General features: G+C 65.3%; 86 protein-coding genes and 1 pseudogene. 24 read left to right on the plus strand and 63 right to left on the minus strand.

Annotated features, from left to right (window positions below):
* Positions 1–741 precede the first annotated feature (741 nt).
* The 7 genes from AC066Y_RS33440 to AC066Y_RS33470 form a co-directional block, all read right to left on the minus strand.
* A complete protein-coding gene (locus AC066Y_RS33440) occupies positions 742–1,674 on the minus strand; it encodes a sugar-binding protein (protein WP_478277594.1) in 933 nt (310 codons plus the stop codon).
* A 90-nt stretch (positions 1,675–1,764) separates the two neighbouring features.
* Positions 1,765–2,847, minus strand: coding sequence for an ABC transporter permease (locus AC066Y_RS33445; RefSeq protein ID WP_478277595.1), 1,083 nt, complete (start codon positions 2,845–2,847; stop codon positions 1,765–1,767).
* A complete protein-coding gene (locus tag AC066Y_RS33450) occupies positions 2,847–3,611 on the minus strand; it encodes an ATP-binding cassette domain-containing protein (protein WP_478277596.1) in 765 nt (254 codons plus the stop codon). Before AC066Y_RS33450 ends, AC066Y_RS33445 begins: the two co-directional genes overlap by 1 nt.
* Before the next feature lie 40 nt (positions 3,612–3,651).
* Positions 3,652–5,001: a carbohydrate porin gene (locus AC066Y_RS33455; RefSeq protein WP_478277666.1), complete on the minus strand. Its 1,350-nt coding sequence runs from the start codon at positions 4,999–5,001 to the stop codon at positions 3,652–3,654.
* Between the two features lie 312 nt (positions 5,002–5,313).
* A complete protein-coding gene (locus AC066Y_RS33460) occupies positions 5,314–6,375 on the minus strand; it encodes an ABC transporter permease (protein ID WP_478277597.1) in 1,062 nt (353 codons plus the stop codon).
* Positions 6,372–7,898, minus strand: a complete 1,527-nt coding sequence (locus AC066Y_RS33465) for a sugar ABC transporter ATP-binding protein (RefSeq protein ID WP_478277598.1) — start codon at positions 7,896–7,898, stop codon at positions 6,372–6,374. The genes AC066Y_RS33460 and AC066Y_RS33465 overlap by 4 nt, the downstream gene beginning before the upstream one ends.
* 64 nt (positions 7,899–7,962) lie before the next feature.
* Positions 7,963–8,928, minus strand: a complete 966-nt coding sequence (locus AC066Y_RS33470; protein WP_229169362.1) for a sugar-binding protein — start codon at positions 8,926–8,928, stop codon at positions 7,963–7,965.
* A 241-nt stretch (positions 8,929–9,169) separates the two neighbouring features.
* On the opposite strand from AC066Y_RS33470, the gene AC066Y_RS33475 reads away from it, so the two are divergent.
* Positions 9,170–10,441, plus strand: coding sequence for an ROK family protein (locus tag AC066Y_RS33475; RefSeq protein ID WP_478277667.1), 1,272 nt, complete (start codon positions 9,170–9,172; stop codon positions 10,439–10,441).
* A gap of 79 nt (positions 10,442–10,520) precedes the next feature.
* Positions 10,521–11,279 (plus strand): SDR family NAD(P)-dependent oxidoreductase, encoded by a 759-nt coding sequence (locus AC066Y_RS33480; RefSeq protein ID WP_092124364.1) that lies wholly within the window; start codon positions 10,521–10,523, stop codon positions 11,277–11,279.
* 23 nt (positions 11,280–11,302) lie between these two features.
* Here AC066Y_RS33480 and AC066Y_RS33485 read toward each other — a convergent pair whose 3' ends face one another.
* The 21 genes from AC066Y_RS33485 to AC066Y_RS33585 all read right to left on the minus strand — a co-directional run bounded on the left by AC066Y_RS33485 (position 11,303) and on the right by AC066Y_RS33585 (position 35,434).
* Positions 11,303–13,672: a xanthine dehydrogenase family protein molybdopterin-binding subunit gene (locus tag AC066Y_RS33485; RefSeq protein WP_478277599.1), complete on the minus strand. Its 2,370-nt coding sequence runs from the start codon at positions 13,670–13,672 to the stop codon at positions 11,303–11,305.
* Positions 13,673–13,687: 15 nt separating this feature from the next.
* The gene (locus AC066Y_RS33490) at positions 13,688–14,146 is read right to left on the minus strand and encodes a (2Fe-2S)-binding protein (RefSeq protein ID WP_478277600.1); all 459 of its coding nucleotides are present in this window, start codon (positions 14,144–14,146) and stop codon (positions 13,688–13,690) included.
* Between the two features lie 15 nt (positions 14,147–14,161).
* Positions 14,162–15,052 carry an FAD binding domain-containing protein gene (locus tag AC066Y_RS33495; protein ID WP_478277601.1) on the minus strand — a complete coding sequence of 297 codons (891 nt, stop codon included), beginning with the start codon at positions 15,050–15,052 and terminating at the stop codon, positions 14,162–14,164.
* Positions 15,052–16,065, minus strand: a complete 1,014-nt coding sequence (locus AC066Y_RS33500) for an ABC transporter permease (RefSeq protein WP_478277602.1) — start codon at positions 16,063–16,065, stop codon at positions 15,052–15,054. Before AC066Y_RS33500 ends, AC066Y_RS33495 begins: the two co-directional genes overlap by 1 nt.
* On the minus strand, positions 16,058–17,074 hold the full coding sequence (locus AC066Y_RS33505) for an ABC transporter permease (RefSeq protein WP_478277603.1): 1,017 nt from the start codon (positions 17,072–17,074) through the stop codon (positions 16,058–16,060). Before AC066Y_RS33505 ends, AC066Y_RS33500 begins: the two co-directional genes overlap by 8 nt.
* Positions 17,071–18,609 (minus strand): sugar ABC transporter ATP-binding protein, encoded by a 1,539-nt coding sequence (locus AC066Y_RS33510; RefSeq protein WP_478277604.1) that lies wholly within the window; start codon positions 18,607–18,609, stop codon positions 17,071–17,073. The genes AC066Y_RS33505 and AC066Y_RS33510 overlap by 4 nt, the downstream gene beginning before the upstream one ends.
* Before the next feature lie 74 nt (positions 18,610–18,683).
* Positions 18,684–19,790: a TMAO reductase system periplasmic protein TorT gene (gene torT, locus AC066Y_RS33515; protein WP_478277605.1), complete on the minus strand. Its 1,107-nt coding sequence runs from the start codon at positions 19,788–19,790 to the stop codon at positions 18,684–18,686.
* A gap of 114 nt (positions 19,791–19,904) precedes the next feature.
* Positions 19,905–21,866: a hydantoinase B/oxoprolinase family protein gene (locus tag AC066Y_RS33520; RefSeq protein WP_478277606.1), complete on the minus strand. Its 1,962-nt coding sequence runs from the start codon at positions 21,864–21,866 to the stop codon at positions 19,905–19,907.
* Positions 21,867–21,869: 3 nt separating this feature from the next.
* The gene (locus AC066Y_RS33525; RefSeq protein WP_478277668.1) at positions 21,870–23,894 is read right to left on the minus strand and encodes a hydantoinase/oxoprolinase family protein; all 2,025 of its coding nucleotides are present in this window, start codon (positions 23,892–23,894) and stop codon (positions 21,870–21,872) included.
* Positions 23,895–24,087: 193 nt separating this feature from the next.
* On the minus strand, positions 24,088–25,047 hold the full coding sequence (locus tag AC066Y_RS33530; protein ID WP_456659386.1) for an AraC-like ligand-binding domain-containing protein: 960 nt from the start codon (positions 25,045–25,047) through the stop codon (positions 24,088–24,090).
* A 106-nt stretch (positions 25,048–25,153) separates the two neighbouring features.
* A complete protein-coding gene (locus AC066Y_RS33535; RefSeq protein WP_092124373.1) occupies positions 25,154–26,119 on the minus strand; it encodes a LysR family transcriptional regulator in 966 nt (321 codons plus the stop codon).
* Positions 26,120–26,329: 210 nt separating this feature from the next.
* Complete coding sequence (locus AC066Y_RS33540; protein WP_478277607.1) at positions 26,330–27,307, minus strand: 5-oxoprolinase subunit C family protein; 978 nt, start codon at positions 27,305–27,307, stop codon at positions 26,330–26,332.
* The gene (locus AC066Y_RS33545) at positions 27,297–28,172 is read right to left on the minus strand and encodes a 5-oxoprolinase subunit B family protein (RefSeq protein WP_478277608.1); all 876 of its coding nucleotides are present in this window, start codon (positions 28,170–28,172) and stop codon (positions 27,297–27,299) included. The genes AC066Y_RS33540 and AC066Y_RS33545 overlap by 11 nt, the downstream gene beginning before the upstream one ends.
* 43 nt (positions 28,173–28,215) lie before the next feature.
* Entirely contained in the window at positions 28,216–29,616 is a 1,401-nt protein-coding gene (locus AC066Y_RS33550) for an acetyl-CoA carboxylase biotin carboxylase subunit (RefSeq protein ID WP_478277609.1), read from the minus strand.
* A gap of 14 nt (positions 29,617–29,630) precedes the next feature.
* Complete coding sequence (locus tag AC066Y_RS33555) at positions 29,631–29,873, minus strand: acetyl-CoA carboxylase (protein WP_021082329.1); 243 nt, start codon at positions 29,871–29,873, stop codon at positions 29,631–29,633.
* A 38-nt stretch (positions 29,874–29,911) separates the two neighbouring features.
* Complete coding sequence (locus AC066Y_RS33560) at positions 29,912–30,640, minus strand: LamB/YcsF family protein (protein WP_092124377.1); 729 nt, start codon at positions 30,638–30,640, stop codon at positions 29,912–29,914.
* 89 nt (positions 30,641–30,729) lie between these two features.
* On the minus strand, positions 30,730–31,917 hold the full coding sequence (locus AC066Y_RS33565) for an ABC transporter substrate-binding protein (protein ID WP_478277610.1): 1,188 nt from the start codon (positions 31,915–31,917) through the stop codon (positions 30,730–30,732).
* A gap of 30 nt (positions 31,918–31,947) precedes the next feature.
* Positions 31,948–33,021, minus strand: a complete 1,074-nt coding sequence (locus AC066Y_RS33570) for a branched-chain amino acid ABC transporter permease (protein WP_478277611.1) — start codon at positions 33,019–33,021, stop codon at positions 31,948–31,950.
* 4 nt (positions 33,022–33,025) lie between these two features.
* The gene (locus tag AC066Y_RS33575; RefSeq protein WP_478277612.1) at positions 33,026–33,940 is read right to left on the minus strand and encodes a branched-chain amino acid ABC transporter permease; all 915 of its coding nucleotides are present in this window, start codon (positions 33,938–33,940) and stop codon (positions 33,026–33,028) included.
* 1 nt (position 33,941) lies between these two features.
* The gene (locus AC066Y_RS33580) at positions 33,942–34,664 is read right to left on the minus strand and encodes an ABC transporter ATP-binding protein (protein ID WP_478277613.1); all 723 of its coding nucleotides are present in this window, start codon (positions 34,662–34,664) and stop codon (positions 33,942–33,944) included.
* Positions 34,661–35,434, minus strand: coding sequence for an ABC transporter ATP-binding protein (locus tag AC066Y_RS33585; RefSeq protein ID WP_478277614.1), 774 nt, complete (start codon positions 35,432–35,434; stop codon positions 34,661–34,663). The genes AC066Y_RS33580 and AC066Y_RS33585 overlap by 4 nt, the downstream gene beginning before the upstream one ends.
* Before the next feature lie 100 nt (positions 35,435–35,534).
* On the opposite strand from AC066Y_RS33585, the gene AC066Y_RS33590 reads away from it, so the two are divergent.
* Both AC066Y_RS33590 and AC066Y_RS33595 read left to right on the plus strand, forming a co-directional pair.
* Complete coding sequence (locus AC066Y_RS33590; protein WP_478277615.1) at positions 35,535–36,455, plus strand: LysR substrate-binding domain-containing protein; 921 nt, start codon at positions 35,535–35,537, stop codon at positions 36,453–36,455.
* 174 nt (positions 36,456–36,629) lie between these two features.
* Positions 36,630–37,283 (plus strand): TetR/AcrR family transcriptional regulator, encoded by a 654-nt coding sequence (locus AC066Y_RS33595; RefSeq protein ID WP_478277616.1) that lies wholly within the window; start codon positions 36,630–36,632, stop codon positions 37,281–37,283.
* An 8-nt stretch (positions 37,284–37,291) separates the two neighbouring features.
* Here the strand turns inward: AC066Y_RS33595 and paaZ are convergent, their stop codons facing one another.
* Complete coding sequence (gene paaZ, locus AC066Y_RS33600) at positions 37,292–39,319, minus strand: phenylacetic acid degradation bifunctional protein PaaZ (protein WP_478277617.1); 2,028 nt, start codon at positions 39,317–39,319, stop codon at positions 37,292–37,294.
* Positions 39,320–39,422: 103 nt separating this feature from the next.
* Positions 39,423–40,226, minus strand: coding sequence for a 2-(1,2-epoxy-1,2-dihydrophenyl)acetyl-CoA isomerase PaaG (gene paaG / locus AC066Y_RS33605; protein ID WP_478277618.1), 804 nt, complete (start codon positions 40,224–40,226; stop codon positions 39,423–39,425).
* Between the two features lie 375 nt (positions 40,227–40,601).
* Here paaG and AC066Y_RS33610 point away from each other — a divergent pair, with 375 nt between their 5' ends.
* Positions 40,602–41,582: an AraC family transcriptional regulator gene (locus AC066Y_RS33610; protein WP_478277619.1), complete on the plus strand. Its 981-nt coding sequence runs from the start codon at positions 40,602–40,604 to the stop codon at positions 41,580–41,582.
* A 40-nt stretch (positions 41,583–41,622) separates the two neighbouring features.
* Here the strand turns inward: AC066Y_RS33610 and AC066Y_RS33615 are convergent, their stop codons facing one another.
* Positions 41,623–41,925, minus strand: a complete 303-nt coding sequence (locus AC066Y_RS33615) for a hypothetical protein (RefSeq protein WP_478277620.1) — start codon at positions 41,923–41,925, stop codon at positions 41,623–41,625.
* Between the two features lie 251 nt (positions 41,926–42,176).
* Here AC066Y_RS33615 and AC066Y_RS33620 point away from each other — a divergent pair, with 251 nt between their 5' ends.
* From AC066Y_RS33620 to AC066Y_RS33655, 8 genes are all read left to right on the plus strand, one after another.
* A complete protein-coding gene (locus AC066Y_RS33620; protein ID WP_478277621.1) occupies positions 42,177–42,524 on the plus strand; it encodes a hypothetical protein in 348 nt (115 codons plus the stop codon).
* Positions 42,525–42,560: 36 nt separating this feature from the next.
* Positions 42,561–43,580 carry a DUF4424 domain-containing protein gene (locus AC066Y_RS33625; RefSeq protein WP_478277622.1) on the plus strand — a complete coding sequence of 340 codons (1,020 nt, stop codon included), beginning with the start codon at positions 42,561–42,563 and terminating at the stop codon, positions 43,578–43,580.
* Between the two features lie 167 nt (positions 43,581–43,747).
* Entirely contained in the window at positions 43,748–44,956 is a 1,209-nt protein-coding gene (locus AC066Y_RS33630; RefSeq protein WP_478277623.1) for an acyl-CoA dehydrogenase family protein, read from the plus strand.
* 19 nt (positions 44,957–44,975) lie between these two features.
* A complete protein-coding gene (locus AC066Y_RS33635; protein ID WP_478277624.1) occupies positions 44,976–45,491 on the plus strand; it encodes a hypothetical protein in 516 nt (171 codons plus the stop codon).
* Between the two features lie 235 nt (positions 45,492–45,726).
* Positions 45,727–46,848 (plus strand): branched-chain amino acid ABC transporter substrate-binding protein, encoded by a 1,122-nt coding sequence (locus AC066Y_RS33640; RefSeq protein ID WP_478277625.1) that lies wholly within the window; start codon positions 45,727–45,729, stop codon positions 46,846–46,848.
* Between the two features lie 237 nt (positions 46,849–47,085).
* Positions 47,086–48,129: a hypothetical protein gene (locus tag AC066Y_RS33645; protein WP_478277626.1), complete on the plus strand. Its 1,044-nt coding sequence runs from the start codon at positions 47,086–47,088 to the stop codon at positions 48,127–48,129.
* An 82-nt stretch (positions 48,130–48,211) separates the two neighbouring features.
* Positions 48,212–49,069, plus strand: a complete 858-nt coding sequence (locus AC066Y_RS33650) for an alpha/beta fold hydrolase (RefSeq protein WP_478277627.1) — start codon at positions 48,212–48,214, stop codon at positions 49,067–49,069.
* 46 nt (positions 49,070–49,115) lie between these two features.
* Complete coding sequence (locus AC066Y_RS33655) at positions 49,116–49,955, plus strand: class I SAM-dependent methyltransferase (protein ID WP_478277628.1); 840 nt, start codon at positions 49,116–49,118, stop codon at positions 49,953–49,955.
* Positions 49,956–49,964: 9 nt separating this feature from the next.
* Here AC066Y_RS33655 and AC066Y_RS33660 read toward each other — a convergent pair whose 3' ends face one another.
* Complete coding sequence (locus tag AC066Y_RS33660) at positions 49,965–50,534, minus strand: TetR/AcrR family transcriptional regulator (RefSeq protein WP_478277629.1); 570 nt, start codon at positions 50,532–50,534, stop codon at positions 49,965–49,967.
* A gap of 89 nt (positions 50,535–50,623) precedes the next feature.
* Here AC066Y_RS33660 and AC066Y_RS33665 point away from each other — a divergent pair, with 89 nt between their 5' ends.
* From AC066Y_RS33665 to AC066Y_RS33680, 4 genes are all read left to right on the plus strand, one after another.
* A complete protein-coding gene (locus AC066Y_RS33665; protein ID WP_478277630.1) occupies positions 50,624–50,941 on the plus strand; it encodes a monooxygenase in 318 nt (105 codons plus the stop codon).
* A 150-nt stretch (positions 50,942–51,091) separates the two neighbouring features.
* A complete protein-coding gene (locus AC066Y_RS33670) occupies positions 51,092–52,141 on the plus strand; it encodes an aldo/keto reductase (RefSeq protein ID WP_478277631.1) in 1,050 nt (349 codons plus the stop codon).
* Complete coding sequence (locus AC066Y_RS33675) at positions 52,138–52,992, plus strand: amidohydrolase family protein (RefSeq protein WP_478277632.1); 855 nt, start codon at positions 52,138–52,140, stop codon at positions 52,990–52,992. Before AC066Y_RS33670 ends, AC066Y_RS33675 begins: the two co-directional genes overlap by 4 nt.
* A 119-nt stretch (positions 52,993–53,111) precedes the next feature.
* Positions 53,112–55,451: a Tex family protein gene (locus AC066Y_RS33680; RefSeq protein ID WP_478277633.1), complete on the plus strand. Its 2,340-nt coding sequence runs from the start codon at positions 53,112–53,114 to the stop codon at positions 55,449–55,451.
* Positions 55,452–55,500: 49 nt separating this feature from the next.
* Here the strand turns inward: AC066Y_RS33680 and AC066Y_RS33685 are convergent, their stop codons facing one another.
* Positions 55,501–56,964, minus strand: coding sequence for a catalase (locus AC066Y_RS33685; protein ID WP_478277634.1), 1,464 nt, complete (start codon positions 56,962–56,964; stop codon positions 55,501–55,503).
* Positions 56,965–57,387: 423 nt separating this feature from the next.
* On the opposite strand from AC066Y_RS33685, the gene AC066Y_RS33690 reads away from it, so the two are divergent.
* The 3 genes and pseudogenes from AC066Y_RS33690 to AC066Y_RS33700 form a co-directional block, all read left to right on the plus strand.
* The gene (locus AC066Y_RS33690; RefSeq protein WP_478277635.1) at positions 57,388–57,915 is read left to right on the plus strand and encodes a hypothetical protein; all 528 of its coding nucleotides are present in this window, start codon (positions 57,388–57,390) and stop codon (positions 57,913–57,915) included.
* A 146-nt stretch (positions 57,916–58,061) separates the two neighbouring features.
* Complete coding sequence (locus tag AC066Y_RS33695; RefSeq protein ID WP_021075850.1) at positions 58,062–58,754, plus strand: response regulator transcription factor; 693 nt, start codon at positions 58,062–58,064, stop codon at positions 58,752–58,754.
* 424 nt (positions 58,755–59,178) lie between these two features.
* A pseudogene (locus tag AC066Y_RS33700) lies at positions 59,179–60,114 on the plus strand (sensor histidine kinase); the annotation flags it as partial.
* Positions 60,115–60,325: 211 nt separating this feature from the next.
* Here AC066Y_RS33700 and AC066Y_RS33705 read toward each other — a convergent pair.
* The 24 genes from AC066Y_RS33705 to AC066Y_RS33820 all read right to left on the minus strand — a co-directional run bounded on the left by AC066Y_RS33705 (position 60,326) and on the right by AC066Y_RS33820 (position 86,753).
* A complete protein-coding gene (locus AC066Y_RS33705; protein WP_478277636.1) occupies positions 60,326–60,952 on the minus strand; it encodes an FMN-dependent NADH-azoreductase in 627 nt (208 codons plus the stop codon).
* 9 nt (positions 60,953–60,961) lie between these two features.
* Positions 60,962–62,533, minus strand: coding sequence for an isochorismatase family protein (locus AC066Y_RS33710; protein ID WP_478277637.1), 1,572 nt, complete (start codon positions 62,531–62,533; stop codon positions 60,962–60,964).
* A gap of 17 nt (positions 62,534–62,550) precedes the next feature.
* Positions 62,551–63,399, minus strand: coding sequence for an MBL fold metallo-hydrolase (locus AC066Y_RS33715; RefSeq protein WP_478277638.1), 849 nt, complete (start codon positions 63,397–63,399; stop codon positions 62,551–62,553).
* A gap of 49 nt (positions 63,400–63,448) precedes the next feature.
* Positions 63,449–64,339 (minus strand): amidohydrolase family protein, encoded by an 891-nt coding sequence (locus AC066Y_RS33720; RefSeq protein ID WP_478277639.1) that lies wholly within the window; start codon positions 64,337–64,339, stop codon positions 63,449–63,451.
* Positions 64,336–65,454: a vWA domain-containing protein gene (locus AC066Y_RS33725; protein ID WP_478277640.1), complete on the minus strand. Its 1,119-nt coding sequence runs from the start codon at positions 65,452–65,454 to the stop codon at positions 64,336–64,338. Before AC066Y_RS33725 ends, AC066Y_RS33720 begins: the two co-directional genes overlap by 4 nt.
* Complete coding sequence (locus AC066Y_RS33730) at positions 65,451–66,332, minus strand: AAA family ATPase (protein WP_478277641.1); 882 nt, start codon at positions 66,330–66,332, stop codon at positions 65,451–65,453. The genes AC066Y_RS33725 and AC066Y_RS33730 overlap by 4 nt, the downstream gene beginning before the upstream one ends.
* A gap of 9 nt (positions 66,333–66,341) precedes the next feature.
* Positions 66,342–67,364 (minus strand): xanthine dehydrogenase family protein molybdopterin-binding subunit, encoded by a 1,023-nt coding sequence (locus AC066Y_RS33735; protein ID WP_021075858.1) that lies wholly within the window; start codon positions 67,362–67,364, stop codon positions 66,342–66,344.
* Between the two features lie 2 nt (positions 67,365–67,366).
* A complete protein-coding gene (locus tag AC066Y_RS33740; protein WP_478277642.1) occupies positions 67,367–68,959 on the minus strand; it encodes a xanthine dehydrogenase family protein molybdopterin-binding subunit in 1,593 nt (530 codons plus the stop codon).
* Between the two features lie 12 nt (positions 68,960–68,971).
* On the minus strand, positions 68,972–69,451 hold the full coding sequence (locus tag AC066Y_RS33745) for a (2Fe-2S)-binding protein (protein WP_478277643.1): 480 nt from the start codon (positions 69,449–69,451) through the stop codon (positions 68,972–68,974).
* A gap of 6 nt (positions 69,452–69,457) precedes the next feature.
* Positions 69,458–70,276: an FAD binding domain-containing protein gene (locus AC066Y_RS33750; protein ID WP_478277644.1), complete on the minus strand. Its 819-nt coding sequence runs from the start codon at positions 70,274–70,276 to the stop codon at positions 69,458–69,460.
* A 15-nt stretch (positions 70,277–70,291) separates the two neighbouring features.
* Positions 70,292–70,735, minus strand: coding sequence for an SRPBCC family protein (locus AC066Y_RS33755; RefSeq protein ID WP_478277645.1), 444 nt, complete (start codon positions 70,733–70,735; stop codon positions 70,292–70,294).
* A 3-nt stretch (positions 70,736–70,738) separates the two neighbouring features.
* Positions 70,739–71,176: an SRPBCC family protein gene (locus AC066Y_RS33760; RefSeq protein ID WP_194458956.1), complete on the minus strand. Its 438-nt coding sequence runs from the start codon at positions 71,174–71,176 to the stop codon at positions 70,739–70,741.
* Between the two features lie 9 nt (positions 71,177–71,185).
* On the minus strand, positions 71,186–74,077 hold the full coding sequence (locus AC066Y_RS33765) for a flotillin family protein (RefSeq protein ID WP_478277646.1): 2,892 nt from the start codon (positions 74,075–74,077) through the stop codon (positions 71,186–71,188).
* A gap of 25 nt (positions 74,078–74,102) precedes the next feature.
* Positions 74,103–74,936: a phosphoenolpyruvate hydrolase family protein gene (locus AC066Y_RS33770; protein ID WP_478277647.1), complete on the minus strand. Its 834-nt coding sequence runs from the start codon at positions 74,934–74,936 to the stop codon at positions 74,103–74,105.
* Between the two features lie 3 nt (positions 74,937–74,939).
* Positions 74,940–77,150 (minus strand): Tm-1-like ATP-binding domain-containing protein, encoded by a 2,211-nt coding sequence (locus tag AC066Y_RS33775; RefSeq protein WP_478277648.1) that lies wholly within the window; start codon positions 77,148–77,150, stop codon positions 74,940–74,942.
* Positions 77,143–77,925, minus strand: coding sequence for an ABC transporter ATP-binding protein (locus AC066Y_RS33780; RefSeq protein WP_021075866.1), 783 nt, complete (start codon positions 77,923–77,925; stop codon positions 77,143–77,145). The genes AC066Y_RS33775 and AC066Y_RS33780 overlap by 8 nt, the downstream gene beginning before the upstream one ends.
* The gene (locus tag AC066Y_RS33785) at positions 77,918–79,003 is read right to left on the minus strand and encodes a branched-chain amino acid ABC transporter permease (RefSeq protein WP_478277649.1); all 1,086 of its coding nucleotides are present in this window, start codon (positions 79,001–79,003) and stop codon (positions 77,918–77,920) included. The genes AC066Y_RS33780 and AC066Y_RS33785 overlap by 8 nt, the downstream gene beginning before the upstream one ends.
* A gap of 1 nt (position 79,004) precedes the next feature.
* Positions 79,005–80,015 carry a branched-chain amino acid ABC transporter permease gene (locus tag AC066Y_RS33790; protein WP_478277650.1) on the minus strand — a complete coding sequence of 337 codons (1,011 nt, stop codon included), beginning with the start codon at positions 80,013–80,015 and terminating at the stop codon, positions 79,005–79,007.
* A gap of 122 nt (positions 80,016–80,137) precedes the next feature.
* Positions 80,138–80,956 (minus strand): helix-turn-helix transcriptional regulator, encoded by an 819-nt coding sequence (locus AC066Y_RS33795; RefSeq protein WP_478277651.1) that lies wholly within the window; start codon positions 80,954–80,956, stop codon positions 80,138–80,140.
* 138 nt (positions 80,957–81,094) lie between these two features.
* Positions 81,095–82,345, minus strand: coding sequence for an ABC transporter substrate-binding protein (locus tag AC066Y_RS33800; protein WP_478277652.1), 1,251 nt, complete (start codon positions 82,343–82,345; stop codon positions 81,095–81,097).
* Between the two features lie 482 nt (positions 82,346–82,827).
* Positions 82,828–83,547, minus strand: a complete 720-nt coding sequence (locus AC066Y_RS33805; RefSeq protein ID WP_478277653.1) for an SDR family NAD(P)-dependent oxidoreductase — start codon at positions 83,545–83,547, stop codon at positions 82,828–82,830.
* Positions 83,548–83,567: 20 nt separating this feature from the next.
* On the minus strand, positions 83,568–84,812 hold the full coding sequence (locus AC066Y_RS33810) for an acyl-CoA dehydrogenase family protein (RefSeq protein ID WP_478277654.1): 1,245 nt from the start codon (positions 84,810–84,812) through the stop codon (positions 83,568–83,570).
* Between the two features lie 112 nt (positions 84,813–84,924).
* Entirely contained in the window at positions 84,925–85,851 is a 927-nt protein-coding gene (locus tag AC066Y_RS33815) for a helix-turn-helix domain-containing protein (RefSeq protein WP_478277655.1), read from the minus strand.
* Between the two features lie 128 nt (positions 85,852–85,979).
* Positions 85,980–86,753, minus strand: coding sequence for an SDR family oxidoreductase (locus AC066Y_RS33820; protein ID WP_478277656.1), 774 nt, complete (start codon positions 86,751–86,753; stop codon positions 85,980–85,982).
* 137 nt (positions 86,754–86,890) lie between these two features.
* Between AC066Y_RS33820 and AC066Y_RS33825 the strand changes: the two genes are divergently transcribed.
* Entirely contained in the window at positions 86,891–87,799 is a 909-nt protein-coding gene (locus tag AC066Y_RS33825; RefSeq protein WP_478277657.1) for a LysR family transcriptional regulator, read from the plus strand.
* Positions 87,800–87,836: 37 nt separating this feature from the next.
* Here AC066Y_RS33825 and AC066Y_RS33830 read toward each other — a convergent pair whose 3' ends face one another.
* From AC066Y_RS33830 to AC066Y_RS33840, 3 genes are all read right to left on the minus strand, one after another.
* Positions 87,837–87,986, minus strand: coding sequence for a hypothetical protein (locus AC066Y_RS33830; RefSeq protein ID WP_478277658.1), 150 nt, complete (start codon positions 87,984–87,986; stop codon positions 87,837–87,839).
* A 132-nt stretch (positions 87,987–88,118) separates the two neighbouring features.
* The gene (locus AC066Y_RS33835) at positions 88,119–88,592 is read right to left on the minus strand and encodes a hypothetical protein (RefSeq protein ID WP_478277659.1); all 474 of its coding nucleotides are present in this window, start codon (positions 88,590–88,592) and stop codon (positions 88,119–88,121) included.
* A 43-nt stretch (positions 88,593–88,635) separates the two neighbouring features.
* On the minus strand, positions 88,636–89,097 hold the full coding sequence (locus AC066Y_RS33840) for a hypothetical protein (protein ID WP_478277660.1): 462 nt from the start codon (positions 89,095–89,097) through the stop codon (positions 88,636–88,638).
* On the opposite strand from AC066Y_RS33840, the gene AC066Y_RS33845 reads away from it, so the two are divergent.
* Positions 89,090–90,022: a LysR family transcriptional regulator gene (locus AC066Y_RS33845; protein WP_478277661.1), complete on the plus strand. Its 933-nt coding sequence runs from the start codon at positions 89,090–89,092 to the stop codon at positions 90,020–90,022. The genes AC066Y_RS33840 and AC066Y_RS33845 overlap by 8 nt on opposite strands.
* 66 nt (positions 90,023–90,088) lie before the next feature.
* On the opposite strand, the gene AC066Y_RS33850 is transcribed toward AC066Y_RS33845, so the two are convergent.
* Together AC066Y_RS33850 and AC066Y_RS33855 are read right to left on the minus strand one after the other, a co-directional pair.
* Positions 90,089–92,362, minus strand: coding sequence for a TonB-dependent receptor (locus AC066Y_RS33850; protein WP_478277662.1), 2,274 nt, complete (start codon positions 92,360–92,362; stop codon positions 90,089–90,091).
* Between the two features lie 147 nt (positions 92,363–92,509).
* Positions 92,510–92,881: a DUF2946 family protein gene (locus tag AC066Y_RS33855; RefSeq protein WP_478277663.1), complete on the minus strand. Its 372-nt coding sequence runs from the start codon at positions 92,879–92,881 to the stop codon at positions 92,510–92,512.
* A 405-nt stretch (positions 92,882–93,286) separates the two neighbouring features.
* Between AC066Y_RS33855 and AC066Y_RS33860 the strand changes: the two genes are divergently transcribed.
* Entirely contained in the window at positions 93,287–93,907 is a 621-nt protein-coding gene (locus AC066Y_RS33860) for a hypothetical protein (RefSeq protein WP_478277664.1), read from the plus strand.
* A 229-nt stretch (positions 93,908–94,136) separates the two neighbouring features.
* Positions 94,137–94,910 carry an SDR family NAD(P)-dependent oxidoreductase gene (locus AC066Y_RS33865; protein WP_342727005.1) on the plus strand — a complete coding sequence of 258 codons (774 nt, stop codon included), beginning with the start codon at positions 94,137–94,139 and terminating at the stop codon, positions 94,908–94,910.
* A gap of 202 nt (positions 94,911–95,112) precedes the next feature.
* Here AC066Y_RS33865 and AC066Y_RS33870 read toward each other — a convergent pair whose 3' ends face one another.
* Entirely contained in the window at positions 95,113–97,587 is a 2,475-nt protein-coding gene (locus tag AC066Y_RS33870) for a TonB-dependent receptor (RefSeq protein ID WP_478277665.1), read from the minus strand.
* Between the last annotated feature and the right edge of the window lie 537 nt (positions 97,588–98,124).

The following is a 98,124-nucleotide window of genomic DNA, read 5'->3' on the forward strand; positions in this document are numbered from 1 at the left end:
AGTGAGATCGCATAGGCAGCCGCCTTGTCCATGTTCGATCTAGGCGCAAACGAGGATCGATGTAGTATTTAGGACTCGCCAGGGGGCAAAGCGTTCCTGCGGGCAGGTGTCCGGATGGATCGCGGGACCGATCGAAAAGGCTTACGGGCTCAACAATGCCATTCTCGACAATTGTCACGTCCGCGTCAGCTTTGCGACCAATGACGAGCGGACTGCGCTACGCGCCGCGAGCGCGTCCCGTTCGGCCTGTTAACCTGGGCCTGAGATCTCACTGCTCATCTGAGATGCCAATGAATCACCGACTCCCGTTCCGCATCGAGAACGCCGCAACGAAATCGCAACGAATAGGGTGAAACGACTGTGAACGAAACGGGACGGAAGTGGCTGCTACAGCAAGAAAAATTAACGATTTAGCCAATGTTCGCTGCGTTCGGGACGCAGGGAATTGTCTGCTTCAAACGGCCACGATCAGCGAATGTCGGTATCGGTGGTTGCGGCTCCGGGATTTGAACCTGCTCGGTAGCTTTCGAAGCCGTAGTTAGATCGCGCACAAAAGGTGGCATCTGGCGGACTTTCGAGGCGCCCACCGTGCCGGTTACGCTGCGCGTCGATAAGAAAACAGGGCCTCCGAAATAATGGGTCTAGCGATGTAGCGGTCTCCCGCTACCAAGGGCCCGATTTCGTGCGCAGAACGGCAATTTTCCACGAATAGGTGGCGCCACCTCCGGGCTGCGCACGCTGCTACTTCAGCATCGCCGCGACGTTGTCCTTTGTCACGACGTCGAGACCGGTGTGGATGATCTCCGGCACCTTCTGGCCCTTCTTGATGGCAAGCAGCGTATCCATCGCTTTCTCGCCCATCTCGAACGGACGCTGGCCGATCAGTGCGTTGACATAGCCCTCGTTCAGAAGTTCAAGCTGCATCTTGAGGGTATCGGCCACGACGAGCGTGAACTTGCCGGCGTCGAGGTCCTTCTTGCTCTTGCTGGCGAACGCCTTGAAGCCTTCCGGGGCGAACATCGGCCAGCCGCCGACCGGGATGATCGCCGCGAGATCGGGAACAGCGGTGCGCAGATCGGTCATCTGCTGAACACCCAGCGCGGGGTCGTCGTTGCAGAACGTCGGCGAGCCCCCGACTTCGGTCCACTTCGAGCCTTTGAGCGCTTCCCGGACGCCATCGACGCGTTCGGCCAGGTTCTTCGCACCCGGCCCGCCGGAGACCATCGCGTACTTGCCGCCATCGGGCCGGAGCTTCAGCAACTGCTTGCCGAGCGCGACGCCGAACTCCTTGTTGTCGGTGCCGATATAGCCAATCCGCTTCGAGCCCGGCGCGTCCGCGTCAAACGTGATGACGGGAATGCCGGCCGCATTTGCCGCCTCGATCGACTTGGTCATGGCCGCGACATCGGCGACCGAGATGGCCAAGCCGTCCACCTTCTGGGTGATGAAATCCTGGATGATCTGCGCTTGCGTCGCCGGCTCGTGCTCGACGGGACCCTTGTAGATGCATTCGATGTTGCCGAGTTCCTTGGCGCGCTTCTGGCAACCGTCGCGCGCGAAATCGAAGAACGGATTGTTCATCGCCTTGGGCACGATCACGAATTTGTAGCTCTCGGCAAAGCCGGGTGTCGCCATCATGGCGAGGACCGCAGCGGCAAGAAGTGCCTTCTTCATTGTTTCCCTCCACATTTTGTGCCTATCTCTTGAAATTAGCGGCTCCCGAAGGCGGATAGGCGGACATTGTGATCCTCCAGGACGAACTCTTCAGGCCATGCGCGAGCGAAGACGATCGACCAGCACCGCTGCGATGATGATCACGCCCACCAAGGTCTGCTGCCAGTAGGAGTTGATCTGCGCGAGCACGAGGCCGTTGCGGATCACCTCGAGCAGCACGCAGCCGACGATCGCCCCGAGCGGGCCGCCGGCGCCGCCGGCGAGATTGGCGCCGCCGATGACGGCGGCTGCAATCACGTTGAGCTCGTAGGACGTCGCCATGTTTGCCGGCGCAGATCCCAGCCAGCCGGAGATGATGATGCCCTGCAGACCCGCGGCGAGCGCGCAGATCACATAGATCTCGATCTTCACCCGCACGACCGGAATGCCGGTCAGCGCGGCCGCCTTCTCGTTGCCGCCGACGGCAAAGACGTGGCGGCCGAAACCGGTGTGATGCAGCACGATCGCCATCGCCACCGCAAGAACCACGAGATAGATGAACGGCGCCGGCATGCCGAATACGACGCCGGATGTCAGCGCGTAGAGATAATCGGCTTCGGGGCCGCTGGGAAAACTGCCGCGGCCGTTGGAGACGACGTAACCGAGGCCGCGCACGATCGAAAGCATGCCGAGCGTGGTGACGAAAGGCGACAGCCCGAGCACCGCAATGCAGAAGCCATTGACGAGACCGACGATCAGCGCGACGCCGAGTCCTGCCAGGATCGAGACGAGCAGGATCAAGCCGGGCAGATTGGCGATTACGGTCTTGCCGTCGTCGGCCAGATGCACGAACCACTCCGCGCCGGGCATGCCGGGTGTCGAGATATGCGTCATGACCATCGAGGTGATCATCGCGGAAAAGCACATCACCGAGCCCACCGAGAGATCGATGCCGCCGGTGATGATGACGAAGGTCACGCCGAGCGTGGCGATGGCGATGAAGGAAAAGTTCTTCGCCACATTCTGCATATTGCCTTCGGTGAGGAAGTAGGGGCTGGCGAAGTTCATCACCACGAACAGCGCCACCAGCGCGAGCAGGACGTACCCAGTCTGCGAGGCAAAGAAGCCGCTCTGCCACCATTTGGTCTTGCCGACATTGCTGAAGGTGATGGGAGATTCCAGGGGCGTGGCCATTACGCAGCCTCTCTCGCTCCCGTGATGAGGGAGGTGACTTCCTCGGGGCTAGTGTCGCCGATCGCCTTGTCGGCACGTTTTTCGCCTCGGCGCATCACGACGACGCGGTCGCAGACCGCGAACACGTCGGGCATGCGGTGCGAGATCAGCATCACCGCGACTCCCTGTTCCTTCAGGCGATGGATCAGGCTCAGCACCTGCTCGACCTGGCGGACCGAGATCGCGGCCGTCGGCTCGTCCATCATCACGAGCTTGGCATTGGACAGCCGAGTCCGTGCGATCGCGACCGCCTGACGCTGGCCGCCCGACATCTGCTTGACGAGATCGTGCGGTCGGGTCTCCGACCGCAGCTCGCCGAACAGCTCCAGCGCGCGGGCTGCCATCGCCTTGTGGTCGAGAAACGCGAACGGACCAAGCTTGCGCTTGAGCTCACGGCCGAGGAAGACATTGGCCGCTGCCGTGAGATTGTCGGCGAGCGCGAGGTCCTGATAGACCACTTCGATTCCGACCGCGCGGGCATCGATCGGCCGGGCGAAACGAACCGGGTTGCCGTCAAAGCGGATCTCGCCGTGACTTGGCGGGAAGTTGCCGGCGATGATCTTGACGAGCGTCGACTTGCCGGCGCCGTTGTCTCCCATCAGGCCGACCACCTCGCCGGGAGAAACGCACAGGTCGACGCCATGCAACGCGCGAATGGCGCCGAACTCCTTGCCGATGCCCTTCAACTCCAGGACGGCCAGCCCGGCGTCGTGAGGGGTTACCATGGCTGGCCTCGCTCGGGCATGCTGGCAAACCCCCTCCGGCTCAGAAGTGCACCAGCGTGCGCAGACCAAGGACCCAGGCATTCTCGGTCTTGATGCCGGCGGCATTATAGCCGCGCCCGCCGGGATTGATCACGTACTGGGCGTCGAACTTGAGGTTCATCCAGCCAGTCGCCTGCCAGCCGTACCAGGCTTCGATCGGAACTTCGTTTCCGCCCGCATTCAGGGTGAGCGCAGCCGAATTCACGTGGGTCGTGCCTACCGCGAAGCCGACTTCGTCTTCCGGGCGCCAGGAGAACGTTCCGGTGTGCCGGAAGCCCAGGGCGACCTGGTAGTCCTGATACGACGTCCGGTGATCGGCGACCGTCGTGTTGAGGAACATGTACCAACCCTGTGCCTTTGCACCCTCAACGGTCAGCCGCTGCAGGATCGACTCATAGACGCCATAGCGGCCGCGTTGATCGCCCAGATTCTGGTCCGAGACGCCGCCGATGCCCGGGGCGATCGCGATGATACCCGGAAGGCCACCGTCAATCGTCGACGCGCTGTCATACCAGCCGCCGAATCGCCAGGTCCCGTTCAGGGGACCGCTCGGCGCCCAGACCACCTCGACCGGCACCAGCACGCCGGAGGCCCGGCTCGAGCCGGGGACGCCCGGCAGGAAGTAGGTCGCGGAGTCCGACGTCGTCAGATAGTTCGGATTGGCGTCGTAGACGCCGACCGAAAGCTGCCATTCCTTGGCGAAGTTGTAATGTGCGACACCGGCCCATTGGCTCACCGGCCAGTTGTAGATGTAGCCACCCTGGATGTTGCCGGGCTGGCCGCCGCAGAACGTCAGGTTGATGAACTCGCACAGGCCGAAGAAGAAGTCGGAGCCGACCGGAAGACGGCCGCCCTTGAGTTCAAGGCGGTCATCGAACAGTTTCTGCGAGTAATAGAGTTCGGTGAGGCGCAGAATATTGCCGCGGCCGAACACTTCGTTGGTCAGCTGCAAGGCCGGAATGCCTGCCTCGTCGTTCAGATTGTGCCCGAAGCGGTCGACCAGCGTGAGGCCGACCAGGCCGCCCTGGATGCCGGCAAGCTTTGCCATGTCGAACTTGGCTTGAAAGAACAGCTGTCCGGCTTGGGTCGCGGTGTTCCTGTTTCCACCCGACAGATTGCCGACGGCTTCGTCGCCCAGCGTCAGGGCCAGCGAGATGCCCCGCTCCTTCAGCTGCGTTCTGCCGAGATCGCCGAACAGATATGGTCTTGTCCAGAAATCATCGGTCTCAGCGTAAGGAATGGGCGGAGCTTTCGTTAAGAGATCGGCCGCATGCGCGCCGCCGCCGAACATAGATAACAAAGCGATCCCCACGCCGCATGCCCGCGCGGTGTTTACAGACCTATGCAACATTTTCTGCACTCCCAGCGTCCCCGGCTTTGTCCATTTTTGTCTCACGTCCCTGCCCAAAGCCCTTCGGCCTGGAACGTGCCCCGTCAATCAATGTATCGATCCGTCAACTTGAGATAGAAACTGCGCGCACACCAAAGCCTTTCACGACGGTGGTGAGGGTCTGTCCGCGGCCCCACCGGGTTCGGCGTGCAGGGTCAACGTGGACGCGAGCGTCGTATGCTTGATCAGTCTTGCGCATTGAACTCTCTTCCCCTTGTTCCTCTACCGAAGTCGCCGCGGCCATATTCCCGATCGTGGTTCTTCGCAGTCGAGTCACGCTTGATCGCCCGCGCTCGTCGGCAGCGCCGTCGCGCCGTGCGCAGATGCGTTTTGCAGAATTGTGGGTTCCTTTGCTCGAGGCGCCGTGCGGGCGAGGCCGGCCAGCGCCGCCTTGCGCCGCCGGCGGGCCTGCAATTGCTGATCCGCCAGAACGCCGATCAAAATCACGGTCCCCATCACCGCGAAGTTCAGGGAGTTCGGAATGCCGAGGATGTTCACGAGGTTCTGCAGCACCTGCAACAGCGCTGTGCCCAGCACGATGCCGAGAATCGAGCCCTCGCCGCCGCGCAGGCTGCAGCCGCCGAGGACGGCAGCCGCGATCGCATAGAGTTCGTAGAAATTGCCGAAGGAACTCGGAGAGACCGAGTTGGTGTAGAAGACGAACATCACGGTCGAAACGCCGGCGAGGCCGCCGCTGATGACATAAGCGGTCGCGATCACGATATTGGTGTTGATACCGGAGAAGCGCGCCGCTTCCTCGTTCTTGCCCACGGCATAAAGCCAGCGTCCGTAGACCGAACGATGCAGCAGCACGCCGAGGATCAGCGCCAGCATGATCAGGAAGATGAAGGTGTTCGGAATGCCCGCGACATTGCCGGAGGCGATGTTGCCCAGCGTGCTGGCCTCGTCACCATAGCCGAAGCCGCGTGTCGAATCGCTGGTGTAATAGCGCGCGGCGCCGCGATAGATGAGCAACCCGCACAGCGTCACGATGAAGGGCTGCATTTTCAGCCGGGTGATCAGGAAACCCTGGATGCCGCCCAGCGCCAGCCCGCCCATCAGGACAAGCAACAGCGCGAACGGCCAGGGTACTTGATACGTTGTCAGCAAGTCGATGAAGACGACGCCGAGCAGCGCGAACATCGAGCCGAGCGAAAGATCGATGCCGCCGGTGATGATGACGAGACCTTCGCCCAGTGCGAACACACCGAACAGGCCGATCAGATTGGCCATGTTCAGCAAGTTCACGAACGACAGGAAGGCCGGATTGATCGCGCCGGTGATGGCGGAGATCACCGCCAGCAGCAAGAACAGGCCGAGTTCCTTCTTCATCATGGCGCAGCGGTCTCCAGGGTTTCGAGCGCCTGGCCGACCGCCAGCCTTAACACGTTGTATTCGCTGAACTGGTCGCGCTCGAGCACGCCGCTGACACTGCCTTCATGCATCACTGCGACGCGGTCGGAGACGCCGATGACCTCTTCCATGTCGGAGGAGATCATCACGATCGCAACGCCCCGGTCGGCGAGGCTGCGCATCAGCGCGTAGATCTCGCTCTTGGCGCCGACATCGATGCCGCGGGTCGGCTCGTCGAAGAACATCACGCGCGGCTGCATCGAAAGCCACTTGCCCAGCACCACTTTCTGCTGGTTGCCGCCGGAGAGCGTTACGGCTTCGATGTCGATGCTCGGCGCCTTGATCGACAGGCTCCTGGCCTGGTCTTTCGCGATTCTGCGTTCGGCCGCGCCGTTGACCAGCCACATCCGCGCATGATCCAGCAGGCTCGCGAGCGTCACGTTCTCGCGGATCGGCAGCTCCAGCACCAGCCCGGATTTCTTGCGATCCTCCGGCACCAGATAGATCCCTTGCCTGATCGCGTCGCGCGGCGAGGCGACGCCGACCGGCGCGTTGTCGATCCTGATCTCGCCCCCCAACAGCGGGTCAACGCCGAACACCGCGCGGGCAAGGGAGGTGCGGCCGGCGCCGACGAGTCCGGCGAGGCCGAGGATCTCGCCGCGCCGCACGGAAAGGTCAATCTGCCGGTCGGGAAAGGCGGTCGTCACGACGCCGGCGATATCGCAGCCGCCCGGCTGCGGCGAGCGTGCCGGCGGTGTATACAGCGCCTTCAGGTCGCGGCCGATCATCAGGCGGATCATTGCGGCATGGCTCAGCTCGTCCCGCGCCAGTTCGCCCACGGTGCGCCCGTCGCGTAGCACCACGACACGATCGGCGCAGCCGATGATCTCGCCCAGCCGGTGCGAGATGTAGATCACCGAGATGCCGTGGGCCTTCAGGTCGGCGATCACCTCCAGCAACCGCTCCGTCTCCGAAATCGTCAGGCTGGAGGTCGGCTCGTCCATGATGATCACGCGGGCGTCGATCGAGAGCGCCTTGGCGATCTCCACCATCTGGCGCTCCGCAATCGACAAATTCTCGACCAGCGTGCCCGGCGTGAAGTCGGCGCCCAGCCGTTCCAGCAGCGGCATCACGCGGGCATGCATCTCCGCATTGTCCACCAGCTTCAGCAGGCTGCCGGTAAGCTTCTCGCGTCCGATGAAGACATTCGCGGCGACGTCGAGATTCTCGAACAGGTTCAGCTCCTGGTGCACAAAGGCGATGCCGGCGAGGGTCGCCTCGTTCACCGTCATCCTTGCGTGGTCGTTGCCGCCGATGCGGATCACGCCCGCGCTCGGTGCGATCACGCCGGCCAGCACGCGCATCAGCGTCGACTTGCCGGCGCCGTTCTCGCCGATCAGGCCCAGCACCTCGCCGCGGCAGACGCGCAGATTGACGTCGTCGAGCGCCCTGACGCCGGGATAGGTCTTGCTGATACCGCTGAGTTCGAGCAGCGTCTCCGGCATTCGGCTTGTCCTCCTGCATCCCGCCCGGCGGCCTGTGGCGGCCGGGCGGTGAAGCCGACTGAAGTTACTTCTTCAGCAGTTCCTTCAGCTGTCCGGCGAACTCGGCGACGTTGGTCTTGCTGATCACCTTGGTCGGCACGATCAGTTTGCTGTCCTTCGGAATCCAGGACTTGTCGCCGTTCAGCGTCTTGATGATGTTGGTGGCGGAGAGATAGCCGAACTCGTAGGGCTGCTGCACGACCGTGGATTCGATCGTGCCGTCGGAAATGCCCCGCAGCGTCCGCTGGTCCTCGTCGAAGCCGACGATCTTCACCTTTCCGGCCTTGCCCGCGGCCTTCACCGCATCATAGATCAGCGGGGTCTCGTAGCTCCACAGGCCGGAGAGCAGCGCGATGTCTGGATATTTGACGAGCACGTTCTCCATGTTCGCCTTGGCCTTGGCAAAGTCCACCTGGTCGGTGAACACGTCGACCAGTTCGACCTTGGTGCCGGCGATTGATTCCTTGATGCCCTGTACGCGCTCGCGGGCATTGTCGGCGTCCATCGTTCCGACGAACAGCGCGATCTTGCCGCCGTTCGGCAGCGCCTTCTTGATCTCCTCGCCGGCCTGCCGCCCAGCCGCGACGTTGTCGGTGCCGATATAGGCGAGACGGTTGCTCTGCGGCGCGTCGCTGTCCGTCGTGATCAGCACGGTCTTGGCCGCGACCTTGTTCAGTTCTTCGGTTGCATGCGGCGCATCGTCGACCGAGATCGAGATGCCGGCGACACCGCGCACCAAGAGGTCGTCCAACTCGCGCCGCTGGCCGGCCGCGGTGCCTTCGTTGGTGACGATCAGCTCGATATTGTATTCCGGGTGCTCCTTCTGCGCCTTCTCGAGCCCGCGGCCCGCGATGGTCCAGAAGTCGGCCGCGACATTGGTTACCAGGGCGATGGTCTTTTTCTGCTGCGCCTGTGCTATCCCTGTGGCCATCGCGAGCGCGGCTGCGCCCGCCAATAGTGGCACGATCAATCGTTTCATTGAGTCATTCATATGCACCTCCCTGTCGACACCCCTGGTGAGGGGTTTTCACGCTCGGCGCTTTTCACGCCTTATTTTATTCACGTAACTAATAAATTAGCGCGGCAAAATGTCCAGTCAAGGATGTTGTCGCCCGTATCTTCAAGCAATAATAGTGTTGCGGTGATGTATTGTTGCCACTACCGGCGCCTTTTGACCATTATATGAGTTGCTCGCGTTGAATAACTTCATTAAGCGAATTAAAAAAGCCGATATGAATGAACAGCCCGAACCGCTGAGACGCGCTTCGAGTTTGGCCCGCGGATCGAACCGCGGCCGGCTCGTCGAAGTTTTGCGGCGTCAGGGGCCATTGCCGCGCGTCGAGCTGGCACGCAGCACGGGGCTGAGCTTCCCGGCCATATCGGCCATCACGTCGAAACTGATGGCGGAAGACCTGCTGTGCGAAGCAGTGACAGAGACGGCGACGGTGTGGCCCGACGATACCGACGAAGAGGATACGGACGGCCTGAACGGCCGCCGCCGCGGCCGGCCGGCGGTCTTGCTGACCCTGAACCCCGAGTTTGGCCGCATCATTGCGGTCTCGCTGCGCATGAATCTGATCGAGACATTGATCGCCGATTTCAGCGGCTCCGCCCTGGCGCAGTCGCGACTTGAACTGACTACACGCGCGCTCGATGCAGCCGCGTTGTGCGATCTCGTGATCGCGCAGATCGACGCCATGATTGATGCGACGGCCACGCCGCGAGATCGGCTGCTCGGAATCGGGATTGCGTTGCAGGGCATCGTTGACTCCGACACCGGCCGGCATCTGTGGAGCCCGGCGCTGTCGATCACCGACGTCGATCTGGCGACGCCGGTCCGCCAGGCATTCGGCGTCGAAGTCGTGATGGCGAACGATGCGGTTGCGGTTGCGCTGGCCCTCGCAGCCGCCGAGCCGGCGCTGGCGCAGGGCCTCACGGCCACGATCATGGTGGGCCACGGCGTCGGCATGGGCGTCGTTGTCGACGGTGAAGCGCGCGACGGTGCCGGCGCAGGCAGTGAGATCGGCCATGTCAAGCTGGCGCCGAACGGTCCGCAATGCCGCTGCGGTCAGCGCGGCTGCATCGAGGCCCATCTCGCCGACTATGCGCTCTACCGCGACGCGCGTACCTTTCTCGACCTGCCGCCGGCGGTATCGCAACAGCCGTCCGAGGCGCAGATGGCTCTGCTGCGCGCGCGGGCGCGCGCCGGCGATCCTCGTCTCGAGCAGTTATTCCGGCAGGCAGGCCACGCGCTTGCCGATGCGGTCGCCACGACGATATCGGTGCTGCGCCCGCATCACATCATCCTCGCGGGTCCGGGCCTGCAGGCATTCGACATGATGCGCAGTGCCTATGAGGAGCGGCTCGAGCGGGCAGTGTTGCCGTGGCTGCTCAAGTCCACCGCGATCCATGTGCGTCCAAGCGAGGCGGCGACGATTGTCGACGGCATGGTGCGGCGGACGCTGCGGGTCGTGGACCGAAACCACATGGAGACGACCGAGTGAACCTCGGGAGCCGTGGCTCTTGGCTGGAGCCGCAGCAACGCAACCGACGCGCTTCAGGCGCCAAAGCGAGAGAATGCCAATGCAGGGTGCCATCTATCCAAGCCTCAAGGACCGGACCGTCCTGGTAACCGGTGGCGGTTCAGGCATCGGCGAGGCCATCGTCCGCCAGTTTATCAGCCAGGGCGCGCGGGTCGGATTCATTGATATCGATGTGACGTCCTCGGAGCAGCTGCTGTCCGATTTGGGAGCGCATGCCCGCGTGCACTTCGAGCACGCCGACCTGCGCGACATCGCCGCACTGCGGCGCGCGGTTGCCGGCATCCGTGAGGCGCTCGGGCCGATCACCATCCTGGTCAACAATGCGGCGCGCGACGACCGTCACGCGATCGAGGACGTGACGCCGGAATTCTGGGACGAGCGGATCGCCGTCAACCTGAAGCATCAGTTCTTCAGTGCCCAGGCGGTCGCACCCGACATGAAACAGGCGGGGGGCGGTTCGATCGTCAACATCGGCTCGGTGAGCTGGGTGATCGGTCAGGGCAACATGCCCTGCTACACCACGGCCAAATCAGCGGTTCAGGGCCTCACCCGGGCGCTGGCCCGCGATCTCGGGCCGCACAACGTGCGGGTCAACTCCATCCTGCCGGGATGGATCATGACCCGGCGGCAGCAGGATCTGTGGTTGACGCCCGAAGGTGTGGCCGAGCTGATGCAGCGCCAATGCCTGAAGCGCAAGCTCGTGCCCGATGACATCGCCCGTGTCGTCCTCTTCTTCGCCGCCGACGACAGCGGCGCCTGCACCAACCAGAGCCATATCGTCGACGGCGGCTGGGTCTAGCGACACCGCCCGCCGGCTCGTTGCTATGTCTTGGCAGCTGTCTGATGCGAACGTATCAGATTGTCGGCCCACGCATCGGCAATGTGGGGAAGGGTCAGATCCTGCTTGCCATCGAGCAGAAGTTCGAGCACGCGTGGCGGGGTCAAAGGAAGTGCCTGGACGCGCTTGCCCGTGGCGTTGGCAACCGCGCATGCGACGGCCGCTCCGACATTCAGGATCGGCACCTCGCCGGCACCTTTGGTGCCGAGCGGTCCGATCGACGGCGCACCCTCGTAGAGGCTGATCTCCACCGGCACGACATCGAGCGCCAGCGGCACGCGATAGGTCTCGAAACCGTTCTGGCAGACGCGACCGTTGCTGCCGATCGTGACTTCCTCGTGCAACGCATAACCCAGCCCCTGCACGACACCGCCCTGGATCTGGCCATGGATGGCGCGCGGGTTCAGCGCGCGGCCGACATCCTGCACCACGCGATAGCTGAGCACCTCGACATGTCCGGTTTCCGGATCGACGGCGACCTCGCAGTCGTGGACGGCGAAGACGGGAATGTCGATCGCGTCGATGAAATGTCCGGCCACGCAGCCCGGCATCGCCGGTACGCCGGCGCCGGTGAAGGCGCCGGTGCCGGACACTGGGCCAGCCAGTGCCTGGGCGCGGGTTGCGACCTCCGTGACCGTACGGCCGGAGCCTGGCGCGCCGGCGATCTCGATCCGCCCGTCGCGCATCACGAGATCATCGGGCGCAGCCTCGATCATCTCCGAGGCGACCTTCAAGAGCTTCGTGCGCACCTCCTGCGCTGCCGACAGACTGGCCGCGCCGAGCGAAACCGTGGTACGGCCGCCGCCGACGCCGACGTCATAACCGGCCGCATCCGTATCGGCGGCGCGGACGATCACATGCTCGGGTGCAATGCCGAGCGTGCCGGCCACGATCTGCGGCAGGCTCTGCATCATCGAGCCGGATCCAATCTCCACACCCGACGTGACCAGCGTCGCCGTGCCGTCGGCATTCATGTTCACCGTCGCGGCCGATGGGCCGACGAAGACGAACCAGGTGCCGACGGTGGTCGCGCGTCCATAGAGCCGGCCGTCGGTGCGCGCCGGCGGCGGCGCTGCCGCATCGCGCAGCGTATCCATCCGCTCGAGCATCGGGCCGAGCACATTGCCTTCGAACACCTGGCCGGTGGCGCCGAGATCCTTGTCGCCAAGCACGTTGCGGCGACGGAAGGCAAGCGGATCCATTCCGATCCTCGCCGCGATTTCGTCGGTGTGCCGCTCGAGCGCAAAGGTGTTGTAGACCCCGTTGCAACAGCGGAACGCGCCGTTCGGCGCCGTGTTGGTATAGACCGCGCGCGAGACCATGCGGACGCTTCCAAGCCTGTAGTTTCCGCCGAGCGTGTGCGCGGTCATGGTGGTCAGGAATATCTGTTCGCCGCCATAGGCGCCGCAGTCCATCAGGACGACCGCCTCGCGCCCCACGATATCTCCCGCGCGCGTCACCGCCGAGCGGATGCGGATATCAGCGTTCTCGCGGAACAGGCAGGTCAGCATCTCCTCCTCGCGTGAATTGACGAGGCGCACCGGCCGGCCGCTGGCGCGGGCGAGCAGGGCGGCGAAGGGCTCAACGGCCAGATCGAACTTCAGACCGAAGCCGCCGCCGACCGGCGGCACCGTGACGCGGACCTGCGACGCCGGCACGCCGAGCAGGCGCGCGGTCGCATTGCGGACACTCCAGGGAACTTGCGTTGACGTCTCGATGTGAAAGCGTCCGTCCTCGTAGCTTGCGACGACTGCGCGCGGCTCGAAGGCCACGTGATTCTGCCGGCCGACGCGAAAGCAGCTTTCGACGATCTCAACGTCGGGCCGGGCAAAGGCGGCATCGACGTCGCCGCGAACGACGGTCGCCTCCCAGGCGACGTTGCCGCCGCGCGCGCTGCCTTCGAGCAAGACCTCATAGCTGCGCCAGTCCGGATGAACCAGCGGCGCATCCGATGCCAGCGCATCCGCCATGGTCAAGACTGCGGGGAGCGGCTCGATCTCCACGTCGATCGCCGCGAGTGCGGCCTGCGCCTGCGCCAATGTGGCGGCTGCGACCGCGGCGATCGGCTCGCCGTCGTAGCGGATGACGTCGCGGGCGAAGAGCGGGTGATCGGCGATGCCGATCCCGATCATGCCGGGCGCATCGGCCGCCGTCACGATCGCACGCACGCCCGGCATGCGGGCCGCCCTGGAGGTATCGAGGCGAACGATCCGCCCCGCCGGCACGCCGGCGCGCAGCACCGCGGCATGCAGCATGCCCGGCAGATACCGGTCGATAGTGTAGCGGGTGCGGCCACGCAGCTTGTCGGCAGCGTCACGCCGGCGCAAATCCATCGTTGCGGAAACGTCTGACATCCTTGCGCCTCCCGATCATGCCGTGGCCAAGGCGAGCAGGGTCGCCTCGACGATGCGTTCATAGCCCGTGCAGCGGCAGATATTTCCGGTCAGCGCCGCCCGGATGTCGTCACGGGTGGCATCCGGCCGGGTCGTCAGGAGATGCGTCAGGCTCACCACCATGCCGGGAAAGCACATGCCGCACTGGACGGCATCGCTGGCCTCGAGCGCGGCCTGGATGCGGTTCAGCGTTCCCTGAGGTGCAAGGCCTTCGACGGTGTGAATCTCGCGGCCATCGGCCAGCGCAGCGGGCAGCAGGCACGACGGCGTGGGCTCGCCGTCGACCAGCACCATGCAGGCGCCGCAAAAGCCCTCGCGACAGACAGGCTTCGCGCCGGTCAGATGCATCTCTTCGCGCAGGATATCGACCAGCGGGGTGGCAGGATCGGCCGCAGAGGAGAGCCGATCGCCGTTGACGGTCAGGCTGAATCCCATGTCATCTCCGCGCGTTCATGAACCAAGTGCAGCGATCGCGGCGCGGCGGACGAGGCCGGGTAGCACGCTGACCCGATACCAGCCCGGCGCATCGACGCTGTCGCGGCCGACGAACTCGTCGGTCAGTTCGGCCGCGGTTCGTGCCGCCGCTGCGGCGTCGAGCAGACGTCCGAGAAGCGCCGCTTCAAGCCGTGGCCATCGCCGCGCGCTCGGTTCGACCGACCCGACCGCAATCCGCGCCGCCTGGACGCGGTTCGCCGCATCGACGCTGAGCGATAGGCTGACGATGGCGACCGGATAATCGCCCGATCGGCGCAGTGGCAGGCGGGCATGGGCCGTCTTGCGCTCCGCCCGAGGCACGATGATCCGTGTCACCAGGCGGCCGGGTGCGAGCGTTGATCGGACCGCGAGGAAATCCGCGAGGCCGATCCGCTCGCGACCGTCGCGGCCCGAGATCTCGACATCGGCATCGAGACAGAGCAGCGCCGGCACGCAATCCGCCGCGGCGAATTCCGACGCCGCGAGATTGCCGCCGATCGTCGCCATCGCGCGGATCGCGGGGTTGGCGGAGCCTCCGGCGGCGGCTGCGAGGCCGGCAAATTCCGGAAGGCCGGCCAAAGCTGCCGCAAGTGCCGCGTGCGTGACCGCCGCGCCGATCTCGATGGCATCGCTGCCGATCCGGACCGCGGTCAGCTCGGCGATCCTTCCGATGGCGACATAGTGGTTCCTGAGCGGTTCGTGCCGGATCGGCGATCGCATGATCCATGTGCCGCCGGCCAAAGAGGCACCAGCGGCACCATATTCGCTCAACGCGTCGAGTGCGGCGGCGAGCGAAGGCGCGACATAGATCGATGCCGGCGCATCGCGCGCTGAGACTGGGCTATTCTGGATGGGAAAGCCTGACATCATTGGCGCCGCTCCTGCCGCAGGCGATCCAGCAGCACGCCGATGATGACGATCGCGCCGAGCACGACCATCTGGACGTACCCGTCGATCCGGGTGAGGTTCATGCCGTTGGAGAGAATGGTGATGAACAGGGCGCCGAGCACGGCGGTGCCGACGCCGCCGCGCCCGCCTGCCAGGCTCGTTCCGCCGACCACGGCGCCGGCGATCGCCTGCAGCGACAGCGCGCCGCCGAGGTTCGGTTCGCCCGATCCGGTCCGCGCAGTCATCATGATCGCACCGAGCGCGGCAAGTCCCGAGCACAGCACATAGGTCGCGACCAGGATGCGCTTGACCGGCAGGCCGGCGACCGCCGCGGCACGCGGGTTGGTGCCGATCAGATAGAGCGACCGGCCGAACACGGTGCGCGCCAGCAGCAAATGAAGCGCGATGCCGACCGCGAGGGTGATCACAATCGCCGCCGGCGCGCCGAAGATGCTGCCGCTGTAGAAGATCTGCGAGAACGGTGCCGGCACGCCTTGTACCGGCCGTCCGGCCGAAAGGGTGGTCGCAATCCCGATCGCGATATTGTAGCTGCCGAGGGTCGCGACGAAGGGATTGACCCCGAGCAGCGCGACGACGACGCCATTGAAGAGGCCGCACGCGATGCCGAGGGCGAAGCCGGCGCCGAGCCCGGCGAGCAGCACGGCGCCCGCGCCGTGGCCAGACGCCGTGGCGCCGGCCATCGCGAGCGCGCTGCCGACGCTGACCATCGATACCGTCGGGCCCAGTGCAAGGTCGAAGCCGCGCGTCAGGATGACCACGGTCTGCGCCATCGCGAACAGCGCCAGATAGCTGGTCTGCTGTGCGATGTTGAGCAGATTGGCCGGCGACAGCACCCCGCGGTCGACCGCGGCGAAGCCGAGCAACAGCACTGCCAGCGCGACTGGCAGGACCGCGCTCCAGAGCCGGCGGCCGAGCGTCAGCTTCGGGCGGTCGGTGTCCTTGGCGGCAACGGTCAATTCGAGGTCAGACACGCGGCTTGCTCCGTCGGCTGAGTTCGTCGAGCGCCACGGCTGCGACCATGATGACGCCGAGGAAGACCGGCTGGAGCCGCGAGTCGACGTGCAGGAGGTTGAGTGCGTTGCCAAGAATGGTCAGGAACAGCGCGCTGATGGCGACAATCTCGATGCGTCCGACGCCACCGCGCAAGCTGACGCCGCCGATGACGGCGGCGGCAATCGACTGCAGCATCATCCGGTCGCCGCCAAAGCTTGCCTGGCCGGAGCCGACCTGTGCCGTCAGCAGAATGCCGGTCAAGGCCGCAAGGACGCTCGATACGACGTAGGTGCCAACGATATGGCGCTGGATCGTCACGCCCGACACCACGGCGGCATCGACATTGCCGCCGATCGCGTAAGCGTAGCGGCCGAACAGCGTGCGCCGCTGTGCAAACACCATCACCAGGATCACGATCAGCGCGACGTGGGCGGCGGTCGGCAGACCGAATGCCTGGGCGCGTCCGAAGCCTTTCACGAATATTTCGGGCATGCCGTAAACGGGGATGCCGTTAGTGATCATGAGGCCGACACCGGCTGTGGCGGACATCGTGCCCAGGGTCACCACGAAGCCGGAGACCTTGAGCTTTGCCACGCAGAAGCCGTTGACGAGCCCGACCGCGACGCCGCAACCGAGCCCGGCCGCGACCCCGCTTGCGATGATGAGGACGTTGGAGCCGGGAAATACGGCTGCGGTGGCTGCCATGGTCTTGGCCGTGACGACGCTCGCCAGGGCGACCATCGCGCCAACCGAAAGATCGAAGCCGCCCGCGATGATGACCAGCGCCTGGCCGCAGGCGACGATTGCCAGCAGCGAGGCGTTGCGCAGGATGTTGAGGACGTTGATGATGCCGTAGAACTGCGCGTCGACCGCCGACATGCCGGCCACGAGCATCACAAGCAGGGCCGGCAGCAACCCGATCCGGCCTGCGATCGACCGGAGGCTGACCAAGCCCCGTGGCGCTGCGGCGACCATCGCCGTGTTCATGCGACCTCCGCGGCGAGATGATCGCGGAAGAAGCTCGAAAGCACATTCTGCTCGGTCTTTGCGGCGCCTGTCAGCTCGGCGGCGATGCGGCCCTGATGCATGACGTAGAGCCGGTTCGACAGCGCCAGCACCTCGGGCAATTCGGACGACACCACGATCACGGCGGCGCCGGCCTCGACGAGGCGCTTCATGAACTCGTAGACCTCGAGCTTGGCGCCGACGTCGATGCCGACGCTCGGCTCGTCGAACAGGAACACGGTCAGCTCGCGCGTCAGCGCGCGTCCCAGCATCACTTTCTGACGGTTGCCGCCCGACAGGGCGCCGGCGCTCCGTTCGATGTTCGGCGGCCTCAGCTGCAGCTGCTCCATGATGCCCGCGATCGTCACGCGTTCGGCGGCCTGCCGTAAGACGCCGAAGCGGGCGAAGGCGGGCAGGTCGAGCCCGGTCATCGACGTGTTCTCGCGGATCGGACGGGACAGCGCGAGCCCTTCGGCGATCCGGTTGGCGGGGAAGTAGGCGACGCCGCGCTTGAGGCTTTGTCTTGGGGTTGGAAATTCGTAAGGCGCGCCGTCGATCCGGATCGCGCCCGCTGACGCGCGCTCGATGCCGTAGATCGCGCGGATCAGCTCCGACTTGCCGCAGCCGACGAGGCCCGCGATGCCGGTGATCTCGCCGGCCCGGGCGTGGAAATTGACCTCCCGGACACTGCCGTCGGCGAGCGTCAGGTTCTCTGCGTCGACCATCACCTTGTCCGGCCGATGGGCGATGGCGGGAAACAGCAGGTCGATCGTCCGGCCGGTCATCAGCTCCACGAGTTCGCCGTCCGTCGACCTCGCGGCGTCGAGGGTCCGGATGTGACGGCCGTCGCGCAGCACCGTCACACGGTCGGCAAGGGCGCGGATTTCGCGCATGCGGTGCGAGACGTAGATCAGCCCGACATTCTGGCTCTTCAGGCGCGCGATCAGCTCGAACAGCCGCCCGGTTTCGCGTTCGGTCAACGACGCGGTCGGCTCGTCGAGGATCAAGAGACGGACGCGGCCGAGCAGGGCCTTGGCGATCTCGGCCATCTGCTGATGCGCGCGCGACAGGTCGTCGATCCGTTGCGCGGGATCGAGGTCGAAGCCGAGCTCGTCGATCAATGCCCTGGCGCGCTTGCGCATCTCGCGTGCGCGCAACACGCCGCCGTGGGTGATTTCGCGACCGAGGAACAGATTCTCTTCCACGGTGAGGCTCGGGATCAGCGAGAATTCCTGGAACACCGGACTGATGCCGATCTCGCGCGCCCGCTGCGGCGTCAGATGGTGGATCTCCTCGCCGCCGAAATGGAACGTGCCTTCGTCGGGAGGAAACGTACCGGATACAACATTGATCAGGGTCGACTTGCCGGCGCCGTTCTCGCCGAACAGGATGTGAAGCTCGCCGGCACGGACATCGAGGTCGACGCGGTCGAGCGCACGGACGCCGGTGAATCGCTTCGATATCCCCCGCAACTGAAGCAAGGGCTCGGGCGGCCTCGGGTCGATCTCGACGTTCATCCGCTTCTCCGTGAGCAGGCAGGCGGGAGCACGGTTCCCGCCTCGACCGTTCAGGCCGACTTACTCGGCCATGCTTACTTGGCCTTGACCGAATAGACCGGCGTCCAGCTTGCGGGCGCCAGCACGAGATCCATCTGCAACTTCGGTGCGGAGGTCTTGTCGATCACCGTGGCCACCGGCTGCACAAGGCTCATGACCGGCTTCTTCTCGATCAGACGCACCGCCTGGTCGATCGCGATCGCGCCTTCGCCGACGGGATATTGGGTTGCGAAGGCGAGGATATCGCCGCGGTTCAGCGCGTCGAGCATGGCCTGGTTTTCGTAGGACGACACGATCTTCAGGTCGCTTCGGCCGGCCTCCGCGACGGCGCCGATGGCAGCTTCGGCGGTGGGGGCGGTGCCCCAGACCACGTTCATGCCGGGATAAGCCTGCAATGCGTCCTGGATCAACTGGAGTTGCACAGCAACGCCGGAGTCGCCGAACTTCTCGGCCAGAATCTTCGCGTTCGAGTTCTTGGCGATGGCCTTCTTGAACCCTTCATTGAACGATTCCGCCCAGCCCGAGCCGGCCGGGCCGGGGAACGTCACGATGTTGAGCTTGTCGCCGGGCTTGGTCTGCGCCAGCAGGCCGTCCCCGGTGACCTCGCCCATGGCGACGAAATCGACATAGTTGGCAGCGGGCAGTGCGTTCGGCGGCAGCGGATTGGTGACGCCGACCACCGGCACGCCCTTGGCCTTGGCTTCCTCGAACTTCTTGCTGAGACCCGCGCCGGAGATCGCGCCGACGATGATCGCGTCCGGTCCGCTCGCCATGCAGTCATCGAATTGCGAAAGCTGCTTGGGCAGATTTTCGTAACCGCCGGCCTCGTAGAGGTTCATGTTGACGTTCATCGCCTCGGCCTGTTTCACGATGCCGTACGCGACGGCGACCCAGAAGCTGTCCTTCATGTGCGGAAACAGCACGCACAGCCTGTAGGGCTTCTCGGCCTTCGCCAGCGGCGTGTAGTCCGCCGGCTTCGGCGTCCCGGATGACGCGTCGTAGACCTTCATTGGAAACCACGGTGTCTCGGACCCTGCCGCCGCCGGCGTGGCGGTGCTGGCAAGAGCGAGAGCCGCGGCGATGCCGAGCACGGAGCGGATCGGCCACAGTCGGTTGGAAGAAAGGCACGTCGTGATCGTCATAGCGCTATCCTCATGGTTGAATGAAAGTGCGGGCGATGCGGGGAGGCGACGGCTTCGAATCCTCTTTGGTGCATGGACCACGCCGGCTGCCGGCGGCGCGGCTGCCGCTGACGATCAGCCCACTTTCCACATCGCGACCGAGCGACGCTCGAATGCTTCGCGGAACTGGCGGGTGGATTCGGGAAGCAGCGCGCCGGTGCCCCAGTCGAGGATCACCGCGTGCTTTCGGATCACATCAAACGCGTTGATCTCTCCACTACGGTAGCGCTGCGCCACCATCTCCGGATCGAGACGGGCATTGGCGACCCGCTCGGAGCGGATCTTGGTCCGGAGCGCCGCGGTCGCGACCCTGTCGATTTCGTAGTTGCAGAGCTCGGCGTCGATGGTGTGCACCACGACGCCATAATCCTTGGCGGCACGCTCGACCGAGACATAGTCATCCTTGATGTCCTCGATGACGAGGTTCGGATCGCGCTCCAACGGATCGCCGAACCCGCCGCCGCCGGCGGTCGGACGCGAAAAGACGTCGCCTTCGCCGATCGGCACGTCCGAGAAGATCGAGCCCAATCGCTCCTCGTCGGCGCTGCCGGCGCGCTTCAAGGTCAGGCCGTGCGGCATCGACGGCAGGCCACCCTCGATGCCCCACACGATGGCGCGCTCGCGGTCGCAGATATAGGAGATCACGGTCTTCTCGGCCTGCAGCATCCGCGACGTCTTCACGACGCCCGCGCCGCCGCGCCATTTGCCGGGGCCGGGCGAGTCCTTGAGGATCTCGCATTCGGTGGTCAGGATCGGGTTGGCGCGCTCCTGGCCTTCGACCGGCTGCGACATCAGCCCGGTGCCGAAGCAGGCGGTCGTGACATTGCTGCCGTCCTTGCCGTTGCGGCCGCCCCAGCCGCCGGGCAGCCAGTCGTAGAACATGAAGATCGGCTTGTCGGCGCTGCGGGCGTCGAGACCGCCGGTGAGCAGATATTCGAGATTGAAGGCGCAGGCGAGCGCGCGCTCCGGCATCAGCTTCGACCACATTTCGTAGATCGAGTTCATGATCTTCTCGAACGGCATCAGGAAGCCGGTGACCGCGATCGGCCATTTGGCATCGACGATCGAGCCTTCGGGGGCGATGATGTCAAAGCAGCGGTAAAAGCCGGAATTGAGCGGCAGATCGGGGAAGAAGGTCTTCATGCCGGCGGCAACAGCGGAAAAGGTCGCGCCGAACGCCGAGTTGTAGATCGAGCCGATGGTCGGATGGCTGCCGGTGAAGTCGTAGATCGCGCGGTCACCCTTGATCGTCATCTTGATGCGGATCGGGATCATGCCTTCGCCGCCGGCCGGATCGCGGTCGATGTAGTCGACGGTCTCCCACTCGCCGTCGGGGAGCGCTGCGATGCGCTGGCGTGCCGAGCGTTCGACATAGTCCTGCACGGCGGCAAGCCCGGTCTCGACCGTATCGCGGCCGTATTTGCCGACCAGACGCAGGATCTCGCGTTCGCAGACGGCGGTTGCTTCGGCCTGCGCCTGGATGTCGCCGATGATCGAGGCCGGATCGCGCGTGTTGGACGCGATCAGATGCGCGACGTCCTTGCGCAAGCCGTTCTTGTCGAACAGGCGGACCGGCGTGATGCGCAGGCCCTCGCGGAACATCTCGCGGGCGGCGACGTCGAACGACCCCGGCACGCTGCCGCCGACGTCCGACCAGTGCCCGTTGGACTGGCTGAAGGCGATGATCTTGCCGTCGGCGAAGATCGGACGGATCAGCCGCACGTCGGAAAAATGCGTGCCGCCGGCATAGGGATCGTTGATCGCAAAGACGTCGCCCTCATGCATGTCGCCTTCGAAATGGCGCATCACGTCCTTGCAGGTGAAATGCAGCGTGCCGACGTGGACGGCGATATCCTGGTTGCCTTGCGCCGCGCATTCGCCATTGGCGTCGTGCAGCGCGCTCGAGAAGTCGCGGTTGTAGATGACGAAGGAGTAGCAGGTCCGCAGCACCTGTTCGCCCATCTGGTCGACGCTGGTGATGAAGGAATTCTTCAGAACCTCGAAGGTTACGGGGTCGAGCGGGAGAGCTCCGGCCATGGTTCACTCCTTCACGCGGATGATGATGTTGAGATATTTGTCGACCTCGGCGGCGGCGCCGGGCGGCACGACGGTGGTCGCATCGAGCTGCTCGATGATCGCGGGGCCTTGAAAGGAGAAGCCGCAGGGCAGGTCGTCGCGCTGATAGACGGGCGTATCGAGCCCGCTGCCCTCGAACCAGACCCTGCGGCGGCCAACCGGCTCGGGGCTAGCGCCGGTCGGCTTGTGAACGGCAAACTCGGCCTTGGGAACCACTCCGACCGCCTTCAGATTGAGGCGGAAGAAGCTGACCGGCGCGCTGTCGCGGCGAAAATTGTATTCGCGCTGGTGCTCGGCGTGGAAGCTTTGCACCAGGTCGGCGATCGCGCCGATCGGCTGCGGCGCGTTCACGGCGAGCGAACGCCACTGGCCGCGGTACATCATGTCGATCGACCGCTGCAGCACGATATCGTTCTGCGCGACGCCCTCATGGGTCAGCCGCGCGAGCGCGGCCTTCTCAAGCTCGGCGAACTGCGCCTCGATCTCGTCGGCGTCGGCGTCGGCCGCGTCGACCATGCAGCTCTGCGAGAAATCGTGCTGCATGTCGACGAGCAGGCAGCCGAGCGCGGAGGTCACGCCGGGATTGGGCGGTACGATCACGACAGGAATCGACAGCTCGCGCGCGACGTCGACGCCATGCAGGGCGCCGGCGCCGCCGAACGCCACCAGTGCAAAGTCGCGCGGGTCGTAGCCGCGACTGATCGAGATCAGCCGCACCGCATCCGACATGTTGGCATTGGCGACCTTGACGATCGCGTCTGCGGCCTCGTGCAGGCCGAGGCCGAAGGGCTTGGCGACGCCGCTCTCGACGGCTTTCCGCGCCAGCTCGGGGTCGAGCTTCACCTTGCCGCCGGCAAGGTCGGTGCCGAGCCGACCGAGCGTGACATTGGCGTCGGTATTGGTCGGCTGGGTGTTGCCGTTGCCGTAGCAGGCAGGTCCCGGGTGGGCGCCGGCCGATTGCGGGCCGTTGCGCAGGGAGCCGGCGGGATCGGTCCAGGCCAGCGAGCCGCCGCCGGCGCCGATGGTGAGCACCTCGATCGAGGCGAAGCGGATCGGATAGCCGAATTCGATGTGCCAGTCCTTGGTGACGCGCGAGCGGCCCTCATAGGCAAGCGACACGTCGGTGGACGTGCCCCCCATGTCGAGGCCGATCGAATTGGGAAAACCGCACAGGCCGGCGATATAGCGGCTGGCGATGGCGCCGGCGGCGATGCCGGAGCCGGCGAGGCGCGCCGCGAAGTCCTTGACGCTCGCCGGTGTCATCACGCCGCCGCCGGTGTGCAGCAGCAGGAGATCGCGCGTGTAGCCCTCGTGCGCCAGGCGTTCGCCGAGCCGGCTCGTGTAATTGACGACCACCGGACTCACGACGGCGTTGGCAACCGTGGTCGAGAACCGCTCATGCTCGAAGATCTCGGGAAGCACCTGCGAGGAGATCGACACCGGAATGCCGGGCATCTCCGCCAGCAGGATGTCGCGCATCACGCGCTCATTGGCGCCGTTGAGATAGGCGTTCATGAAGCAGACCGCGACCGCGGCGACGCCGCGACGCTTGAGGATACGGGCGACGTCGCGCGCGGCCTCGACGTCGAGCGGTTCGATCACGTTGCCGCCGGCATCGACGCGCTCGGGCACGGTCAGGCGATCGCGCCGCGGCACGTAGGGCGGGACAACGTCCTTGTAGGTGTCCCAGAGGTCTTCCTTGTTGGCGCGCCTGATCTCGATGACGTCGCGGAACCCCTTGGTCGTGACCACGGCGGTGCGGGGCAGGCGGCGTGTGATCAGCGCGTTGGTGGCAACTGTCGTGCCGTGCGAGAACAGCGCCACCCTGGAAAGATCGATTCCGGCCTTGGACACGCCGCCCATGATGCCTTCGATCGGATCGCGCGTGGAGGAGGTCTTCTCGATGCGGATGAGACCTGTCGTTTCGTCCATAATGCAGATGTCGGTGAACGTGCCCCCGACATCGACAGCCACACGAAGGTCCTGCACCATGCGTCTTCCTTTCGAACAAGCGTTTCGCCGATCTTAGGCAGAGCGGCGGCCCGGGTTCTTGACGCTGAGCGCAGGAAGACTTGTGCGAGAGAGCGAACCGCATCGCGGGCCATGCGTGCCCGGACCGGCGGCGGGCTGCCCAGGAAGCGGTCAGCCAAACGGTCAGATGGGTGCGGTCGCGATGCCCTGTTCAGGCGTTGGCGGCGCGCGAGGTGGCGCGCGCCTCGCTCGGGGTGCAGCCGAACCGGCCGCGATAGTTGCGGCTGAATTGCGCCTGGTCGGCAAAGCCCCATTGGTAGGCGATTTCGGAGATGCTCTTGCGGCAGCTCGCGTCGCGCAGCAGGGCGTCGCACATCGATAGCCGCTGGTTGCGGATGTAGGCGCAGACGGTCAGGCCCTCACCCTCGAAGATCTGGTGCAGATAGCGCAGCGAAATGCCGCAGCCGTCGGCGACCATCTGTGGCGTGAGCCGCATGTCGTCGAGGCGGGCACGGATGAACTGCTCGCAGCGCAGCAGGTGACCGTTGCGCACCGAGGACGAGTGGCCGGTCAGCACGCGGTCGTCGGATTCGATGGCCATCGCAAGCAGCTCGATGAGGTGCTTGCCCATCATCGCGCGCGCCGTCTCGTCCATTTCCTCGATCCGCTCACTGGAGAGGCGCAGCGTGTCGACAAACAGCGCGCCGACGCTACGGCTGGCGTCGAATTGCAGCGTGGCGAGGCGCTCGGGCCGCGAAATCCGGCTGCGCAGCACCGCGCTCGGGATCTTCAGACACCACAGTGCCGTCGGATCCTGATGGCTGAACTCGTAGGGGAGGTGGCTGCGCTCGATCAGGAACGCGCCCGGCCGGCAGTGCACGACCTTGCCGTCCTGCTCGAAACGGATTTCGGCAAGTTCGGGCACCGTGATCAGGAAGGATTCCTCGCGCTCGTTCAGGAGGTGCCGTTCATGGCGCTTGTACAGCAGGCCGTTGGCGATGTTTCTCGAGACCGAGAGGGGACCCATCGACCAGGCGCCGAGGCGCGCATTGAAGTCGCGGGTGCTCGGAAAGCGCAGGTCGAGCGAGTAATAAGTCTTCGAGACGACCTCCTGCCAGTACTGGCGGCGGGTCTGCAACGGGATGTCGTTGGTCGTGTAGGTGACTTGCATGTCTCACTCCCCGCCGCCGGCCGTGCCTCCGGTCGTCGTGTCCCCGGCCAAAGTTTGGCGAGGACTGCCGGACGGCGTCAAGTCGAATAAAACGGAAACAGATATTCTAGATTTCGATCGCCTCCTCGGCCTGGTGCCGGTGATCCATGCTGAGAGGAGGCCGGGCCGGCCCCACGCCTGCAACCGCAAAGCGCATGAAATCGCGGAACGCCATCGCGGCTTCCGACGGCCTGGTGTCGCGCCGCCAGGCAAGACCGATGTCCATGCTGGGCACCTCGTCCTCGATGACACGGGTCTCGATCCGCTGTCCCTCCAGCGACCAGGGCCGGTAGATCAGGTCGGAAAGAATGGCGATGCCCATACCGCCCGCGACCATTGAGCGCACGGCTTCGACCGAGGAGGTGCGGAAGATAGTGTTCGGTTCGAGCGAGGCGTTGCTCCAGTAGCGCATCGAGGTGTGCTTGGCCTCGTCGACGGTGAGCATGACGTAAGGATAGGTCGCGATCTCAGCGAGATGGACCCGCTCGGCACGGGTCAGCGGATGCTCGGGCGCAAGCCACAGGCGGCGCGGCGATCGCAGCAGCGTCTCGCTGGTGAGCTTGGCGTTGTCGCGCAGGTTCGAAACCAGCATCACCGCGAGATCGAGCGCGCCGTCGACGAGCGCGCGTTCAAGCACGTCACGCGGGGCCTCGAACAGCTCGATCGTGATACCGGGAAAGCTCGCCTGGAAGCGCTTCTGGTGACGCGGCAGGAAATAGCCCGACACGGTGTAGGTGACGCCGATGCGGACCGTCCCGAACAGCGGTCCCGCTGATATCTGCGTGTTCCGCACCGCTTCGGCGACGGCGGCGAGGATCTGACGGCCCTGCGACAGGAAGCGGCTGCCTTCCATGGTGACGGTCACGCCGTTCGGCGCGCGCTCCAGGAGGCGGGCGCAGACGGTCGCTTCGAGCTGCTGAATGGCCGCGGTGACCGCGGATTGCGAGACGTTGAGGTCGATCGCCGCCTGGCTGATGCGCCCGGTCTCGGCGGCGGCGACGAAGTAGCGGATCTGTTTCAGAGAAACGGACATCGCGGTTGTTCCGATGTTGCCTAACTCATGAGCGGTGTTTCTCAGCCCGGCTGCATTCGTTGCAACTCTCGTGCCGACAGGTGCAGAGCTCGAGGTGACGTCGAGATCGGGCGCGAGAGGCCGCAACCGACGGCCCTGAAGCCTGGAATACGCGCGGTCACCCCGATTGGTGGCCGCGGTCTTTGGCGGATAGGGAGCGGCCGCCGGCGGCTACGCCAGCGCGTTGTGCAGCTTGCCCAGCAATTCCAACCGGCTCTTGCGGGCCGCAAGCGCCTGGTTCATGTCGACCTTGACGAACTTCACCGGCGTGTTGGGTTGCAGCTGGCCGATCAGATCCATGTCCGCGGCGATCACGGTCCCGACCATGAAGTAGCCGCCGCCGGAGACTGCATCACGATGCAGCACGATCGGCTCGGTGCCGCCGGGAACCTGGATCGAGCCGTAGGGATAGCAGGCATCGGTGATGTTGGACGGGTCGGAGCCGGCGCCGAACGGCGGTTCGCGCGGAACGAATTCGAGCGGCTTGCCGCCCCTGAAGCGGTAGCCGATCCGGTCGGCTTCCGGCGCGACCTTCCAGGTGTCGGAGAAGAAGCCGTTGCCGGCCGCCTCGGTGATGCGGTGCCAGTAGAGACCGGGCATGGCGCGCAGTTCCGTCGGCATTCCCGCCGGTTGCCCGCGCAAATCCCTGGCGACGGTCCGTCCATCCTTGCCCGTCGCGGCGGTACTGCCGATTGGCAGTTCGTCGCCGGCCTCGAGCTTGCGGCCCTTGAAGCCGCCGAGCGCGCCAAGCGCGTAGGTCGAGCGCGAGCCGAGGACGACGGGCACGTCGATGCCGCCGGCGACCGCGATGTAGCCGCGCGCACCCTGCTTGAGGAAGTCAAAGGAGAGTATCTGGCCGCGCTTCACCCTGAAGCTGGTCCAGGTTTCGCGCGGCTCGCCGTCGAGTTTCGGCGGTAGCTCCGCGCCGGTGATCGCGACGGTCGCGTCCGCGGTGAATTCGAGCTCGGGTCCCATGAACACGGCCTCGAGCACGGCAGCGCCGGCGTCGTTGCCGACCAGCAAATTGGCTGCGACCAGCGCGTGACGGTCCATGCCGCCGGAGAGCGGGATGCCGATATGATAATAGCCCGGACGTCCGAGGTCCTGGACGGTGGTCGCAAGACCCGGCTTCAAAACCTTAACGGCCATGGAGAACTCCATCGAGCTTGGCGTTGTAGGCATCAACGTCGCGGTTGAACTCGGTCAGCGAGAACGAGACGTCGCGGATCACAGGCGCAAAGCGGCCGGCGTCGACGTCGGCGACTGCCGCGTCATAGGCCGCCCGGTCGATCGGCTTCCATTTCACGATGTCGCCCGGTTTGAACAGGCACATGAAGTCGCGCAAATAGCTGATGTTCTGGTTGGGATCATAGATCGGCATCGGCGTGATGCCGAACATCTGATAGCCGCCGGCGCCGCGCACCGAGTAGATGCAGCTGAAGCAGCCGCCATGTCCGACAGTGAGCTTCGGCGTGTCGGTGCGCGGGCGCAGATATTTCGGCGCCTGAAGCTGCCGCTTGCGCTCGACCATCTGGTAGAGGAAGGGCAGGCCGGCGACGAAGCCGACCATCGAGACGAACCAAGGCGCGCTGGAATGCGCCTTGATGAAGGCGTCGACACTATCGAGGCCGTTGATGCGCGCGGCGTATTCGAGATCGGTCCCGTTCGGATCCTGATGACGCTCGCGGAAGCGCATCAACGTCTCGTGCGTCCAGGGGTCGTTGTACAGCACGGGAATCTCGATGATCCGCGTCTTGATCACCGGCTCCGATTTCTCGGATGCGGAATCCAGCCGCTTCAGCTCGGTCAGCAGATCGTCGGGCTTGATCTGATCAGGATCGAACTTGACTTGATAGGACGCATTTGCCGGACAGATTTCCGTGACGCCCTTGATCTTGGCGTCGCGCACCGCATTGGTGATGAAGAGGCTCTTGAAAAAGGCCTCGAGCGACATCGCTTCGCCGACCTCGGCGAAAATGTGCTCGTCGCCGCCGAAGGAAAATCGGGTTTGCATGACTAGCGGCCTCCTGTTGCTGACGGGGCGGATTCTCTTGCCATCATGGCGCGACCTTCACGGCCGATGGCGGCTGAGCGGTGGCAAGGCCGGCGGCATGGGACTCCAGCCACGGTTCGAGCCAAGCCGTATGGAAGCGTCCGGCCTTGACGTCGACGTCGCGCGCCAGCGCCTGGTGCAGGGGCTTTGTCGTGAAAATGCCCTCGACGCTGAGCTCGGCAAGCGCGCGCTCGAGCCGTCTGATGGCGCTTGGCCGATCCTTGTCGTGCACGATCAGCTTGCCGAGCAGACTGTCGTAGAACGGAGGCACCGTGTAGCCCTGATAGAGCATGCTGTCGAAACGCACGCCATCGCCGCCGGGCACACTGAGCGCGCTCACCGTACCCGGATTGGGCATGAAATTCCTGGCGGGGTCCTCGGCGTTGATGCGGACCTCGATCGAATGGCCGCTGACGCGCACCGCGTCCTGCTGGATGCGCAACGGCTCACCGCCGGCGATCCGTATCATCTCGCACACGAGGTCGATGCCGGTGACCATTTCGGTGACGGGATGCTCGACCTGGATGCGGGTGTTCATCTCGAGGAAGTAGAATTCGCCGGTCCTGTCGTCGTAGAGATATTCCAGCGTTCCGGCGCCACGGTAGTTGACCGCCTTGGCCAGCGCCACGGCGGACGTGCAGAGCTTTTCACGCACCGCCTGGGTGAGTGAGGGCGAGGGGGCTTCTTCCCAGACCTTCTGGCGGCGCCGCTGCAACGAGCATTCGCGCTCGAAGCAATGGATCACGTCGCGTCCATCGCCGAGCACCTGGACCTCGATGTGCCGTGCGCCCTCGATCAGCTTCTCGACGTAGAGCCCGCCGTCGCCGAAGGCCGCGAGCGCCTCGGCCTGCGCCTGCGGCATCAGGTGATGAAATTCCTCGGTGGACCGCGCGATGCGAATGCCGCGTCCGCCGCCGCCGGCGGCGGCCTTGATCATGACAGGGAAACCGGTTTTCTCGACCAGCGCGAAGGCAGCGTCCGCCGACTCCAGCCGCCCCTGGCTGCCGGGGACGGTCGGTACGCCGGCCGAGGCGGCGGCCTCGCGCGCCGCGACCTTGTCGCCCATCAGCCGGATCGATTGCGCGGTCGGGCCGACGAAGATCAATCCGGCCGCTTCGACCGCGGCCGCGAACTCCGCATTCTCGGCCAGGAAGCCGTATCCGGGATGAATGGCGTCGGCACCGGTGCTCTGCGCAGCAGCGAGGATGACCGCCTGGTTGAGGTAGGATTTTGACGCCTGCGGCGGACCGATATCGACCGACTCGTCGGCTGATCTCACCGCGAGCGAATCCTTGTCGGCCTTGCTGTAGACCTGGACCGTCGCAATGCCGAGATCGCGCGCTGCGCGGATGATGCGCACCGCGATCTCGCCGCGGTTGGCTATGAGGAGCTTCTTGATCGCCATGGCTGGTCGGGGGCTCAAACGTCGATTTCGGCGATCGGCTGGCCGGCCATCACGGCATCCTCGTTCTCGGCCAGGAAGCGAACGATCTTGCCGGCGGCGCCGGCCTTCACCTCGTTGAACGATTTCATCACCTCGATGAGTCCGATCGTGTCGCTCTCCGCGACGACGTCGCCGTCGTTCTTGTAGACCGGCTTGTCGGGGGCGGGCTTGCGGTAAAAGATGCCCGGGAGCGGCGAGAAGATCTGCTGCGTTGCCATGGTTTCCTCGTGGATCGTTGGTTTTTTGCCGCGACGGCTCAGCGTGCGGTGAGATAGGGACGAACCGCTTCGCGGACGGCCTCCGCGATGGCGACGGCGTTCGGCGTGTCGGAGTGAATGCAGATCGAATCAGCGCCGACCACGATGTCGTTTCCGGCCACCGTACGCGTCTTGCCCTCGTTGACGGCTCTCGCGCATCGGGTGGCGGCGTCGGCCGGGTCCTTCGCCTCGTGCTCGCGGGTGATGATCAGGCTGCCGTCGGCATTGTAGTCGAGGTCGGCGTAGTATTCGGCGACGAAGGCGTGGCCGCGGCGCTCATAGACCTGCTGGTGCAGCGTTCCCTTCATGCCGAGCAGCGGCACCTTGTAGACATCGGCGGCGTCAGCCACAGCTTCGGCGATGTCCTCGTTGCGCGACGCCATGCCGTAGAGCGCACCGTGCGGCTTGATATGATTAAGCGCCATGCCTTCGGCATCCAGGAACGCCTTGAGGGCGCCGATCTGGTAGAGCAGGCAGTTGGTCAACTCCTCGCGGCCGATCTTCATCTCCCGGCGGCCAAATCCCTGCAGATCGGGCAACGAGGGATGCGCGCCGACCTTGACGCCGAATTGCTTGGCGAGCTGCACGGTCTTGCGCATGTGGTTGAAGTCGGAGGCATGAAAGCCGCAGGCGACGTTGGCGACGTCGATATGGGGCATCAATGCCTTGTCGTCGCCCATCTTGTAGAGGCCGTAGGCCTCGCCCATGTCGCAGTTGATCACGACCATCTCCTGAGTTCCTTCCAACTGGCTTTGCATACGACCGTCGCGGCCGCCCCGGGGTGCGTCTGGCGCACCCGGAGCGGCGCGTTGCCGGGTTACTTGGACACCAGATAATCGAGCGGGATCTTTTCCGAGATCGTCCACTGGTCGATCACCTTCGGCTTGCCGGCCTCGGTGTCGACGATCAGGTAACGGCCCTGGTTCTGGTGGTGGATGTCCTTGGTGAAGGTGCGCGGCCCGAACAGCGTGGACTCGTCTTTCATCTTCTCGAGCTCGGCGACGACGGCTGCCGCATCGGTCGATTTGGCGCGTTCGACCGCCTTGGCCCAGACATCGATCAGGACGTAGCCCGGATAGACGTACTGGCTGGACGGGTCGCCGCCCGTGACTTCCTTGTACTTCTTGTTGAACTCGTTGACCTTCGGGTTCGGATCGTCGCCGTAGACCGAGCCCTGCACGGGAACATAGAAGTTCGACAGATCCGGAACGGCGTTGATCCAGTAGCTGCCGTCGACGCCCGAGCCGTTGAGGATCATCGACTTGATGCCGGCGGCGCGGATCTGCTTGATGGCGGAGACGGCGCCCGGCATCATCGTGCAGAGCATGATGGCGTCGGGTTCCTTCGGCAGGCTCTTGATCCGCGTGATCTGCGAAGCGATCGAGGCATCGTCGTTCTTGAAGGTGTCGCTGCCGACCAGCTTGGCCTCCTTCAGGCGCGGCAGCATCCAGTCGAAGCCGTCGCAAATGCCCTTGTTGTAGACGGTCCAGCTGTCGAGCAGCCGATAGAAGCTGCGCGCGTTCTTCTTGGTGTACGCCCATTCCGACATGGTTGCGCCCTGCACCGGTGCCAGCACCGAGGCCGAGAACGAGAACGGGCCGACGCCGGGGATGCCGGCCTTGACCGATTCCGCGCAGAGGAAGAAGGAAACCTTGCCGGCGGCCTGCGCCTGCAGCGCCGCGGGCGCGCCGAAATCGTAGTCACACGAGACGATCACGAGGTCGGCGCCCTGGTCGAGTACCGCAAGACCGGCTTTGGCGCCTTCGGCCTGATCGGTCTTGGTGTCGGCAAACACCGGCTTGATCTTCTTGCCGAGCAGACCGCCGGCCTTGTTGATCTCATCGATCCGGATCAGCGCCGCGTCCTGCGCCGGCTTGTCATAGGCTTGCATGAATCCGGATGCCGCGGTCGCAAAACCAACGACGATCTCGTCGGCCGCCTGGGCCGGTGTGAACCAGAGCGCGGATGCTCCGGCCAGAATGCCGAGTAATGTCGTAAAGCGCATATGCCACTCCTCCAATTTTACAAACGAGCGTCAGTGCAGTTCCTTCAGTGCGGTCTGGACCGGCCGGGTCAGGCGCCGCTGCAACGGCCATCGGCGCCAGGAGAACTCCCGGTTGCGGGTCAATCCCGTCGGCAGGTACATCAGGATCACGATGGTGATGATGCCGATCGCGATCTCCTGGACGCCGTTCGGCAGGCCGACGGTGTGCCCCCCCAGGCTGATGCCCCTTTCGAGATCACGGAACAGCTCGATCAGCACCGATATCGCGACCACGCCCGAGACCGCGCCGCTGAGGCTGTACATGCCGCCGACCACGAGCATCGACAGCGTGATGAAGGTGGTCCGCAGATAGAATGCGCCGGGATTGACGATGCTCAGGAAGTGCGCGTACAGCGCGCCGGCGAGCCCGATGATGAAGGCGCTGACGACGAAGGCGATCAGCCGTTCGCGGACGATGTCGATGCCGGAGGCGCTGGCGGCGACCGCTTCGTCGCGCGTGGCGCGCAGCGCGAGCCCCGAGCGCGAGATCGAATAGAGATAGGCGATCGCGATGGCCACGGCGCCGCCGATCCATGCGGTCCAGACGTTCATGGTGGGCGGAATGCCGACGATCGAACCCTGTCCGCCCGTCACCGAATCCCAGTTCGAATAGACATTGTTGATGACGCCGAGCAGGCCGAAGGTCGCAATCGAGGCGGCAATGCCCGACAGGCGCATGATGACGCGCCCGACGATCAGCGCGAACAACGCTGCAAACAGGCCGGAGATCGGCGTCGCCACCCACATCGGCAGTTGCGCATGGAGCAGCCACGCCGGCAGGCCCTTGAGCGTGATCGACTTCATGACGGGCGGAATGGTGAGCCAGGCGGTCATGTAGGCGCCGAGGCACATGAAGCTGATATGGCCGAACGACAGCAGGCCCGAATTGCCGACGAAGACGTAGAGGCCGACCACCACCATGATGTTGATGAACATCTCGACCACGGTGCGATTGAAGGCCCGGCTGCCGAACTGATAGGAGAGGGCGGCCATGATGAGCAGCGCCACGATCAGCACGATCGGCGTGATGATCGTTTGCCGGATGACGGACGGCCGCTGCGACATCGATTCAGACCCTCTGCTTGGCGGATTTCGGTGCGAACAGACCCTGCGGCCGCACCAGGAGGACGACGATGACGGCGCCGTAGACGAACGCGTCCCGGAACACGCGGGCGTCGTGCGGCAAGGTCGCCTGGAACACGACGCTGGCCGCACCGATCAGGAAGCCGGCGGCAACGGCGCCGGGTATGCTGCCGAGGCCGCCGATCACGGTCGCGATGAACGCGATCAGCATCACATTGGCGCCCATGCCGATGTCGGCGGTGCCGGAATTGGTCGCCAGGATCAGGCCGATCGCCGCCGCCAGCATGCCGCTGATGGCGAAGGCCAGCAGGATCACGCCGTTGGCGCGGACCCCGAGCATGCGCGCCATGGTGAAATTATCGGCCGCCGCGCGCATCTCGAGCCCATAGCGCGTGCGCTTCAGGAACAGGACGAGGATCACAAGCACGGCTAGCGTGATGATGATCGTCACCACCTGAAGCATCGGGATGTGGGCGCCGAGGACTTCGACCGGCAGGCCGAGGCTCGGCCACAGCGTGATCGACTTCGGCCGGCTGGAAAACAGCATCAGCAGGAGATGCCGGATGACGAAGCCGAGCGCGAAGGACGCGATCATCATTGTTGCCGGATTGGCGTTGCGGAAGCGGCGGAACACGACGACCTCCGACAGGATCGACAGCCCGGCGCCGATCAGCAGCAGCAGCGGGATCAAAAGATAGAACGGCAGCTGGCCGGCAAATATGATCGCCGCCGCATCGATCGACGGCCACAGCATGGCGAAGACGCAAAAGGCGATGAAGTCGCCGTGGGCGAAGTTGACGAGCCGCATGACGCCGAAGATCAGGGCGATGCCGAGCGCGCCCAGCGCATAGAGGCTGCCGAGGCTCAGCGCGTCGAAGATGATCTGGAGCAGCTCGCGCATCTCAGTGATCTCCGAAGCCGAAATAGGTCTGCTTCAGGCGATCATCCCGGACCATGTCGGCCGCGGGGCCCTCGAGCACGATGCGCCCGCCGCGGATCAGGACCATCCGCCCGCCCGTCATCATGGCGCGCGTCGAGCTCTGCTCGACGATCAGCAGCGTGAGCTTGCGCTGGGCCCGCAGCCGCAGCAGGATCTCGTAGACCTGGTCGATGATCTTCGGCGCGAGGCCCAGCGAGGGCTCGTCGATCGCCATGATGCGGGGCGCTGCCATCAGCGCGCGGCCGATGACCAGCATCTGCTGCTGGCCGCCGGACAGGATGCCCGCCGGGCTGTGGCGACGCTCGGCCAGCATCGGGAATTCCTGGTAGACCCGATCCAGGTCGCCGGCGATTGTCTTGCGATCGGCGCGCATGCCGGTGCCGACCTTCAGGTTCTCCTCGATCGTCAGCGCGCCGAAGACGTTGCGTCCTTCCGGCACCAGCGAAAACCCGCGCCGGGCGATGTCTTCGGGCGCGGCACCGGTGATCCTTGCGCCGTCGATCATGATGGAGCCGGAGCCCGGCGGTACGACGCCTGCGATGGCGTTGAGCAGCGTCGACTTGCCGGCACCGTTCGGGCCGGTCACGAACAGGATTTCGCCTTCGTCGACCGTCAATGTCACGCCGCGGAGTGCCGTGAGGCGCCCGTAGCTGACCGTGATGTCGTCGACGACGAGTGCGGTCATGATGCCACGGCCGCTTCGGCTGCGACCGATGGAACCAATTCGTCGCGCTGCGTGCCCATATAGGCATGCCGCACGGCATCGCTGTTGCGGATCTGGGCGGGCGGTCCGACTTCGATGATCTCGCCGGAATCGAGCACGAAGATGCGCTCGCAGAGCTCCAGCACGAGGCCGATATTGTGCTCGATCAGCAGCACGCCGACATTGAGCTCGGATGCGATCCTGCGGATGATGGCGGCGAGCTCGTGGCTCTCATGCTCCGACATGCCTGCCGCCGGTTCGTCGAGCAGCAGATATCGCGGCGTGCCCATGATGGCGCGGCCGATGGCAACGCGGCGCTCGTCCGTATAGGGCAGCGCGCCGGCAATGCTGTTGGCGAGATGCGAAATGCCGAGCCAGGCCATCACCCGCTCGGCCTCGCTGATGGCGTCGGGACGGCCTTGACCAAGGCCGACGCCGGTCACTTCCAGGTTGTCCATGACAGGCAGGTCGCGGAAAAGCCGGCCTGACTGGAATGTCCTTGCCACGCCTTTGCGTCGCAGCATGTGCGCTGCAATGCCGTTGAGTGGTTCGCCTTCCAGCTCCACAGTGCCCGCGCCGACCGGCTGGAAACCGGTCAATACATTGATAAGAGTGGTTTTGCCGGCTCCATTGGGGCCAATCAGTCCGGCGATATGTCCCCGCGGCACGGCCAGCGTAACGTCGGACAGCGCTTTCAGGCCTTCGAATTGGACGCTGACACCGCGCGCGACCAATTCCAAACCTTCGGACATCATCTCAACGCCTTCTCACCCGGAACCGACGGATTGATCTTTCCGTTCCGTCGCGGGATTGTAAAATTCGAAATATCGTTCGCTGATATCGGAAATTTTTATGTCTCTGACATTCCGTCAGGTTCGGCACTTCATCGCGACGGCGGAAAGCGGACGCGTTTCCGCGGCCGCGGCAGCTCTGAACGTGACGCAATCGGCGGTCACGTCGTCGATCAAGGCCCTCGAGGCCGAACTCGGCCGCAAATTGTTCGACCGCCATTCCAACGGCGTGACGCTGACTTTTGACGGCCACGAATTCTTGCAGCGCGCCCGCGCGATCGAGGCGAGCGTGTCGGATGCGACGCGGGGGCCGCATCGCTGGGGGACACAGGTCGACGGCACCGTGGACGTGGCCGTGAGCTATACCGTTGCCGGATATTTCCTGCCGCCGTTGCTGACGCGGTTCTGGCGGTCCTTCCCGGGCATCACGGTCCGGCTGCACGAGTTTCAACGTGATGCGATCGAGCAGAGCCTGATCAGCGGCAGCGTCGATGCGGCCATCATGCTGATCGCGAACCTGCATGACCGGCACTCCATTCGCTCGCGGCTGCTGTTGCGCTCGGCGCGTCGCTTGTGGACATGCGTCAATCATCCGCTGCTGCGCAAGGACAACATCAAGCTGACCGACCTCGCGAGCGAGCCTTATCTGATGTTGACCGTCGACGAAGCCGAACGCTCCGCAATGCGCTACTGGCAACATACGGCGCACGTGCCCAACGTCATCTTCCGCACCCTGTCGGTGGAGGCCGTCCGCAGCATGGTCGCGACCGGGATGGGGATCACCATCCTGTCGGACATGGTCTACCGTCCCTGGTCGCTCGAGGGACATCGCATCGAGCTCAAGACGCTTGATGACGACGTCCATACCATGGATGTCGGGCTTGCCTGGAAGGGCAACGCGACGCTCTCACCGGCGGCCCGCGCCTTCTGCGAGTTCGTCGCCCACTCCCATCCCGGATCGGAGCCGTTCAAGCTCGACTAGCGGCCCGGAGAGGCGCCATTCCAACTCAGCCATGGAATTATTCGACCGGATGGTCAATAAATGCTGGTTCGGACGCGGCCCGGCGCAAGCAGGGCGGTGGTCCCGGAATTTTGCCGTCATTTGATTCACATCTCTGGACGAGAGCCGAATACCCGGCCGAGGGAACCGAAAGACATGGCCCGATCGCGTGCCAAGGACTACGACGACAAGCGCCTCTCGATGCTGCATCGCTCGGCCGAGCTGTTTGCCGCATCGGGCTATGTCGGCACGTCGATGAACACGATCGCGGATGCGTGCGGTGTCTCGAAGGCGTTGCTCTATCACTATTATCCCGACAAGGAGGCGATCCTGTTCGATATCCTGTCCTCGCATCTCGAGAAGCTGGTGGCGGCGGTCCGGAAGGCGAGCGCGCAGGCCGGCGATCCGGTCGAGCGCTTCAGGACGATCGTTGCGACCCTGCTCGAGCTCTACCTGCATGCCGACGCCGAGCATCAGGTCCAGATTGCTAGTCTCAAGCTGCTGCCGAAGGACAAGCAGCAGCCGCTGCTTGCGAGCGAGCGGATCCTGGTCGCGATCATGTCGGATGCGCTCGCCGCGGCCGTGCCGGTGGCGAAGCAGAAGCGCGTCCTCAAGCCGCTGACAATGAGCGTCTTCGGCATGCTGAACTGGCATTATATGTGGTTTCGCGAGGGCGGGCCGATGACCCGCGCCGAATATGCCGACTTCGTCGCGCAATTGGTGTTGGCGGGTGCCGCGGATGCGGCCGTCAGTCGGCCACGCAGCAAGGCAAAGCCCGCCGGCGGAAGCCGGCAGGCGGCGTTGCTCTGAGTTGCGCGTTACGTCCGCATCGCGTTCATCGTCAGAAGTTCATATGTCGCCGCGGTCTCGCCGGTCCCGGTCGTGATCTCGACGTCCCAGCGCACCTCGCCATACTGTTTGTTGCGCGGCGTCTTCTCCTTCGCGGTCAGCCGCACCTGGATCTGTTCGCCTGGCTGGACCGGTTTGACGAAGCGCAGGCTGTCGAGGCCGTAATTCGCCAGCACCGGCCCGTAGTCGGGATCGACGAACAGGCCGGCCGCAAACGACAGCAGCAGATAGCCATGCGCGACGCGGCCTGGGAAGAACGGATGCCCCTTGGTCGCTTCCTCGTCCATATGGGCGTAGAAGGTGTCGCCCGTGAAATGCGCGAAGTGCTCGATGTCATCGAGCGTGATCTGCCGCGCCTTCGAGACCAGCGTGCGGCCGATCTCGAGATCGTCATAGTGATAGCGGAACGGGTGCAGGTCGCCCTCGAGCACCGGGCTGCCCTTGAACCAGCGGCCGGTGACGCCGCTCAGCAGGCGAGGTGAGCCCTGCAACGCGGTGCGCTGCATGTAGTGGTGGAGACTGCGGACGCCGCCGAGTTCCTCGCCGCCGCCGGCGCGACCGGGTCCGCCGTGAACCATCTGCGGCATCGGCGAGCCGTGTCCGGTGTGCTCGGCCGCGCAGTCGCGATCGATGATCGCGACACGGCCGTGAAAGCTGCCGATGCCGAACGCAAGTTCGGTCGCGGCCGGGATGTCGTGGGTGTAGACCGATGCGACCAGGCTGCCGCCACCGCGATTGGTCAGCGCGATGGCCTGGTCGAGATCGTCATAGCCCATCACGGTGCAGACCGGCCCGAACGCCTCGATCTCGTGGACCGCGGTTGCGGCGAGCGGCTTCGCGCAATGCAGCAGCAGCGGCGGAATGAACGCGCCGCGCTTCGCGTCGGCGTCGACCAGCTGGAAGCTGTCGGGATCGCCGGCCACCAATTCGGCCTCGGTGTGAAGCCTCGCCACGTGAGCAAGCACATCGCTGCGCTGGGCAAGGCCGACCAGCGGTCCCATCCTGACCTTCTCGTTCTCGGGATTGCCGATCGTGACCTTGGCGAGACGCCCGCGCAGCGCCGTGATGACGGCGTCGATCTGCGCTGCTGGCGCCAATGCGCGGCGGATCGCGGTGCATTTCTGCCCGGCCTTGACCGTCATCTCCTTTGCCACCTCCTTGATGAAGAGGTCGAACTCCGGGCTTCCCGGCACGGCGTCCGGCGCCAGGATCGCGGCGTTGAGCGAATCCCGCTCGGCGATGAACCTAACCGCTTCGCGCGCGATGACTGGATGCCGCTGTAGTTTCTGCGAGGTGTCGGCCGAGCCGGTAAAGGACACTACATCCTGGCAGGTGAGATGGTCGAACAGGTCGCCGGTCGATCCGACGATGAACTGCAGCACTCCTTCCGGCAGTGCTCCGGATTCGGTGATCATCCGCGCCAGCTCGTAGGCGACATAGGAGGTGACGGTCGCGGGCTTGGTGATGACGGGAACGCCGGCGAGCAATGCGGGCGCCAGCTTCTCCAGCATGCCCCAGCACGGGAAGTTGAATGCGTTGATATGCACGGCAACGCCGTGCAACGGCGTGACGATGTGCTGACCGGCGAATGCGCCGCCCTTGGAGAGCCCCTCGACGTTGCCGTCGAGCAGGTATCTGGTGTTCGGAAGCTCGCGTCGTCCCTTGCTGGCATATGCGAACAGCGTACCGATGCCGCCATCGACGTCGATCATGGCGTCGGTGCGGGTTGCTCCCGCATGCAGCGACAGTCTGTAGAGCCGGTCCTTGTGCTGGCTCAGATAGTCGGCCAGCGTCTTCAGCAGGCCCGCACGCTGATGGAACGACAGCTTGCGGAGATTCTTGCCACCGACCGTGCGGCCATAGGCCAGGATCTCGCGCATGTCGAGATCGCTCCTGGTCGTGAGCGCTACGACATCGCCGGTCACGGCACTGTGAATCTCGGCGCCCGGTTCGCCCGGGCCGGACCATTTTCCACGGACGAAGCTGTCGAGTTTCATGACGGTGTCTGCCGTCCGTGCGCCGCTGGATTGAGGCTGTGTCATCGAAATCGAACCCTTTGACCTGTGATCTATGTTGCGTCTTGCTTTGGCGGCGGAATGTTCAATTCTGCGTCCAGACGCGTCCGACGAACCGCGGCGCGCGTTTCTCGAGAAAGGCCGTGACTCCTTCAGCGAAATCCGGCGTCCGCCCGGCGCGGCCCTGGAAATCGCGCTCGAGGTCGAGCTGCGCGTCGAGCGTGTTGGTCTCGGACGCATCGAGCGCCTGCTTGATCAGTGCCAGGCCATCCGTGGGTTGAGTCGCGAGGTTGGCGGCGAGGGTGTGAGCCTCGGTCATCAGATCCGCATCCTCAACCATCTTCCAGATCATGCCCCATGACTGCGCCTGTTCTGCGGAGACAGGCTCGGCCAGCAGGGTCAAGGCACGCGCCCGGGCAGGTCCGACCAGCCGCGGCAGGAACCAGGTGCCACCGGAATCCGGGACCAGGCCGAGCTTTGCGAAGGCCTGAATGAACTTGGCCGACCGTGCGGCGATCACGATGTCGCAGGCAAAGGCGACGTTGGCGCCGGCGCCGGCCGCGACGCCGTTGACCGCGCACACGACCGGCATCGGGATGCTGCGCAGCTTGCGCACCAGCGGGTTGTAGAATTTTTCAATTCGCACGGAGAGATCCGGCGTCTCCCCCGGCGTGAACACGCCGTCCGAAAGATCCTGGCCGGCGCAGAATCCGCGTCCGGCCCCGGTCAGGATCAGCGCGCGGCAGGATTTGTCCTGCTCGGCGTCCGTCAATGCGGCCAGCAAGGCGGTGTGCAGTTCGGCGCTGAATGAATTCAGGCGATCGGGCCTGTTGAGCGTCAGGACGCGATATCCGTCGCGGATATCGGTCAACACCAAATCGCTGACCATGATTACCTCCCGTTGCGGCTTCTGATGACCGAGGGTCGCGTGACCTGCGACCGGATTACTATTGACCGTCCGGTCAGTCAATTATAATTATCGCGCTCCAATGCGGACGGCGTCTTCGGGTTTATCGAGCGAGGATAATTCTATCCCCGGTCGGGACTTCGCGCACGACGTCAGATGAGCTTCGCGCACGCGGCACTAAACTGTGTATTCGCGCAGCTCATGCGCGACGCTTGACAGTTGTCAGATCGAGGCATCGGCGGAACCCGCGAAAGGTTCGCCTTTGCAGCCGCGCTGCATGACCCCCATGCTCCGCGATGCGCCGCCACAAATCAGCCGTATATGAACGGCGACCTCCGCCGCCATGAGGGCGAGCCGATGACAATGCAGTCGGGCGATATCACAGGGTTTCGGTTCTCGACCGCGCATTTCGGCGAGCGGGACCGCTTGCCGATCTTTCGCGAGCAGATCGGGCGGATGATCGTCAAGCTCGATCCGGAGCCGCTCGACGACAGCGCGTTTCATGCCGAAGCCAATGTGCGCGAATTGTCCGGGCTCGGCATCGGATCCTGGGCGTGCAGCAATCTCAAGATCGCAAGACCGCGCGAACTGCTCGACGGCACCGACGACCTGGTGCTGACGATCATCACCAGCGGCAACACCCGTGCCTCGCAGCGCGGCCGCGATATCGAGCTCGGCCCGGGCCAGGCCGTGCTGCAGTCGAGCGCGGAAGCCGCCAACATGGTGGTCCCGGTGTCACCGAGTCGCTTCGTCGGTCTCCGGCTGCCGCGCAAGGCGCTCGCGTCGCTGGTCAACGATCCTGAAGACATGCTGATCCGCCCTTTGCCGGCGAACACCGAGGCGATGCGCCTCTTGGCGCTTTACATCAGGGAGCTCGATGACAGCTACCAGCTTTCGACTCCCGAGTTGCGCGGCGCCGTCGTCAAGCACCTGCTCGATCTCGGCGCGCTGATCATCGGTGCCAACCGGGATGCGGCGGTTGCCGCGGAAGACGGCGGACTGGCGGCTGCCCGGCTTGCCGCGGTCAAGGCCGACATTAGTGACAATCTCAGCTATGGCGACCTCACGCTGCCCGCGGTGGCCGCCCGCCTGAAGCTCACGCCGCGCCATATCCAGCGGCTGTTCGAGAGCGCGGGTTCGACATTCTCGGAATTTGTGCTCGGCCAGCGCCTGGCGCGCGCGTATCATCTGCTGACCGATCCGCGCCACAGCCGCAGCGCCATCGGCACGATTGCGTTCGAAGTCGGGTTCGGCGATCTGTCCTACTTCAACCGCACCTTCCGCCGGCACTACGGCGTGACGCCGTCGGATATTCGCGCGGTGCCGCGGCGTTCCTGACCGATCGTCTGAAGTCCCCCTTGTACGGCCCGACCGCTCCTTACGGCTCTCCGCAACCGGGCACCCGCCGGATCTGCTCGATCAGCCGCCGGTGATGCTCTGCGGACAGCGCTCGCTCATTCGCGCACATCAGCATCGCGACGCATGCTGCCTCCGGTTTGGAGGGCCAGGCGATGGTGCCGTCGACCGCGCCGTCGCATTTGAGGTAGGCATTCTTCGCATCCCAACGGATTGCGCTGTCGGGTACGGATGTCGCGGCTGCCGCCATGACCGCCATGGCAACGAGCGCGGCGGATCGAAGCGTCCAACGACATTGTTCGAGAAGGCGCTTGTCAATCTTCATGGCGATCGGAAGTCGTGCGCGGCAGCGGATCATTAAGGGCGCGTCGGTGCGCTCGCAAGCCTGTCGTCCGGCATGACGTGTGATGTTGAAGAGAAAAGATCGCGGCCGTCGCGAACCTGTTGGGTGTTGGGCGCACTCATTCAGGAAGGATTGCGCTTATGTCGGCTTCACGCATTCGATCAGCACCGATGATTCTCTGCCTTCTAGCGGGAATAGCGCCGATCGCTACTGAGGCCGCGGGTGCGAAACCTGTGCTCAGTATCGAGAACGGGTTCCAACAGACCGTTGCGGTCTCGGCCAGGGGCGAACTCTCGTTCGGACCACCGCGGCAATCGCCGATCCGGCCTGGTGGCACCGGCGCCGGCGAAATCACGATCTCGCTTGCGGCCGGCGCTGCCACCGGCATTGCCAAGCTGCATGTTTTCGAGCGCAGTGCTGTCCCGATCGGTTTCACGGTGACGGCCTGGCAGGGCCGGAGATCGATCGCTGTCGTCAAGCTTTGCGGTCATCTCGAGATGGACAGTTGGGTCGTGCTGCCGGTCGAGACGACGCACGTCGACGTCTCCGATTTCTTCCCGGTCAAGGACGGATGCGACTGACTGCCGCGAGTTTCCTCCCCAATCAAGAGAGAAGGAATGACCATGCCTCCGATGGCCAAACGCGCCTTTTTGGTCCTGCTTGCCGGGCTGATGCCCTGGTGCGCGCGAGCGAATGACACGTCCGCCGCGCTGGAAACAGGGGGGCTTCGCTTCAAGCAGGACCCCGACATCGTGATGCGTTCCGAGGATCTGTTCATCTCCGAGAAACAGATCCGGATCGTCTATCGGTTCTTCAACACCTCGGCCGCCGACAAGACGATCATGATCGCGTTCCCGATGCCTGACATCGTCGGCAAGGAGGCGGACGAGAATATCGGGCTCCCCACCGACGATCCCGAGAACATCTTTGATTTCCACGTCGCGGTCGACGGCAAGGCGGCCGCGCCGCATCTCGAACAGACGGCGCTTGCGAACGATGCGGATCAGACGGCGCTGCTGCGGAAGCTCGGAATTCCGCTGATGCCGATCAGGGGACCCGCGCGCGAGCTGCTCGACAAGTTGCCGAAATCGAACTGGCCCGAGCTCGTCAAGCTCGGTGTCGGCGCCATCGAGACCTACGGATCCGGTGGCCCGATGCAGGATCATCTGGTGCCGACCTGGACGTTGCGCTCGGCCTATACCTGGACACAGACCTTCCCTGCTGGTCGGGAGATCACGTTCGAGCAGACCTATCGTCCGAGCGTCGGCGGCTCGGTGCAGACGATCATCGGCGCCGACAACTGGCGCAGCAATCCGGAAGCGCGAGAGTTCCTCGCTTCATATTGCATCGACGATGACGTGACCCGCACCATTGAGCGGGCGCGTGCGACCAGGCACGCGCCCTATCCACCGTTCAGTGAACGGTCGATTGCCTATGTGCTCTCGACCGGCGCCAACTGGGCGGCGCCGATCGGCGACTTTCACCTCACCGTCGACAAGGGCGAGCCCAACAATTTTGTGAGCTTCTGCGCCGAAGGCGTCAAGAAGACCGGACCGACGCGCTTCGAAGTCCGGCACACGAACTTCACCCCGTCGCGAGACCTGAAGATTGTCATCTTCGTTCCGAACCCGAATTAACTCCGGCAAGGGCCATGCAATGATTGCGAACATTGTTGTGTGATGTCGCATCCGTCCCAATCCTGGTCGCATCCGTCCAAGCCTTGCTTCGCTGAGGCGCCTAAAAGGCGGCCCCCCGTGATCGCCCTGCGCGGGCGATCCACCGATAGCAATGCAGTGAGCCACCAATGACAGACACCACCTCGTCGTTCGTCGATGCTGCCGCGGCGCTCGCGCCGCGAGTGCAGGCCTCAATGCAGGAGAGCGAGCGGTCGCGGCGGCTGCCTGTCCCGCTGGTGGAGGCGATGGCGGAGGCTGGGCTCTTCCGCCTATGGCTGCCGCGCGCCATCGGCGGCGAGGAGGCTGACCCGATGACTCTCGTTCGGGTGGTCGAGGAGATCTCGCGCGCCGATGGTGCCGCCGGCTGGTGCATGGCCATCGGGGGCGCCTATGGCGTGTTCGGCGGCTATCTGGGGAAGGACGCCGCGCGCGACATCTACGGCAGCGATCCGCTGGTTCGGACGGCGGGAGCCTTGCGGCCGTTCGGCATCGCCAGGATCGTCGATGGCGGTTATCGCGTCACGGGCCGCTGGCCGCTCGGGAGCGGCTGCCAGCACTCCGGCTGGATGATCGGCAATTGCCGGATCTTCGACGGGGATCAACCGCGCTTGCGCCCTGACGGCACCCCGGTGATGCGCTTCATGCTGTTTCCGACCGCGCAATGTGAGATTCTCGACACCTGGCACAGTATCGGGCTGCGCGGCACGGGCAGCCATGACTATGCGATCGCGGATGCCTTCGTGCCATCCACGCAGTCGCTCTCGTTTCGCGAACCTCCGGTGGAGCAGGGGCCGCTCTATGCGTTTCCGACTATCGCGCTGTTCGGGGCGGCACTTGCGGCCGTGCCGCTCGGCATTGCCCGCCATGCGATCGACATTCTGGTCGAGCTTGTCGGACGAAAGATCGCATCGCGATCGCGCAAGCTGCTTCGGGAGGATGCGCTGATCCAGGCCGATCTCGGCCGCGCCGAGGCCTTGCTGGGTTCGGGACGGGCTTTCCTTTACGGCAAGCTGGAAGAGGCGTGGCACGCCGTCAGTGCCGGCGGGGTGCTCAGCGTTGCCGAGCGCGCCACGCTGTGGCTGGCTTCGACCCATGCGGCGAACACGGCCAAGCAGGCGACCGAGCTGATGTTCGGTGCCGGCGGCTCGTCCGCGCTGGACGTGAGCTGCGGGCTCGAACGCTGCGTGCGGGACGTCCATGCCGCCGTCCAGCACCTCGCCTTGGCACCGGCCAACTATCAGATGGCTGGTGAGGCGTATCTCGGCGCGGACATGCGGTCGACGCCCTTGCTGTTCTCCGATGACCGCGACGACATCTTTGTTCCGAATCCGACCTAGCATCCGGCGCATTCCGGCCATGACGAACGAGTCCAGGATCCTCGCGAAGCCGGCCGTGCGCCTGCTTCTCTGCCTTGGTGGGGTGGCTGGCCCGGCATCGGCACAGTCCATCGATCCGCATCATCCGACGGTGCTCGGCGCCGGCGTCAATCGCGCCAACATCACCAATGATATCCGCGGTCATTACTACAGCTTCATGGCGGGGCCGGGCCATGTCGACGTCGAGCTCGCCTTCAAAGAGATGGCGGTGTTCGGCCGTCCGCTGCCGCAACATCTCAACTTCGACTTCTGGAATGCGGACGGCGTTCGGCTGTCCCACATCGAGGTCCTGTCGCAGGGCGGCATCGCCCGCCGGCACACCGATGCCGATTTGCCGGCGCGACAACGAATCAATCTGGCGGTCTCGACGCAATGGGGTGCGATCAAGGTCGGCGGTTACTACGAGATCGAGCTGAAAGGCGCTGTTGAGGTGGCAGCACCACCGGTCGGAGCCGACGTCAAGCCGGCGGAGTCCGAGCCGCTGGTGCGGCCGTGATCGAACAAGCCATCAGCTGTGTGCTGACGCGCACACAGGACGATTCCAGGCGCCAATGCACGGCAACGTGTTTCACATTGTTGCCCAATGTCGCATATGTCCAATCCCCCGTCGCCTCAGTCCGAGCCTGCTGCTCATCGCGCGCATACAAGGCAGCCCCCGGTGATCGTTGCGGCCGGCGATACCAGTCGATTGCGATGCATTGAGGCGACTTGAGACCATCGAGGAGAATATGATGAAGTTTGCACTTCGAGGATACTTTCTTGCGCTTGGCACGAGCCTGGCATTGTCCGGCGCGGCCATGGCCCAGGATATCAGTGTTGCCGTGGTTGGGCCGATGACCGGCTCGGAGGCGAGCTTCGGTCAGCAGTTCAAGAACGGTGCTGACCTCGCCATCGCCGACATCAATGCGGCGGGCGGCGTGCTCGGCAAGAAGCTGAAGCTGGAAGTCGGCGACGACGCCTGCGATCCGAAGCAGGCGGTGTCGGTTGCCGAGAAGATGGCAGGCGCGAAGATTCCGTTCGTGGTCGGGCACTTCTGCTCGTCGACCTCGATTCCGGCCTCGGACGCCTATGCCGAAGGTAACGTGCTGCAGATCACGCCGGGCTCGACCAACCCGCTCTTCACCGAGCGCGGGCTGTGGAACACGTTCCGCGTCTGCGGCCGCGATGACCAGCAGGGCATGGTCGCGGCCGCCTATATCATCAAGAACTACAAGACCAAGAACGTCGCGATCATCCACGACAAGACGACCTACGGCAAAGGCCTTGCCGACGAAACGAAGAACGCCATCAACGCGGCGGGCGTGAAGGAAAAGCTCTATGAAGCCTACACCAAGGGCGACAAGGATTTTGCCGCGCTGGTGTCCCGCTTCAAGAAGGAGTCGATCGATTTCGTCTATGTCGGAGGCTACTACGCCGAGGCGGCATTGATTCTGCGCCAGATGCGCGAGCAGGGCGTCAATGCCGTGCTGATGGGCGGCGACGCCTTGGTCGACAAGCAGTTCGCCGCGATCGCGGGTCCGCTTGCCGAGGGTTCGCTGTTCACCTTCTCACCCGATCCGCGCAAGAAGGTGAGCGCGTCCGCGACCTTGAAGAAGTTCAAGGACAAGGGCATCGATCCGGACGGCTACACGCTTTACAGCTATGCCGCCTTCCAGATCTGGAGCCAGGCCGTCACCCGCGCCCAGACCACGGACGCCAAGAAGATCGCGGCGACCATCAAGAGTGGACACTGGGACACCGTGCTCGGCAACATCAGCTACACGCCGAAGGGTGACATCACCCTGATCGACTACGTCGTCTACCGCCGCGACAAGGACGGCAACTACGCCGAGTTGCCGGCCGCCGGTCAATGATCGCTGGCCGCGACATCGGCCGCTCCTCCCTGATCGATGTCGCGGCTGTGCCGGCTCACAGCGCCAACGGACCAACCCTCTGCCAGCCCCGAGGTGTTGGCGCTGTGACGCCTGGTTTGCGGCGGACAAGCTGCCCTTGGGCAGGTTGCCGCATCAGTCACCGCGTCGAGCTGATCCCGCAACAACGATCCCCTTGAATCCAATTTCGATCGATCATGGCAACCCAAGAGGCAACACGTGTCTGACATAAGCCTGAGCAATGGCGGCGGCCGCGGCGGTTCAGCCGATTGGCACGCTGCGGGACTGTCTCAGGGACCGTCTCAAGGACCGTCCCACTCCTACCCGCTGCTGGTGCGCGATCACGGTCTTGGCACCGCGCTGAAGCTGTTGCTCGAGACCCTGCCTTATGCGCTGGCGCGATGGGGCGTGCTGCTGGCCTTTGCCGCGGCGTGCGCCATCTGGGCGGTGGTCGCCGTGGGTGGCGCGGTCTGGCTCGGCACCCATGTCGCCAGCGTGTTCGGCTATTGCTGGCTGCTTGGCATCCTGTTGCTCGGCGGATGGATCTGGGGCGCCATCCTGCGCTACACGCTTCACATGATCGCCTGCGGCCATGTCGCCGTGCTGACCGAGCTGATCACGCATGGCCGCGTCGGCAACGGCAGCGAAGGGCAGTTCGCCTACGGCCGCCGGATCGTGATGGACCGGTTCGGCGAGGTCGCGGTCCTGTTCGGGCTCAACGCGCTGATCCGTGCCGTGCTCCGCGCGTTTCACAATGCGCTCGATACGCTCGGCGATTGGCTGCCGGCGCCCGGCATGAAGGCGATCGTCGGTCTGCTCAACACCATCCTGTCGGCCGCGACGCGCTATCTGGACAAGGTGGTGCTGTCATACGACCTGGCGCGCGGCGGCGACGATCCGAGGCGCAACATCCAGGACGGACTGGTCTACTATTGCCAGAACGCCAAGCCGATCCTGGCAACGTCGGTCTGGATGGTCATCGTCGAGCGGATCCTGAGCATCCTGCTGTGCCTGCTGCTGCTGGTCCCCGCCGGCGTGGTGACGGTCTGGTTGCCGGAGGCTGTCAGGGAGTATGGCGCCATGGTCACCGTCTTCATCGCGGCCCTGTTGGCGGTGACGGTGCGCGCGGCATTCATCCAGCCGCTCTTTTTGATCTGCATGATGATCCGCTTTCACGCGCTGATCGAGAACCAGCCGATCAATGCGACCTGGGTCGGTTATCTCGACGGCCTCACAGACAAGTTCCGGCAGATCGGACGCTGAGGGTTGGACGGCAGTTCATGCCGAACTGCAAGCCGGCGGGCCGATGCCGGATGCTGATGGTATTTCGCAACGGAGATGTTCGGTGACCGATATTACGCTCGACAATGACGGCGTCAGGCTTGCGGCTTCGGTCGATGGCCCGCCGGACGGTGAACCGATCCTGTTTCTGCACGGCCTGTCGCTCAGCCGGGACACATGGCAGGAAACCGGCGGTCGGCTGAAGGATCGATATCGGGTCTGGACCCTGGATTTCCGGGGACACGGGTACTCGGATCGGGCCCCGAGCTACGCGCTCGCCGATTATGTCTCGGACGCGGAGACTGCATTGGCGGCAATCGGGCGTCCGGCGGTGATCGTCGGGCACGCACTCGGCGGCTGCGTTGCCGGTGTGCTGGCACAGCGCGGTGATGCCAATGTGCGCGCCGCCTTCCTCGAGGACCCGCCGTGGTATCTTGGCCAGCCGGGCGAGTGGGAGAAATCGGCATTCCCAAAGCTGTTTTCGATCGTCAGCGCGCGTCAGGCGGCGTGGCAGCAGGCGCGCGCGCCACTCGCCACCTACCTTGCGTTCCTTGCAGACTCTCCGACGCCCATGGGCGGGATCGGCAGCGATCATTTCGGCTCCCGTCATCTGTTGAGCCATGCGTCTGCGCTGCAGCGGCAAGATGGGCGGTGCTGGGCGGACGGAAACGTTGCGGCCTCGGTTCTTGCGGCGATTCCGACCGAGCGGGAATTCCTCTGTCCGGTCAGGATCGTTCAGGCCGATCCCGGATGCGGAGCGGCGTTGCTGGAGGACCACGATGCGCGCTTCGCGCACGACAATCCGCGTGCCGACATCGTTCGCTATGAGGGATGCGGCCATTTACCCCATCGCTCTATTGCGTTCGAGCAGCGCTTTGCAGCGGATCTGCATGGTTTCTTGTCGGGCCTGCAGCCTGAGTGAGCACGGGCGCCGCCGCCTCCATTCACGAACCGAAGCGGGTAGATCCATGCAAGAGACGTCCGGCTACGATCCGAACTATGTGATGGGGCGTTCGACCGCGGAGACCGACAGGCTCAAGCGCCAGTCGCAGCTCTACGATGCGTCCACATGGCAACTCCTGAAAGAGGCCGGGCTCTCGCGGGGCATGAAGGTGCTCGACGTCGGAAGCGGCGCCGGCAACGTGTCGTTCATTGCCGCCGGCCTGGTCGGCGAAAGCGGGGCGGTCGTCGGGGTCGACAGCAACCCCGCCATTGTTGAGGAAGCCGCGGGCACGGCGCGCTCGCTCGGCCTCCGCCAGGTCTCGTTCCGGGTCGGCGATATCAGCACGATCGAGCTCGACCGGGATTTCGATACGGTCGTCGGCCGGCTCGTGCTGATCTATGTGAAGGATCCCGCGGCGCTCATTCGGCACTTGCTCGGGCACGTCAAGCCCGATGGCATCGTGGCGTTCCAGGATCTCGACTGGGGCGAGGGGCCGATCGCCGATCCGCCGTCGCCGCTGCTGTCGCAGGCGTGGGGCACTGTGAAGGAGATGTTCCACCGGGCGGGTCTGAACAACCGCATGGGATTGTCGTTGCACGGCGCCTTCGTCGCAGCCGGGCTTCCCGCGCCGCGCATGAGCCTGTTTGCGCCGGTCGGAGGCGGGGTGGATTTCGACGGCTACGACTACATGGCGAGCGGCCTGCGCAGCAATCTGCCGCATATCGTCAAGCTCGGCGTCGCCACCGAAGCGGATCTGGCGGTGGACAGTTTCGCCGAGCGCTTGCGCGCCGAAGTGGTCGCAATGCAGGGCGTCTTTGCGCTGCCGAGCTTCGTCGGCGCATGGTCGCGCGGGCGGCCGGGCTGAACATTGATCTCAGGCGTTGCCGACGACCGCGTCGATGAACGTCGCGGCCAATTCCCTCAACTGCTTGCGGCTGTATCCGGCGCGCTCCATCACCGCCAGCCCGCGCGTGTACGTCACGATGACGCGCGCCAGCCGGTTCGCATCGGCCGCGCTGCGCTTGCCCGGCGCCGTGCCGATGGCCTTGCCGATCAGCTGCTCAAGCCGCGTGAGCACATCCTGCACCCGCTGACGCACATCCGCGCTTGAAATGGCCGCGTCGAGCGCGGTGCGCGTGGTCAGGCAGCCCCGCGGCGGCGAACCGTCAGTCATGTTGATAATGATCATGTCGAAGAACTGTCTCAGCCCCGTCGCGGCGTCTCCGTGGGACAGCGCGTTGCCGGCCGCCTCCAGGAACTGCCCGGCATACTGATCGAAGGCGCGCAGGAAGATCGCTTCCTTGTCGCCATAGGCGTTGTAAAGGCTGCCGCGCTGCACGCCGGTCGCCGCCGCGAGGTCCTGCATGGTCGCGTCGTGCAGCCCCTTGCGCCAGAACACGTCGAGCGCGGTTGCGATCGCCTCGTTCTCGTCAAACTGACGCATGCCTACCATTCGGTTTGCTCCGGCAGACCATTGTTGACACTATCGTCAAGATTGACAATCATGTCAAGAATGATGCCCAGGAGGTCCAGATGATCACCGCCGTCACGACGTTCAGATTGCCGAAGCCGGTCACGCGCGAGGAAGCGCGCAGCATCTTCCTGAGCACCGCACCGCTCTATCGCGACGTGCCGGGGCTGTTTCGAAAGACCTATGTGCTGTCCGAGGACGGCATGACGGCGGGCGGCATCTATTTCTGGAACTCGAGGGGCGAGGCGGAAGCGCTGTACACCGATGCGTGGCGCGCCCGCGCCCGCGAGAAATACGGCGCGGATCCGACGGTCACATATTTCGAGAGCCCCGTCGTGGTCGACAATGTGACCAACGAGATCAACTCCGACGACGAATAGGATCGCGTCGTTACGTCAGATCCACAATGGTACGGAACTTTCGACCATCGCTTGATGGCGTGTCCGCACGTGACGCGCGTCCGCTTGTGTTCGGCGCGCCCGCAAGGCTACTCTCCCGGCAAGCAAGAAAACTGCAAGGGAGCCGTCACGGTGAACCAATCTCCATCCTTACATCCGGCGCCTGCGTCGGCGCTGCCACGCCGCAGGCTCGGCCGCACCGGGCTCGATGTCTCCATTCTCGGCTTTGGCACGGCGCCGCTCGGCGACCTCTTCGCGCGGCTCGACGACGCCACCGCGATCGCAGCAGCGGAGCGGGCGTTCGCACTGGGTGTGAACCTGCTCGATTCCTCACCGCTCTATGGGCATGGTCTCGCCGAACATCGTTGCGGCACCGCGCTGCGCCGCGTGGCGCGCGAGGACATCGTCGTCTGCACCAAGGTCGGGCGCTGGATGGATCCGTTCCAGGGGCGCGGCGACGGCTCCAATTTCGTCGGCGGCCAGCCGCATCGCGCGGTGGTCGACTATTCCTATGACGGCACCATGCGCTCGGTCGAGCAGTCGCTGCTGCGGCTCGGCACCGATCATATCGACTTGCTGCTGATCCACGACGTCGACGTCTGGACCCACGGTGCCGATGCGATCGAAGCCAGGTTCCGCGAGGCGATGGAGGGCGCCTATGTCGCGCTCGACAAATTGCGCGCCGAGCACGTGGTCAAAGGCATCGGGATCGGCGTCAACGAGGCCGAGATGTGCGAGCGCTTCGCCAGGGCCGGCACGTTTGACACCATGCTGCTCGCCGGCCGCTACTCGCTGCTCGAGCAGCACGCGCTCGCCGAATTCCTGCCGCTCGCGCAAGCGCAGGGCATCGGTGTCATGCTCGGCGGCGTGTACAATTCCGGCATCCTGGCGACCGGCGCGGTTGCCGGCGCCAAGTACAATTACAAGGACGCGCCGGCTGACGTGATGCAGAAGGTGGCGGCGATCGAGCGCGTCTGCCGCGCCCACGGCGTGGCGCTCGCGACCGCTGCGCTGCATTTCGCGCTGGGCCATCCGGCGGTCGCGAGCGTCGTGCTCGGCGCGCAGACGCCGCAGGAGGTCGAGCGCAACGCTGCCGCCTTGTCGTCGCCCGTCCCCGCTGCGCTGTGGCGCGACCTGAAAGCCGAGGGGCTGCTCGATCAGCACGCGCCGGTGCCGGCATGATGCGGATCGATGCCCATCACCATGTGTGGAACTTGGCGCGCGCCGATTACGGCTGGCTGACGCCCGAACGCGGGCCGATCTACCGCGACTTCGGCCTGGCCGACCTGATGCCGCATCTCGCCGCGGCCGCCATCGAGGGCACGATCCTGGTGCAGGCGGCGCCGACCGAGGCGGAGACGGCGTTCATGCTCGACGTCGCCAAAGGCGCGGAGCTGGTGCGCGGTGTGGTCGGCTGGATCGACTTCGATGCCGACGATGCCGCGACGCGGGTCGATATGATCGCCGGGCGCGAACTGCTGGTCGGTTTGCGGCCGATGGTGCAGGACGTCGCCGACGACGACTGGCTGCTGCGGCCGGAACTGGCGGCGCCGCTCGAGGCCATGGCGCAGTACGGTCTCGTGTTCGACGCACTGGTGCTGCCGCGCCATTTGCCACGGCTTGTTCAGGTGGTCGATCGCCATCCGGACCTGCAATTCGTGCTCGACCATTTTGGCAAGCCGCAGCTCGCATCCGGCGACATTGCGGCCTGGAAGGACGACGTCGCAAGCCTTGCCGCGCGGTCCAACGTCGTCTGCAAGCTGTCGGGCCTTGCGACGGAGGCGGCGCCGAACTGGCAGGTCGCCGATTTGCGCGAGGCCGTGGATCATGTACTGGCATGTTTCGGGCCGCAGCGGATGCTGTGGGGCAGCGACTGGCCCGTCGTCAATCTCGCCGGCGGCTATGCGCAATGGTTCGCCGCGGCAGGGACCTTGCTTGCTGATTTGTCAAGTGAGGCAAGAGCTGCGATTTTCGGCGGCAATGCGGCGCGGGTCTATTTGTCAAGCCGCGGACGGGCAACATCCCGGAAATAGCGCGTGCGGCGCGCCAAATTTGATCCACAGCGCGCCTTGATGAATCATTCCGGGATGGTCCATAAGCGGCGTCCGCGCCATCGGTGATTTGGCGGCGCAACGGGGTGAGAGAGACAGGCGTGGCAAAGATCCATCATCAGATTGCGCAGGAGCTGGGAGTTCGCGACGAGCAGGTCGAGGCGGCGGTGACGCTGCTCGACGGCGGCGCCACGGTGCCGTTCATCGCGCGATACCGCAAGGAGCTCACCGGCGCGCTCGATGACGCGCAGCTGCGCACGCTGGAAGAGCGGCTGACATACTTGCGCGAGCTCGAAGAGCGCCGTACCGCGGTGCTCAATTCGATCCGCGAGCAAGGCAAGCTCGACGCCGCGCTCGAGGCCCAGATCATGGCCGCCGACAGCAAGGGCCGCCTGGAAGACATCTATTTGCCGTACAAGCCGAAGCGCCGCACCAAGGCCGAGATCGCCAAGGAGGCCGGCCTCGAGCCGCTCGCCGATCTCCTCTTGACCCAGCCGCAGAACGATCCGAACGAGGCCGCTGCTCCCTTCGTCAATGCCGAAAAGCAGGTCGCCGACGTCGCCGCCGCGCTGGACGGCGCGCGTGCGATTCTGGTCGAGCGCTTCGCCGAGGATGCCGACCTGATCGGCGCGCTGCGCGAGGAGATGTGGTCGAACGGCATCATGGCCTCGACCGTCCGCACCGGCAAGAAGACCGAAGGCGAGAAGTTCAAGGACTATTTCGATTTCTCCGAGCCGCTGCCGAAGCTGCCGTCGCACCGCATTCTGGCGCTGTTCCGCGGCGAGAAGGAAGAGATCCTCGACCTCGCGATCAAGCCGGAGGCGCAGGAGCCTGTGGCGGGTGTGCCCGGCCTCTACGAACTCCGGATCATGAACCGCTTTGCGATCTCCAACCAGGGCCGCAAGGGCGACAAGTGGCTGACGGAGACGGTACGCTGGGCCTGGCGCACCAAGATTCAGATCCATCTCAACATCGACCTGCGGATGCGGCTGTGGACCGCGGCCGAGACCGAGGCGGTGCGCGTGTTCGCGTCAAACTTGCGCGACCTGCTGCTGGCGGCGCCGGCCGGCCCGCGCGCCACCATGGGGCTCGACCCCGGCTATCGCACAGGGGTCAAGGTCGCGGTGATCGATGCCACTGGCAAGGTGGTGGCGCATACGGCGATCTTTCCGCACGAGCCGCAGCGGCGCTGGGATGAGGCACTGGCCATTCTCGGCAAGCTCGCGATCGAGCATGGCGTCGAGCTGATCGCGATCGGCAACGGCACCGCCTCGCGCGAGACCGACAAGCTCGCCGCCGAGCTCGTGAAGCGGCTGCCCGAGCGCAAGATGACCAAGATCGTGGTCTCGGAAGCCGGCGCATCGGTCTACTCGGCCTCCGCCTTCGCCTCGAACGAACTGCCCGACCTCGACGTCACCATTCGCGGCGCGGTCTCGATCGCGCGGCGCCTGCAGGATCCGCTGGCCGAGCTCGTCAAGATCGATCCGAAGGCGATCGGCGTCGGCCAGTACCAGCACGATCTCGGCGAGGCCAAGCTGGCGCGCTCGCTCGATGCCGTGGTGGAAGACTGCGTGAACGCGGTCGGCGTCGATGCCAATACCGCCTCGGTGCCGCTGCTCTCGCGGGTGTCGGGCATCGGGCAGGGGCTGGCGCAGAGCATCGTACAGCACCGCGACGCCAACGGCCCGTTCAAGTCGCGCAAGGCGCTGAAGGAGGTGCCGCGGCTCGGGCCGAAGGCGTTCGAGCAATGCGCCGGCTTCCTGCGCATCAGCAACGGCGAGGACCCGCTCGATTCATCCGGCGTGCATCCGGAAGCCTATCCGGTGGTGCGCCGCATCCTCGAGGCGACCAAGAGCGACATCAAGGCGCTGATCGGCAACGCCGACGTGGTGCGCGGGCTCAGGCCGCAATCCTTCGTCGACGACACGTTCGGTCTGCCGACCGTCACCGACATTCTGCGCGAACTGGAAAAGCCCGGCCGCGACCCGCGTCCGGCGTTCAAGGCGGCGGTGTTCAAGGACGGCGTCGAGGAGGTCAAGGACCTCAAGAAGGGCATGATCCTCGAAGGCACCGTGACCAATGTCGCCGCCTTCGGCGCTTTCGTCGATATCGGCGTGCACCAGGATGGGCTGGTGCACATCTCGGCGATGTCGAGGAATTTCATCAAGGACCCGCGTGAAGTCGTGAAGCCGGGCGACATCGTCAAGGTCAAGGTCCTGGACGTCGAGGTCGCGCGCAAGCGCATCGCGCTGACGCTGCGGCTCGACGACGAGATCGGGCCGAAGAAGGACAATGCGGGACCGTCGCGCGATTTCTCGCGCGGCTCGGCCAAGATGACGTCATCAGCCCCGCGCCGTCCGCAGGAGCAGTCCGGCGGCGGCGCGCTCGCCGAGGCGCTGCGCCGCGCGGCCGAGAAGAGCGGGCGCGGCAAGCCGACCTAGGCAGCGCGTTAGGGGCGGCAAGCCGAGCTCGCCGCCCCTGCATTTTCCTCTACAGCTTTCCCGCCGCGAATTTGGCCAGCGCATCCGCGACACCTTTGCCGTAGGCCGGATCGGCCTTGCCGCAATTCGCAACATGCCGTTCCTGGATGTGCTTCGACGCCTGGCCGACCTGGCGGGCGGTGTTGTTGAACAGCGCCTGCTTTTGTGCGGCATTCATCTTGCGGAACAGATCGCCCGGCTGCTGCCAGTGGTCGTCGTCCACGCGGTGATCCCAATGTGCCGCCGCGCCGACAATTTCGAGCGGCGGCTCGTTTAGTTGCGGCTGGTCGGTCCATTCGCCGTGGCTGTTCGGCCAGTAGGTCAGCGTGGCGCCCAGATTGCCGTCGGTGCGCATCGCGCCATCGCGGTGATAGCTGTGGAACGGACATTTCGGCGCGTTGACCGGGATCTGGTGGTGGTTGACGCCGAGCCGGTAGCGTTGCGCGTCGCCATAGGAGAACAGGCGAGCCTGCAGCATCTTGTCCGGCGAATAGCCGATGCCGGGCACGACATTGGCCGGCGTGAACGCCGCCTGCTCGACCTCGGCGAAGACGTTCTCCGGATTGCGGTTGAGCTCGAAATGGCCGACCTCGATCAGCGGATAATCCGCCTTCGGCCACACCTTGGTCAGATCGAACGGGTTGAACGGGAAGGCCTTGGCCTGCGCGTCCGTCATCACCTGGATGAACAGCGTCCAGCGCGGGAAATCGCCACGCTCGATGCTGTTGAACAGATCGCGCTGGTGGCTCTCGCGGTCCTTGCCGATCAGTGCCTCGGCCTCGGCGTCGGTCAGGTTCTGCACACCCTGCCGGGTGCGGAAATGGAATTTCACCCAGACGCGCTCGTTGTTCGCGTTGATCATGCTGTAGGTGTGGCTGCCGAAGCCGTGCTGGTGACGGAAGCTCTTCGGAATGCCGCGCTCGCTCATGACGATGGTGACCTGGTGCAGCGCTTCCGGCAGCAGCGTCCAGAAGTCCCAGTTCATGTCGGGGTCGCGCACGCCCGTGCGCGGATGGCGCTTGATCGCGTGGTTGAGGTCGATGAAGCGCAGGGGATCGCGGAAGAAGAACACCGGGGTGTTGTTGCCCACCACGTCCCAATTGCCTTCATCGGTGTAGAATTTCAGCGCGAAGCCGCGGATGTCGCGCTCGGCGTCCGCCGCGCCGCGCTCGCCGGCAACGGTGGAGAACCGCGCGAACATCGGCGTCTGCTTGCCGATCTCCGAGAAGATGCTGGCCTTGGTGTAGCGGGTGATGTCGTGGGTGACGGTGAAGGTGCCGTGCGCGCCGGCGCCCTTGGCGTGCATTCGACGCTCCGGGATCACTTCGCGGTGAAAGTGCGCCAGCTTCTCGATCAGCCAGACATCCTGCAATAGCGCCGGCCCGCGCGGACCCGCCGTCATGATGTTCACATTGTCGGCAACGGGTGCGCCGGAGGCGTGGGTCAGAAACGGTCTCTTGATCTCGTCGCTCATCGAAAGCTCCTTGCTGGAAGTCAGCACTCGTCGTCCCGGCACCGAGGGAAGCCGGGTTGCATCGCGGATGGGTTACGGCCGGCGCGACGGGGGGACCCGGTGATCGACAAATTGTGAACCGGGTCTACGATCCCGCCACGACGACGTCGTTTCTTGGATGGCTGCAGGATTAAGAAACCCGGCGGATCGATTCAACGCGCGCTAACCGCTGATTCCAGCCAAATGTCCGTCGATCCCGGCCAACGCAAGCGCGGCCCGCGATCCAGCCATTTGCTGCGCGTGCCGGCCTCCTCGCCAATCCTAAATCCGGCGTCAGAATCTGGCGCATTTGTCAGTTGAAGTCGGCCTCACGCTTGCGTCTTCTGATCATGCTCTGCGTGCGGCGACACGAGGTTTGCCGCGGTCCCAATCACGGAGGATTTCATGACGAACAGGCTCTTCACGCTTCTCACGGCGGCGACGCTAGCCGTCAGCGTCGCGCTTGCACCCGTAGCCTTCGCCAGAGGTGGCGGCGGTGGCGGTGGTGGGCACGGCGGTGGCGGTGGCTTCGGCGGCGGCCATGGCGGCGGTTTTGGTGGCGCCATGGCCGGCGGCATGCACGGTGGCGGTTTTGGTGGCGGAATGCATGGTGGTGGTTTCGGCGGCGGCATGCGCGGTGGGGGCATGGCGTTTGCCGCCATGGGCGGCGGCGGACATTTTGCCGGTGGGCATTTTGGTGGCGGTCCTCGCTTCACGGGCGCACCGGCAGTCGGGCCTCGCTTCGCGGGCGCCGGATTCCATGGCGGACGCTTCTTCCATCATGGCGGTTTCTTTCACCACCACCACCGCTTCCATCGCTTCGCGTTCTTCGGCGCGCCCTATCTCTATGCCGGCTATGACTACGGCTGCTACCGCAGGGTATGGACGGCTTACGGTCTGCAATGGGTCAATGTGTGCGGGGACTATTGGTGATCGCCCAATCAACCGCACCGTTGTGGCGGCCGTCGCCAGGCGTTCCATCCAGCCCCGGAATGGGATAGTCTGGCGGCGACCGTCGCGGGGCGCTCGGAGAGTTTGAGGACTCGGGGAGTTCAGGACAGCTCGGAGGGTTCAAGACCATGACCGGAGCCCACCGCCGCATTCTCGTCGTCGAGGACGATCCGGAAACCGCCGGTCAGCTCGTCGAGGAACTCACCACCAGCGGCTATGACGTGGATCTGGCGGCGAACGGCCGCGAGGCGCTGAGCCAGGGGGCGGCGCGCGACTATGCCGTGATCACGATCGATCGCATGCTGCCCGACATCGACGGCATCACGGTGATGCGCCAGATGCGCGACGACGGCATCGCGGTGCCGTTCCTGATCATCAGTGCGCTCGGCGAGGTCGATGATCGCGTACGCGGCTTGCGCGCCGGCGGCGACGACTATCTGGTCAAGCCGTTTTCCTTTGTCGAGCTGCTGGCGCGGCTGGAGGCGCTTGGCCGCCGCAGCGAAACCGTTGCCAAGGAGACCATCCTGCGGGTCGGCGATCTCGCGGTCGATCTGATCGCGCGGACGGCAAGCCGCCGCGGCCGCAAGATTCCGCTGCTGCCGAAGGAATTTCAGCTGCTCGAATATCTCGCGCGCAACGAAGGCCGCGTGGTATCGCGCGCCATGCTGCTGCAGCACGTGTGGGACCTGCACTTCGATCCTTCCACCAACATCATCGACGTCTATGTCGGCCGGGTACGCCGCAAGGTCGACGACCAGCAAGCCTATCCGCTGATCCACACGATCCGCGGCATCGGGTACTGCCTCCGTGCTCCTGGCTAAGACGCTCAGGTCGTCGACGTTCCGCCTGGCGTTGATCGCGATCGGTGCGTTCGGCCTGATCGTGTCCGTGATCTTCGCCTATGTCTACTGGTCGACCCTGTCCTATGTGCGCGACAGGTCCGACCGCGCCATCATGACCGAGCAGGCGAGCCTCGACGATGCCTATGCGCGGTCCGGCCGCGATGGCCTGACCGCGCTGATCGCGCAACGCATCGCAAACAAGAGTCTTTCCGATCAGGTTTATCTGCTGGTCGGCCCCGGCTCCGTTGTGTTTGCAGGAAATCTCAAGCAATGGCCGGCCGACACCGCTGTGGACGGCTGGACGGAATTTCGAACCTCGCTGCCACAGCTGCCTTCGGGAACCGCGCTCGTGCGCGCCGTGACGAAGACCTTGCCAGGCGGTGATCGGTTGCTGGTCGGCCGCGACATCAGCGATCTCGACGGCTTCATGGCGCAGATCAGGGCCGCGGGGATCGCGGTCGTCGTGCTGATCATCGGCCTTGCGGCCGCCGCCAGCATCGGAGTCACGCGGCGGACCGTCGGCCGGATCGAGTCGATCAATGCGACCAGTCGCGCCATCATGCTCTCCGGCCTCGACCAGCGTATCCCGCTCCATGGCAGTCATGACGAATGGGATCGCGTCGCGGAGAATCTCAATCTGATGCTGGATCGCATCCAGACCCTGATGGGCGACGTCAAGCAGGTCAGCGAGAATATCGCCCACGACCTGCGCACGCCGCTGACCCGCATGCGCGGCCGGCTCGAGAAGGCCTATCACGCCCCGCGCAACGGGGAGGGCGATGCGGCGCTGATCGGCGACACCATCGCCGATCTCGACGCGGTGCTCGGGATGTTCGCATCGATCACGCGGATTTCCGAGATCGAGACGCGGGCTCGCAAGGGCGCGTTCCGCACCGTCAATCTGGTCGAGATCGCAGGCGAGGTGGTCGAGCTCTACGACGCCGCCGCCGAAGAGGTCACCACCCATCTCGACCTGGCGGGCGATCCGGCAGTATTGGTCACCGGTGATCGCGACCTCCTGTTCGACGCCATCGCCAATCTGGTCGACAACGCCATCAAGCATGGCCGTCCGGGCGGACGGGTGACCGTGACCTGCGACAACGACGAGGGCGGTCCGGTGATTTCGGTCGCCGACAACGGCCCCGGCATCCCAGCAGAGCAGCGCGATCGCGTCTTCAAGCGCTTCTATCGGCTCGAGCAAAGCCGCTATACGCCAGGCAACGGCCTCGGCCTCAGCCTGGTCGCGGCGGTCGCAAGCCTGCACGGCGCGCGCATCGAATTGCGCGACAACGCACCGGGACTGTTGTGCAGGCTCGTGTTTCCCGCGGCGGAAACGTAGGGAATATTAGCGCCGTCGCGAGAATGCGGATGTATGTCCGCCGAACGTGCAACAAATTTGGTGTCGTCCCGGGCAAGCGAAGCGCACCCGGGACCCATAACCACCAGTGAGCACTGCTTTTGCTGAGCTGGCGCCACAGCTCGCTTCAACGACACGACCCTGTGGTTATGGGTCCCTGCTTTCGCAGGGACGACGATGCGGTGAGAGCAGGTCAAAACCGCCCCGCCATCTCCGCGAGCCGGCGGTGCGCGGCCTCGCGCGACGCGCGGATCGGCTCGGCGGGGCCGGTGGTCGGGCCGATCGGCACGAAGCGGACGTCGCTGACGCCGATGAAGCGCAGCACCTCGCGCAGATAGGGCGTCGCCATGTCGATGCGGCCGCGGTTCATGCCGGTGACGAAGTCGCTGCCGCTGGCGATGATCACGACCGTCGGGCGGTCCTTGAGCAGCGGCAGATAGCCTTGCGCCGGATCGAAGCGGAAGGTCAGGCCGGGCTGGATGATGACATCGAGCCACTGCTTGAGCTTGTAGGGGATGGAAAAATTCCACATCGGCGTCGAGATCAGCACGCGGTCGGCCAGCGACAGCCGCAGCGCCAGGCGCTCGGCCATTGCAAAGGCATCGTGCTGCGAATTGGTGAAGCTCTTGCCGCCGATCCGGGCGTATTTCGCCTCGAGGAGATAACCCTCGAACTCCGGCAACGGCTCGCGCCACAGGTTCATCGCGTCGATCTCCCAGTCCGGCCGCATTTCGCGGAAGCGATCGAGAAAGACGCGCGCGCCGGCTGCCGATTCCGAATCGGCGCGGGGAGAGCAGGCGACGTGAAGCAGCTTCGGCACTGCGCCTCCTCAGCCAAGCGCCTTGATGACGGTGTCGGCGTTGGTCACCACGGAGACGTTCTGCAGGGCAAAATTGACCGCGGCGTTGTGCCAGTCGGCATTCATGGTCGAGCAGCAATCCTCCGGCACGATCATGAAATAGCCCTTGTCGGCGCCGGTGCGCGCGGTGTGCTCGACCGACATGTTGGTCCAGGCCCCGGTGTTGATGATCATGTCGCGGCCGGTGGCTTTCAGGATGGTCTCGAGCCGGGTGCCTTCCCAGGCGCTCATCCGCATCTTCTCGACCACGAAATCGCCCGGGCGCGGCTCGAGCCCGGAGACCGGCGCCGCGCCCCAGCTGCCGCGCACCATCGCCTTGCTGTCGACCAGCCCCTCGAACAGCGGCGCATTCAGCGTCACGCCGGGCGCGCCCGGCTCGACGACGAACCAGACATGGATGATGGCAACGCCACGAGCGCGCGCGGCCTCCGCGACGCGGCGGACATTCTCGACGACGTGCTGCTGGCGGGCATGGGCCGGCGCGCCGGAAGAGGCGAACGCGCCGCCGTCCATGATGACGTCGTTCTGCATGTCCTGGATGATCATCGCGCAGCGCTGCGGATCGATCTGCATCTCGCCGGCGGTCAGGTTGGGCGCAGGTGCGGACGATGGAGCACTCGCCGCGCCACGCTTGCCGCTCATATAGGGCTCATGGCGCGGCCCGACCTTGGTCGGGATCGCGTAGACCGAATGGGTCGCGGTCAGATAGAGCGTGCGGAAATCGGCGCCACCCCAGGCGAGGTTGGCGACGAGCTCGGGCAGGCGGACCTTGCCGAGCAGATCGCCGCCGGGCGAATAGACCCAGACGCCGCCGGGTGCGGTGACCCAGACATTGCCGCGCTGGTCGCACTTCATGCCGTCGGGCAGGCCGGGCTCGAGCTCGGAGCGGATGCCGGAGGCGAACACACGCGGATTGGCGAGCGAGCCGTCGGCGCCGACATCGAAGGCGCGGATCAGCGCCTGCACGGTGTCGTTGACATAGAGGATGCGCTCGTCGGGCGAGAAGCATAGCCCGTTCGGCTGCTCGAACAGATAACGGTCGACCAGCAGTTTCGCCGCGCCGCCGCCGGGCGGCACGCGGTAGACGCCCTGGAAGCCGAGCTGGCGCGGCCGCTCGACGCCATAGACCGGCATGCGGCCGTACCAGGGGTCGGAGAAATAGATCGCGCCCGAGGAATGCACGCAGACGTCGTTCGGGCTGTTGAGTTCCTGGTTCTCGTAATGCGAGGCCAGCACCTCGCGCCGCCCGTCGGGCCGCTCACGGATCAGCGAGGAGGTCGCGTGCTCGCAGACGATCAGATTGAGGTCGGCGTCATAGGTCATGCCGTTGCACTTGTTCGACGGACGCCTGACCTCGAGCACGCCGCGCTGCGCATCCCAGCGCCGGCGCACGTCGCCCGGCATGTCGGAGAACAGCAAGAAGTGATCGACCGGATGCCAGATTGGCCCCTCGGTAAAATCGAAGCCCGTTCCGACCTGGCCGACCGGCGCGTAGGGGTCGATCAGGTCTTCGAACTCCGCGCGCAGCGTGACATGCGTCATCGCGTTCGTCCTCGCTGTTACGCCGGAAACCAGCTGCGTTGTGGCAGGCTCTGCACGACTGGCCCGGGCACCTGGTCGTGCAGGCGGCCGACCAACATGCCGCCCTCGATCTTCGCCGGACGATCGTGCACCGGCAGCAGATAGCGCGAGCTGGAGAGCAGCTTCTTGATCGCGGCCTTCTCGGCGCGCTTGCTGGTGCCGTGGTTGCCGGTGGTGCGCGGCTCGGCGTCCTGGATCTCGTTGAACGGCGTCACGATCTGGTCGTTGAAATCATAGATCACGTCGCCGCAGATCGTCGCGATGCCGTCGGCGGTGTGGACGTGGATGTTCATCGAGCCTTCGGTATGGGCGTTGGCGGCATCGCAATAGACGCCCGGCATCAGCTCGACCGGACCGGTGATCTCGAGATCGAGAAAGCGCAGCGCGCTCTTGGTGTGCAGGCGGTCGATCAGGTGCTTGATGTCGGGTGCGGGATATTGCGGGTGCATCAGGCCGGAGACCGAGTACTCCAGCTCCTTGCGGTTGACGACGACGGTCGTGTTCATCGGGAATAGATCGTCCTTGCCGGCATGGTCGATGTGCAGGTGGGTGTGGCAGACGAAGCGGACGTCGCCCATCCGCACGCCGTGGCGGGCGAGCTGGTTCTCGATCATGTTCTCGTGGAACTGGAGGCCGCGCATGCCGAGCGTCTCCATGATCTGGTTGGAGCGGTAGCCGGTATCGACCAGCACGGGGTAGGGGCCGCCGAGGATCAGGAAGCCGAGCGTCAGCACGCGGCGGGTGCGGCCGCAATTGTGCCCGAGCACGAGGAAGCTCGATTCCAGCTCGATATCGCCATAGTCCAGGATCTTGATCTCCAACGGCATCTTTCTCCCTCCCAATTCGTGTTCGTTGTTGCGTTCGTCCGCAGCGCGCCTATGGCCCCAGCCGATAGACCCGCGCCGCCGTCGTGCTGAAGATCGCCTCGCGCTGCTCGCGGCTGAGCCGTTCGGCGGCCGCCTTGAAGGCGTCGATGAGATCGCGGTAGCTGGTCCACAGCTTCTCGATCGGAAAGTTCGAGCCGAACAGGCAGCGGTCCGCGCCGAAGATCGCGACCGTGTCGATCATGACGCCGGCGATATGCGCGGCGTCGTTGCGGTGGATGAAGGTACCGAGCCCGGACAATTTCGACACCACATTGGGACATTGCGCGAGCCGGGCCATGCCGGCGCGCCAGGTGGCGCGGCCTTGTGGCGACAGATCCTCCAGCATGCCGGCGTGCTGCAGGATGAAGGTCACGTCGGGGCAGGCTGCGGCGAGACCGGCAGCCTCGGCCATCTGCGGTGCGAACACCTGCAGGTCAAAACTCCAGCCATAGTCGGCGAGGTGGCCGACATTGCGCCGGATCACCGGATCGGTGCAGAGATCGGGGCGGGCTGCGAAGCGATAAAGCGGGTTTTCGTGCCAGTGCAGCTGCATGCGCACACCGCGTACCAGCGGATAACGCTTCAGTCGATCCAGCTGCGGCCGGACGTCGTCGACGGAAAAATCGGCATAGGCGACGAGCGCGTGCGGCCAGCCGTGCTGATCCGCGGTCTGCTGCACCCAGGCCGCCTCGTCCTCGAACTGGCCGTTCGGCCAGTTGGTCTGGACATAGACCGATCGGGTGACGCCGCTCCCCTTGAGGTCGTCGAGATATTCCTCGATCGGGTAGTCGCGGCGGATCGGCTCGTAGGGGCCGAAGATGCGCGGCTGCATCGGGCCGGACAGCCAGGCGAGATCGGCCTGACGCCAGATGTGATGATGTCCGTCGACAATGCCGGTCACGCAGCTCTCCTTGTTCCAAGCGACAGCAGGTGCGCAACGACTGCCGCGCTCGATCCGCCGTCCACGAGATCATCGACCAAGCGCTGGATCGCGATCAGCGCCTCGGTTTGCGGCTTGAAGCCGGGTGAGGTCGCGAGCGGCGTCAGCCAGCTCACGCGCCAGGCCCGGCGCGACAGCTTTGCGACGGCATCGCGCAGCGTGGCCGGATCGCCGCGTTCGAGACCGTCGGAGACGATCACCACCGCGGCGCCGCGGGCATATCCGCCGAACCGCGGCACGGCGAGGAAGGCCTGCAGCGCGTCGCCGATCCTTGTGCCGCCGTCCCAGTCGCTGACCAGGAAGGAGGCCGCGTTCAGCGCCTGCTCGCGGCGCTTCAGCCGCAGCGCCGGGGTGACGCGGGTCAGCCTTGTGCCGAAGGTGAAGACCTCGACATTGCCCGCCGCCTGCACCAGCACATGCGCGAGTCGCATATTCTCCTCGGTGCGCGCCTTCATCGAGCCGGAGACGTCGATCAGGAACAGGATCTTGCGTGGGCGGTGGCGGCGGCGCATCCGTCCGAGCCGCAGCACCTCGCCGTCATTGCGCACGCTTTCACGTAGCGTGCGGCGCAGGTCGGCGAACGGGCCGCTCCTCGCACGCCGTCGCCGGTGGCCGCGGCGCCGCGGCAGCCGCTGTGCCGCCTCGCGCGCCAGCCGGCGCAGCGGATCGCTGGTTGCAGTCTGCGCAAAGCGGCGCTCGACCAGCGCTTCGGCGCGCGCGGCGGCGAGGCCGGATTCGTTGGCCTCGTCGGCAAGCGGCGGCTCGTCCTCGCCGCGACCTTCCTCCTGCAGGCGGACAGTCTCCTCGTCCTCGCCTTCGGCCTGCTCGATCGCATCAGCGCCGCGGAAATGGATGTCGAACAGCCGGTCATACGTCGCACGGCGCTCCGGCGGCGGCGCCAGCGTGGCTAGACCGGCCCGGCGGATGTGCTCGAGGCTGCGCGGCCCGAGCAGCTCGATTGCGGCGAGGAAGCTCGTGGTCTGCTCCGGCGCGACCGAGAAGCCGTTGGCGCGCAGCAGCGCGACAAAGGACACGAAGATCTGCGCGGCGTGCGGCAGCTTGAGGTCGTCGCTCACGCGGCTGCCTCCGCGATGATCGCATCGAGCCGGGGCGAGATGAAGTGAAGATCCTCCTCGTCCTTCAGCGCGACGCCGATCGAGCGCTTGAAGGCGTCCGGCCAGCGCGCGCCGCCCTTGTGCAGCAAAGTCGCGGCCTCGGCCCAGTCGACCGCCTCGGCAACACCCGGCGCCTTGCTCAGTGGCTCGCGGCGCAGCCGGCCGACCGCGGCGACCACGGCGCGGGCAGTTGCCTCGGCGACGCTGGAGGCCCGCATCATCACGATCCGCGCCTCGCGCTCGGCATTCGGATAATCGATCCAGTGATAGACGCAGCGCCGCCGCAGCGCCTCGTGCAGATCGCGGGTCCGGTTCGAGGTCAGCACCACGACGGGATGCTCGGTGGCGCGCACGGTGCCGCGCTCGGGGATCGAGATCTGGAAGTCGGACAGGAATTCGAGCAGGAACGCCTCGAACTCCTGATCGGCACGGTCGATTTCATCGATCAGAAGAACGGTCGCATCCGGCGCGCGCAACGCGGCCAGCATCGGCCGCTCGATCAGGAAGGTCTCGCCATAGATGTCGATGCTCTCTTCGCCCGCCTGCCGGATCGCCAGCATCTGGCGCGGATAGTTCCACTCATAGAGTGCGGCGGATGCGTCGATGCCCTCATAGCATTGCAGGCGGATCAGCCGGCGGCCAAGCACGGCGGCGATCGCTTTGGCGGCCTCGGTCTTGCCGACACCCGGCGCCCCCTCGAGCAGCAGCGGCTTGCCGAGCGCGAGCGAGAGATAGGCGGCGGTCGCGATGCCATCGTCGGCGAGGTAATAGGCCGCGCGCAGCGCCTTCTCCAGCGCCTCGGGGCTGTCGATGCCGACGATGTTGCTGCGGACCGGCATGAAGTGACCTCAGCGCCGCGGTTGCGGCCGCGCGCCGCCCTGTGCCCGGATCGCGCGCAGCACCTTCTCCGGCGTGATCGGCAGATCGTCGATCCGCACCCCGACGGCATTGAAGATCGCGTTGGCGACCGCGGGTAGCACCGGATTGGCGCACATCTCGCCGGGTCCCTTGGCGCCGAACGGGCCATCCGGCGCCGGACGTTCCAGCACCGCGATGTCGTGCGGGCAGATGTCGCCTGGACCCGGCATCAGATATTCGACGAAATCGCGCGGGCCATGCACCGGCTCTGGATAATACGGCTCCGGCGTCTCGTAGAGCGCGTGGCTGACGCCCATCCAGGCGCCGCCGACCAGCTGCTGCTCGACCAGCCGCGGATTGAGCGCGCGCCCGAGCTCATAGGCAGAATCCATCCTGACCATGTCGACCTCGCCGGTCTCGTCGTCGACCTCGACCTCGGCGACGAGACAGGCATGCGCATAACATGTCGCCGGCGACATCTCGCCGGTTTCAGGATCGACGTCGGACAGCGGCACCAGGAAGATGCCGCGGCCGGAGATCGTCTTGCCCTGCTTGAACTGCGCGGCGATCGCGACGTCCTTGGTCGAGATCGAACGGTGCGGAGCGCCCTTGACGTGGATGTTGCCGCGGCCGTCGGTCTCGAGATCGGCGGCGTTGACCTCCAGCTCCTCGGCGGCCGCCTCCATCATCACGCCGCGCGCCTCCCGCGCCGCGGCCATCACAGCGTTGCCGACGCGATGCGTGCCGCGCGAGGCGAACGAGCCCATGCAGTGCGGGCCGGTGTCGGAATCCGCGGTGTCGACATAGACGTCCTCGACCGGCACGCCAAGCGTCTCGGCACAGATCTGCCGCGTCACCGACTTCATGCCCTGGCCGAGATCGATCGAGGACAGCGCCACGGTGAACTTGCCGCTCGGATTCGAGTGCACCAGCGCCTGACTCGGATCGCCGCCGAGATTCATGCCGATGGGGTAATTGACCGACGCGATGCCGCGTCCACGATGCCGGGTCATGGTCAGCGCCTCCTGGTGCCGAAGACAGACGAGAAGCGGGTGGCGCCGTGCGACGGCGCGCTCGGTCGCGTCGGGGGAGGCGACGGTGGCGGCGAGGAGGGCGGCGGTGGTGGCGGCTCGCGGGTCGCGGCCGGCGCGCGGTCATACGTCGTGCGCTGCTGGGCCGGTGCGGCCGCCGGCGCGTGCGGTTCCCGCGGCGTCAGCGTCACGGCGGCTCGAATCCCGCCACCATCCTTGCGCGACGACATCTGCTTGAACTCCTCGCGGAGCGGCCATTTGGCCTTCTCGGCGGCGACCTGCACGCATTCGATCAGCGCGGTGTTCTTGGCCTCGCGGCGGTGCGCCTTCATGTCGCCGTCGCGATACGCATTGAGGATCCGGAACTCCATCGGGTCCATGCCGACCAGATGGGCGAGCTTGTCCATCTGGCACTCGATCGCGAAATCCATCGCCGTAACGCCGAAGCCGCGCATCGCGGTCGCCGGCGTGCGGTTGGTGAAGACGCAGTAGACGTCGCCATGGACGTTCGGGATCGTGTAGGGGCCGGGCAGATGCGCGGCGCATTTCACCGCGGCATAGCTCGACAGCCGCGTATACGCGCCGCTGTCGAAATAGGCGCGCACCTTGCGGGCGACGACGCGACCGTCCCGCATCACGCCATCCTTGATGTAGATGCGCTCGGCGCCGCGCGGCGGGCCGTATTGCATTTCCTCCTCACGCCCGAACACGTAGCGCACCGGACGCCCGGTCAGCATCGCGCCGAGGATGCACAGCGGCTCGGTCAGCGTATCGACCTTGCCGCCGAACCCGCCGCCCACCGTGCCGCCGATGAAGTGGAAGGTATTGGACGGCACGTCGAGGATCTTGGCGCAGGTGTCGACCGAGAAGAACAGTGCCTGTGTCGACGTATAGACGATGTAGCGGCCGTTGGTGTCGGGCGCGGCGATCGAGCCGTTGGTCTCGGTCGGCGCATGCTCGATCGGCGACATCTGGTAGCGCTGCTCCAGCACATGGTCGGCCGCGGCGAGTGCCCGGTCGGCATCACCGAAGCGCAGCTGCTGGCGATCGTAAGTCTCGTGATAGGTGAAGGTGTTCTTCGGATAGACCTCGTTGACCACGGGCGCGCCCGGTTTCAGCGCATCCTCGACGTCGAACACCGCCGGAAGCGGCTCATAGTCGATCTTGACCTTGGCGATGGCCTCAAAGGCCTCGCGCGGGCTGTCAGCGACGATGGCGACGATCGGCTCGCCCTTGTAGCGCACCTTGTCGACGGCGAGCGACGGCTCGTCGTCCTTGCCGAAATTGATTAGGCTGAGCAGCGTGTTCAAGTTGCGCGGCACGTCGGAGGCGCGGATCACGCGCCGCACCCCTTGCGACCGCTCGGCCTCCGAAGTGTCGATGCGGCGCAGCCGCGCATGGGAATGGGCGCTGCGGACCACCTTCAGGTGCAGCATGCCTTGCAGCTTGTGGTCGTCGAAATAGGGCGAGGTGCCGGTGACATGGCCAAGCATGTCCTGACGCTGCGTGCCCTTGCCGATTTCCTTCAGATTGTCGTCGCGCTCGTCGGCGAAGATATCCTTGCGCAATTCCAGCATGGCACTGTTCCCTTACGCGCGGGCCCGGCCGCCGGAAGCGGCTGCCAGCACGGCGTTGATGATCGGCTCATAGCCGGTACAGCGGCAGATGTTGCCGGAGATCGCCTCGACCACCTCGGCACGGCTTGGCTGCGGATTGCGATCGAGCAGCGCTTTCGCGGCCATCAGCATGCCCGGCGTGCAGTAGCCGCACTGCGCGGCGAAATTGTCGGCGAAGGCGCGTTGCAGCGGATGCAGGGTGGGACCGTCCTTGATGCCGTCGAGCGTCTCGACCGAGCGGCCGGCGACCGTTTCGGCCAGCGTCAGGCAGGAGAGATGCAGCTCGCCGTCGATCAGCACGCTGCAGGTGCCGCAGCCGCCCTGACCGCAACCGAATTTCGGCGTCATGTCGCCGATCAGCTCGCGCAGCGCGACCAGAAGATTGGTGCCGCCGTCGACGAAGATCGCGACGTCGCGGCCGTTGTGGCGGAATTGCAGAGGGGTCTTGGCCATGACGATCTATTCCTGACCGGACAACAGGCGCCTGAGATGCACGCCGACGATCTCGCGACGATACCAGGCGCTGGCGAGTGCATTGTCCCCGGGCGAAGTTCCTTCGACGGCTGCCGCGGCCGCAGCACTGATCGTGGAGGCGTCGAGCGAGCGTCCTTCCAGCGCGCGCTCGGCTGCGCGGGCGCGGATCGGGGTCGGCGCCATCGAGCCGAGCGCGACGCGGGCGCCGACGATGCGGCTGCCGTTGACCGGCAGATGCGCCGCGAGCGTCATCACCGCGCCGCCTTTGGGCTTGATCCGCGCGATCTTGCGGTAGCGGAAGGCGTCAGCGCTGCCGGGCTTGGCAAAGGAGATCGCGAGCACCAGCGTGCCGGCCTGCCGGTCGCGCGATTGCAGGAATTCCTCGATTCCGATCTCGCGGCCGCCAAGGCCGCCCTGCACCGACACGACGGCGTCGAGCGCGAGCATCGCGACCGTGAAGTCGCCATACGGCACCGGCGCGAACAGATTGCCGCCGACCGTACCCATGTTGCGCACCGCCGGTCCGCCGATCGAGCGGGCGGGGCCGTGCAGGAAGCCGAGATCGCGCTCGGCCAGGATGCGCGCGAAGGTGACGCCGGCGCCGAGCACGATCCGCGCGCCCGACGTGTCGATCCGCGTCATCGCCTGGTCGCTGGCGCGCACGACGGTCGAGATCGAGATGTCGCCCTCGTTCAGCGCCCGCATCACCAGCGTGCCGCCGCCGAGATAGCGGGCGCTGCGATCCGACGACAGCGCCGCCGCGGCCTCATTGGTGCTGGTGAAGGTCTTCACCGTGACTGGCATGATGTCCTACCCCGCTTACGCGGCCTCCTTCAGATGCCGGCGGATGGCGTCGAAGCCGGCCTGGTAGATGTCTTCCGAAACCATCTGCGTGATGCGATCCGTGTCCTCGGTCCGCGTCGTGAAGCGCGACTCCCAGTGCCAGAAGGTGCGGTCGCCGTCGGTGACCGGCAGCAGGCGGACATGCGCCACGTAGTTGAACATCGGGACCGGTGTATCGAGCAGGCAATAGCTGAACGATTGTTCGAGGTCGGATAGCGCGAGCAACTGCTCGCGCAGCTCTGAGCCGTCCTTCAGCTTGAAGCGCCTGACACAGCCGATCTTGTCGGACGGCTGCGCCCGCTCGATGCCGCTGGTCGCGACCGCCGGGTGCCAGCGGTCATGGCCGTTGAAATCGCGCAGCACGGCCCACACCGAATCGGTCGGTGCATCCAGGATCGTGCTCTTGACGATATGCGGCACGGCCTACCCTCCGAACGCCCGCTTCAGCGCGTCGAAGCCGCCCTGGAACACGCCGCCGCCGATATTGTTGACCAGTTCCGTCTCGCGCTCCGGCGCGCAGTCGAACTCGGCGGTCCATTCCATGAACGTCTGGTCGCCGTCGGTGACCGGCGTGAGCCGCAGCGTCGCGACATAGTTCTCGACGCCCATCGGCGATTCCAGGATCGAGTAGGTGCAGAACATGTCGTAGTCAGACAGGCCGAGCAGCTTCTCCCGGATACGATCGCCGTTGCGCAGGCGAAAATCCCTGACGCAGCCGATCTTGTCTGAGGGCTCGCCGCCTTCGATCCGGCTCTCCGCGATCGCAGGGTGCCAGTTCGGCAGCCCGTTGAAATCGCGGACGCGCGCCCAGACCCGGTCGTTGCGGGCGTTGACGACGGTGGAGACGTAGACTCGTGCCATGTTGCGAGCTCAGTCCTTCTTGCGCGGCGTGCGTTCGGGGCGCGGCTCGCCGCCGCCTTCGGGTGCTGCCGGCTTGGCGTCACCGCCGCTCTTGCGTGCGCTCTCCTTGATGCCCTGCATGTCGCGAGCCTCGCGGATCAGGCCGGGCATCTTGGCGAGGCTGCCGCCCTCGACGCCGATGTCCGAGAGGATCGAGTCGATCAGCGGCGCCTGCACGCGGTAGCGCAGCGCCGAGTCGATCACCTCGTCGGTGGCGCTGCGCGAGGTGCCGCCGCCATTGCTGTTGCCATTGAGCCCGTCGACCTGGAGGATGCGGATGCCCTCGATCTTCTCCATCGGCTTGACGCTCTCGCGCACGATGCCCTCGATCCGGTCGAGCAGCTTGCGGCGGAACAGCGAGTAGCGCGCCTGGTCGGTCAGCACGTTCTCGGCCTCGTTGAGCAGGCGCTGCGCCTCGGCCTCGACGGTAGCACGGACCCGTTCGGCCCCGGCCGCGATCCTGGTTTCCTCGGCCTGCTTCTCGGCAAGCAGCACCTCGACGGTCTTGCGCCGCTTGGCGATCTCGCTCTCGCGCGCGGTGACGACGCGCTCGGCCGCCTCGGTGGCATGGACCCTGGCGTCCTCGGCGGCGGCGCGCGCCGCGGATTCCTCCAGCGACTTCTGGTGCAGCGCGATCGCCTTCTCCATCAAGGCGGTCTCGACGTCCTTCTCCCTGTTCACCTCCAGCTTGCGCAGCTCGCGCTCGCGGCCAATCCGCGCCTCGTCGAGACCACGGTCGGAGGCGATGCGGGCGCGCTCGACTTCTTCACGCGCCGCGATCTCGGCCTCCTGCAGCGATTGATTGCGGGCGACCTCGAGTTGCTCGATGGCGCGGCGCCGTTCGATGCGCGCCGCCTCCAGCGCCTGCTCGCGGCTCACATCGGTGGTCTCGACCTCCTTGCGGGCCGTGATCTCGGCCTGCTTCACCTGCCGGTCGGCATCGATCCGCTCCGAGCGCTTGGCGGCGAGCGCGATCACGCGCTCCTCATCGGCGAGCTCGATCGCCCGCTTCTGGTCGATGTTGAGCACCTCGCGGGTCTTGGAGGAGGTGATCCGCTCGCTCTCCAGCGCCAGCTCGACATCGATCCGCTGTCGCTCGACCGCGTCGCGGCGCTTCAGCTCGGCGGCCTCGATCGCTCCGGTGCGTTCGATCTCGAGCGCACGGGTCTCGCGTTCGGCGCGGATGCGCTGCGCCGCGACCGACTTCTCCTGCGAAATACGCGCGGCCTCGATCGATTCGCGCGAGGCGATGTCGGCTTCCTCGATCGCACGGGTGCGGGCGATCTCGAGTGCTCGGACATGTTCCTCCTGCGCGATCCGCGACGCCTCGGTAGCGTCGCGCGCGGTAATCCCGGCGATCTCGATCGCCTGGTTGCGCTCGATCTCGAGCTTGCGCGTGGTGTGGTCGGCGGCGATGCGCTCGGCTGCCAGCGTCTTCTCGCGCGCAATCCGGGCGGCCTCTACCGACTTCTGCGCCTCGATCTCGGCTTCCTGGATGGTCCGCACCTGCTGGATCTCCAGCGCGCGGGTGCGCTCGTCGGAGGAGATGCGCTCGACATTGACCGTCATGGTCTGGGCGATGCGCGCCTTCTCGGTGGCCTCGCGGGCCGCGATCTCGGCTTCCTCGACGGCGCGGGTGCGCTCGATCTCACGCCGGCGAGTCTCTTCCTCATTGGCGATGCGGGCGTCGGTGACGACGCGGTCCTGCTGGATGCGGGCCTTTTCGATCGACTCGCGGGCCGCGATCTCTGCCTCTTCCACCGTGCGCATCCGCTCGATCTCGCGCTGGCGGACCTCGCGTTCCGAGGCGATGCGGGTGGTGTCGACCGAGCGCTGGTTGGCGATCCTTGCCTTCTCGATCTCCTCGCGCGCCAGCAATTCACGCTCTTCCACCGCGCGGGTGCGCTCGATCTCCCGGTGCCGGGTCTCGCGTTCCGACGCGATCCTGGCCTCGGTGATGGCCTGCTCGTTGGCAATGCGGGCCTTTTCGATGGCTTCGCGCGCCGTGATCTGGGCTTGCTCGGCCTCGGTCTCGCGCAGCGCGCGCTCGCGTGCGACTTCGGTGCGCTGCAGGGCGCGGCGCATCTCGATGTCGCGTTCTTGCTCGAGGCGGGCGGTCTCGCTCTCGCGCTCGATGTCGAGCGCCTGCCGCTCGGCCTCCAGGTTGCGGGAGCGGATCTTGATCATCGAGTCCTGCTCGATGTCGTTGCGCAGCTTGCGCTTGGCCTCGATGTCCTCCATCAGGCGGGTCAGGCCTTCGGCGTCGAATCGGTTCGACGGGTTGAAATATTCGAGGTCGGTCTGGTCGAGGTCGGTGATCGCGACCGACTCGAGCTCGAGGCCGTTCTGCGCCAGTGCTTCGGCGGCGTTGGCCTTGACGCGGGCGACATATTCACCGCGCTGCTCGTGCATCTGCTCCATCGTCATCTCGGAAGCAACCGAGCGGATCGCGGAGATGAACTTGCCCGAGAGCAGGGTATGCAGCTGTTCCGGTTCCATGGTGCGGCGGCCGAGCGTGGCGGCGGCGATCGAGACGGCCTCGCGGGTCGCCTGCACCCGGACGTAGAAATCGGCCTCGATGTCGACGCGCATGCGGTCGCGGGTGATCACGGCATCCTGCCGGGAGCGCACGATCCCCATCGGCAGCACGTTCATGTTGACCGGCGTGTAGTCGTGGATGAACGGCAGCACGAAGGCGCCGCCGTTGATCACCACCCGTTCGCCGAGGAAACCGGTCCGGACGAAGGAGGTTTCCTTCGATGAACGGTGGTAGAGCCAGTTCACCACATAGACGATGATGACGATCGCGACGATTGCGACGATGAGCCAGAGGATCAATTCACCGACCAGCATCCCCGACATGTCTTCCTCCCTTGGTCACGGCGCGTTAGCGCGCGCCGATCGCCTTGAACTTGCGAACCTGATCCGTCAGCGCCCGCTCGACCGGCAAGCGCTCCATCGAGGAGGCGCCGTAGAAGCCGTGGCAGTTGCGGGTCTTCTTCATGATGAAATCGGCATCCGCGGGGTCCGCGATCGGACCGCCATGCGCGAGCACGATGATGTTCGAATTGACGCTGAGCGCAGCCTCGGCCCAGGCCTCGATCCGAGCAGGGCAGTCGGCGAGCTTCAGCGCGGTCTGCGCGCCGATCGTGCCGCCGGTGGTCAGGCCCATATGGCAGACGATGATGTCGGCGCCCGCGATCGCCATCGCGGTCGCCTCCTGCTCGCTGAACACATAGGGCGTGGTCAGCATGTTCTTGTCATGCGCCTTCGCGATCATGTCGATCTCGAGCGCATAGGACATCCCGGTCTCTTCGAGATTGGCGCGGAAGGTGCCGTCGATCAGGCCGACGGTCGGAAAGTTCTGCACGCCGGCGAAGCCGATCGCCTTGAGCTGGTCGAGGAACACATCCATGTCGCGGAACGGATCGGTGCCGTTGACCCCGGCGAGCACCGGCGTCTTGGTCACGACCGGCAGCACCTCGGCGGCCATCTCGACGACGATCGCATTGGCATCGCCATAGGGCATCAGTCCGGCGAGTGAGCCGCGGCCGGCCATGCGATAGCGGCCGGAATTGTAGATCACGATCAGGTCGACGCCGCCGGCCTCCTCGCATTTTGCCGATAGGCCAGTGCCGGCGCCGCCGCCGACGATCGGCTCGCCGCGTGCGATCATGGCGTGAAACTTCTTCAACAGCGCCGCGCGTTCAAACCTGGGCATGGGTCACCTCGCCACTCTCCGCCGGCCACCGGCGCGTCCGAGCAGCGGACGGAACGCGCTGACGATGGCGGCGGTGAACTCGGGATCGTTGATGTTGCGCTTGATGCGGATGATCTGCCGGTTGCCGGTCTGGCGCACGGTCTGCTCCAGCGCGCGGAACAGGGCCGCGTCGGCATCGGGGTCCCAGAACGGCTGGCCGGGCGCATCGAGCGCGGAGACGCCGCCTTCGGCCAAAAAGAAACGCACCGGCCCGTCCATCTGGTTGAGGCGTTCGCCGATCCAGCGGCCTATGCGCTCGTTCTCTTCCGGCGTGGTCCGCATCAAGGTGACCTGCGGATTGTGGACGTGGAATTTGCGCTGCCGGTAGCGCTCTGGGACAGTGTCGGGCGCGCCGAAGTTCACCATATCAAGCGCGCCGACCGAGCCGACATAGGGCACACGGCTGCGGATGATGGCGCCGAAGCGGTCGTCGGTCGCCGGGAACACGCCGCCCATCAGGAGGTCGCAGACCTCGGTCGTGGTGAGATCGATGACGCCGGCGAGCTGGCCGGACTCGACTAGCTTCTCCATCGAGCGGCCGCCGACGCCGGTGGCATGGAACACCAGGCACTCGAAATCCTCGCGGAGGTCAGCCGCGATCTTCTGCACCGCCGGCGTGGTGACGCCGAACATGGTGATGCCGATGGCCGGAAGATGGGCGCCTGTATTGCGCGGCTTGCCGGCCTGTTCCTCGAGCCGCGCCTTGACCATGCCGACCAGCGCATGGGCGCCGTTGCCGAGCACCGTGCGCGAGATCGAATTGAGGCCCTGCACGTCGGTCACCGAATACATCATGGTGATGTCGGCAGGCCCGACATAGGGACCGACGTCGCCGGAGGCGACCGAGGAGATGATCAGCTTCGGTACGCCGATCGGAAGCGCGCGCATGCCCGGCGCGACCAGCGATGCGCCGCCTGAGCCGCCGGCGGAAATGATGCCGGCGATATTGCTCTGGCGGCGCAACCATCGCTCGAATGCGTCCGCCATCGCGGTCACCGAGGCGCCGCGATCGGTGCCGAATACAGTGGAGCCGCCACGCCCGTGGTTGAGGGCAATCTCCTGCGCGGTGACGTCGCAGCTCGTCGCCTTGCCGCTGGTCGAGACGTCGACCAGCCGGGTGCGCAGGCTGCTGGCCGCGATGACGCCGCGGATGAAGCGCAGCTCCGCGCCCTTGGTGTCGAGCGTGCCGACGACCAGCACGACGGGAGGACCCGATGTCCTCGACGTTGCCGGTTCGCGCCGTGTGCGGGTTGTCTCCTCGAGACGCGTGACGGCGGCGGACTGCGTCCGCGCGGCGGCCTCGATGCGGGCGATCGGCACCGGCTGCGACCAGCGCGTCGGCAGGACGGGATTGGAGATGTAGATGCGCACCGGACCTTTGCGTTCCGGTTGCGGCGTGCTGGGCGCCTCAGCTTTCGCCGGCGCCGTCTCGGCATCGATCTCGTCAGCGCCGTGGGTGCCGACGCCGAGCAGCCGCTGCTGCAGCTCGCGGTCGGTCGCAAGGCGGGCGGAGTCGATGATGCGATTGATCCGGCCATTGACCATGATGGCGACGTTGCGCGACACCGCGGTCGCCACGCCGATGTTCTGCTCGATGACCAGGACGGACATGTCGCCTTCCTCGCCGAGGCGCAGCAGCATCTCCTCGACTTGCGCGACGATCACAGGCGCAAGGCCCTCGGTCGGCTCGTCCATGATCAGGAGCTGCGGGTTGGTGAGCAATGCGCGCGAGATCGCGAGCATCTGCTGTTCGCCGCCGGAGAGCTGGTTGCCGCCGTTGTTCTTGCGTTCGGCAAGGCGCGGGAAGGTGTCGTAGATCCGCTCGATGGTCCAGGCGCCGCGGCGCAGGCCGCCGGCGAGCGCCAGGTGTTCGTCGACCGTCAGCGAACGCCACAGGCGCCGGCCCTGCGGCACGTAGCCGACGCCGAGCCGGGCGATCCGCGCCGGATTCAGCCGCGTGGCCTCTTCGCCGCGAATCCGGATCGAGCCGCAGCTGGCGCGGACCAGGCCCATGATCGCCTTGCACAGCGTGGTCTTGCCCATGCCGTTGCGGCCGACCACCGAGAACACGCCGGAATCGAGCGTGAGGTCGACGCCCTGCAGCGCATGCGAATGGCCGTAGTAGACGTCGAGGCCTTTCACCTCGAGTGCGGGAACTGGGCGGCGTTCATTCATGGCCGCCTCCGAGATAAAGCTCTTGCACCTCGGGATCGGACTCGATTTCGCGCGGCAGGCCTTCCTTGAAGATGCGGCCGTTGTGCATCATCGTGACGCTCTCGACGACGCGCAGCGCAACGTCCATGTCGTGCTCGATGATGATGTAGCCGATATGCGCCGGCAGCGAGGTCAGGATCTCGATCAGCTCGCGGCGCTCGGTCGGCGACAGTCCCGCCGCCGGCTCGTCGAACAGGATGAAGCGCGGCGCGCCGGCCAGCGCGAGTGCGATCTCGAGCTGCCGCTGCTGGCCGTGCGCCAGCTCGGCGACGCGCTGGTCCTTGACGCCGGCAAGGTGCACGGCCTGCACCAGCGTTTCGGTCGCGTGCATCAGCGCATCGTTCTGCCCCGGGCGCAGCAACGAGAACCGGCCGCGGGAGACGCCGCGGCAGGCGAGATAGACGTTGTCCTGCACGGTGAGGCCGGGGAACAGCGCCGAGATCTGGTAGGTGCGGCGCAGTCCGCGGCGGATGCGCTCATAGGGCGGGAACTGGGTGATGTCCTCGCCGAAGAAGCGGATCGTGCCGGAGGAGGGCGGGAAGTCGCCGGTGATGCAGTTGAACAGCGTGGTCTTGCCGGCGCCGTTCGAGCCGAGCACGGCGCGGCGTTCGCCGGGCCGCACGGTGATGGTGACGTCGGTCAGCGCCGCCAGCGCGCCGAACAGCCGGGTGACGCCGCGCAGCTCCAGGGCTGCGCCGGCGCCGACCACGGACAGTCGCTGCGCGACGCTATCCATGGCGGCCTCCGCCCGAACGTTGCGTCGCGGATGCGTTGCGCCGCCGCCAGCGTTCCCAGAGGCCGATCACGCCGTCGGACGACCAGAACACGATGGCAAGGAAGCCGAGCCCGATCAGCAGCCGGAAGCGATTGCCGTCGAGCCCGAACTTGATCAACACGTCGAGCGCGAAGGTGCGCAGCAGGACGAAGATCAGCGCACCGATGAACGGACCGATCGGCCGGGTGATGCCGCCGACCACGGCGATGATCAGGACGTCGATGCAGGCGCCGACGCTGACCGAGCCGGGCGAGATCTGCCGGTAGTTCCAGACCTGCAACACGCCGCCGAGCGCCGCGATGAAGGCGGCGAAGGCGTAGGCCGCGATGCGATGCGCGTTCGGATTGAAGCCGAGTGCGGCCATGCGGCGGGGGTTGTCGCGGACGCCTTGCAGCGCGAGGCCGAACGGCGCGCGCGAGACATACTGGACGGCGAAGTAGCAGATCGCGGCGACGCCGAGCGTCACATAATAGAAGGCGATGTCGGCGCGCCAGTCGACGCCCCAGAAGTGCGGGGTCGCGACGGTGTTGATGCCGGTATGGCCGTTGAAGATCGCCCAGTTCTGGTTCGTGAAGTAGTAGAACGCCGCGCCGATCGCGAGCGTGATCATGATGGTGTAGATGCCCTCGGTGCGCACCGCGAGCGCGCCGCCGAGCGTGCCGAACAGCGTCGCCAGCGCCAGCGCCATCGGGGTTGCGAGCCACCACGGCCAGCCGAGGCTGATATTGGCGTTGCCGCTCATGCCGAACACCGCGACCATGTAGCCGGCGAAGCCCGCGATGGTGAGCTGCATCAGGCTGACGATGCCGCCATAGCCGGCGAGGAACATCAGGCTGAGCGCAATGATGCCGAGGATCAGCGTGGTGGCGAAGATCTCGATCAGGAAGAAGCCGTTGGCGATCAGCGGCATGATCACGAGGAGCAGCGCGACCAGCCAGGCCGCCGGGTTCTGGAATTCCGGCCAGGTGCGGATCAGGGCGCGGCGGGTCGCGCTGGCGGATGGGTCGGGGCGGAACTGGGTGCTCTGCAGCAACGACATTTCATCGCCTCGCGAGCAGGCCCTGCGGCCGCAGCGCCAGCACCACGACCATGATCAGGAAGGTCACGACGATGGCGTAGGTCGGGATGTAGACCGAGCCGAGTTGCTCGGCGAGCCCGATGATGACGGCGCCGAGCGCAGCCCCCGGGATCGAGCCCATGCCGCCGACGATCACGACCACCAGCGAGGCGAGCAGGAAGCGGGTGTCCTCGCCCGGCGACAGCGACTGAAAGGTGCCGCCGACGACGCCGGCAATGCCTGCGAGGCCCGCGCCGAGCGCGAACACCAGCACGAAGACGAGCTGGATCCGCACGCCGGTGGCGGCCAGGATGTCGCGGTCGTCGACCCCGGCGCGCACGATCATGCCGATCCGGGTGCGGTTGAGCGCGAGCCACATCGCGATGCCGATCACGACGGAGGCTGCGAAGATCACGAGCCGCACCAGCGGATACTGCAGATAGACCGGCTCGCCCGATGATTTGATCGCGGTCAGCAGCGGCAGCTGCACCGGGCCGATCAGCCAGCTCGGGGTCTGGACCTGGTAGAAGTCGCCGCCGAACACCCAGAGCATCAGATCGGCGAACACGATCGAGAGCCCGATCGTCACCATGGTCTGCCTGAGGTCCTGACCCTCCATGCGGCGGAACACCGCGAGCTGCAGGATCACGCCGACCAGCGCCGCCGCGATGAAGGCGACGATGAAGCTGAGGATCCACGACCCGGTCCAGGTGCTGATCGCGTAGCCGATATAGCCGCCGAACAGATAGAGCGAGCCGTGCGCGAGGTTGACGTTGCGCATCAGGCCGAAGATCAGCGTGAAGCCGCTGGCGACCAGGAAATACAGCCCGCCGAGCGTGATGCCGTTCAAGACGGCGTTGAGGAACACCCGCTTGCGGCCGATCCCGGCCTCCAGCCCCGGCGGCCAGATCGCGAACACCAGCCACAGCAGCACCGCGACCGCGATGATCACGATCAGCGCCCAGGCCGGATGGCGTTCGATGAACCTGGCCATCTCCGTCGCGTTCCCTCTGACGTCGCGGCCGTCTGCCGGGCCGCGTATCAGTGCATCCTACCGAGGGCGAAAGCGGCGGATTTGATCGAGAGTATCTTTTATCGTTTCAGATGGAACCTCCGTTACGGCCGCAACACCTTGGCGGCGCGGCGATAGTCGGTCGGGGCCATGCCGACATTGGCGGCGAAGAAGCGGGTGAAGCCGCTCTGCGAGGAGAAGCCGAGATCGAAGCCGATATCGGCGATCGGCGCCTCGGTCGCCACCAGCGCATCCAGCGCTTGCTCCATGATCAGCGTGTTCATGTAGAGATGAGGGGTGACGCCGGTTTGCGTGCGGAACAGCCGGTAGAAGTGCGGCCGCGACAGGCCCGCTTCGCGCGCGATCGCATCGAGCTCGATCTCGGCGCCGGGGCTTTCCGACATCAGCTTGATCGATTTGCGGACCCGGAAATCAGTCACGGCAGCAGCGGCGGGCGCGCCCTCGGTCGCCTGCCAGCTCTCCTCGTAGCAGGAATCGATCAACTGCCTGAGCTCGCAATCCAGGGTGCGCAGCGACGGCGCGCCACACACCAGTGCTGCGGTGCGGCGGATCAGCCGGTCGAGCGCCTCGGTGCGCGGAAAGAAGGTGCGGCCGAACCGCAGGCCTTGCGCGCTCGCCGGCTGCGGCGCGAACCATTCGGCATTGACATAGAGCACGAAGAAGATCGCGCCGTGGTCCATGTCGGTCGGCAGAAAATTGTGCGGTTCCCACGGGTTGACCGCGACCACGGTGTCGTCCTTAAGCAGCCAGCGCTGCTCCGAGACATCGATCTGCGCCGGCGTTCCGCCGACATGAAAGATCAGGTGCCCCTCGCGGTGCGCATGCACGTTGAAGGGCCGGTTCAACTGATAGACCGTCGCGCGACCGAACCGGCCGTGGAAGACGGCAAGCGCCCTGCTCATGCCTCCCCTCCCGCGGGATGTTCTTGTCTTTTCGACAAGCGTTCATCATCCGCCCGCGGAAAGCAAGGGCGAGCAGGGCTGTTCATGCAACCGCGCGCTTCCGTCACGGCTGGCTTGCTCGCACCTGCAACAAATACGTCAGTACTTCTTGCACTCCGGGACCGTGCGGCCCGGCAGGCCGATCTTGGCGAAAACAGCCGGATCGTAGCCGAGCGTCTGGTTGACGTTCGGGATCACCTTCACGACCTTGCTGAACAGCGCGCCCTTGCCGTCATCGACCACCTCGGTGACGAAATTGGTGCCGATCGCCTGGCGGTTGGCATCGAGCTTGATCTTGCCGTTCGGGGCGTCGATCTCGATCTTCGCCAGTGCGTCCTTCAGCTTGGCCTGGTTGTTGGAGAGATCGCCATTGACCTGCCGCAGCGCCAGGATCAGCGCCATGGTCGAGCCGTAATAGTTGGTGGCGAGGAGCGACGGGCTCGGGAAGCGTTTGCTCTCCGGGAACGAGTCCTGATAGGCCTTCACGAACTTCTGCCAGCCCGGATCCTCCCAGGTATCCGCTTGGCCGCTCGCGGCGATGGTGCCGATCAGCGCGTTCTTGGCACTGCCCTTCGACGACAGGATGGTCTGGTCGATCATGATCGAGCCGCCCATCAGATGCGCCTTGCCGCCGGCCTGCTGATACTGGTTGAGGAAGTTGACGGCGTCGGCGCCGCCGAGGCCGAGATAGATCGCATCGACATCGTCGGGAAGCGCTGCGATGACAGAGGCGAAGTCCTTGGTGCCGAGCGGCACCCATTGCCGGTTGGTGACCTGGCCGCCGGCGCCGCAGAATTCGAGCACCAGGCCGAACACCTGGGTGTAGATGAACGAGTAATCCTCGCCGACGGTGGCGATCTTGCGATAGCCCTTGGTCTCATAGGCATATTTGCCGAGGCCGACCTGCCACTGCGCGCCGTCCATGTTGTAGCGGAAGAAATTCGGCGCCGGATCGACATAGGTCGTCTCCTGTGCGCCGGAGGCGGCGTTGACGAAGGTCAGCTCCGGATGGGTCTTGGCAAAATTCTTCACCGCGATGCCCTCGTCGCCGGACAGCGGCGACAGCAGGATCTGCACCTTGTCCTGCTCGATCAGCTTGCGCACCGCGCGCACCGCGGAGTCCGGCGTCGCGTCGGTCGAGGCGACGATGAACTCGAGCTCCTTGTCGCCGATCTTCTTGCCGAGCACGTTGAGCGCGGTCTGGTGGCCGCGCATGCCATCCTCGCCGAGCACCGTATAGGTGCCCTCGAGCGTCGCGGTGACGCCGACCTTGATCTTCTCCTGGGCGAACGCCGTGCCCGAAAGCAACAGGCTGCTCAACGCAATCAGTCCCAAACTGCCTTTCAACATCGCTCTCCTCCCTCTGTGTTGTCACCGGCGTCCACCTGGCCTGACGAAGGCTGATGGGCGTCCGGTTGTTTCCGGCAAAGCTAGCCGAAGGCAGGCGCGGCGCGGATGTCGTCGCAGCGGGGGTGCTTAACGGGCAGTCTCATTTTGATTGTTGCGCCGCAACGAGGTTCGCGGCGCAATGTAGCGGAGGTTCGGCGTAGTAGCTCCGTCATCCTGAGGAGCGCGTAGCGCGTCTCGAAAGATCGACGGCCACCGGCCGGGCCGTGCATCCTTCGAGGCTCGCGGCGCTCGTGCCTCCAGCGACAAAGGCGAAGCCTTTGCGCGGGGATGACGGGATATGCGTTTGCGTTCTCGCGACATGATTTGTCCGAGCTTTTGCTTTTCGTTTCGTCCTCTGTTCAGAGGGCGCAGGGAAAGCCCGGTGTCGATGCACCCATGGGTCCCGTTCAACAAGGCACGGGAGGTAGGACCACATCGCCTTGCTACGGCATGTGGTGGCCGGCGGCCTGTCCGCCGTCGACGTGGAGCACTTCTCCGGTCACAAATCCTGCGCCATCGAGATAGAGCACCGCGTCGACGATGTCGGAGATCTCTCCCATCCGGCCGACCGGGTGGAGCGCGGCCAGCGCTTGATGCGCCTCCGCCGGGTGCATCGGGGTCTTGATAATTCCGGGCGACACTGCGTTGACGCGGATTCCGCTCCTTGCATATTCGATCGCAAGCGCGCGGGTTGCGGCGTTCAAGGCGCCCTTGGTCAGCGAGGCGAGGGCGGCGGGAACGCTGCTCATCGGCTGGTCGACGAGACTCGTCGTGATGGTGACGACGTGGCCGTGGCCCTGCTCGCTCATCAGCTCCAGCGCGCGCCGGGTCATGTTGAAAAAGCCGGTCACGTTGGTCGAGATGTAGCTGGCGTAGTCATCCTGCGTGTAGGCGGTGAAGGGTTTGGCCATGAAGATGCCGGCGTTGTTGACCAGCGTGTCGACGCTGCCGAAGCGCTCCAGCGCCGCCTTGAATACCTTCTCTGCCGTATCGGCTGCACCGACGTCGCCCGCCACCGTGACGATATCCGCGTCATTGGCCGGCTTGATCGAGCGCGACGTCGCGACGACCCGGCAATTGCGATCCCTGAAGGCCTGAACGATGCCGGCGCCGATCCCCTGCGATGCGCCGGTGACGATTGCCACTTTCCGTTCCGCGCTCATGATTGCACTCCTTTTTCGCGCTACACTGCGCCGCTTGCGGCGAGCGGGCTGTAGTCGCGGCTCTTGAACATCGTGTGCAGTTGCCGCCGCCGGATGCCGAGATTGCCGCCGTCGAAGATCGGCAGCGCGAGCGCGTCCTGCAGCAGACCGCCGAATGGCGCTTCATGATCGTAGCTGTCGATCCCGACCACCCGCATCAGATCGGTGATGACGCGCACGGCGGACTCGGAGCCGAAGATCTTGGCCTGCACCGCCAGCTCTTCGGCCGCCGGCGACTGGGTGTCCAGTGCATGGCAGGCGCGCCAGCTGAGAGTGCGCGCCGCTTCGATCGTGGTCTTGGCATCGGCGAGCGCGTATCCGACCGCCTGATGCTCGATGATGGGGTGGACGCCGCCGCGCTTTTCGCTGCGGGCAAAATCCAGCGCGAACGCGAAGGCCGCCCGCATCAGCGCGACGCCGAAGATTCCGACCAGTGCCGCGGTGCCGGTGAACGCCGCCGCGGTCAGCGCCAGACCTGAGCCTTGCTGTCCGAGCAGATTGTGGTGCGGCGCCGCGACGTTCTGCAAACCAAACTGCGGGACGAGGTGCGCGCGATGACCGATGCTGTCGATCGCGCGTTCGAACACAAGGCCGGTCACCGGTCCTTGCACGGCAATGATCGAGATCGCCGTATCGGGTGCCGCTGCCGGATCGGTCCGGCACACGACGGTCAGAAGGTCGGCGCCCTCGCGATTCCAGCCGGTGGCCGAGGACACCCATTTCTTGCGGCCGTTGATCAGCCAGTTGTCGCCGTCGCGCCGGGCGGTGGTGCGGACGCCCTCGCCGGGTGGCGGCGAGGCGGCGTTGGCGCTGCCGCCCGGCTCGCTGGAGCAAAAGGCGGCGAGCGGGGCGCCACTGGTCTTCAGGAACGGCGCAAGCAGCCGCTGGCACTGCTCCGGCGTGCCGCCGAGCAGCAGCGGCAGCAGGCCGAGCACGCTGCCGAGCATGGTGAGGGTCACGCTGGGGTTCACGCTGTAGAATTCCTCGGCCAGGATCGCCATGTCGATCATGCCGGCATTGTCGCCGCCCGCCGGCACCGGAATGCATTTGCGTAAGTAGCCGGCCGCCACCATCGCCTCGTAGGTCGGCTTGGTCGCGAGAAAGCGCTGCTCGGGCGTCGCCAGCTTTTCGGCGGCCCTGGCATCGGCCAGCACCTCCCTGGCAAATCTGCGGGAGGCGAGCTGCAACTCGCGCTGCTGTGCCGTGAGCGTGAAATCGATCGCCATGCCAATGCCCTCCGTGTCGGCGGTTCGGACTATGGCTATCGCGGTGTGGTCAGGAAATCTTGGACGGCAGTGCCCGATTTCTTGGCGCGGAGTGAACCTATCTCGTCGCGCCTCAGTGCGCGGCGGCGCGGCGGAACTCGCGCGGGGCGAGGCCGTTGCTGCGCTTGAACAGGCGGTTGAAATGCGAGATGTCGCGGAAGCCCGCGGCAAAGGCGATTTCGGCAATGGTCTTGTGCGCTGAGGTGCGATCGAGCAGGGCGCGCGTGCACGCGGCGATCCGCTGCTCGTTGACGTGTTCGCCCACGGAACGGCCGGTGCTCGCAAACAGGCGGTGCACGTAACGCTCGGAGCAGCGGAATTTCGTGGCCAGCGCCGGCGCGCCGAGCTCGGGGTGCTCGCTGTGGCGGGCGATATGGTCAAGCATCATGGACAGCAGCACCGGCGTATGCACGCGCTCCGTCGCCATGTCGGCGAGGATGTCGGGTGCGTGCGCGATCAGCTCGGCGATATGCGCGCCGAGCATTGCCGAGGTTGTTGCGAGGCGACCGCCGCTCAGGCAGAGCTCGGCGTAGCTCGCCAGCGTCCGCGAGAGCGCGCGGCCGGTTTCGGTCGCAGACAGGCCAAGCCGCGGGCGATCGAACAGCGTGTCCGGCAACAGGCGCCGCGGCACGGCAAAGCAGAACAGCTTGAAATGATGCCGGTGGGCGATCTCGAACGGCTGCGTCGTATCGGCAACCGCGAGATCACCGGGGGCGCTGATCTGCTCGTGGCCACGCTGCGAGGTGCGTCCCAGCCCTTCGAGCTGGAGGTTGACGAAGCAGAGGTCGTCGGTGCTCGCAGCGATGTGCGAGGCGAGCCGGTGCACGATGTGCCCGCTCGCCGTGACCCGCGATATCTGCAGCGGCGCGGCGTCGACCTTGCAGATCGCGCCGGCAAACGATTCCTCGGCAATCCGGCGCGGCTCCAGTCGCACGAAGGCAGCTGCGAGGTCGTCGGCCCAACTGCCGAAGGGCTGATCCGGACTGGTCGACCATTCCATGTGCGCCTCGAATAGACCGTCACTGCGAAGGGCCCAGCGGAGCGAAAGATATCGCCGGCCAAACCGGCGGTCAAATTCCGCCGGCGGACTGTTCCCCTGCAAGGAAAGGCGTGCAGGGAACGACGGCCTCACTTCGTGGTGTAGCCGCCGTTGACCAAAATGGTCTGGCCGGTCATCCACCAGCCGTCCGACACCAGCAGGCGAATCCAGGGCACGATATCCTTGATGTCGGTGAGACCGGTCTTCGAGAAACCGGACAGCGCCGCGGCCGATTTGTGATAGGCGACTGCATCGGTGCCTTCGGCCGGATAGAAGAACGGCGTGTCCATCGGGCCGGGGCCGATCGCAGTCACCGAGATGCCGCGTGCGCCGAATTCCTTCGAGGCCGCGCGGGTGAAGTGCTCGACCGGCGCCTTGGTGCCGGCATAGGCGGCATAGAACGGCGTGTAGGCGCCGAGCAGCGACGTCACCAGCGTGCAGATCTTGCCGTTGTCGTTGACGTGACGGCCGGCCTCCTTGAGGAAAAAGAACGCGGACTTGGCATTGACCGCGCTCATCGCGTCGTATTCGGCCTCCGAGATCTCGACCATCGGCTTCTTCAGCACTTTGCCGACGGTGTTGATTGCGATGTCGGGACGGCCGATCGCAGCGACGGCATCAGTGAACAGCTTCTCCATCGCGCCCGAGGTCGTGAGGTTGGCCTGGAACGCGACCGCGTTGGCGCCGGCAGCCTTGATCGCGGCGACGATCGCTTCGGCGTCGGCCTTGGTCGCGGCGCTGTTGTAGTGGATCGCGATCGCCTTCGCGCCGTGGGCCGCAAGATCGCGCGCGATCAGGCCGCCGAGATTCTTCGCGCCGCCGGCGATGATGACGGTCTTGTCCTTGATGCTGTGGTCGGTCATGGCGTTCGCCTCTCCGGATCGTGCGGCTGCGCCTTGCGGCCGCTCTCAGGGAAGCAACGATATCGTCTAGGATTTCCCGATAAAGCCATGCATTCTGACGTCACTTGTCAGGAATGTCGAACAATCGGGGCCCGATCTTGGACCGCATCGATCTCTTCCGCATCTTCGCCCGCGTCGTCGAGTGCGCGAGCTTCACGCGGGCGGCCGACACGCTCGGGCTGCCGCGCTCGTCGGTCTCGTCAGCGGTCGCTGAGCTGGAGCAGCGCATCGGCGCCCGGCTGCTGCACCGGACCACGCGAAAGGTTTCGCCCACCCATGATGGCGCGGCGTTCTACGAACGATGCCTGCGCGTCGTCGCCGATGTCGAGGAGGCCGAGACCCTGTTCCGCCATGCCGCCGCCGAACCGTCGGGGCGGCTCAGGGTCGACGTGCCCGGGCGGATCGGACGCCTGATCATCGCGCCGGCGCTGCCGGCTTTCCTCGATCGCTATCCGCAGATCGACATCGATCTCGGAGTCACCGATCGCGCCATCAACCTGATCGCGGACTCCGCCGATTGCGTGGTGCGCGTCGGCCCGCTCGGCGATTCCGGCCTGATCGCGCGGCCGCTCGGCAATCTCGTGCTGATCAATGTCGCGAGCGCGGGATATCTCGCGCGCCACGGCACGCCGCAGACGCCTGATGATCTTCCCGCCCATTGGGCGGTCAACTACGCCTCGCCCTCCACCGGCCGCATCGAGGAATGGGAATGGTGTGAGCAGGGCGCGTCGCGCACGGTCGCGATGCGCGGCCGTGTCACCGTCAACAGCGCCGAGGCCTATATCGCCTGCTGTCTCGCCGGCCTCGGGCTGATCCAGATTCCGGCCTACGACGTGAAGCGGCATCTCGATGCCGGAGAACTCGTCGAACTGATGCCGCAGCATCGCGCCACGCCGATGCCGATGACCTTGCTCTATCCGCACCGCCAGCATCTGTCGCGGCGGCTGCAGGTGTTTGCCGATTGGCTGACGATACTGCTGAAAGAGAAGCTGCTTGTCGCGGGCTAGAACTTCAGCGTGATGTCGGCCCGAAAGCCGCAGCGCGTCATCGCCTGCTGTTGGTGGCGCGGATCGAGGCCGTCCTCACGCGCTCCGCCTCGGCCTTGGGCTGGAAAAACAGGCCGGGCATCACCGAGACCAGTCCGAAGGTCATTCCGAGGAACGCCAGGAACGTATCGAGAAAATTGATCTCCATTTCAGTTGTCTCCATTCGGCTTGCACCGGGCTGCCCCGGTGCAATGCGTTCGATGAACCCAGATATGGGCCGGTACATTGCTCGGTACAATAGAAACATTGATCTCGGAGCAATACTTTCAATGCTCCGAGTCTAGGCGGCAATCCGGCCCTGCGGAAGCGCATGGGCTTGCCGCTGCTCGATGGCTTTGACGGAGTTTTCGAATGCTTTCTCCAGGACGCTCCTGCCGATCGACCCGAGCACGAGACCAAGGACCCATCCCCTGAGATTCTTGCCGTCGCGCACCACGACCACGTCAATGTCGGTCGTGCCATCGGGCCGCCGCGCGAAGCTGTAGGTGTGGCCCGACCTGCCGCCCCAAACATTGGAGTCGGTCGTCGTCAGGACGACATGGTCGGGGTCGGACCAGTCGTAGTGCAATCGTTCCCAGATGCCGTTCGAGCCCTCGGTCACGTCAGCATCCGAGGGGCCGCGATGATGCACCTTGAGATAGGCGTCGGCGCTGTTGCCGAACAGTTTGGAGCGGCCCGGCCCGAAGTCGGTGAGACCGGTGACGTACTGCTCGGGCGTCAAGCTTGTCGTTCGATGAAGGTGGATCGTGGACATCTGTCGCTCCTGCACCAAGTGATGGAAGGCTCCGCTGTGGGGGCTAATTGGAGAGTGCGCCCGACTTGCGGACGGTCACGCTGTCGCCGTTCCGGCTGACCTCCAGTGCGCCTGCCTGGTTCGGGGTCGAGAGCAGGGCGCGCTGACCGGACGCCAGCACCGACACGAAGCGGACGGGCGTTCCGGCCTCGCCTTGCGCGAGCGTGGTCACGACGCGATATCCGTCGGGCTCGACCGTGTAGTAGGCGACGCCGGATATGTCGCCGAGATGGATGCTTTGGGCCTCGATCGGCTTGAGGTCGCGCGCCTCTGCGGCCCCAAGCGAGGTGCCAAGTGAGGCGAGGGTGAAGGCGGCGGCGAGAACTGAACTGCGGATCGACATGGGATCCTCCATTGGCTTGAGTGTCAGAGCCTGGGCGGCGAGCGATGGCCCGTCTGCTCCCTTGCCGGAGGAGATGGTCAGGCTATGATCATCGATCAAACAGATGGGATCGATAATGGCCATTGATGCCGTCAATCTGGGTCGGATCGACCTGAACCTGCTTGTTCATCTCAATGCGCTGCTCACCGAACGGAGCGTGACCCGGGCGGCAGGCGCCGTCGGCATTGGCCAATCCGCGATGAGCCACAATCTCGCCCGCCTGCGCGAACTGTTCGATGACGAGCTGCTCACGCGAGGGCCCGATGGCATGCGCCTCACCCCGCGCGCGATGACCTTGCTCGATCCGGTGCGGACCGCGCTCGCCCAGGTCGAGGCGGTGCTGCTGCGCGACCAGACATTCGATCCGGCCACGGCGGTGCGGACGTTCAGGCTCGGCCTGTCGGACAGTATGGAAATCCTGATCGTGCCGCGCCTCCTGGCGCGCATGCGCGAGATCGCGCCGGGCATTCACTTGCGGCTCTATAATGTCGATACGTCCCGGCTGCTCGATGACCTCGACGCCGACGAAGTGGATCTCGCGCTCTCCTATGGGCCGATCCAGCAGGGACAATTGCATCACAAGCAGCGCGTGCTGTTCACCGAGAGCTTTCTTTGCATGTTCAATGCCGAGAAGACCGGTGTCACGCCGCCAATCTCGCTTGAGGACTACATCCGGCTTCCGCACGTGCTGACCAGCCTGCGGCCGGGGCGCAGCGTGCGCGGCTTCGTCGATGAAGCGCTCGAAGAGCTCGGCCTGCAGCGCTCCGTTGCGCTGACCACGCCGCGTTTCCTCACCGTGCCGTATCTGGTGGCGCAAGCGCCCGTGATCGTCACCATGGGCGCGCGGCTGGCGCGCCGCTTCGCCGCCGATCTCGGGCTCAGCCTCAGTCCGCCGCCGGTGAAGGTGAAAGACGTCACGGTGTCATTGCTGTGGCATGCGTCCTACCATCACGACCCGGCCCATGTCTGGTTGCGGGACCAGCTGGTCCAACTGGTCGCCGAACTGTGAGCCGGCACGGCGGGCGCGCGCCTCACGCCGCGCCTGCTTCTAGGTGTCGCGAACTCTGGCCTTTCATCAGAACTTCTGCGTGATGCCGGCATAGAAGCCGCGGCGCGGGCCGTATTGCGGCGCGAACACGCCGATGCCGGAGCCGTCGCGGATCTGGTAGACGGTGTCGAACAAATTGACGACGTCGAAGCGCAGCGTGGTCGGCTTGTTCGGTGCGACAATGTGGAAATCGTGCGAGACGCCGACGTTGACCTGCGCATAGGGCGGCACCGTGTCCGTATTGGCAAAGCCGGCGCGCAAGCCTGAGCCGTAGATCACCGACGCGCTGAACTTCGTGTCGTGCCATTGGTACCAGCCGCCCACCGATGCGGTCAGCGTCTGCGCATGGTCGGTGTTGATATAATTGTTTGCGATAAAAGCGAGCGCGTCCGGATCGAATAAATACTGGTTCGAGACGACGGTGGTGGCGACTTGTTTTGCGATGGCGACATTGCCGTAGAGATGCAGGTTGTCGTGGTCGTATCTCGCCGTCAGCTCGACGCCCTCGTTAGTGCCTTTCGCGTAGTTGAAGGCGGTCAGGACGTAGGCCTGGCCGAACTGGCCGTCGTCGAGCAGATCGGTCGCGATCTTGTAGTAGGCGTCCATGCCGACCTCGAGGCCGGGGATCGCATCAACTTTCTGCGTGACGCCGATGTCGAACACGTGCGAGCGCTCCGGCAGCACGGGATCATTGGTGGTGACCGCGGGCTGCGCTGTCGTATTTTGCACCAGCGCAAGATTGGTCGGGGCCGCCAGCACCTGCTCGGGCGGCGTGAAATTGCGGGCATAGCCGGCATGGAAGGTCGTTCCGTCGTAAGGCTTCCATGTCAGGCTGATCCGCGGGCTCAGCTGGTTGGCATCGACATATTGCCACATCTGGTCGAAGCGCAGGCCGGCATTGAGCGTGAGCTGGTTCGTGATCTTCCATTCGTCGGCGATGTAGGTGGAGAACAGATATCCGGTCTTGGCGCTGGAATCGAACACGGAGAGCGGCGCATCGATCGGGGTGCCGGAATCGTCGAGCGGCAGCACGGTCGAGCCGTTGTTGACCAACGAGCGCTCGGCGCTGAACGCGACGCCGAACTTCAGCGTGTGCGCGAAGCCCAGCCGGTAGGAGGTGTCCTCCTGGATGCCGTTGATGAAGCTCTGGCGATACACGTCCGACGCCACCCCGTTGAAGACGAGATCGCCGACCGGATCGGGCATGAAGTGCAGCTGGCTGTAGCGATTGAAATAGGCGACCTGGTAGTCGAACCCGTCGCCCGACTTCTGATAGGCCACGACGTTGAACTGGTTGAATTCGTGTTGCCGTTCGTTGAGCAACGCGGAATCGAAGTTCGAGACGCCGTAGGCAGTGAAGGCGGGAGCCTGGCCCGGATTGTTGGGGATCTGATAGCCGCCGTTGGAGACGCCGCCGATGTAGGTCAGCCGGCTGGTCGGATCGATGGCCGTCGAGACATAGGCAAAGCCCCTCTCCTGGTCGGTCCGGTCGTGGATGGCGTTATAGGCCGGCGTCGGGTTCTCGATGCCGACGTCGCTGCCGAAATAGCGGCCGGAGACGTAGTACTGGGTTTGTCCGATCGTGCCGCCATAGTCGACGCTGGTGGTGAAGGTGCCGTGGCTGCCGCCATAGACGCTGACGCTGCCGGAATTGTTGAAGGCATCGGTCTTGGTCTGGATGTCGAGCACACCGGCGGTGCGCAGGCCATACTGCGCGGGCAGCGCGCCCGTGATCAGCGCCATGCTGCCGACGATCCCGGTGTCGATGATCTGGCCGAAGGCGCCGACGCCGTCCGGCAGCATGATCCCGTTGATGCGGTATTGCAGGTTGGCGTGCTCGTTGCGCACGTGCAGTTGGCCGCTTGCGGCGGAGTCTTGCGAAACCCCGGGCGCCTGCAGCAGGGCCTTGTCCAGGGTGGTGTTGGTGCCCTGTGGCAGCGCCTCGAGGGCTTGCCGGCTCATCTGGTAGCTGTTGGCGCCGATGGGCGCCAGCAGCGCGGCGCGGGCCTGATCGAGCCGCGAGTTCTGGCTTGCGACCGCTTGCGCCTCGGTCTGTTCTGGAGATTCCGGTGTAGCCGATACCGCGCCGGTTCTTCGCGCGCGACGACCGCCTCCGGTCGCAACGCGCGTCTTCGGCTTGTTCGACCCGGCCGGCGCGGTGTGGCGCTGCGGTGCTGTCACCGTGATGTCCGGAAGTGGTGTTGTCGGCGCGGTCGTCTGCCCGAATGCGACGCCGTTGATCCCGCAGACCAAGAGCGATGCAGCGCCGGCAGTGGCACGTCGTCTGATAATTCCTGACATGTTGGTTCCCGATCTCACGAGGCTGCGATCCGGATCCTCACCGAAGGACGCGGTCGAGCCCGCCGTCGATGCGCGACGGCGAAATTCCCTATTGATCAAACGGCAGCCGAATGGTGGCTGCGTTCGAAGTTCAGTCGTGCAGGGAGTTCAGGAGATCGGAGGCGCGCGCGGCTGATAGTGCAGCCGGCCGATGTCGAGCGGCGCCGCATAATTGTCGATGTGCCAGGCGAGCAGAGCTGCGGCATCCGGCAGCTGCAGTGGCGGCAGCGCCGGCGTCGGCATTGCCGAGTTGACCATCGCCACGACGGCGCAGATGGCACAAAGGTCCGCAGCCTGATCGGAATCGGGATTCGAACGAGGCTCATCGCGCGAGACGTTCTCGACATGCGCCGCGAGCGACGTTGTCGCATATGTCGACGCGATGGCATGAAAATGGCCGAACGACAGCACGAACTGAATCGCCAGCGCCAACAGCGTCAGCCGAGTCCCGTGCCTGATGTTCGAACGAAACCACTTCATGACGACGCCATTTCCGCGTCGAGAGGTCACAAGACCGATGGACGGCGCCTGCGACGCGGTGTCGCACAGTTTCGAAAACGTGCCAGCCTGTCAATCTGGATTGCTCGTCGATGCGATCAATTTCCGGCCGTCCGGGTGATCGTGCAACACCGCGGCGTTGGCACACATACTGCTCCACGATCGCGTCGATCATGCCGTCGAGTTGAGGCGCTGTTTAACCGGCATGTGCACATGATGACCGAGGCGATGCGACGTCGGTGTTCCCGCGACCGGGACTGGCCGCTTCGTCCCGTCGAGGGTCGTCAGCGGCTCGCGGGAGCTTGGCGAGCTACGTCCCGATCGGGCGCCGCGCTGGCATTGTCGACGTCCGACGGGTATAGTTTGGCCGCACGTGACGGTAACCTGATGTCCACTTTCGCAAGCAAATCCGGTCTCGCAATCATCGCCGCTGTGCTCTGTCTCGGCGCCCAGCAGGCGAACGCCCAGGCTGGACCTGTGCGCTACTGGACGCCGGGCTCGCTGTTCGGCTTCGGCGGCAGCCTGGCCGATGGCCAGAAGGCGGACACTTACGGCAACTTTCCGAGCTTTGACGCCGCCGCGCCGCAAGGCGGCGACTTCTCGTATCTGAACGGCCGCCCGGATGGCTGGTTTATCGGCGGCGAAGGCGGCCGCGCCGGTTGGAACACGCTCGGTCGATCGGCGGCATTCGGTTCGCTCGAATATCAGGGCGCGCAGGTCGGCTACAACTTCAAGGGCGTCGGTGATACGCCGGTGACGTTCTTCGCCGGCTTCGACTCGTTGAAATACAATCCGCCCGGCGCCGGCGGCCCGCTGGCGCCGTTCAGCGGCAATCCCGGCGTCAACGCCGGGTATACGGCACGGGCGGGACTGGAGTTCCGCCCGACCTCGAATGTCACCCTGTCGTTCGGGGCCGGTTTCACCCAGCAAGGGGCGGAGCGCATGGACAGCGACATCCATTCGCAGTTGCTGCCCGGCCAGTCTCCGGTTCTGTTCGGCGGCCGCTAGCGCGATGAGACGAGGTCGAATCGTCATCGCGCTTTTGCTCGTTGTTTGAACATGATCTTTTCGGAAAACCGCTTCGCACTTTTCCGGATCATGCTTTAGCGCGTCCGAACATATCGAGGGCGTGAAGTAGCGCTTCAGCGCAAGACTTTGGCGTTGCGGTCCTGATCCAACCAAAACTTCAATCAGAACCAAGAAGGCTCGAGGTCGCGAGCACAATCAGGATCGAACCATGGACATGCAAGGCAAGATCGCACTCGTCACCGCCGCGGCGTCGGGCGCCGGCCGCGCCGGCGCGCTCATTCTCGCGCGCGAGGGCGCAGCGGTCGCGGTGGTCGACCAGAACGAGGCCGGCGCGAAGGCGGTGGTCGACGAGATCAAAAAGGGCGGCGGACGCGCGCTGGCGCTGACCGGCGACCTGCGCGACGACGGCTTTGCGCGCGACATCGTCGCTGCGACCGTGAAGGAGTTCGGCGCGCTCGATTGCGTGTGGAATCATCTCGGCATTCCCGGGCCGTCTGTGATCGACGATCTGGAGGGCTGGGATCTCAGCGTCGATCTCAATCTGCGCTCGCAGCTGATCACCACCAACGCGGCGCTTGGGCAGATGACGGCGCGGCGCAAGGGCAGCATCCTGTTCACCGCGTCGACCTCGGGCCTGGTCGGCTCGCCGTGGAGCCCGACCTATTCGGCGGCCAAGGCCGGCGTGATCGGCCTCGCGCGGGCGCTCGCCAAGCGCCACGCCAAGGACGGCGTACGCGTCAATGCGATCTGTCCCGGCGCGATCGACACGCCGATGCTGCGGGTGTTCGTCAACCGGCCCGACCAGCCCGGCCACAACGAGGCCGACCCCGAGGAATTGATCAAGGCCGCGGTGACCCGCAACCCGATGGGCCGCGCCGCGCGCCCGGAGGAGATCGCCGAGGTCGCGGTGTTCCTGCTGTCGGACAAGGCCTCGTTCGTCACCGGCATCGCGATGCCGGTCGACGGCGGGACGGTGGCGTAGCGCGCGGCATCAGTCAGGCTGGCGGAGTTGATGTGGGTTGCTCCATCCACGTCATTGCGAGCCACCCGGTCGGCGCATAGCGCCGCCGGATGACAGGCTCCGCGAAGCAATCCATCACGCCGCGAGCAAAAATGGATTGCTTCGTCGCTTCGCTCCTCGCAATGACGGCGTCGAAAGCATCGCGGGCCCGCAGGAAATTCCCCTAAAACTTCGCCCTGATGCCGGCATAGGCGGCGAGCGGCATGCCGGGCACGAAGGTGCGGGGATCGCTCAGCTGCGCCATCAGGTTGGGGAGGCCGCCGGCGCTGGTAAAGCCGCCCGTTTGATAGAACGCGCCGCTCAGATAGTAGTGCCGGTTGAACACATTGTTGATCAGGCCGAACACCTCGATGTTCTTCGTGACCTGGTATGACGTGTGCAGATTGACGACCGAGTAGGCCGGCACCTTCGGGCTCTGGTTGGTGTAGTCATGGATGATCCACTGGCTGCCCACGAAATTGAGGTCGGCGCCAACCTTCCACGCATCTGTCACGTTGTAGTCGACGCCGGCCTTGAAGCGGTGCGCGGGAATGCCGGGGATGTGGTCACCCGGCGTGACGTTGACAAATTGAGCGCCGGCGTCGTTGGTCAGCGCATTCGGATTGTTCGGCGAGGACAGTGTGATCGCGCTTCGATAGGTCGCGTCGACATAGGTGTAGTTGGCGTAGGCGTTCCAGCGATCTAAGCGATAATCGAGCTTGGCCTCGATGCCTTGCCGCAAGGTCTGTCCGGCATTCTGGAAGAAACCGAAATTGTTGACGCCGAGCGGGCTTGCCACCTGGATGATGTCGTCGTCGGACAGGGTGTGGAACACGCCCAGGCCCCAGCTCAGCACGCCGGTCCTGGCGTCGCGGCCCCAGCTGCCGCGCAGGCCGGCCTCGACGGTGCGTGCGACCACCTGCTTGAGCGGCGGATCGGCCACCAGGAAGCTGTCGATCATGCAGGGATGGTTGGGATCGGAGCAGCCGAGCTCCAGCGGCGTTGGTGCGCGGTTCGCTTCCGAATAGCCGGCATAGGCGGTGAGGTTCGACGTGATCTTGTAGGTGCCGCCGATCACCGGGTTGAAGCGCTGGAAGCGGTTGCTGCTGTTCAGCAGCGGATTGGTGCCGGTCTGGTCCTGCAGGTCGATCTGGGCATAGTTGAACCGTCCACCGGCGGTGACCGAGAACCTGTTCGTCACGTCGAACGTATCGGTGAGGTAGACGCCGGTGTAAGTGTTGGTGGCGCGCAGATCGACCGGGCTGAGGCCGGCGTCGGGCTGGTTGATGAAGATCCCGGTGCCCGTGACGAACAGGTTGTTCGGATCGATCGTTCCGAGCTCGCTCGTCGCCGTGAATTTGGTGTTGCCGTGGTCGACGCTGACGCCCATCACGACGTGGTTGTCGTGCCCAAACAGCCTGTCTGTGTTGGTGAACTGGGCCGTACCGCCAAAGCTGTCGGTCGCGGCCCGGTTGCGATCGATTTCGCCAAGGAAGGCGTTGCTCAGTGTGTTCGGAGTCGCGGGACCATCCGCAGGACCGAAAACCGGAAGGCCGTCGCCGATGCACAAGGTCGTGGGATCGTCGCACGGCGCAACGTCGGTGCCGTTGCCGTCGACATGGGTCTGCCGGAAACCGCGGAAATAGGCGTTGCCCTGGAACGACCAGGTGTCCGAGAAATTATGGCTCAGCGTGGCGTTGACGAAGGCGAGCTGCAGCATCGTCGATTGCGGCCAGGTGTAGACGCTCGACCAGCGCTGGTTGAGCATCTCGACCGGCGTTGCGGCGACGTTGCCGAGCAGATTGCTGGCGCCGGTGAAATTGACGTGGAATTCGGTGTCGTCGTTGCGCGCGCCGATGTCGACATACATGCGGTTGACGTGCGAGGAATTGGCGTAGTCGCGCCATCCGCGGTCATAGGCGGATTCGAACGCGGCATAGGCCGAGATGTTGTCCTTCTGGCCGCCGGCCTGCACGCTGCCCTGCACGCGCCCATAGGAGCCGCCGAACACTTCACCCTCGACGCCCTGATAGGTGAAGCCGTTCTTCATCTGGATGCTGAGCGCGCCGCCGATCGCGTTCAGGCCGAACACGGGGTTGTTGGGAACCAGCGACACCCGGTCGATGGCCTTTTCCGGGATGAAATCCCAGTTGACCACATCGCCCCAGGATTCGTTGATGCGGACGCCGTTCTGATAGACCGCGATGCCTTGCGGCGTCCCCTGGACCGGCGAGGCTACGAAGCCGCGATAGTCGAGATTGCGCTGGAACGGATTGCCGGTCTGGTCCGTGAGCGTGACGCCGGGCAGCTTGCGGTTCACCGAGTCGAGAAAGTTCGTCGAATAGTTGCGGCTGAAATCCGCCGAGGTCAGCACCTCGGTGTTGGACGGAATCTTGTCGCGATCGAGCAGGCTCGAATCCCGGTCGGAGGGGCTCGGGACCCCGGTGCCGCCCTCGGGCGCCGCCGCGGTTTGCGCCGGCGCGGCCCGTGTTCGGGCGGTTCGCGAGGTCCGCACCACCGGCCGTGCGGCAGGCTTGATGCTGCGTGTGCCTGAAAGCGGCGAGGGGGCAATCACGGTGACCGGCGGCAGCTCGGTCGGGGCCGGGGTCTGGGCCTGCACCATCGTCGGCGGCGCTGCGGCTCCGATGGCGGTGAGCATGGCCGCAGCGCCGCGCGTAGTGACCGAACCAGACAAAAATCGTGTTGCCGTACGCAACAACGCACCAGCCATAACGCCCACCCTGTTGTCCCGGTTCGACTTTTATCCCCGACGAACCTTGGGTTTGAGACTGCGGGAGCGCTGGTGCTTTGGCAAACAAGATGTGTCCCGGAGGTCCGGGAATCTTTCCATCGGCAATCGGGAAAAATTCCCGATGCCGGTGGACGGGCCCGCCAACCGGCTGCGCGGTGGTGATTCTCGCCGGTTTTGCGGAGACTTATGCCCAAGAGGCAGGCATTCCGCCTCCCGGGCAGCGGCGGCTAAGGCGCGATGAGGTAGGCGGAGAAGGCGGCGGCGCTGCGCCCCCTCTCCCCGTTCTTACGGGGAGAGGGTTGGGGTGAGGGGCTGTCTGATCTTCCCCCGAGAAAGTGGACTGGTTTAGGCGGCTTTTAGCTCCATTTCGATCGGGGCGATATATCCCACGGCGGAATGGAGCCTTGTTCGGTTGTAGAAGCCTTCGATGAAGGCGAAGATATC

The sequence above is a fragment of the Bradyrhizobium sp. USDA3010 genome (assembly GCF_056429065.1).

Bases quoted from the DNA above. Each gene is read 5' to 3' on its own strand.
- AC066Y_RS33810 (WP_478277654.1), bottom strand. From the start codon at position 84,812: ATGGCGATCGATTTCACGCTCACGGCACAGCAGCGCGAGTTGCAGCTC.
- AC066Y_RS33745 (WP_478277643.1), bottom strand. From the start codon at position 69,451: ATGGCCAAGACCCCTCTGCAATTCCGCCACAACGGCCGCGACGTCGCG.
- AC066Y_RS33740 (WP_478277642.1), bottom strand. From the start codon at position 68,959: ATGCTGGAATTGCGCAAGGATATCTTCGCCGACGAGCGCGACGACAAT.
- AC066Y_RS33545 (WP_478277608.1), bottom strand. From the start codon at position 28,172: ATGCAAACCCGATTTTCCTTCGGCGGCGACGAGCACATTTTCGCCGAG.
- AC066Y_RS33770 (WP_478277647.1), bottom strand. From the start codon at position 74,936: ATGCCCAGGTTTGAACGCGCGGCGCTGTTGAAGAAGTTTCACGCCATG.
- AC066Y_RS33760 (WP_194458956.1), bottom strand. From the start codon at position 71,176: ATGGCACGAGTCTACGTCTCCACCGTCGTCAACGCCCGCAACGACCGG.
- AC066Y_RS33510 (WP_478277604.1), bottom strand. From the start codon at position 18,609: ATGAACGTCGAGATCGACCCGAGGCCGCCCGAGCCCTTGCTTCAGTTG.
- AC066Y_RS33585 (WP_478277614.1), bottom strand. From the start codon at position 35,434: ATGTCCGAAGGTTTGGAATTGGTCGCGCGCGGTGTCAGCGTCCAATTC.
- AC066Y_RS33715 (WP_478277638.1), bottom strand. From the start codon at position 63,399: ATGCCGTTGGAGATCAAGATCCTGGACTATGGCGATATCGAGCTGGAA.
- AC066Y_RS33575 (WP_478277612.1), bottom strand. From the start codon at position 33,940: ATGCGCGAGCTGCTCCAGATCATCTTCGACGCGCTGAGCCTCGGCAGC.
- AC066Y_RS33710 (WP_478277637.1), bottom strand. From the start codon at position 62,533: ATGACGCATGTCACGCTGCGCGCGGAGTTCGAAGACCTGATCGACCCC.
- AC066Y_RS33555 (WP_021082329.1), bottom strand. From the start codon at position 29,873: ATGGCAACGCAGCAGATCTTCTCGCCGCTCCCGGGCATCTTTTACCGC.
- AC066Y_RS33865 (WP_342727005.1), top strand. From the start codon at position 94,137: ATGGACATGCAAGGCAAGATCGCACTCGTCACCGCCGCGGCGTCGGGC.
- AC066Y_RS33775 (WP_478277648.1), bottom strand. From the start codon at position 77,150: ATGAATGAACGCCGCCCAGTTCCCGCACTCGAGGTGAAAGGCCTCGAC.
- AC066Y_RS33630 (WP_478277623.1), top strand. From the start codon at position 43,748: ATGACAGACACCACCTCGTCGTTCGTCGATGCTGCCGCGGCGCTCGCG.
- AC066Y_RS33565 (WP_478277610.1), bottom strand. From the start codon at position 31,917: ATGCGCTTTACGACATTACTCGGCATTCTGGCCGGAGCATCCGCGCTC.
- AC066Y_RS33795 (WP_478277651.1), bottom strand. From the start codon at position 80,956: ATGAGCAGGGCGCTTGCCGTCTTCCACGGCCGGTTCGGTCGCGCGACG.
- AC066Y_RS33640 (WP_478277625.1), top strand. From the start codon at position 45,727: ATGAAGTTTGCACTTCGAGGATACTTTCTTGCGCTTGGCACGAGCCTG.
- AC066Y_RS33835 (WP_478277659.1), bottom strand. From the start codon at position 88,592: ATGTCCACGATCCACCTTCATCGAACGACAAGCTTGACGCCCGAGCAG.
- AC066Y_RS33845 (WP_478277661.1), top strand. From the start codon at position 89,090: ATGGCCATTGATGCCGTCAATCTGGGTCGGATCGACCTGAACCTGCTT.
- AC066Y_RS33590 (WP_478277615.1), top strand. From the start codon at position 35,535: ATGTCTCTGACATTCCGTCAGGTTCGGCACTTCATCGCGACGGCGGAA.
- AC066Y_RS33805 (WP_478277653.1), bottom strand. From the start codon at position 83,547: ATGAGCGCGGAACGGAAAGTGGCAATCGTCACCGGCGCATCGCAGGGG.
- paaG (WP_478277618.1), bottom strand. From the start codon at position 40,226: ATGGTCAGCGATTTGGTGTTGACCGATATCCGCGACGGATATCGCGTC.
- AC066Y_RS33735 (WP_021075858.1), bottom strand. From the start codon at position 67,364: ATGACCCGGCATCGTGGACGCGGCATCGCGTCGGTCAATTACCCCATC.
- AC066Y_RS33535 (WP_092124373.1), bottom strand. From the start codon at position 26,119: ATGTCCGTTTCTCTGAAACAGATCCGCTACTTCGTCGCCGCCGCCGAG.
- AC066Y_RS33480 (WP_092124364.1), top strand. From the start codon at position 10,521: ATGCAGGGTGCCATCTATCCAAGCCTCAAGGACCGGACCGTCCTGGTA.
- AC066Y_RS33465 (WP_478277598.1), bottom strand. From the start codon at position 7,898: ATGCCGGAGACGCTGCTCGAACTCAGCGGTATCAGCAAGACCTATCCC.
- AC066Y_RS33470 (WP_229169362.1), bottom strand. From the start codon at position 8,928: ATGAATGACTCAATGAAACGATTGATCGTGCCACTATTGGCGGGCGCA.
- AC066Y_RS33580 (WP_478277613.1), bottom strand. From the start codon at position 34,664: ATGACCGCACTCGTCGTCGACGACATCACGGTCAGCTACGGGCGCCTC.
- AC066Y_RS33730 (WP_478277641.1), bottom strand. From the start codon at position 66,332: ATGCCGGTCCGCAGCAACATCGTCGGCATCGACAGCCCCGAGGCGCTG.
- AC066Y_RS33625 (WP_478277622.1), top strand. From the start codon at position 42,561: ATGACCATGCCTCCGATGGCCAAACGCGCCTTTTTGGTCCTGCTTGCC.
- AC066Y_RS33570 (WP_478277611.1), bottom strand. From the start codon at position 33,021: ATGTCGCAGCGGCCGTCCGTCATCCGGCAAACGATCATCACGCCGATC.
- AC066Y_RS33540 (WP_478277607.1), bottom strand. From the start codon at position 27,307: ATGGCCGTTAAGGTTTTGAAGCCGGGTCTTGCGACCACCGTCCAGGAC.
- AC066Y_RS33490 (WP_478277600.1), bottom strand. From the start codon at position 14,146: ATGGGATTCAGCCTGACCGTCAACGGCGATCGGCTCTCCTCTGCGGCC.
- AC066Y_RS33690 (WP_478277635.1), top strand. From the start codon at position 57,388: ATGACGAACAGGCTCTTCACGCTTCTCACGGCGGCGACGCTAGCCGTC.
- AC066Y_RS33695 (WP_021075850.1), top strand. From the start codon at position 58,062: ATGACCGGAGCCCACCGCCGCATTCTCGTCGTCGAGGACGATCCGGAA.
- AC066Y_RS33615 (WP_478277620.1), bottom strand. From the start codon at position 41,925: ATGAAGATTGACAAGCGCCTTCTCGAACAATGTCGTTGGACGCTTCGA.
- AC066Y_RS33855 (WP_478277663.1), bottom strand. From the start codon at position 92,881: ATGAAGTGGTTTCGTTCGAACATCAGGCACGGGACTCGGCTGACGCTG.
- AC066Y_RS33440 (WP_478277594.1), bottom strand. From the start codon at position 1,674: ATGAAGAAGGCACTTCTTGCCGCTGCGGTCCTCGCCATGATGGCGACA.
- AC066Y_RS33485 (WP_478277599.1), bottom strand. From the start codon at position 13,672: ATGTCAGACGTTTCCGCAACGATGGATTTGCGCCGGCGTGACGCTGCC.
- AC066Y_RS33560 (WP_092124377.1), bottom strand. From the start codon at position 30,640: ATGGTCGTGATCAACTGCGACATGGGCGAGGCCTACGGCCTCTACAAG.
- AC066Y_RS33840 (WP_478277660.1), bottom strand. From the start codon at position 89,097: ATGGCCATTATCGATCCCATCTGTTTGATCGATGATCATAGCCTGACC.
- AC066Y_RS33830 (WP_478277658.1), bottom strand. From the start codon at position 87,986: ATGGAGATCAATTTTCTCGATACGTTCCTGGCGTTCCTCGGAATGACC.
- AC066Y_RS33675 (WP_478277632.1), top strand. From the start codon at position 52,138: ATGATGCGGATCGATGCCCATCACCATGTGTGGAACTTGGCGCGCGCC.
- AC066Y_RS33505 (WP_478277603.1), bottom strand. From the start codon at position 17,074: ATGAACACGGCGATGGTCGCCGCAGCGCCACGGGGCTTGGTCAGCCTC.
- AC066Y_RS33765 (WP_478277646.1), bottom strand. From the start codon at position 74,077: ATGTCGGGGATGCTGGTCGGTGAATTGATCCTCTGGCTCATCGTCGCA.
- AC066Y_RS33475 (WP_478277667.1), top strand. From the start codon at position 9,170: ATGAATGAACAGCCCGAACCGCTGAGACGCGCTTCGAGTTTGGCCCGC.
- AC066Y_RS33665 (WP_478277630.1), top strand. From the start codon at position 50,624: ATGATCACCGCCGTCACGACGTTCAGATTGCCGAAGCCGGTCACGCGC.
- paaZ (WP_478277617.1), bottom strand. From the start codon at position 39,319: ATGAAACTCGACAGCTTCGTCCGTGGAAAATGGTCCGGCCCGGGCGAA.
- AC066Y_RS33530 (WP_456659386.1), bottom strand. From the start codon at position 25,047: ATGCAAGTCACCTACACGACCAACGACATCCCGTTGCAGACCCGCCGC.
- AC066Y_RS33750 (WP_478277644.1), bottom strand. From the start codon at position 70,276: ATGCCAGTCACGGTGAAGACCTTCACCAGCACCAATGAGGCCGCGGCG.
- AC066Y_RS33445 (WP_478277595.1), bottom strand. From the start codon at position 2,847: ATGGCCACGCCCCTGGAATCTCCCATCACCTTCAGCAATGTCGGCAAG.
- AC066Y_RS33550 (WP_478277609.1), bottom strand. From the start codon at position 29,616: ATGGCGATCAAGAAGCTCCTCATAGCCAACCGCGGCGAGATCGCGGTG.
- AC066Y_RS33685 (WP_478277634.1), bottom strand. From the start codon at position 56,964: ATGAGCGACGAGATCAAGAGACCGTTTCTGACCCACGCCTCCGGCGCA.
- AC066Y_RS33610 (WP_478277619.1), top strand. From the start codon at position 40,602: ATGACAATGCAGTCGGGCGATATCACAGGGTTTCGGTTCTCGACCGCG.
- AC066Y_RS33860 (WP_478277664.1), top strand. From the start codon at position 93,287: ATGTCCACTTTCGCAAGCAAATCCGGTCTCGCAATCATCGCCGCTGTG.
- AC066Y_RS33660 (WP_478277629.1), bottom strand. From the start codon at position 50,534: ATGCGTCAGTTTGACGAGAACGAGGCGATCGCAACCGCGCTCGACGTG.
- AC066Y_RS33870 (WP_478277665.1), bottom strand. From the start codon at position 97,587: ATGCTCACCGCCATCGGAGCCGCAGCGCCGCCGACGATGGTGCAGGCC.
- AC066Y_RS33780 (WP_021075866.1), bottom strand. From the start codon at position 77,925: ATGGATAGCGTCGCGCAGCGACTGTCCGTGGTCGGCGCCGGCGCAGCC.
- AC066Y_RS33850 (WP_478277662.1), bottom strand. From the start codon at position 92,362: ATGTCAGGAATTATCAGACGACGTGCCACTGCCGGCGCTGCATCGCTC.
- AC066Y_RS33655 (WP_478277628.1), top strand. From the start codon at position 49,116: ATGCAAGAGACGTCCGGCTACGATCCGAACTATGTGATGGGGCGTTCG.
- AC066Y_RS33520 (WP_478277606.1), bottom strand. From the start codon at position 21,866: ATGGCCGGAGCTCTCCCGCTCGACCCCGTAACCTTCGAGGTTCTGAAG.
- AC066Y_RS33815 (WP_478277655.1), bottom strand. From the start codon at position 85,851: ATGGAATGGTCGACCAGTCCGGATCAGCCCTTCGGCAGTTGGGCCGAC.
- AC066Y_RS33450 (WP_478277596.1), bottom strand. From the start codon at position 3,611: ATGGTAACCCCTCACGACGCCGGGCTGGCCGTCCTGGAGTTGAAGGGC.
- AC066Y_RS33820 (WP_478277656.1), bottom strand. From the start codon at position 86,753: ATGACCGACCACAGCATCAAGGACAAGACCGTCATCATCGCCGGCGGC.
- AC066Y_RS33790 (WP_478277650.1), bottom strand. From the start codon at position 80,015: ATGGCCAGGTTCATCGAACGCCATCCGGCCTGGGCGCTGATCGTGATC.
- AC066Y_RS33495 (WP_478277601.1), bottom strand. From the start codon at position 15,052: ATGTCAGGCTTTCCCATCCAGAATAGCCCAGTCTCAGCGCGCGATGCG.
- AC066Y_RS33455 (WP_478277666.1), bottom strand. From the start codon at position 5,001: ATGTTGCATAGGTCTGTAAACACCGCGCGGGCATGCGGCGTGGGGATC.
- AC066Y_RS33460 (WP_478277597.1), bottom strand. From the start codon at position 6,375: ATGATGAAGAAGGAACTCGGCCTGTTCTTGCTGCTGGCGGTGATCTCC.
- AC066Y_RS33785 (WP_478277649.1), bottom strand. From the start codon at position 79,003: ATGTCGTTGCTGCAGAGCACCCAGTTCCGCCCCGACCCATCCGCCAGC.
- AC066Y_RS33635 (WP_478277624.1), top strand. From the start codon at position 44,976: ATGACGAACGAGTCCAGGATCCTCGCGAAGCCGGCCGTGCGCCTGCTT.
- torT (WP_478277605.1), bottom strand. From the start codon at position 19,790: ATGACGATCACGACGTGCCTTTCTTCCAACCGACTGTGGCCGATCCGC.
- AC066Y_RS33800 (WP_478277652.1), bottom strand. From the start codon at position 82,345: ATGTTGAAAGGCAGTTTGGGACTGATTGCGTTGAGCAGCCTGTTGCTT.
- AC066Y_RS33595 (WP_478277616.1), top strand. From the start codon at position 36,630: ATGGCCCGATCGCGTGCCAAGGACTACGACGACAAGCGCCTCTCGATG.